Annotated in this window: 105 protein-coding genes, 2 rRNA genes, 2 pseudogenes and 1 riboswitch (2 of these 110 cut by a window edge); of the genes and pseudogenes, 61 read left to right on the plus strand and 48 right to left on the minus strand. The window is 58.9% G+C overall.

Annotation, left to right across the window (positions count from 1 at the left end):
- The 6 genes from ACTG2S_RS05235 to ACTG2S_RS05260 all read left to right on the plus strand — a co-directional run.
- Positions 1 to 754, plus strand: a 23S ribosomal RNA gene (locus tag ACTG2S_RS05235) (it extends 2136 nt beyond the left edge of the window).
- 122 nt (positions 755 to 876) lie between these two features.
- Positions 877 to 991, plus strand: a 5S ribosomal RNA gene (gene rrf, locus ACTG2S_RS05240).
- Positions 992 to 1253: 262 nt separating this feature from the next.
- Complete coding sequence (locus tag ACTG2S_RS05245) at positions 1254 to 1706, plus strand: pullulanase (RefSeq protein WP_031227982.1); 453 nt, start codon at positions 1254 to 1256, stop codon at positions 1704 to 1706.
- 211 nt (positions 1707 to 1917) lie between these two features.
- Positions 1918 to 4065, plus strand: a complete 2148-nt coding sequence (locus ACTG2S_RS05250) for an adenosylcobalamin-dependent ribonucleoside-diphosphate reductase (protein ID WP_274160115.1) — start codon at positions 1918 to 1920, stop codon at positions 4063 to 4065.
- A gap of 10 nt (positions 4066 to 4075) precedes the next feature.
- The gene (locus ACTG2S_RS05255) at positions 4076 to 4759 is read left to right on the plus strand and encodes a TSCPD domain-containing protein (protein ID WP_274160116.1); all 684 of its coding nucleotides are present in this window, start codon (positions 4076 to 4078) and stop codon (positions 4757 to 4759) included.
- 220 nt (positions 4760 to 4979) lie between these two features.
- Entirely contained in the window at positions 4980 to 6350 is a 1371-nt protein-coding gene (locus tag ACTG2S_RS05260; protein WP_005358170.1) for a PhoH family protein, read from the plus strand.
- Positions 6351 to 6406: 56 nt separating this feature from the next.
- Here ACTG2S_RS05260 and ACTG2S_RS05265 read toward each other — a convergent pair whose 3' ends face one another.
- The 4 genes from ACTG2S_RS05265 to thiB form a co-directional block, all read right to left on the minus strand.
- Complete coding sequence (locus ACTG2S_RS05265) at positions 6407 to 7735, minus strand: IS4 family transposase (protein ID WP_439982095.1); 1329 nt, start codon at positions 7733 to 7735, stop codon at positions 6407 to 6409.
- A gap of 133 nt (positions 7736 to 7868) precedes the next feature.
- Positions 7869 to 8564: a thiamine ABC transporter ATP-binding protein gene (gene thiQ / locus ACTG2S_RS05270; protein WP_274160117.1), complete on the minus strand. Its 696-nt coding sequence runs from the start codon at positions 8562 to 8564 to the stop codon at positions 7869 to 7871.
- The gene (gene thiP / locus ACTG2S_RS05275) at positions 8551 to 10170 is read right to left on the minus strand and encodes a thiamine/thiamine pyrophosphate ABC transporter permease (RefSeq protein WP_201906634.1); all 1620 of its coding nucleotides are present in this window, start codon (positions 10168 to 10170) and stop codon (positions 8551 to 8553) included. Before thiP ends, thiQ begins: the two co-directional genes overlap by 14 nt.
- Positions 10167 to 11147: a thiamine ABC transporter substrate binding subunit gene (gene thiB / locus ACTG2S_RS05280; protein WP_274160118.1), complete on the minus strand. Its 981-nt coding sequence runs from the start codon at positions 11145 to 11147 to the stop codon at positions 10167 to 10169. Before thiB ends, thiP begins: the two co-directional genes overlap by 4 nt.
- 60 nt (positions 11148 to 11207) lie before the next feature.
- Positions 11208 to 11298, minus strand: a riboswitch (TPP riboswitch).
- 89 nt (positions 11299 to 11387) lie between these two features.
- Here thiB and ACTG2S_RS05285 point away from each other — a divergent pair.
- Positions 11388 to 11678 (plus strand): PilZ domain-containing protein, encoded by a 291-nt coding sequence (locus ACTG2S_RS05285; RefSeq protein WP_005339160.1) that lies wholly within the window; start codon positions 11388 to 11390, stop codon positions 11676 to 11678.
- Positions 11679 to 11704: 26 nt separating this feature from the next.
- Here the strand turns inward: ACTG2S_RS05285 and ACTG2S_RS05290 are convergent, their stop codons facing one another.
- The 5 genes from ACTG2S_RS05290 to leuA all read right to left on the minus strand — a co-directional run bounded on the left by ACTG2S_RS05290 (position 11705) and on the right by leuA (position 17499).
- Entirely contained in the window at positions 11705 to 12634 is a 930-nt protein-coding gene (locus tag ACTG2S_RS05290; protein WP_274160239.1) for a transglutaminase domain-containing protein, read from the minus strand.
- A gap of 117 nt (positions 12635 to 12751) precedes the next feature.
- The gene (gene leuD, locus ACTG2S_RS05295) at positions 12752 to 13351 is read right to left on the minus strand and encodes a 3-isopropylmalate dehydratase small subunit (RefSeq protein WP_227095839.1); all 600 of its coding nucleotides are present in this window, start codon (positions 13349 to 13351) and stop codon (positions 12752 to 12754) included.
- 12 nt (positions 13352 to 13363) lie between these two features.
- Positions 13364 to 14761 carry a 3-isopropylmalate dehydratase large subunit gene (gene leuC, locus ACTG2S_RS05300; protein ID WP_274160119.1) on the minus strand — a complete coding sequence of 466 codons (1398 nt, stop codon included), beginning with the start codon at positions 14759 to 14761 and terminating at the stop codon, positions 13364 to 13366.
- A gap of 33 nt (positions 14762 to 14794) precedes the next feature.
- The gene (gene leuB / locus ACTG2S_RS05305; protein ID WP_274160120.1) at positions 14795 to 15880 is read right to left on the minus strand and encodes a 3-isopropylmalate dehydrogenase; all 1086 of its coding nucleotides are present in this window, start codon (positions 15878 to 15880) and stop codon (positions 14795 to 14797) included.
- Between the two features lie 56 nt (positions 15881 to 15936).
- Positions 15937 to 17499, minus strand: coding sequence for a 2-isopropylmalate synthase (gene leuA, locus ACTG2S_RS05310; RefSeq protein WP_005341192.1), 1563 nt, complete (start codon positions 17497 to 17499; stop codon positions 15937 to 15939).
- Between the two features lie 408 nt (positions 17500 to 17907).
- Between leuA and ACTG2S_RS05315 the strand changes: the two genes are divergently transcribed.
- The 8 genes from ACTG2S_RS05315 to ACTG2S_RS05350 all read left to right on the plus strand — a co-directional run bounded on the left by ACTG2S_RS05315 (position 17908) and on the right by ACTG2S_RS05350 (position 24883).
- Positions 17908 to 18528 (plus strand): TetR/AcrR family transcriptional regulator, encoded by a 621-nt coding sequence (locus tag ACTG2S_RS05315; RefSeq protein WP_005349170.1) that lies wholly within the window; start codon positions 17908 to 17910, stop codon positions 18526 to 18528.
- 126 nt (positions 18529 to 18654) lie between these two features.
- Positions 18655 to 19158, plus strand: a complete 504-nt coding sequence (locus ACTG2S_RS05320) for a phosphatase PAP2 family protein (RefSeq protein ID WP_274160121.1) — start codon at positions 18655 to 18657, stop codon at positions 19156 to 19158.
- Positions 19155 to 20264: an MJ1255/VC2487 family glycosyltransferase gene (locus tag ACTG2S_RS05325; protein ID WP_439982099.1), complete on the plus strand. Its 1110-nt coding sequence runs from the start codon at positions 19155 to 19157 to the stop codon at positions 20262 to 20264. The genes ACTG2S_RS05320 and ACTG2S_RS05325 overlap by 4 nt, the downstream gene beginning before the upstream one ends.
- Positions 20265 to 20301: 37 nt before the next feature.
- Complete coding sequence (locus tag ACTG2S_RS05330; protein WP_005339147.1) at positions 20302 to 20454, plus strand: hypothetical protein; 153 nt, start codon at positions 20302 to 20304, stop codon at positions 20452 to 20454.
- A gap of 390 nt (positions 20455 to 20844) precedes the next feature.
- Entirely contained in the window at positions 20845 to 22563 is a 1719-nt protein-coding gene (locus ACTG2S_RS05335; protein WP_439982101.1) for an acetolactate synthase 3 large subunit, read from the plus strand.
- Positions 22563 to 23057, plus strand: coding sequence for an acetolactate synthase small subunit (gene ilvN / locus ACTG2S_RS05340; RefSeq protein ID WP_005311605.1), 495 nt, complete (start codon positions 22563 to 22565; stop codon positions 23055 to 23057). Before ACTG2S_RS05335 ends, ilvN begins: the two co-directional genes overlap by 1 nt.
- Before the next feature lie 104 nt (positions 23058 to 23161).
- Positions 23162 to 23788, plus strand: coding sequence for a LysE family translocator (locus tag ACTG2S_RS05345; RefSeq protein ID WP_439983235.1), 627 nt, complete (start codon positions 23162 to 23164; stop codon positions 23786 to 23788).
- 135 nt (positions 23789 to 23923) lie between these two features.
- Positions 23924 to 24883 (plus strand): LysR substrate-binding domain-containing protein, encoded by a 960-nt coding sequence (locus tag ACTG2S_RS05350; protein ID WP_064338749.1) that lies wholly within the window; start codon positions 23924 to 23926, stop codon positions 24881 to 24883.
- A gap of 90 nt (positions 24884 to 24973) precedes the next feature.
- On the opposite strand, the gene ACTG2S_RS05355 is transcribed toward ACTG2S_RS05350, so the two are convergent.
- The 6 genes from ACTG2S_RS05355 to dusB all read right to left on the minus strand — a co-directional run bounded on the left by ACTG2S_RS05355 (position 24974) and on the right by dusB (position 29960).
- Positions 24974 to 26155: a M20 metallopeptidase family protein gene (locus ACTG2S_RS05355; protein WP_421288790.1), complete on the minus strand. Its 1182-nt coding sequence runs from the start codon at positions 26153 to 26155 to the stop codon at positions 24974 to 24976.
- Positions 26155 to 26604 carry a hypothetical protein gene (locus ACTG2S_RS05360; protein WP_033114935.1) on the minus strand — a complete coding sequence of 150 codons (450 nt, stop codon included), beginning with the start codon at positions 26602 to 26604 and terminating at the stop codon, positions 26155 to 26157. The genes ACTG2S_RS05355 and ACTG2S_RS05360 overlap by 1 nt, the downstream gene beginning before the upstream one ends.
- Positions 26601 to 27419 (minus strand): DUF3100 domain-containing protein, encoded by an 819-nt coding sequence (locus ACTG2S_RS05365; protein WP_042658540.1) that lies wholly within the window; start codon positions 27417 to 27419, stop codon positions 26601 to 26603. Before ACTG2S_RS05365 ends, ACTG2S_RS05360 begins: the two co-directional genes overlap by 4 nt.
- Before the next feature lie 258 nt (positions 27420 to 27677).
- The gene (locus ACTG2S_RS05370) at positions 27678 to 28559 is read right to left on the minus strand and encodes a DMT family transporter (RefSeq protein ID WP_439982104.1); all 882 of its coding nucleotides are present in this window, start codon (positions 28557 to 28559) and stop codon (positions 27678 to 27680) included.
- A 112-nt stretch (positions 28560 to 28671) separates the two neighbouring features.
- Positions 28672 to 28968, minus strand: a complete 297-nt coding sequence (gene fis / locus ACTG2S_RS05375; RefSeq protein WP_005309538.1) for a DNA-binding transcriptional regulator Fis — start codon at positions 28966 to 28968, stop codon at positions 28672 to 28674.
- A gap of 26 nt (positions 28969 to 28994) precedes the next feature.
- On the minus strand, positions 28995 to 29960 hold the full coding sequence (gene dusB / locus ACTG2S_RS05380; RefSeq protein ID WP_019445016.1) for a tRNA dihydrouridine synthase DusB: 966 nt from the start codon (positions 29958 to 29960) through the stop codon (positions 28995 to 28997).
- Positions 29961 to 30252: 292 nt separating this feature from the next.
- Here dusB and ACTG2S_RS05385 point away from each other — a divergent pair, with 292 nt between their 5' ends.
- From ACTG2S_RS05385 to ACTG2S_RS05400, 4 genes are all read left to right on the plus strand, one after another.
- Positions 30253 to 31650, plus strand: a complete 1398-nt coding sequence (locus tag ACTG2S_RS05385) for a TolC family protein (RefSeq protein ID WP_198303987.1) — start codon at positions 30253 to 30255, stop codon at positions 31648 to 31650.
- Positions 31651 to 31723: 73 nt separating this feature from the next.
- Positions 31724 to 32728, plus strand: coding sequence for an HlyD family secretion protein (locus ACTG2S_RS05390; RefSeq protein ID WP_080771367.1), 1005 nt, complete (start codon positions 31724 to 31726; stop codon positions 32726 to 32728).
- On the plus strand, positions 32728 to 33882 hold the full coding sequence (locus tag ACTG2S_RS05395) for an ABC transporter permease (RefSeq protein ID WP_439982106.1): 1155 nt from the start codon (positions 32728 to 32730) through the stop codon (positions 33880 to 33882). The genes ACTG2S_RS05390 and ACTG2S_RS05395 overlap by 1 nt, the downstream gene beginning before the upstream one ends.
- Positions 33882 to 35078: an ABC transporter permease gene (locus ACTG2S_RS05400; protein WP_439982108.1), complete on the plus strand. Its 1197-nt coding sequence runs from the start codon at positions 33882 to 33884 to the stop codon at positions 35076 to 35078. The genes ACTG2S_RS05395 and ACTG2S_RS05400 overlap by 1 nt, the downstream gene beginning before the upstream one ends.
- A gap of 110 nt (positions 35079 to 35188) precedes the next feature.
- Here the strand turns inward: ACTG2S_RS05400 and ACTG2S_RS05405 are convergent, their stop codons facing one another.
- The 3 genes from ACTG2S_RS05405 to ACTG2S_RS05415 all read right to left on the minus strand — a co-directional run bounded on the left by ACTG2S_RS05405 (position 35189) and on the right by ACTG2S_RS05415 (position 37582).
- The gene (locus ACTG2S_RS05405) at positions 35189 to 35824 is read right to left on the minus strand and encodes an SDR family oxidoreductase (protein ID WP_439982110.1); all 636 of its coding nucleotides are present in this window, start codon (positions 35822 to 35824) and stop codon (positions 35189 to 35191) included.
- Positions 35825 to 35957: 133 nt separating this feature from the next.
- Complete coding sequence (locus ACTG2S_RS05410) at positions 35958 to 36812, minus strand: DnaA ATPase domain-containing protein (RefSeq protein WP_182963014.1); 855 nt, start codon at positions 36810 to 36812, stop codon at positions 35958 to 35960.
- Between the two features lie 71 nt (positions 36813 to 36883).
- Positions 36884 to 37582 (minus strand): DnaT-like ssDNA-binding domain-containing protein, encoded by a 699-nt coding sequence (locus ACTG2S_RS05415; RefSeq protein ID WP_139399048.1) that lies wholly within the window; start codon positions 37580 to 37582, stop codon positions 36884 to 36886.
- Positions 37583 to 37822: 240 nt separating this feature from the next.
- On the opposite strand from ACTG2S_RS05415, the gene ACTG2S_RS05420 reads away from it, so the two are divergent.
- Positions 37823 to 38794: a response regulator gene (locus ACTG2S_RS05420; protein WP_439982112.1), complete on the plus strand. Its 972-nt coding sequence runs from the start codon at positions 37823 to 37825 to the stop codon at positions 38792 to 38794.
- A gap of 74 nt (positions 38795 to 38868) precedes the next feature.
- Here ACTG2S_RS05420 and ACTG2S_RS05425 read toward each other — a convergent pair whose 3' ends face one another.
- The 5 genes from ACTG2S_RS05425 to ACTG2S_RS05445 all read right to left on the minus strand — a co-directional run bounded on the left by ACTG2S_RS05425 (position 38869) and on the right by ACTG2S_RS05445 (position 45625).
- Positions 38869 to 40266: a peptide MFS transporter gene (locus ACTG2S_RS05425; protein WP_040065012.1), complete on the minus strand. Its 1398-nt coding sequence runs from the start codon at positions 40264 to 40266 to the stop codon at positions 38869 to 38871.
- 213 nt (positions 40267 to 40479) lie between these two features.
- A complete protein-coding gene (gene galU, locus ACTG2S_RS05430; protein ID WP_005339121.1) occupies positions 40480 to 41391 on the minus strand; it encodes a UTP--glucose-1-phosphate uridylyltransferase GalU in 912 nt (303 codons plus the stop codon).
- A 96-nt stretch (positions 41392 to 41487) separates the two neighbouring features.
- Positions 41488 to 41808 (minus strand): ComEA family DNA-binding protein, encoded by a 321-nt coding sequence (locus ACTG2S_RS05435; RefSeq protein WP_201908663.1) that lies wholly within the window; start codon positions 41806 to 41808, stop codon positions 41488 to 41490.
- 378 nt (positions 41809 to 42186) lie between these two features.
- Positions 42187 to 44367 carry a phosphate acetyltransferase gene (gene pta / locus ACTG2S_RS05440; protein WP_005339119.1) on the minus strand — a complete coding sequence of 727 codons (2181 nt, stop codon included), beginning with the start codon at positions 44365 to 44367 and terminating at the stop codon, positions 42187 to 42189.
- Positions 44368 to 44422: 55 nt separating this feature from the next.
- Complete coding sequence (locus tag ACTG2S_RS05445; RefSeq protein WP_005339118.1) at positions 44423 to 45625, minus strand: acetate kinase; 1203 nt, start codon at positions 45623 to 45625, stop codon at positions 44423 to 44425.
- Positions 45626 to 45929: 304 nt separating this feature from the next.
- On the opposite strand from ACTG2S_RS05445, the gene yfbV reads away from it, so the two are divergent.
- Positions 45930 to 46370 carry a terminus macrodomain insulation protein YfbV gene (gene yfbV / locus ACTG2S_RS05450; RefSeq protein WP_005339116.1) on the plus strand — a complete coding sequence of 147 codons (441 nt, stop codon included), beginning with the start codon at positions 45930 to 45932 and terminating at the stop codon, positions 46368 to 46370.
- A 59-nt stretch (positions 46371 to 46429) separates the two neighbouring features.
- Here the strand turns inward: yfbV and ACTG2S_RS05455 are convergent, their stop codons facing one another.
- The 3 genes from ACTG2S_RS05455 to ACTG2S_RS05465 all read right to left on the minus strand — a co-directional run bounded on the left by ACTG2S_RS05455 (position 46430) and on the right by ACTG2S_RS05465 (position 48116).
- Positions 46430 to 46930 (minus strand): YfbU family protein, encoded by a 501-nt coding sequence (locus tag ACTG2S_RS05455; protein ID WP_274160131.1) that lies wholly within the window; start codon positions 46928 to 46930, stop codon positions 46430 to 46432.
- A 163-nt stretch (positions 46931 to 47093) separates the two neighbouring features.
- The gene (gene bcp / locus ACTG2S_RS05460; RefSeq protein WP_005358255.1) at positions 47094 to 47558 is read right to left on the minus strand and encodes a thioredoxin-dependent thiol peroxidase; all 465 of its coding nucleotides are present in this window, start codon (positions 47556 to 47558) and stop codon (positions 47094 to 47096) included.
- A gap of 24 nt (positions 47559 to 47582) precedes the next feature.
- Positions 47583 to 48116, minus strand: a complete 534-nt coding sequence (locus ACTG2S_RS05465; protein WP_005349229.1) for a glycine cleavage system protein R — start codon at positions 48114 to 48116, stop codon at positions 47583 to 47585.
- Positions 48117 to 48321: 205 nt separating this feature from the next.
- On the opposite strand from ACTG2S_RS05465, the gene dapA reads away from it, so the two are divergent.
- The 3 genes from dapA to ACTG2S_RS05480 all read left to right on the plus strand — a co-directional run bounded on the left by dapA (position 48322) and on the right by ACTG2S_RS05480 (position 51600).
- Positions 48322 to 49209 carry a 4-hydroxy-tetrahydrodipicolinate synthase gene (gene dapA / locus ACTG2S_RS05470; RefSeq protein ID WP_005349232.1) on the plus strand — a complete coding sequence of 296 codons (888 nt, stop codon included), beginning with the start codon at positions 48322 to 48324 and terminating at the stop codon, positions 49207 to 49209.
- The gene (gene bamC, locus ACTG2S_RS05475) at positions 49202 to 50329 is read left to right on the plus strand and encodes an outer membrane protein assembly factor BamC (protein ID WP_274160132.1); all 1128 of its coding nucleotides are present in this window, start codon (positions 49202 to 49204) and stop codon (positions 50327 to 50329) included. The genes dapA and bamC overlap by 8 nt, the downstream gene beginning before the upstream one ends.
- 167 nt (positions 50330 to 50496) lie before the next feature.
- The gene (locus ACTG2S_RS05480; protein WP_040065098.1) at positions 50497 to 51600 is read left to right on the plus strand and encodes a phosphoribosylaminoimidazolesuccinocarboxamide synthase; all 1104 of its coding nucleotides are present in this window, start codon (positions 50497 to 50499) and stop codon (positions 51598 to 51600) included.
- A 128-nt stretch (positions 51601 to 51728) separates the two neighbouring features.
- Here ACTG2S_RS05480 and ACTG2S_RS05485 read toward each other — a convergent pair whose 3' ends face one another.
- Positions 51729 to 52331: a short chain dehydrogenase gene (locus ACTG2S_RS05485; protein WP_042052299.1), complete on the minus strand. Its 603-nt coding sequence runs from the start codon at positions 52329 to 52331 to the stop codon at positions 51729 to 51731.
- Positions 52332 to 52428: 97 nt separating this feature from the next.
- Here ACTG2S_RS05485 and ACTG2S_RS05490 point away from each other — a divergent pair, with 97 nt between their 5' ends.
- From ACTG2S_RS05490 to ACTG2S_RS05505, 4 genes are all read left to right on the plus strand, one after another.
- Complete coding sequence (locus ACTG2S_RS05490; protein ID WP_274160240.1) at positions 52429 to 53328, plus strand: LysR family transcriptional regulator; 900 nt, start codon at positions 52429 to 52431, stop codon at positions 53326 to 53328.
- A gap of 71 nt (positions 53329 to 53399) precedes the next feature.
- The gene (locus ACTG2S_RS05495) at positions 53400 to 54041 is read left to right on the plus strand and encodes a DUF2057 domain-containing protein (RefSeq protein WP_439982116.1); all 642 of its coding nucleotides are present in this window, start codon (positions 53400 to 53402) and stop codon (positions 54039 to 54041) included.
- A gap of 71 nt (positions 54042 to 54112) precedes the next feature.
- Positions 54113 to 54559, plus strand: a complete 447-nt coding sequence (locus ACTG2S_RS05500) for an HIT domain-containing protein (RefSeq protein WP_274160134.1) — start codon at positions 54113 to 54115, stop codon at positions 54557 to 54559.
- Positions 54560 to 54648: 89 nt separating this feature from the next.
- Positions 54649 to 55347 (plus strand): DUF3334 family protein, encoded by a 699-nt coding sequence (locus ACTG2S_RS05505; protein ID WP_005339098.1) that lies wholly within the window; start codon positions 54649 to 54651, stop codon positions 55345 to 55347.
- A 67-nt stretch (positions 55348 to 55414) separates the two neighbouring features.
- Here ACTG2S_RS05505 and ACTG2S_RS05510 read toward each other — a convergent pair whose 3' ends face one another.
- Positions 55415 to 56401, minus strand: a complete 987-nt coding sequence (locus ACTG2S_RS05510) for a DUF2860 family protein (protein WP_019446216.1) — start codon at positions 56399 to 56401, stop codon at positions 55415 to 55417.
- Between the two features lie 206 nt (positions 56402 to 56607).
- Between ACTG2S_RS05510 and arcB the strand changes: the two genes are divergently transcribed.
- The 6 genes from arcB to ACTG2S_RS05540 all read left to right on the plus strand — a co-directional run bounded on the left by arcB (position 56608) and on the right by ACTG2S_RS05540 (position 68528).
- Positions 56608 to 58920 carry an aerobic respiration two-component sensor histidine kinase ArcB gene (gene arcB / locus ACTG2S_RS05515; RefSeq protein WP_005339096.1) on the plus strand — a complete coding sequence of 771 codons (2313 nt, stop codon included), beginning with the start codon at positions 56608 to 56610 and terminating at the stop codon, positions 58918 to 58920.
- Between the two features lie 51 nt (positions 58921 to 58971).
- Entirely contained in the window at positions 58972 to 60336 is a 1365-nt protein-coding gene (dgt, locus tag ACTG2S_RS05520; protein ID WP_274160135.1) for a dGTPase, read from the plus strand.
- 315 nt (positions 60337 to 60651) lie between these two features.
- Entirely contained in the window at positions 60652 to 60855 is a 204-nt protein-coding gene (locus tag ACTG2S_RS05525) for a hypothetical protein (protein ID WP_076492755.1), read from the plus strand.
- 223 nt (positions 60856 to 61078) lie between these two features.
- Entirely contained in the window at positions 61079 to 65320 is a 4242-nt protein-coding gene (locus tag ACTG2S_RS05530; protein WP_274160136.1) for an ATP-binding protein, read from the plus strand.
- Positions 65301 to 66512 carry an EAL domain-containing response regulator gene (locus ACTG2S_RS05535; RefSeq protein ID WP_274160137.1) on the plus strand — a complete coding sequence of 404 codons (1212 nt, stop codon included), beginning with the start codon at positions 65301 to 65303 and terminating at the stop codon, positions 66510 to 66512. Before ACTG2S_RS05530 ends, ACTG2S_RS05535 begins: the two co-directional genes overlap by 20 nt.
- A gap of 39 nt (positions 66513 to 66551) precedes the next feature.
- Positions 66552 to 68528, plus strand: a complete 1977-nt coding sequence (locus tag ACTG2S_RS05540; RefSeq protein WP_274160138.1) for a HAMP domain-containing methyl-accepting chemotaxis protein — start codon at positions 66552 to 66554, stop codon at positions 68526 to 68528.
- A 59-nt stretch (positions 68529 to 68587) separates the two neighbouring features.
- Here ACTG2S_RS05540 and rfaH read toward each other — a convergent pair whose 3' ends face one another.
- The 4 genes and pseudogenes from rfaH to metN form a co-directional block, all read right to left on the minus strand.
- Positions 68588 to 69088 carry a transcription/translation regulatory transformer protein RfaH gene (gene rfaH, locus ACTG2S_RS05545; RefSeq protein WP_005339074.1) on the minus strand — a complete coding sequence of 167 codons (501 nt, stop codon included), beginning with the start codon at positions 69086 to 69088 and terminating at the stop codon, positions 68588 to 68590.
- 96 nt (positions 69089 to 69184) lie between these two features.
- Positions 69185 to 69984 (minus strand): annotated as a pseudogene (metQ, locus tag ACTG2S_RS05550) (methionine ABC transporter substrate-binding lipoprotein MetQ).
- Positions 69985 to 70009: 25 nt separating this feature from the next.
- A complete protein-coding gene (locus ACTG2S_RS05555; RefSeq protein ID WP_005339070.1) occupies positions 70010 to 70663 on the minus strand; it encodes a methionine ABC transporter permease in 654 nt (217 codons plus the stop codon).
- The gene (gene metN / locus ACTG2S_RS05560; protein ID WP_216959256.1) at positions 70644 to 71687 is read right to left on the minus strand and encodes a methionine ABC transporter ATP-binding protein MetN; all 1044 of its coding nucleotides are present in this window, start codon (positions 71685 to 71687) and stop codon (positions 70644 to 70646) included. The genes ACTG2S_RS05555 and metN overlap by 20 nt, the downstream gene beginning before the upstream one ends.
- Before the next feature lie 504 nt (positions 71688 to 72191).
- Here metN and ACTG2S_RS05565 point away from each other — a divergent pair.
- Positions 72192 to 72647, plus strand: a complete 456-nt coding sequence (locus tag ACTG2S_RS05565; protein ID WP_043822996.1) for a hypothetical protein — start codon at positions 72192 to 72194, stop codon at positions 72645 to 72647.
- A 104-nt stretch (positions 72648 to 72751) separates the two neighbouring features.
- Here ACTG2S_RS05565 and ppgK read toward each other — a convergent pair whose 3' ends face one another.
- Positions 72752 to 73492 (minus strand): polyphosphate--glucose phosphotransferase, encoded by a 741-nt coding sequence (ppgK, locus tag ACTG2S_RS05570; protein ID WP_274160140.1) that lies wholly within the window; start codon positions 73490 to 73492, stop codon positions 72752 to 72754.
- 111 nt (positions 73493 to 73603) lie between these two features.
- On the minus strand, positions 73604 to 74758 hold the full coding sequence (gene queG, locus ACTG2S_RS05575) for a tRNA epoxyqueuosine(34) reductase QueG (protein WP_074042700.1): 1155 nt from the start codon (positions 74756 to 74758) through the stop codon (positions 73604 to 73606).
- Positions 74759 to 74840: 82 nt separating this feature from the next.
- Here queG and ACTG2S_RS05580 point away from each other — a divergent pair, with 82 nt between their 5' ends.
- The 11 genes and pseudogenes from ACTG2S_RS05580 to ACTG2S_RS05630 all read left to right on the plus strand — a co-directional run bounded on the left by ACTG2S_RS05580 (position 74841) and on the right by ACTG2S_RS05630 (position 85615).
- Positions 74841 to 76328: an NAD(P)H-hydrate dehydratase gene (locus ACTG2S_RS05580; protein ID WP_439982121.1), complete on the plus strand. Its 1488-nt coding sequence runs from the start codon at positions 74841 to 74843 to the stop codon at positions 76326 to 76328.
- Positions 76329 to 76338: 10 nt separating this feature from the next.
- A complete protein-coding gene (gene tsaE, locus ACTG2S_RS05585) occupies positions 76339 to 76812 on the plus strand; it encodes a tRNA (adenosine(37)-N6)-threonylcarbamoyltransferase complex ATPase subunit type 1 TsaE (protein WP_005339056.1) in 474 nt (157 codons plus the stop codon).
- A gap of 23 nt (positions 76813 to 76835) precedes the next feature.
- Positions 76836 to 78524, plus strand: coding sequence for an N-acetylmuramoyl-L-alanine amidase (locus ACTG2S_RS05590; RefSeq protein WP_274160142.1), 1689 nt, complete (start codon positions 76836 to 76838; stop codon positions 78522 to 78524).
- Positions 78525 to 78540: 16 nt separating this feature from the next.
- Positions 78541 to 78720: a hypothetical protein gene (locus ACTG2S_RS05595; protein ID WP_201952671.1), complete on the plus strand. Its 180-nt coding sequence runs from the start codon at positions 78541 to 78543 to the stop codon at positions 78718 to 78720.
- Positions 78721 to 78723: 3 nt separating this feature from the next.
- A complete protein-coding gene (mutL, locus tag ACTG2S_RS05600; RefSeq protein ID WP_274160241.1) occupies positions 78724 to 80595 on the plus strand; it encodes a DNA mismatch repair endonuclease MutL in 1872 nt (623 codons plus the stop codon).
- Entirely contained in the window at positions 80585 to 81514 is a 930-nt protein-coding gene (gene miaA, locus ACTG2S_RS05605) for a tRNA (adenosine(37)-N6)-dimethylallyltransferase MiaA (RefSeq protein WP_274160143.1), read from the plus strand. Before mutL ends, miaA begins: the two co-directional genes overlap by 11 nt.
- A gap of 72 nt (positions 81515 to 81586) precedes the next feature.
- Entirely contained in the window at positions 81587 to 81850 is a 264-nt protein-coding gene (gene hfq / locus ACTG2S_RS05610; protein WP_005339045.1) for an RNA chaperone Hfq, read from the plus strand.
- Between the two features lie 63 nt (positions 81851 to 81913).
- Positions 81914 to 83200: a ribosome rescue GTPase HflX gene (hflX, locus tag ACTG2S_RS05615; RefSeq protein WP_005339043.1), complete on the plus strand. Its 1287-nt coding sequence runs from the start codon at positions 81914 to 81916 to the stop codon at positions 83198 to 83200.
- A 91-nt stretch (positions 83201 to 83291) separates the two neighbouring features.
- Entirely contained in the window at positions 83292 to 84443 is a 1152-nt protein-coding gene (gene hflK, locus ACTG2S_RS05620) for an FtsH protease activity modulator HflK (protein WP_005339041.1), read from the plus strand.
- Positions 84444 to 84446: 3 nt separating this feature from the next.
- Complete coding sequence (gene hflC, locus ACTG2S_RS05625) at positions 84447 to 85331, plus strand: protease modulator HflC (RefSeq protein WP_005339038.1); 885 nt, start codon at positions 84447 to 84449, stop codon at positions 85329 to 85331.
- Positions 85332 to 85436: 105 nt separating this feature from the next.
- Positions 85437 to 85615: pseudogene (locus ACTG2S_RS05630) on the plus strand (DUF2065 family protein).
- 81 nt (positions 85616 to 85696) lie between these two features.
- Here the strand turns inward: ACTG2S_RS05630 and ispB are convergent.
- On the minus strand, positions 85697 to 86668 hold the full coding sequence (ispB, locus tag ACTG2S_RS05635) for an octaprenyl diphosphate synthase (RefSeq protein WP_163128703.1): 972 nt from the start codon (positions 86666 to 86668) through the stop codon (positions 85697 to 85699).
- Between the two features lie 242 nt (positions 86669 to 86910).
- On the opposite strand from ispB, the gene rplU reads away from it, so the two are divergent.
- From rplU to ACTG2S_RS05655, 4 genes are all read left to right on the plus strand, one after another.
- Entirely contained in the window at positions 86911 to 87222 is a 312-nt protein-coding gene (gene rplU / locus ACTG2S_RS05640) for a 50S ribosomal protein L21 (RefSeq protein WP_005304210.1), read from the plus strand.
- 17 nt (positions 87223 to 87239) lie between these two features.
- Positions 87240 to 87497, plus strand: coding sequence for a 50S ribosomal protein L27 (gene rpmA, locus ACTG2S_RS05645; protein WP_005339028.1), 258 nt, complete (start codon positions 87240 to 87242; stop codon positions 87495 to 87497).
- A 200-nt stretch (positions 87498 to 87697) separates the two neighbouring features.
- On the plus strand, positions 87698 to 88900 hold the full coding sequence (gene cgtA / locus ACTG2S_RS05650; protein ID WP_005339026.1) for an Obg family GTPase CgtA: 1203 nt from the start codon (positions 87698 to 87700) through the stop codon (positions 88898 to 88900).
- A gap of 366 nt (positions 88901 to 89266) precedes the next feature.
- Positions 89267 to 90637: a YjiH family protein gene (locus tag ACTG2S_RS05655; protein ID WP_439982124.1), complete on the plus strand. Its 1371-nt coding sequence runs from the start codon at positions 89267 to 89269 to the stop codon at positions 90635 to 90637.
- Positions 90638 to 90721: 84 nt separating this feature from the next.
- Here the strand turns inward: ACTG2S_RS05655 and ACTG2S_RS05660 are convergent, their stop codons facing one another.
- Positions 90722 to 91060, minus strand: a complete 339-nt coding sequence (locus tag ACTG2S_RS05660) for a hypothetical protein (protein WP_323897938.1) — start codon at positions 91058 to 91060, stop codon at positions 90722 to 90724.
- A gap of 303 nt (positions 91061 to 91363) precedes the next feature.
- Between ACTG2S_RS05660 and ACTG2S_RS05665 the strand changes: the two genes are divergently transcribed.
- The 3 genes from ACTG2S_RS05665 to ACTG2S_RS05675 all read left to right on the plus strand — a co-directional run bounded on the left by ACTG2S_RS05665 (position 91364) and on the right by ACTG2S_RS05675 (position 93740).
- Positions 91364 to 92353, plus strand: a complete 990-nt coding sequence (locus ACTG2S_RS05665) for a luciferase-like monooxygenase (protein WP_439982125.1) — start codon at positions 91364 to 91366, stop codon at positions 92351 to 92353.
- A 172-nt stretch (positions 92354 to 92525) separates the two neighbouring features.
- Positions 92526 to 93026: a 2TM domain-containing protein gene (locus ACTG2S_RS05670; protein WP_021231934.1), complete on the plus strand. Its 501-nt coding sequence runs from the start codon at positions 92526 to 92528 to the stop codon at positions 93024 to 93026.
- Between the two features lie 141 nt (positions 93027 to 93167).
- The gene (locus ACTG2S_RS05675) at positions 93168 to 93740 is read left to right on the plus strand and encodes a DUF6622 family protein (RefSeq protein ID WP_439982127.1); all 573 of its coding nucleotides are present in this window, start codon (positions 93168 to 93170) and stop codon (positions 93738 to 93740) included.
- A 234-nt stretch (positions 93741 to 93974) separates the two neighbouring features.
- Here ACTG2S_RS05675 and ACTG2S_RS05680 read toward each other — a convergent pair whose 3' ends face one another.
- The 6 genes from ACTG2S_RS05680 to lptD are packed head-to-tail and all read right to left on the minus strand — an operon-like array spanning position 93975 to position 100736.
- Positions 93975 to 94796: a symmetrical bis(5'-nucleosyl)-tetraphosphatase gene (locus ACTG2S_RS05680; protein WP_159158271.1), complete on the minus strand. Its 822-nt coding sequence runs from the start codon at positions 94794 to 94796 to the stop codon at positions 93975 to 93977.
- A gap of 6 nt (positions 94797 to 94802) precedes the next feature.
- Positions 94803 to 95165: a Co2+/Mg2+ efflux protein ApaG gene (gene apaG / locus ACTG2S_RS05685; protein ID WP_439982131.1), complete on the minus strand. Its 363-nt coding sequence runs from the start codon at positions 95163 to 95165 to the stop codon at positions 94803 to 94805.
- Between the two features lie 4 nt (positions 95166 to 95169).
- Positions 95170 to 95982, minus strand: a complete 813-nt coding sequence (gene rsmA / locus ACTG2S_RS05690) for a 16S rRNA (adenine(1518)-N(6)/adenine(1519)-N(6))-dimethyltransferase RsmA (protein WP_005339016.1) — start codon at positions 95980 to 95982, stop codon at positions 95170 to 95172.
- Positions 95972 to 96967, minus strand: coding sequence for a 4-hydroxythreonine-4-phosphate dehydrogenase PdxA (pdxA, locus tag ACTG2S_RS05695; protein ID WP_439982133.1), 996 nt, complete (start codon positions 96965 to 96967; stop codon positions 95972 to 95974). The genes rsmA and pdxA overlap by 11 nt, the downstream gene beginning before the upstream one ends.
- Positions 96967 to 98265, minus strand: coding sequence for a peptidylprolyl isomerase SurA (gene surA, locus ACTG2S_RS05700; RefSeq protein ID WP_069526625.1), 1299 nt, complete (start codon positions 98263 to 98265; stop codon positions 96967 to 96969). The genes pdxA and surA overlap by 1 nt, the downstream gene beginning before the upstream one ends.
- 26 nt (positions 98266 to 98291) lie before the next feature.
- The gene (gene lptD / locus ACTG2S_RS05705) at positions 98292 to 100736 is read right to left on the minus strand and encodes an LPS assembly protein LptD (RefSeq protein WP_088870070.1); all 2445 of its coding nucleotides are present in this window, start codon (positions 100734 to 100736) and stop codon (positions 98292 to 98294) included.
- A 174-nt stretch (positions 100737 to 100910) separates the two neighbouring features.
- Here lptD and ACTG2S_RS05710 point away from each other — a divergent pair, with 174 nt between their 5' ends.
- The 3 genes from ACTG2S_RS05710 to djlA are packed head-to-tail and all read left to right on the plus strand — an operon-like array spanning position 100911 to position 103439.
- The gene (locus ACTG2S_RS05710) at positions 100911 to 101921 is read left to right on the plus strand and encodes an aminoglycoside phosphotransferase family protein (protein WP_139735790.1); all 1011 of its coding nucleotides are present in this window, start codon (positions 100911 to 100913) and stop codon (positions 101919 to 101921) included.
- Entirely contained in the window at positions 101918 to 102586 is a 669-nt protein-coding gene (murU, locus tag ACTG2S_RS05715) for an N-acetylmuramate alpha-1-phosphate uridylyltransferase MurU (protein WP_439982136.1), read from the plus strand. The genes ACTG2S_RS05710 and murU overlap by 4 nt, the downstream gene beginning before the upstream one ends.
- Before the next feature lie 19 nt (positions 102587 to 102605).
- Entirely contained in the window at positions 102606 to 103439 is an 834-nt protein-coding gene (gene djlA / locus ACTG2S_RS05720) for a co-chaperone DjlA (protein WP_236271662.1), read from the plus strand.
- Between the two features lie 81 nt (positions 103440 to 103520).
- Here the strand turns inward: djlA and ACTG2S_RS05725 are convergent, their stop codons facing one another.
- Entirely contained in the window at positions 103521 to 104972 is a 1452-nt protein-coding gene (locus ACTG2S_RS05725; protein ID WP_108613104.1) for an aminoacyl-histidine dipeptidase, read from the minus strand.
- 947 nt (positions 104973 to 105919) lie between these two features.
- Between ACTG2S_RS05725 and gpt the strand changes: the two genes are divergently transcribed.
- The 5 genes from gpt to ACTG2S_RS05750 all read left to right on the plus strand — a co-directional run bounded on the left by gpt (position 105920) and on the right by ACTG2S_RS05750 (position 110853).
- Complete coding sequence (gene gpt, locus ACTG2S_RS05730; protein ID WP_005339007.1) at positions 105920 to 106387, plus strand: xanthine phosphoribosyltransferase; 468 nt, start codon at positions 105920 to 105922, stop codon at positions 106385 to 106387.
- Positions 106388 to 106559: 172 nt separating this feature from the next.
- Positions 106560 to 107828 carry an esterase FrsA gene (gene frsA / locus ACTG2S_RS05735; protein ID WP_064338704.1) on the plus strand — a complete coding sequence of 423 codons (1269 nt, stop codon included), beginning with the start codon at positions 106560 to 106562 and terminating at the stop codon, positions 107826 to 107828.
- Between the two features lie 62 nt (positions 107829 to 107890).
- Positions 107891 to 108283: a sigma factor-binding protein Crl gene (crl, locus tag ACTG2S_RS05740; protein ID WP_005339003.1), complete on the plus strand. Its 393-nt coding sequence runs from the start codon at positions 107891 to 107893 to the stop codon at positions 108281 to 108283.
- A 177-nt stretch (positions 108284 to 108460) separates the two neighbouring features.
- Positions 108461 to 109564, plus strand: a complete 1104-nt coding sequence (gene proB, locus ACTG2S_RS05745) for a glutamate 5-kinase (RefSeq protein ID WP_201973445.1) — start codon at positions 108461 to 108463, stop codon at positions 109562 to 109564.
- Complete coding sequence (locus tag ACTG2S_RS05750; RefSeq protein ID WP_263718689.1) at positions 109564 to 110853, plus strand: glutamate-5-semialdehyde dehydrogenase; 1290 nt, start codon at positions 109564 to 109566, stop codon at positions 110851 to 110853. Before proB ends, ACTG2S_RS05750 begins: the two co-directional genes overlap by 1 nt.
- A gap of 85 nt (positions 110854 to 110938) precedes the next feature.
- Here ACTG2S_RS05750 and ACTG2S_RS05755 read toward each other — a convergent pair whose 3' ends face one another.
- The 5 genes in view from ACTG2S_RS05755 to rsgA are tightly spaced (at most 28 nt apart) and all read right to left on the minus strand, a layout consistent with a single transcriptional unit that may run on beyond the window.
- Entirely contained in the window at positions 110939 to 111328 is a 390-nt protein-coding gene (locus ACTG2S_RS05755; protein ID WP_279499106.1) for a hypothetical protein, read from the minus strand.
- Between the two features lie 2 nt (positions 111329 to 111330).
- Complete coding sequence (locus ACTG2S_RS05760) at positions 111331 to 111582, minus strand: DUF2960 domain-containing protein (protein WP_005338984.1); 252 nt, start codon at positions 111580 to 111582, stop codon at positions 111331 to 111333.
- Entirely contained in the window at positions 111572 to 111841 is a 270-nt protein-coding gene (locus ACTG2S_RS05765; protein WP_005338981.1) for a VF530 family DNA-binding protein, read from the minus strand. The genes ACTG2S_RS05760 and ACTG2S_RS05765 overlap by 11 nt, the downstream gene beginning before the upstream one ends.
- The gene (asd, locus tag ACTG2S_RS05770) at positions 111838 to 112710 is read right to left on the minus strand and encodes an archaetidylserine decarboxylase (protein WP_439982139.1); all 873 of its coding nucleotides are present in this window, start codon (positions 112708 to 112710) and stop codon (positions 111838 to 111840) included. The genes ACTG2S_RS05765 and asd overlap by 4 nt, the downstream gene beginning before the upstream one ends.
- Before the next feature lie 28 nt (positions 112711 to 112738).
- A protein-coding gene (gene rsgA / locus ACTG2S_RS05775; protein ID WP_274160150.1) for a small ribosomal subunit biogenesis GTPase RsgA crosses the window boundary here: on the minus strand, positions 112739 to 113317 show its 3' portion. Its footprint extends 456 nt past the window's final position; only the last 579 of its 1035 coding nucleotides appear in the window; the start codon falls outside the window, past its right edge; its stop codon occupies positions 112739 to 112741.

Consider the following 113317-nt stretch of genomic DNA (forward strand, 5'->3'; position numbering starts at 1 on the left):
CGCTGGAGCCGTCCTTGAAATACCACCCTTGTATGTTTGATGTTCTAACGCAGGGCCCTGAATCGGGCTCGCGGACAGTGCCTGGTGGGTAGTTTGACTGGGGCGGTCTCCTCCCAAAGAGTAACGGAGGAGCACGAAGGTTGGCTAATCCTGGTCGGACATCAGGAGGTTAGTGCAATGGCATAAGCCAGCTTAACTGCGAGACGGACAGGTCGAGCAGGTACGAAAGTAGGTCATAGTGATCCGGTGGTTCTGAATGGAAGGGCCATCGCTCAACGGATAAAAGGTACTCCGGGGATAACAGGCTGATACCGCCCAAGAGTTCATATCGACGGCGGTGTTTGGCACCTCGATGTCGGCTCATCACATCCTGGGGCTGAAGTCGGTCCCAAGGGTATGGCTGTTCGCCATTTAAAGTGGTACGCGAGCTGGGTTCAGAACGTCGTGAGACAGTTCGGTCCCTATCTGCCGTGGGCGTTGGATGATTGAAGGGAGTTGCTCCTAGTACGAGAGGACCGGAGTGAACGAACCTCTGGTGTTCGGGTTGTCACGCCAGTGGCACTGCCCGGTAGCTAAGTTCGGAATCGATAACCGCTGAAAGCATCTAAGCGGGAAGCGAGCCCTGAGATGAGTCATCCCTGACCCCTTGAGGGTCCTAAAGGGCCGTTGGAGACCACAACGTTGATAGGTGGGGTGTGTAAGCGCAGTGATGTGTTGAGCTAACCCATACTAATTACCCGTGAGGCTTAACCATACAACACCCAAGAAGTGTTCTAAGGCTTGTAGCAAATACCAAGCGAACTACTAACTAATTCAGTGATAGCGAAGCCAACAGGCAAATCGTTATTCACGTCAGCTTTCTGGATTAAGAATTTGCCTGGCGGCCATAGCGCCGTGGAACCACCTGATCCCATGCCGAACTCAGAAGTGAAACGCGGTAGCGCCGATGGTAGTGTGGCATTCGCCATGCGAGAGTAGGACACTGCCAGGCACCAAATTTAAAAACCCCGCTCGATGAGCGGGGTTTTTTATTGCCTGCAATTCAGAACGTCGCCGGATATTAAACTTTCCCCTTCTTGTCATTCATTGATTACCCTTCTAAAGCCCCAAAAAGACCTCTTTTTCTGTTCGATATTTGCTCACCAGTTCAATGTGTTGGATACAAAAAGTACAGAATGTGATGCCTGCTCTGGTTTAATTCTTCAGTCCATATTGATGGACCAAGGAATCACAATAATTTAAGGAATAGACCCATGTTCAAAAGAACAGTAACGATGATGCTGGCGGCGGGAACCCTGGTATTAGGCGGTTGCGCATCCAATGGTGGTGCAGAGCAGGCTGGGGCAGACAACGGCGATTTCGGTGGCAAGTCCATCTACCTGCGCGGGGAGATGAACGACTGGATGGCCACTGATGAAAGCAAGGTAGTCAAGGTGGCCGACAAGCTCTATATGGCCAAAGGCACCCTCAAGAAAGAGTGGGCCCCCTACAAGTTCAAGTTTGCTGATTCAGGCTGGAGCTGCGGTACCAACTTTGGCTATAAGAGCCCGAGTGATGGTGTTGCCGTGTTGGGTGGTGAGGCGGTGCCGGTCAACCCCTGCTCCAAGTATGAGGACATGAAGTTCTCACCAGATGCTGATGGCGTCTACGAGTTCTATCTGAATATGGCGGGTGAAACACCGACCGTTTACGTCAAGAAGCCCTGATCTATCTCTGAGTGTTAAATCACTTAGCAAATTAATCAGTTAAGTGCCCTGGCCCAGAAATCTGCTGGCCGGGGCATTTTTTTAGGTTAGAATCGGCGCCCTCATGGCATCAGGTGTACTATATGTTGTGCCATTAATTTTAGATGGCACCATTAGTTGTGTTTTCTGCTGTTGTCATGATGTTGATGCATTCACATAAGGTTGATTGAAAATGGCTAAATCGAACCCGGTGCTGGAGAGTGAGCTTGGCTCCCGCCTTATCCCCATGCAGGAAACGTCCCTCGAGATTTGGGATAGCAAGTATCGCCTCAAGAGCAAGGATGGCACTCCCATCGACAGCTCTATCGATGAGACCTACCAGCGGGTAGCCTGTGCGTTGGCAGAGCAGGAGCTGGAGCCTGAGGCCTGGTATGAGCCGTTCCTGTGGGCGCTGCGCAATGGGGCCATTCCGGCGGGCCGCATCACCTCCAACGCCGGGGCGTTTGAGCACAAGCCTGCCACTTCAACCATCAACTGTACTGTTTCCGGTACCATCGAAGATTCGATGGACGATATCCTAGGCAAGGTGCACGAGGCTGGCCTGACCCTGAAAGCTGGTTGTGGTATCGGCTATGACTTCTCGACTCTGCGCCCGCGCGGTGCCTTTGTCTCCGGTGCCGGTGCCTACACTTCCGGTCCGCTCTCCTTTATGGATATCTATGACAAGATGTGTTTCACCGTCTCGTCAGCCGGTGGCCGTCGCGGCGCCCAGATGGGCACCATGGATATCCGCCATCCCGATGTGATCGAGTTTATTCAGGCCAAGCGCGAAGATGGCCGCCTGCGTCAGTTCAACCTCTCTCTGCTCATCACCGAAGATTTCGTTAAGGCGGTGAAAGAGGATGCACCCTGGTCGCTGATCTTCCCCTACACCGCCAAAGAGGTGGAGCAGGATAGCATTGCGCTGGACGATCCCGCTCAGGTGCTCTGGGCCGACTGGCCCAACAAGGAAGGGGTTGTATTCAACGAGTTGGGGCAGGTCGCTTGCAAGGTCTACAAGACCATGCCAGCCCGCAAGCTGTGGAATGTCATCATGACCTCGACCTATGACTATGCAGAGCCCGGCTTCATCCTGATCGACAAGGTCAACCAGATGAACAACAACTGGTTCTGTGAAGAGATCCGCGCGACCAACCCTTGTGGTGAGCAGCCGTTGCCGCCCTACGGTGCCTGTCTGCTGGGCTCGGTCAATCTGACCAAGTTTGTGCGCGACCCGTTTACTGAATACGCGGCATTCGATTGGCAGGCGTTTCGCAAGGTGGTGGCCATCTTTACTCGCATGCTCGACAACGTGGTGGAGATCAACCAACTGCCACTGGCCAAACAGCGCGAGGAGATCACAGCCAAGCGCCGGCATGGCATGGGTTTCCTGGGTCTTGGTTCGACCCTGACCATGCTGCAGATCAAGTACGGCTCTGCGGCATCCGTCGCCTTTACCGAGCAGGTATCCCAGGAGCTGGCGATGACCGGCTGGCAGGAGTCCCTGCGCCTTGCCAGGGAGAAGGGCCCAGCGCCCATTATGGAGCAGGAGTTCGAAGTAACCGGCAAGATGCTGCGTCTGCGCCCGGAAATGGCGGCTGATGGCATCAAGGTGGGCGACAAGGTGAAGGGCAAGGTGTTGCATGCGCGTTATAGCCGCTATATGCAGCAGGTTGCCGAGGTGGATCCTGCGCTGGTCGCCGAGCTGGCCGAAGTGGGTGGGCGTTTCACCCATCACAGTAGTATCGCGCCGACCGGCACCATCTCGCTGTCATTGGCCAACAACGCCAGCAACGGCATCGAGCCGAGCTTTGCCCACCACTACAGCCGCAACGTCATTAAGCCGGGCAAGAAGAGCAAGGAGAGCGTGGATGTCTACTCCTTCGAGCTGCTGGCCTATCGCGAGCTGGTAAATCCGGCCGCCATGCCCTATGCCGATGATGAGGCGAGCCGTCTGCCGGAATATTTCATTACTGCCGATGACATCAGCCCGGCGCAGCATGTGGATATTCAGGCTGCGGCCCAGCGCTGGATTGACTCCTCCATCTCCAAGACCGCCAACGTGCCGACTGATTTCCCGTTCGAGCAGTTCAAGGACATCTACATGTATGCCTCGGACTCCGGCCTCAAGGGCTGCACCACTTTCCGCTTCAATCCGGAGGCCTTCCAGGGCGTGCTGGTGAAGGAGAAGGATCTGGAGAACACCCTCTATGAGTTCACCCTGGAGGATGGTTCCGTCATCTCCGTCAAGGGGAACGAAGAGATCGAATACGATGGCGAGCTGCATACGGCCGCCAACCTCTACGATGCCTTGAAAGAAGGCTATTACGGTAAATTCTGAGAACGACATTATGGTCAAAAAGATCGACAAGAAAATCGTCGCCTACAAGGTGCGTACCAAGGATGAGCCGCAAGAAGATCTCTCTGTGCTGGATGACGTAGTGCATATGCACGAAACCGTGCTGCGCCCGGAGCGGCTGATGGGCACCACCTACAAGTTGAAGACGCCGGAGCATGTCTCCGAGCACTCACTGTTCATCACCATCAACGACATCATTCTCAACGAGGGCACGGTTCACGAAACTCGCCGTCCGTTCGAGATTTTCATCAACTCCAAGAGCCTGGAGCACTATCAGTGGATCGTGGCGCTGACCCGCATCATCTCGGCGGTATTCCGCAAGGGTGGGGATGTCACCTTCCTAGTCGAGGAGCTGCGCTCGGTGTTTGATCCCAAGGGCGGATACTGGAACAAGGGCAAGTATGTGCCGTCGCTGATCGCCGAAATTGGCAACGTGATCGAGAGCCATCTCACCGAGATCGGCATGCTCAAGGCGCCGGGATTGGATGAGCATCAGCAGGCGTTTCTGGCCGAGAAGCAGGCTGAATTGAAAGCCGCTCAGGAGGCCGAAGAGCAACAGGCGGGCAGTGGTTTCCCGGCCAATGCGGCGCTCTGCTACAAGTGCCACACCAAGGCGCTGGTGCTGAAGGATGGCTGCATGACCTGCCTCAACTGTGGCGACTCCAAGTGCGGTTGACAGACATGCCCAAGTAGTTGAACGATAGAAAAAAGACCGGCCACAGTGCCGGTCTTTGTATTGCTGTTTTTATGCGCAATCAAATCAGGCGGCCAAGTGATTTGTTGCGCGATAGTAAAATCGGGCGTAGCGTTGAGGGTAATAAAACTGTCACGGCCGTGTGGTTTCAATGACATCTGAGATTCACACACGTGGCCCTTCAGTGCCAAGGAGGATGCTTATGGACAATACGGACCGAAAGCTGTTTATCCTGGATACCAACGTTCTGCTTCACGAACCCCTCGCTATCTACTCCTTCAAAGAGCACGACGTGCTCATCCCCATGACGGTGCTGGAAGAGCTCGATAACATCAAGGATCGCAACAAGGATGTCAGCCGCGACGCGCGGGTGGCCATTCGTGCGCTGGAAGATGTGTTCCGCGATGCAACCCCGGATCAGATCACCCAGGGCGTGCCGCTGGCTGGCGAAGCGAGCGGCAATATCTGCATCTTCAGCGATCACCATCTGCCGCAGGATGCCGAGGTCTTTACCGACAAGGAGGCCGACAACCGCATCATCAACGCGGCCCTCTATCTGCAAAAGCACGAGTTGAAGCGTCAGGTGGTGCTGGTCACCAAAGACATCAACATGCGCCTCAAGGCTAAAGGGGCCGGGCTTGCTCACGTTGAAGATTACCGTAGTGACCAGCTGATCGATGATATCCGCCTGCTGGCCAAAGGCTTTCAGGTGGTGCCCGGCAGCTTCTGGGAGCGGGTTGGCGAGTGCGAGAGCGAGACCCATGGCCGCGACACCATCCATGTGATCGATGCCAATCTGCTGGAGGGGGTTCATGTAAACCAGTATCTGGTGGATGAGGAGAATTTCTTCGCCGCCCGGGTACTCAGCCACGATGGCAACAAGATCCGCATCAAGGATCTGGGCCGCGAGCGGTTGATGTCCCGCAAGGCGTGGGGTGTCCATCCCAAGAATGTCTATCAGGGGATGGCGCTGGATGCACTGCTCGATCCGCACATCGATCTGGTGATCCTGACTGGCCCGGCGGGTTGCGGTAAAACCTTGCTGGCAATGGCGGCGGCCTTGGAGCTGGTGATTGAGAAGGGCATTTACGAGAAAGTGATCGTCACCCGGAATACCCCGGAAATTGCCGAAAGCATCGGCTTCCTGCCCGGCACCGAGGAGGAGAAGATGATGCCCTGGCTGGCAGCGGTGACCGACACCCTGGAGGTGCTGCACAAGCAGGACGAGAACATGAGCGGCTCGCTCAGCTACATCATGGAGAAGGCCAACATCCAGTTCAAATCGGTCAACTTCATGCGCGGGCGCAGCATCCAGAACACCTTCGTGCTGCTGGATGAGTGCCAGAACCTGACTGCATCCCAGATCAAGACCATCATCACCCGCTGCGGCGAGGGCACCAAGATCGTCTGCTCCGGTAACCTGGCCCAGATCGACTCCAACTACCTGAGCCCGGTGACCTCGGGTCTCACCTACATCGTCGAGCGTTTCAAGGATTTTGACGGCAGTGCCAACATCTTCCTCAATGGCGTGGTGCGCAGCCGACTGGCTTCGTTCGCCGAGGAAAATCTCTGATTTAGCTGACTATCTTCATATGAAAAAGGGAAGCCACTTGGCTTAATGCCAGTCAGTTAAGCCTGACTGGCATTGTTTTTATTGGCTTTTTGCACCGCATACTTTTGTGGTCTTGCCTTCACACTGCGGGGATAACTCCGCTCCCTTCGCTCCGGTAATACAAACTGCCCCGCCTGCTTATCCAGCTCCGCCACCCGCTTCGGGATACTCCCCGGTGACAGGTACGGCATGCAGCTCAGTTCATGGATGAGATAGACCGACGCCATGTGAAAACTCAACTGGCTCGCCGTGTATCCCTTCAGACTCGCCGCCATCTTTACCATCTGGCTGCGCAAGAGGTTGTACGCCAGCAGTACACCCCATAACTCTTGCCGTATCCCCGCTGCCTTCTTGCTGCGCAGGGTCAGCCGGTGCTGTTGCAGGCTGTGCTTCATCTCCCGATAGCCCAACTCGATTTCCCAGCGATGGCTGTAGAGCTCAACGATATCGGCACCCGGGAAACGCATCGGGTCGACCATCGAGGTCAGCACCTGCAGCTCTTTGCCGTTGATAGTGCGAGTCAGCAAGCGGGCTTCTAGCGTGTCAGGCAGTTGCGGCCACTTCTTCCTCGCCTGTGGGCTGGTCTTGAGATGCACCAGCACATCCTGACGCCCCAGCTTGCGCACCACCTCGTATTGGGTGCCCCTTTTGAGTGGCAGCAACCAGTGTCGCTCGCTGCCAGTGGTTTGCCAGGCGTGGAGCAGACCGAGAGAGTAAAACCCCTTGTCGAACAGGGTGAGCGAGTGGTCCGGCGTGCGCGTGACCAGCTGCTCGGCCAACACCATCTCGTTGACGGTGCAGCTCTCCATGACCGCCTGAACAAGCAGGTGACTGGTCAACTCCATCTGGCAGAGCATGCGCACCTGCGGATAGGCGGTTTCGCCATGCTGGGTACCGGGCTTGGCAAAGGCGGCGGCATTGTCCGGGGTATCAGGCGTGCGCCACATCACACCATCGACGGCGAGCAGTTGCAGCCCGGCCCAACCGGGATGATTGGCCTGCTGGTGCCAGCGCGAGGCGGTCTCGTGAAACAGCCGCTCGATGCTCTTGTCCCCCAGTTTTTGGCGAGCTTGCAGGAAGGCGCTGGGGGCGACAAAGGGACGGTCCCCGGGCAACAGGATATCGAGCTGATTGACCAGCTGGGTCATGGGGACGTGGCGGAAGATGGCCATGCCAATGATGGCCCAGACCAGGCGCTCCATGGGCATGCGGCGACGACGCAGGGTTGCGACGCCCTCTTCGGCGAGCAGCGTTGTGATGAGCTCGGGAGGAATGAGGTCTGAGAGTGACTCAAACTGAGCGGCATTGCTGGCGTGGAGGAAATCGAGAGCATGAGCGATGCGCATAAAAAATCCGAAATCAATCAACAGGTTTCGGATTTTCACACAACAGAAGGATCGGTCAATGGATCCTTAACTGATCGGCATTAGCCACTTGGCTTCCCTTTTTTGATCCCGTCACCAGTTCAGTGTCCTTGGGTCACTGTCCAAGGTAGCGCAGCAGCCCCAGGTGGTCGCTGTTTTGCAGAATATCCGGCTTGCCTTGCAGGGCGATGCGCCCCTCGTCGACAAACAACACCTGATCGGCAATCAGCTGGGCATCCTCCGGATTGTGGGAGACCATCAGTACGGTAATGCCCTGTTCGCAGGCTAGCCTCGCCACTTCCGCCAGCATCTCCCGGCGCAGGGCGGGATCGAGGGCAGAGAAGGGCTCATCCAGCAGCAGCAGTGGTTTGCCGCGCACCAACGCGCGAGCCAGCCCGACCCGCTGCTGCTGGCCGCCGGAGAGCTGTTCAGGCAGGCGGCTTAGCATCTCGCCAAGACCAACCCGCTCGGCCGCCTCGTTTACCTGTGCCCGCTGGGCGGCACTCAGGCGTAGACCCGGGTGCAGGCCGATAGCGATATTGTCGAACACCGACAGATGGAGAAACAGGTTGTGATCCTGAAACAGGGTGGTGACCGGGCGCTCGGCGGGGCCCAGCGGCAGCAGATCTTCGCCATCGAAGCTGAGGCGGCCCGACTCCACCGGCACGAAGCCGGCGATCATCCCGAGCAGGGTCGACTTGCCTGCGCCGCTTGGGCCGATCAGTGCGGTGATCTCTCCCTTGGGCAGGGTCGCGCTGAAGCTGACGCGCCAGTCGGGGTAGCTGGTTACCAGCGTATCAATGTTCAGCATGTTTTCCTCCAAGCCCCCGTTCCACCAGCCAGAACAGGGAGAAACAGAGCGTAAGCAGCAGCAGAGCGGTGGCTGCTGCCTCGGTCAATCGGTAGCTGCCGAGCTGCTGGTAGAGCAGCCAGGGCAGGGTGGTGAGCTCCTGACTGCCAAACATGGCGATGGCGCCGAGATCCCCCAGCGAGAGGATCATCGACAGCGCCATCGCCAGTGCCAGCGGGCGGCGCAGCAGCGGCCACTCCACCAGTCGCAGGCGATGCAGGCCGCGTACCCCCAGACTGTCCGCCAGCCGATCGTACTGGCGTACCACCAGCTGCATGGGGGCGGAGAGGGTGCGCATCACATAGGGCAGCGCCATCAGGGCGTTGACCAGCACCACCAGCCAAGGGCCGAGTGCAAATACATCGGCAAAGGGCATAAACAGGATAAAGAGTCCGGTGGAGAGCACCACTGCCGGGATCATCAGGATCATCGAACCGCTGGCCTCCCACAGGGCAGCAGCCCGCCGCTGGCGGGTGCGCACCTTGAGGTGACGGCTGGTGAGCAGCAGGCCGCTGCCGAGCAGGGTCGCCAGGGTGCCTGCCGCCAGTGCAATCAGCAGCGACTGGCCGCTCGCCTGCCACAGTTTGCTGGAGGTGAGCGCCGTCAGCAGGCCGGGGTGAAGGCCAGCCACCACAATGGCCAGCAGTGGCGGCAGAAAGATGGCGAGCCCGATACCGAGCGAGAGCAGGTCCACCACGGCCGTGCCCGGCTGATGACGGTCCGGTCGCAGGCAGGGACGACGGGGGGTCACCCGACTGGCCGGGGTGCTCTGCAGCTTGTGCTGCAGGGCGAGCAGGGCGGCGGTCAGGATGAGCTGCACCAGCGCCAATCCGCCCGCGGTGGCGAGATCGAAGTCAAAGCGCAGCGCCTGATAGACGGCCACCTCCAGCGTGGTGGATTTCGGGCCGCCGCCCAGCGCCAGTACGGTGGTGAAGCTGGTGAAGCAGAGCATGAAGATGAGGCTGGCCAGCCCGGGCAATATGCCGCGAATAAGCGGCCACTCCAGCAGCCGGAAGATATGGGATGAGCGCATGCCGAGCTGGCTGGCGAGGCGCCAGCTCGATTCGGGGATGCTCTCTATGCTCTGCAGCATCAGGCGTGCCGCCAGTGGCATATTGAAGAAGACGTGGGCCAGCAGGATACCGAACAGGCCGTAGAGATAATTGCCGGGATCCAGCCCCAGTGAGCGCAACAGTTGCGGTAGCCACCCTTGCTTACCGTGTACCGCTACTATGCCGAAGATGGCGATGATGACCGGCAGTACCAGCGAGAGACCAAACAGCTTGATCAGCAGGGTTCGGCCAATGAAGCGGCGCCGCGCCAGCGCGCGGGCCACCGGAATGGCCAGCCCCAGGCTCAGCAGGGTGGAGAGCAGTGCCTGTCCCAGACTGAAGCCCAGCACATGACGCAGATAAGGGTCTGCGAGCAGGGTGCGGGGGGCCAGCGAACCGGCCTGCCACAACAGGGCCGCGAGCGGCCCGAGGGATAACAGCAGGATCAACAAGGTGGCTGCACTGCCCGGCAACCACCAGAGGGGACGAGCCTGTGGTTTCAGATAACGGCTCACTGGGTGACGGCTTGCAGCCACTCGCGGATCCACCCTTTGCGATTGGCGGCCACCTCATCGCTGCTGAAGGCGAGCGGCTTGGCTACGGTGATCATCTGCTCGAAGCCCTTGGGCAGCGGCATGTCGATAACGGGATACATCCAGTTGCCGGTCGGGATCTCGTTCTGGAAGGCGGGGCTCACCATAAATTGCAGGAACTGGTCAGCCAGCTTCTCCTGTTTGGCGCTCTTCAGCTTGGCGGCCACTTCTACCTGACGGTAGTGTCCCTCCTCGAAGGCGGCAGCCTGATACTGGGGCTTGTTCTCGGCAATCAGGTGATAGGCCGGAGAGGTGGTGTAGGAGAGCACCATGTCCGCTTCGCCATCGAGGAACATGCCATAGGCCTCTGACCACCCCTTGGTGACGGTGACCGTTTTTTTGGCAAGCTGGGCCCAGGCGGCAGGTGCCTTGTCGCCATAGACAGACTTCATCCACAACATCAGTCCCTGTCCCGGGGTGGAGGTGCGGGGATCCTGATAGATCACCTTGAGATCGGGGCGCTCCACCAGCTCTTTCAGGCTCTTGGGTGGCTGCTTGAGTTTGTCCTTGTCATAAACAAAGGCGAAGTAGCCGTAGTCGTAGGGGACGAAGGTGTCATCCTGCCAGCCACCCGGCACCTTGATGTCATCGAGCTTGGCGGGATGGGGGGCGAACAGGCCACTCTGCTTGGCTTCGCTGATGAGGGCATCGTCGAGCCCCAGCACCAGATCGGCCTTGCTGTGGTTGCCCTCCAGCCGCAGTCGGTTGAGGATGGCGACCCCATCTTCGAGGGGAACCAGATTGAGGGTGCAGTCGCACTCTTTCTCGAAGGCCTGTTTGATCTTGGGCCCCGGACCCCACTCGGCAGTGAAGGAGCTGTAGGTGTAGACGGTGAGGGTGTCGGCGGCGAACACATTGGCCGACAGCAGGCCGGTGGTGATCAGCAGCAGGGTCTTCATGGGTGGCACTCCCTATTACTTGTTAATAACGAGGTGCCAGCGGGTGAGGGCGCAAAAAATGAGCGCCATGCCTCAAATTCCTCCGCCAGCATTATCTGGATCAGGTACACGGGTATAATCTCAGCGGTAAACCGCACCCCGTTTGAGAAACGAACCGCATTGTATTAACGTTCTTTTGGGTAGACCAGCACAATTGTGCAATACCCATGAGATGACGCCCACCCAACAGAGGATGTTCGCGTGCTTACCAATACCAAGGAAAGGCGTGCCTTTGCGCGCATGGTCATCAATGCTCCGGTCACCGTCTATCAGCAGCAGCTGGTGCTGGAGGGGATCTGCCGGGATCTCAGTGCCAACGGCATGGGGATTGCGGTCTCTGAACACCAGCTCGACATCAATCAGCCCATCCGGATCAGTCTTGCCACCAACAACAACCTGTTGCCTCCCTTTGAAGCCCATGCCCGTATTATCCGGGTGCTGGAGGAGGAGAGCGGGTTGCTGCTGGCGGTAGAGTTTCTGCCTCAGGGTTAATCCTCTCTCCCCATCGGCAGAGGGAGTTAGCCTTTCTCCTGAACCGGCTGCACACTCAACTGCTTGCTATCGACCAGCGTTTTGCTGGTCGATGCTATTTGGCCCGCAGGCAAGGTGGCGGGACCGGTAGGTTCGAGCAGCAGGTAGTTCTGCCCCTGCCAGTTGAGGGTCACATCCCCCGGCTTGGCGGGCAGGTCAACGGCCAGCAGGGCATGGCCGGGGACGAACACCATGGCCTGTTTCAGCTCCGGAAAGAGCTGGGCCAGCATGGCGGCCATCAGGGTTACCTTGCTGTCGCAGTCCCCCCGGTTCTGCTCCAGCACCAGACGGGGAGATAGAAATCCCTTGCCCTGTCTTCCATTCAGGCTATCGAGCTGCTGATAGGGGATGCTCTGGATAAAGGTGAGCATATGGGCCACGGTTTTCTGGCGCGCTTCCGTTTCGGTGCTGCCCTGCTGCTTGAGTTGATCCGCCAGTGGAGCCAGCCCGCTGCGACTCTCCAGCGCGATGCGCACATGGTCCTGCTTCACCGCCAGCTGCCCGTCCGGGGTGTTGAAGTACTGGAAGTAGTGTTTGGTCAGCCACGCCTGCTCCTCTTTGCTCCGCTTGGACTGCAGAAAGGCCATCGCCTCGCGCGCCTTGTCCTGATTGCGGCTTTTCAGATGCAGCTCCAGCGAGGGACGGGCTAGGGTGAACTGCACCTCGGGGTAGTTCTGGCGCACCTCCCGCAGCAACACCTGCAACACCTCCTCCTGCATTCTGGCCGGGCGATAGGCGATGAGAGGCGGCAACTTGCCCTGTTCGAGCCGGTAGGTGAGCTGTTGGGGGTTACCTTCGCTATCCTGCCAGCCGACGCTGATCTGGCCGAGGCTGTTGTTGAAGCTGGTTTGGCTGGCCCCCGCAGGAAGAGCAAGCAGCAGGGCACAGAGCAGAGGAATTGCCGTCGGTCTCTTCATCATCCTTTCCTGTGGCACGGGCCAGTTCCGGTGGCCCAAAGTGGGAAGCGTAGCGGACAGTAAAACAGGGAGCCGAAGCTCCCTGTTGATTCTACTCGTTTTTTTGCAACTGGTGCGTTAAATCCAACTCGGCTGCTTCGCCTCAAAGGCGCTGATGGCGGCCTCGTGCTGCAGGGTCAGACCGATGGCATCCAAGCCGTTGAGCAGACAGTAACGGCGGAATTCATCGATCTCGAAACCGAAGCAGAGGCTACCTGCACGTACCTGATTGGCTTCCAGATCCACCTCGATCTCGATGCCCGGTTTGGCGGCCACCAGCTGGAACAGGGCATCGACCTCCTCCTCATTCAGGCGCACCGGCACCATGCCATTGTTGATGGCGTTGCCGTAGAAAATGTCGGCAAAGCTCGGGGCAATGATGGTCTTGAAGCCGTAGTCCGCCAGCGCCCAGGGGGCGTGCTCGCGACTCGACCCGCAGCCGAAGTTCTCGCGGGCCAACAGGATGCTGGCACCGGCGAATTGCGGTTGGTTGAGCACGAACTCGGGGTTGGGCTGCTGGCCGGCATCGTCGAGGAAGCGCCAGTCGTGGAACAGGTGCTTGCCAAAACCGATGCGGTTTACCTTCTGCAAAAACTGCTTCGGAATAATGGCGTCGGTGTCGACGTTGGCGCTGTCGAGGGGGACGACGATCCCTTTATGCTGTTTGAATCCTGTCATCTAAATGTCCTCTTACAGTGCGCGAATGTCGGCGAAGCGGCCGGTGACGGCGGCGGCGGCGGCCATGGCCGGACTCACCAGATGGGTGCGGCCGGCACGGCCCTGACGTCCTTCGAAGTTGCGGTTGCTGGTGGAGGCGCAGCGCTCCCCCGGTTGCAGCCGGTCGTTGTTCATCGCCAGACACATGGAGCAGCCGGGCAGGCGCCACTCAAAACCGGCCTCGATGAAGATCTTGTCCAGACCCTCGGCTTCGGCCTGCGCCTTCACCTGCTCGGAGCCCGGCACCACCAGCGCCTGCACGCCAGCGGCTACCTTGCGACCGCAGGCGATGGCGGCGGCAGCACGCAGATCCTCGATGCGGCTGTTGGTGCACGACCCGATAAATACTTTGTCGATGGCAACGTCGGAGAGCTTCTGACCCGGTTGCAAGTCCATGTAGGCGAGCGCCTTGCGGGCTGACTGCTGCTCCATCAGATCGCTGAAGGATTCCGGCGCCGGAATGGGTTCATTAACGGCAATCACTTGCCCCGGGTTGGTACCCCAGGTGACTTGCGGGGCGATATCGGCGGCGTCCAGCACCACTTCGGCATCGAAACGGGCACCTTCATCGCTCTTGAGGCTCTGCCAGTAAGCGATGGCCTGCTCCAGCGCCTCGCCTTTGGGGGCGAACTCCTTGCCGCGAATGTAGTCGATGGTGGTCTGGTCGGGGGCAATCATCCCCGCCTTGGCACCCAGCTCTATGGCCATGTTGCACACCGTCATCCGCCCTTCCATGGAGAGGCTCGCAATGGCCTCGCCAGCAAATTCCACCACGTAGCCGGTACCACCGGCATGGCCGACCTTGCCGATAATGGCCAGCACTACATCCTTGGCGCTGATGCCTTCGGCCAGCTTGCCGTTGACTGAAATGCGCATGGTCTTGGCGCGGCCCTGTTTCAGGGTCTGGGTGGCCATCACATGTTCCACTTCGGAAGTGCCGATGCCGAACGCCAGTGAGCCGAAGGCGCCGTGGGTGGCGGTGTGGGAGTCGCCGCAGACGATGGTGGTGCCGGGCAGGGTGATGCCGAGCTCGGGGCCCATCACATGGACGATCCCCTGATATTTGTGGTTGAGATCGTAGAGGCGAACCCCGAACTCTTTGCAGTTGTCGGCCAGCGTCTCCATCTGGATGCGGGCCATCTCGCCGGAGGCGGCGATGTCCTTGGTGGTGGTGGAGACATTGTGATCCATGGTGGCCCAGGTCAGATCCGGGCGGCGCAGCTGGCGATTCATGGCGCGCAGGCCGTCGAATGCCTGCGGGCTGGTCACTTCATGCACCAGATGGCGGTCGATGTAGATGAGGGGGGTCTCCCCCTCCACTTCCCGTACCACGTGGGCGTCGAATACTTTCTGATAGAGGGTCTTGGCCATTGCTTCTCTCTTCCTTGTTCTCTGTTATGCGGCTCAGATCCGGGCGGCGATCTGGCTACCCATCTCGGACGTGCTCTGCACCGGATGGCGGGCGCTGGCCTGATGCAGGTCGGCGGTGAAGTAACCCTCGGCCAGGGTCTGGGCCACGGCCTGCTCGATGGCTTGAGCTGCGGCTTCCTGGCCCAGGCTATAGCGCAGCATCAGGGCGGCGGAGAGGATCTGGGCGATGGGGTTGGCAATCCCTTTGCCGGCGATATCCGGGGCCGAACCACCGGCCGGTTCGAACAGGCCGAAACCCGATTCGTTGAGGCTGGCGGAGGGGAGCAGTCCCATGGAACCGGTGATCATGGCGCACTCGTCGGAGAGGATGTCACCGAACAGGTTGGAGCAGAGCAGCACATCGAACTGGGACGGATCCTTGATGAGCTGCATGGTGGCGTTGTCGATATACATATGGTTGAGGGTTACGTCCGGATAGGACTTGGCGACTTGCGTCACCACCTCGCGCCACAGAATGGAAGAGGCGAGCACGTTAGCCTTGTCGATGGAGGTGACCTTGGACTTGCGCACCCGGGCCGACTCAAAGGCAATCTTGGCGATGCGCTCAATCTCGAAGCGATGGTACACCTCGGTGTCGAACGCCTTCTCGTTCGCCCCTTCTCCCTCGCGCCCCTTGGGCTGGCCGAAATAGATGCCGCCGGTCAGCTCGCGCACGCAGGCGATGTCGAAGCCGCGATCGGAGATATCGGCGCGCAGCGGGGAGAACTGCTCGAGGCCGGTGTAGATACGGGCCGGACGCAGGTTGCAGAACAGCTTGAAGTGGGCGCGCAGGGGCAGCAGGGCGCCACGCTCAGGCTGATCGTTGGGTGGCAGATGTTCCCATTTCGGGCCGCCGACTGAGCCAAACAGCACAGCATCGGCCGCTTCACAGCCTTTGATGGTGCTTTGCGGCAGCGGGGTGCCGTGGTTGTCGATGGCGATACCGCCCACGTCATGGCGATCATACTCGAAGGCGAGGCCGAACCTGGCCTGCACCTTCTCCAGCACCTTGATGGCCTCGGCCATCACTTCCGGGCCAATGCCGTCACCCGGCAATACTGCGATCCGATAACTGCTCATACACTCTCCATCCTGATATTGTCATTCCATGCCGTCTGTTTGGTTCTGAGCCCTGTTCAGACGGTTTCTGATTTGATGCTGTTATTGCGTTCCATCTGCTCGGCCACCTGATCGGCGCGCCAGATGCTGTTGATCACATGGAGCAGGGCATGGGCCGAGGATTCGATGATGTCGGTGGCCAGTCCCATGCCGTGGAATTTGCGTCCCTTGTACTCGGCGACGATATCGACCTGACCGAGGGCATCTTCCCCTTCGCCCTTGCTCTTGAGGGCATATTTGTCGATGCGGATCTCATAGCCGGTGATGCGGTTGATGCACTGGTAGACCGCATCCACCGGGCCATTGCCGGTAGCCGCTTCGCAGATAAGATCCTGCCCCACCTTCAATTTGACCGAGGCGGTGGCCAGTACCGAGCTGCCGCTCTGCACCCCGAGGTACTCCAGTTTGAAGTGCTCCGGCTCCTCGTGGATCTGGCTGAAGAAGGCCAGCGCTTCGAGATCGTAGTCGAATACCTGCCCCTTCTTGTCGGCCAGGGTCAGGAACTTGCCGTAGAGGTGGTCGAGGTCGTAGCTGCTCTCGGCGTAGCCCATGGACTCCATCCGGTGCTTGATGACGTGGCGGCCGGAGCGGGAGGTCATGTTGAGGTTGTTCTGGGTCAGGCCGATGCTCTCGGGAGTGATGATTTCGTAGGTATTTTTCGCCTTGAGCACCCCATCCTGATGGATGCCGGAGCTATGGGAGAAAGCGTTGGCCCCGACGATCGCCTTGTTGGGCTGCACCGGCATGTTGCACAGCTGGCTGACGAGGGTGCTGGTGCGATGAATTTCGTTGTGGCGGATATTGGTTTGCACCCCGAGCAGGTCGGCGCGGGTTTTGAGGATCATCGCCACCTCTTCCAGCGAGCAGTTGCCCGCCCGTTCGCCGATGCCGTTGATGGTGCACTCGATCTGGCGGGCCCCCATCTGCACCGCGCCGATGGAGTTGGCCACCGAGAGCCCCAGATCATCATGGCAGTGGACCGAGATGATCGCCTTGTCGATGTTGGGGACCCGGTTGAACAGGGTGTGGATGATGCCGGAGAACTCGGTCGGCACCGTGTAGCCCACGGTATCGGGGATATTGATGGTGCGGGCGCCGGCCTTGATGGCGGCTTCCACCATGCGGCACAGGTTGTCTATCGGGGTGCGGCCCGCATCCTCGCAGGAGAACTCCACATCATCGGTGTAGCGCAAGGCGTGCTTGATGGCGCCGACCCCCATCTCCAGCACATCCTCGAAACTCTTTTTCAGCTTGCTCTCCACATGGATGGAGGAGGTGGAGATAAAGGTGTGGATGCGAAACGCCTCGGCGACCCGCAAGGCTTCGCCGGCGGCGTCGATATCCTTGGGCAGGGCGCGGGCGAGGGCGCAGACCCGGCTGTTTTTGATGTGGCGGGCGATGGTCTGCACCGATTGAAAATCGCCGGGAGAAGAGACCGGGAAGCCCACCTCCATGACGTCGACACCGAGCCGCTCCAGTGCCTGGGCGATCTGCAGCTTCTCCTTGACTGTCAAACTGGCCGCCAGGGCCTGCTCACCATCACGCAAGGTGGTGTCGAATATGATGACCCGATCTGACATGTGACTTCCCTCTTCCTAAGTTCGGTAACGTGCATCCTGCGGCGGCATAAAAAAACCCGTGCAGGGTGCACGGGTTTTTGTAAATTCCGGCTATGCCTTAGCCCGGCTACAAGGATCCCGCGCGAGTTAACGCGATTAGGGAGATTAGTAGTAGCGGGGTGGCGATACGCACGACGTTGTTATTCCTTCCAGTCGATAACGCTTTTACCAATATCGAGATTTTTATGCTGTGTCAACACGGAAGGTCAGGGGCAATCTGCTGACGTATTTAATCGGATTGTAAAGGATTGCAAATTTCCTTGTCCCATATTCGGCCCATGACCGATTATCTGGTCATTCCTGCTGTGCTCTATTCTCTGCACAACCAGATCGACTTATCAGCATTGGCTGAATTATCTGAGGTGTTAAATGGAAAAACGTAGACCTGGTCGTCCGGTCGGACGTTCTGACATTCGTGACAAGTTGCTTGCTGCCGCCCGTGAGCGTTTTCTCAATACTCCCTATAGCAAGGTGACTACACGCGAAATCGCGGAGCTTGCTGGCTCCAATCTGGCAATGATCCACTACTACTTCGGCAGTAAAGAGGGTCTTTACAAAGCGGTGCTGGGCGATGTCGCCGAGCCCCTCGACCATGCCTGGCAAGATGAACACAGCAATCACAGCCTCAACGAGCTGCTCAACACCTACTATCAGGTGATGGCGCCCAACAGCGAGCTGACCTCTGCCATCTCCAGCGCATTGTCAACCGAGAAGAGCCCAGGCCGGGATTTTGTGCTGAACCGCCTGCTGGAACGTCAGCTGCCGCAGTTCGATGCCCTGCTGGAAACCATGAAGTCCAACGGTGAGCTGGGTGACAACCTGGATCCTGACATGCTGAAGATCTCCTTCCTCAGCATGATGTGGCAGCCGTTCGTGATGAAAGATCTCTACGAGCAGGTGTTTGGCCTGAAAGTGGATGAGCACTTTATGGCCCGTCTGGCGGACCACAACTGCCGTCTGATGGAGACCGGTCTGCGCGGCAGCCACTGATTTTGCCGCAACATCGAGATTAAAAAGGGCCATTCGGCCCTTTTTTCATAAATCTGTTATCCCTTGTTCAACGTAACGTCATCCCGCCTTCTTACTCTGCAAGCAGATTTCAGGGAAGGAGGGGATATGAACAAGATCCAGCAATGGGACCTGCAGGTGTGCCGGGTCTGCCTGCTTCACGGCTACAACCGGCAGCAGGCGAGGGTGAGTCGTCTCATTTCCCGTACCGGCGATGGCCCGCTTTACGCTGTGCTGGCCGCCCTGCTCTGGTGGCAGGGGGAGGCAGAGCGGGAGCTGGTGCGACTGGCGCTGCTCGCCTTCGCCATCGAACTGCCCCTCTATCTGCTGCTGAAAAACAGCCTGAAACGGCAACGGCCGGTCGGCTTGCCGGTCTTTATCACCCCCTCCGATCGTTACAGCCTCCCCTCCGGCCACACCGCCGCCGCTTTTCTGATGGCCACCATACTGGCCACCGGCTTTCCGCTCTGGGCGCCCCTGCTGTTTGGCTGGGCGGCGCTGGTGGGGGCATCCCGGTTGCTGCTCGGGGTGCACTACCTGAGTGATCTGGTAGCCGGTGCCCTGCTGGGTGGCGGTTGCGCCGTGCTGGCGCTCAGCTGGAGCTACTCATGAGGATACTGTTTGGGGTGCAAGGCACCGGCAACGGTCATATCAGTCGCAGTCGCACCCTGGCGCGGGCGCTGCGCACGGCAGGGGTCGAGGTGGATTATCTCTTCAGCGGCCGTCCTGCCGACCGCTACTTCGACATGGAGGAGTTTGGCGCCTACCGCGCCTTTCCCGGCCTCACTTTTGTCAGCCACGAGGGGCGAGTTTCTCCGTGGCGCACCCTGCAAGCCGCCTCGCCGCTCACCTTCTGGCGGGATCTGCGGGCTCTCGATTGCAGCGAATACGATCTGGTGGTGAGCGATTTTGAGCCGCTGACCGCCCACGCTGCCCGCCGCTATGGCAAGCCGAGCCTCACCGTCAGTCATCAGGCCAGCTTCAACTGGCCCATCCCGCGTTGGGGGGAGGATGGGGTCAGCCGCCAGCTGATGCGCCACTTTGCTCCTGTGGATCAGCCGCTCGGGCTGCACTGGTTTCACTTCGGTCACCCCTTGCTGCCGCCGGTAATCGACCCTATCGCCGCTGCGCCGGATAACGGCGAGATCCTGGTCTATCTGCCGTTCGAGCAGACCGAGGCGATCGCCGCCCTGTTGTCGCGCTTTGGTCAGCAGCGCTTCGTCTGCTTTCACCCCGCCATTCGCACCCCGAGCCAATGGCGCAACCTGCGCTTCGAACCACCATCGCGGCACGGATTTATCGCCGTGTTGACCGGTTGTCGCGGCGTTATATCCAACGCGGGTTTCGAGCTGGCTTCCGAGGCGCTCACCCTCGGCAAGAAGCTGTTGGTCAAACCCCTCGGCGGCCAGTTCGAGCAGCTGACCAATGGCAAGACGCTTGAGATGATGGGGCTGGCGACCCTGATGGATGTGCTCGATGCCAATCTGGTGCGTACCTGGCTCGACAGCGCCTCGCCGGGGGCAGTCTGTTACCCCGATGTAGCGGGGGAGCTGGCCCGCTGGCTGGCGGCGGGCGCTGACGAGAGCGTGGCCTCTCTGTCGCGGCGGCTCTGGGCGCGCACCCTGTTTCCGGAGGAGGTGAGTGATCGCCTGAGCGAGCTGGATGGGGGCGACTGTTTATCCAGTTGCTGGTTATCGCAAGTGAGCGTTGTTGACTAGACTGAAAGGCGATCCCACCAAGGAGAGGACGGAGCAAATGCGCTTTACCAATGAAAACGGCGAAGTCATGAACCTGGCTGACAATCTCACCCTGCACGAGTTGCTCGATATGGGTGTCAGCATCTCGGTCAGTGAAGAGACCGATCCGGATCAGCAGATCTGGCTGGCGGAGCCGGATCAGGAGAACTGAGTCATCATTCGGCATCAAGCCCACCGCTGAGCGGTGGGCTTTTTTGTGGTTGTTTTTCCCCTCTGCGGAATGATCCGCTGGCCATTCCCCGACTTCCTTCCCTTTTGTCTCACGGCCGCTGCGGCAAGTCATTGAATGTTAATAGCCGGTTGAAATGTATGACTGTTCTGGTCAGATAAAGCCGTGGACAAGCGTTATGAAGCGGGTTAAGTTGGTTTTTCACCCTATTTTCGGGTGAATGACGGAAAAATCCTTTTTTTCTACTGTCGACGGGGCTGAATTGGACTGATCTGCATTCAGATAACAACAAGAAACGGATCGGGCTGTGCCGGGAAGCACGGCATCGTCGGCGGGATTCGCTAAACGGAGCAAAGCCTGGAGGGCTTTATCATGGAGATGTTATCAGGCGCCCAGATGGTGGTTAGAGCGCTGGAAGATCAGGGAGTTGAGCACGTCTTCGGCTACCCTGGTGGCTCAGTGCTCGACATCTATGACGCTCTCTTCGAAAACGGCAAGATGGAGCATGTCTTGGTGCGGCACGAGCAAGCCGCGGTTCACATGGCTGACGGTTACGCCCGTTCCACCGGCAAGGTGGGGACTGTGCTGGTAACGTCAGGCCCGGGAGCGACCAACTGCATTACCGGTATTGCCACCGCCTATATGGATTCCATTCCGCTGGTGATCCTCTCCGGCCAGGTGCCGACCAGCATGATCGGTGAGGATGCGTTCCAGGAGACTGACATGATCGGTATCTCCCGCCCGGTGGTGAAGCACAGCTTCCTGTGCAAGAAGGCGAGCGATATTCCCGAGGCCATCAAGAAGGCCTACTACATTGCCGCCAGCGGCCGCCCGGGGCCGGTGGTGGTGGATCTGCCCAAAGATGTGCAGAACCCGAAAGAAAAATTCCCCTACCAGTATCCCGAGACAGTCTCCCTGCGCTCCTACAACCCGACCAAGTCTGGCCATAAAGGGCAGATCAAGCGGGCAGCCAAGCTGCTGGTAGAAGCCCAGCGCCCGGTGATGTACGTGGGCGGTGGCGCCATCAACGCCAATGCGGACCATCTGGTGACCAAGCTGGCGGAGCTGCTGAACCTGCCGGTGACCACCACCCTGATGGGACTGGGGGCTTTCTCCGGCGTCCATCCGCAATTTATCGGCATGCTGGGGATGCACGGCACCTTCGAGGCCAACAAGACCATGCACAACGCGGATCTTATCTTCGCCGTGGGTGCCCGCTTCGATGACCGCGTCACCAACAACGTGGCCAAGTTCTGCCCCAATGCGACCGTGGTCCATATCGATATCGACCCCACCTCCATCTCCAAAACGGTGCAGGCTCATGTGCCTATCGTCGGCTCGGTGGAAACCGTGTTGGAGCAGATGCTGGAAGTGATCCGCGAGTGTGGCTTCGATAACGACAAGGAGGCGCTGGCGGACTGGTGGAGCCAGATCAACCAGTGGCGCTCCCGTCACTGTCTGGCCTACGAAAAGTCGGCCACCCAGATCAAGCCGCAACAGGTTATCGAGACCCTCTACAAGGTGACTCAGGGTCAGGCGTTCGTTGCCTCCGACGTGGGCCAGCACCAGATGTTTGCTGCCCTCTACTACCCGTTTACCAAACCGCGCCAGTGGATCAACTCAGGGGGCCTCGGCACCATGGGCTTCGGTATTCCGGCCGCCATGGGGGCCCAGTTTGCCAACCCGGATGCGGTGGTCTGCTGCGTCACCGGCGATGGCTCGGTGCAGATGAACATTCAGGAGCTCTCTACCTGCATGCAGTACGGGGTACCCATCAAGATCATCTCCATCAACAACCGTGCGCTGGGCATGGTCAAGCAGTGGCAGAAGATGTTCTACGGCGGTCGTCACAGCCACTCCTACATGGAGTCTCTGCCGGACTTCGTCAAACTGGCGGAAGCCTACGGCCACGTCGGTATCGCGGTGAGCGATCCGGCCGAGCTGGAGAGCGCTATGGAGAAAGCCTTCGCCATGAAGGATCGGCTGGTGTTCATGGATATCTCGGTCGACCCGGATGAGCACGTCTATCCGATGCAGATCAAGTTTGGCGCCATGGATGAGATGTGGCTGAGCAAGACGGAGAGAACCTGATGAGACACATCATTTCAGTACTGCTGGAGAACGAATCCGGCGCCCTGAGCCGCGTGGTGGGTCTCTTCTCCCAGCGCGGCTACAACATCGAGACCCTGACGGTAGCGCCGACCGAGGATCCCACCCTGTCACGCATGACCATAGTCACCATGGGTGACGAGCGGGTGCTGGAGCAGATCCAGAAGCAGCTGCACAAGCTGGTGGATGTGCTCAAGGTGTGCGACCTGAGTGAAGGGGAGCATATCGAGCGGGAGATCGCGCTGGTCAAGGCGCGCGCTGCCGGTGGGGCTCGTGACGAGCTGAAACGGCTGGCGGATATCTTCCGCGGCCAGATCGTCGACGTCACCCCCGAGCAGTACACGGTGCAGTTGGTGGGCACCAGCGAGAAGCTGGATGCCTTTATCAAGACTGCCGCCCAGACCAACGAGATCATCGAAGTGGTGCGCTCCGGCGTCTGCGGTATCTCCCGGGCGGACAAGGCGTTGCGGCCCTGATGGCTGGCGGGACAGCTGATGATGCGTCAGCTGCCGCAGAGTGAAAGGAAAGAGGGCTCTGCGGAGCCCTTTTTGTTTGGTTTTTCTTTACGAGGGGAGGGATGATGTTCGGTATTCATGATCTTGCACTGTTTATGGTCTCGGGGTTGCTGCTCAATATCATGCCGGGACCCGACTCCCTGCTGGTCATGCTGCGCAGCGGCTCGCAAGGGTGGCGTGCCGGTTCGGTCGCGACGTTGGGCATTGGCACCGGTGTCATGGTGCATGTGCTGGCGGCGGCCCTCGGTCTGTCGGCCCTGCTCAGCGCGTCGGCCGAACTGTTTGCCCTCATCAAGCTGGCTGGCGCTATCTACCTCATCTATCTGGGGGTCTCCCTGCTGCGCCAGCAGGCTACGGGTACAATGGAGAGAGGGGCCACCCTGCCAGCCCTCGGCTATGGCCAGATTTACCGGCAGGGAGTGCTGACCAATGTGCTCAACCCCAAGGTGGCGCTCTTTTTTCTCGCCTTCGTGCCCCAGTTCATCGCTCCGGATGCCCCCGACAAAGCGTTCGCCTTTATCCTGCTCGGCTGCATCTTCAATCTGGGCGGCATCATCTGGTGTCACCTGCTGGTCTTTACCACCGTCTATGCCAGCCACAGGGTACGGTTGTCACAGCATCTCGGCCGCTGGCTCAACCGGGGCATCGGTACCCTGTTTGTCGGACTCGGGATCAAGCTCGCCAGCGACTAGCTCGCCGCTTTCTGACCTGGGGCAGATTATCGTGTGCCGCGCTGTGGTATGGTCGGCAGTCAGCTGCGGGGCCAGCCCCGCTCTCTCTTTTTCAGGCCAGTCCCACTGGCCGTAGCAGCGAGATCCCTTGCCCAGATGAACATCGCCCGGCTCAAGAACTTTACCGAGATTGTGAAGAACAACTTCAACATCTCGGCGACGGCGGAGAAGCTTTACACCTCCCAGCCCACCCTCAGCAAGCAGATGAAGATGCTGGAAGATGAGCTCGGGCTCGCCCTCTTTACCCGCAAGGGGAAAAATCTGGTCGGCTTGACCAGCGCAGGCGAGCAGGTGATGGAGTTGGCCAAGGGGGTAGTGGCGCAGGTGGAGCAGATCAACCAGCTGTCGCTCGGGGAGCAGCTGGCCACCAGCGGGGTGCTGCGTATCGCCACCACCCACACCCAGGCCCGCTACAAGCTGCCAGCGGTGATCACTGAGTTCAGTCGTCGCTACCCTGACGTGGCGATCCAGCTCCATCAGGGGGCGCCTGCCCAACTGGCCCAGATGGTGCAAAGCGGCGATGTGGATATGGCGATCGCCACCGAGTCCATGTATCTGTTCGATGAGCTGGCCGCGGTGCCCTGCTATCGTTGGGGGCGCAGCGTAGTGGTGCCCCACGGTCATCCGCTGATCGACTGCCAGCCGCTGTCAATGGCGGATCTGGCCCGCTATCCCCTCATCACCTATGTATTCGGCTTTACCGGCCGCTCCAAGATGGACAATGCCTTCAGCCGCCACGGCCTGTCGCCGAAAACCGTTCTGACCGCCACCGATACCGATGTGATCAAGCACTACGTCCGGCTCGGCATGGGGGTCGGGGTGATTGCCAGTGTGGCCTTTGACGAGGGAGACAGGGAGGCTCTGGTGAGCCTCAATATCGACCACCTGATCGCCTCGAGTGCCACCCACATCTGTCTGCGTAAACATGCCCATTTGCGTGACTACATGTACGACTTTATCCACCTCTACGCCCCCCATATCAGCCGGGAGACGGTGCAGCTGCACCTTATCAACCAGCCGCCCGCTACCAATATGGCGGAGTTGCCGTGGCTCTAACCGCGGGGTGTCTGCCGCGTACAGAGCAAAAATACAGAGACAAAAAAAGAGAGGCCTTGGCCTCTCTTCTGGTTTTATCGGTATACGGGATTAAGCGCTGTGGGTCGCCAGATTGATAAAGATCTGGGCTCCCACTAACAGGCAGTCATCGTCTAGATAGTAGGGATTCGCATGCAGGTAGTTGCAGATCCCCTTGGCCTGACAGCCGCTGCCGAGGAAGAACATGGCCCCCTTGCGGCCACGGCAGGCGTTGACCATGTAGCTGAAATCTTCGCTGCCGGTCATCGGCTGACCCTGAGCGTTGATCCCCTCAGAGGGTAATACGTCGGCGGCCGCTAGCAGCAGACGGGCGCAGGCATCGGCGTGGTTCTCGACCGCTGGATACCCGGCATAGACCATCTTGGTCTTGAAGCCGCGCAGTTCGCTCTGGGCCACGATCTCCTTGAAGCTGTTCTTCAGGATCTGGTCGGTCTCGGCATCCATGGCACGGATGGTGCCACGCGCCTGCACATGGTCGGCGATGGCGTTGGGGATGGTGCCGCCGTTGATCATGCCGCAGCCGAATACCGCCGGGCTGAACGGACTGGTGCGTTTGGCAACGATGTAGTCCATATCCTCGATGATCCGCACCGCTTCGCGGATGGCATCCAGCCCCTTGTGGGGGGTCGAGCCGTGGGCTGAGATACCGTGCACATCCAGTGTCCAGGCGGAGCCCCAGGAGGACATGACACCGTGGTTGAACTTGATGGTGCCGGTTTCCATGGCGCCGTCGTTATGGAGGGCATAGACCTCGTCCACCCCCTTCATGCAGCCCAGCTCCACCATCTTCTCGGCGCCCGGTACCCGCATGTCCTCTTCCGCCATCTGGAAGATAAAGCGGACGTTGTACTGCAGGCGATCGCGGTTGGCGGCCAGAAACTTGGCTGCGGTCAGAGCGATCGCCATATGGGAGTCGTGACCGCAGTTGTGAGCCATTCCCTCATGGGTTGACTTGAACGCAACGTCGCTCATGTCGTGCATCTCGAGGCCATCCATGTCGGCCCGGAAGGCGATGGTCGGCAGCACAGGATCAACCACCAGATCGCCGTGAAAACCGGTGAAGCCCGGGTAGTCGGTGAGGCGGTAGCCAAAGCTTGCCATCAGCTCGCGGCAGTAGGCCGAGGTCTTGAACTCGACGCCGGAGGCCTCCGGAATGGTGTGCAGATGGTGGCGCACTTCCTGACTGAAGTCGCGCAGGGCCAGCAGGGCCGGTTCAATGTGAATGTTGTTCATCAGATGATCCCTTGAATGGAGAAGCCGAGTTGGGCCACCAGCGAGGCGCCGAAGAAGCAGCAGGTGGAGACGATCATGAAGATCAGGATCACTTTCCAGGACATCTTCTTCAGCTCTTCCAGCTGACCGCCCACCGAGAGACCGGCAAAAGCCAGCAGCGGTACGCAGCAGGAGAGGAAGGAGATCTTGGCAACTGCGTCGATAAAGAGACCGCGCACCGGGGTCTCCGGCAGGCAGATGAGAATGCCGATGATGGTGGCATAGGCAAACGCCGGCAGGGAGGAGGGCAGATAGCGCTTGGCAATCAGCGAAGCGAACACCACCAGCGACATGGCGATGAAGCTGTCACCCATCAGCCAGAGCGGGGTGCCGGTGGTCAGGGTCTGGGTGAACATGGCCAGCAGGATCGCCAGAAAGACAAACCGCATATCCATTACGATGCTTTTCATGCTTTCTCTCCTTTGGCAGTCAGGGCATAGATTTTTTCAGCGAGCGGCAGACCCAGATAGGTGAGGGAGAGAGCGCCGAGGGCAGATGAGAGCAGGTTCGAGGCTGCCGCGATACTCAGCACCTGCTGAGCCAGCGCTTCGTCGAGACCGTTGATCAGGGCGCCGGAGGCAGCGCTCAGCATGGAGCCTGAGCCCACACCGGAACCGGCAGCCAGTGCCAGCGGGTGCAGGCCGGTGAGCGGGGCGATACTGCCCAGCACGCTGAACCAGAGGGTGCCGATAACGGAGCCGCACAGGTAGATGGCCAGCACGCCGATGTACTCCTGAGAGCCGGTGCCGAACTTGCCCTGAATGACCGCGACGGACGGCTCACGACTGATGGAGGAGCAGGCCCCGATGGCGCGGCGGCCAAAGCCGAACTTCACCGCCAGCGGGATGGCGATCAGGATCGGCAGCAGGTTGCCAATCTCCTGCAGGAACAGCGGTACGCCGACGCTCAGGATCATCTTCAGGTTGGGGATGATCATCCCCGCGTACTGGGTACCCAGGATCAGCAGGCTGAAGCCCACCATCTTGCCGCAGAAGCCCTCTTCTTTCTCGGTGAAGAGCTGTTTCCAGCCGGGGATGCGATCCTTGATCGGCTTGGCGGAAATGCACATGCCGATGATGACGGCAAAGAGCATCGGCAGGATCGGAATGATGGCGATGCCGATCTTGATCTCCTGTTTACCTATCAGGTACTGGGCCACAAAGATCAGCATGGCGGTTGCCAATATGCTGACCGTGACCGTCTTGAGGGGGCTGGTTTGCTGCATAGTCTTTTCTCTTGTTATTCCCATGTGTGGCCATCGTCAGGGTTGTCCAGACCGATGATGGGGGCATCATAGGGGGCTAAGAGGGGCAGGTATGTGACCTTCATCAAGCTGGCCATATGGCATTTTTTCATGGGGTATGCCCTTTAACCCTCTGGATACCAAGGGTTAAAGGCCGTTAACAGAACGTCAGCATTGGCAGGACAAGATAAGCAAACAGGAGGGAAATGGTGACACCGCCCCGCAGGGCGGTGACGCGGATCAGACGGGCGTTTTGAGCCGTGCACTGCGCAGCAGCAGGGGGAGCTGGTAGAGCACCAGGGCGCCGAGCACCAGTCCGGCTCCGGCCAGTTTGGCGCCGCCGAGGGGTTCGTTGTAGAAGAGGGTGCTCAGCAGCAGAGTCCAGACCGGTTCCAGCAGCATCATCAGGGCTGCGTGGGCGGTGGTCATCTTGCTCAATGCATGGGTGAGCAGCCAGTAGCGCAATGTGGTGGCGATCAAGACGCTCGCCGCAAACCAGCCCCAGATGCTGTGGCTGACTCCAGCTTCGGGCCACTGTTCGGTCAGCAGGGAGAGCAGGGTGCCGAGCAGGCCGGTCATCGCCAGCTGGATGCAGGTGAGCCAGGTGGGGGCAATGGATTGGGCGAAGTGGCGATGGACGGCAAGCTGGATGCCGAGGGTGGTGGCCGCTGCCAGAAACCAGAACAGCGAGAGCGACACGCCCCAGTGGGTACTGCTGGAGAGCAGCAGCAAACCGGCGATGGCGATGGGCAGGGTGAGCCAGTAGTGGCGGCCGGGCTTGGCTCGAAAGGCTCCCCAGGCGGCCAGCGGGGCCATCAGGGTGGCGACGCTCATGATAAAGGCGCCGCTGCCCAGTGCATCGCTCTGGCTGATGGCGGTGACCCACAGCAGCAGGCTGGCACCGAGCAATGTGCCGCAGCCGGCGGCGCGCGCCAGCTGGGCTCGGGTCGGCGGCGGTTCACGCAGCCAGGCGAGGGGGAGCAGCAGCAGGGCGGCCAGCAGGAAGCGGCTACCAATAAAGGCGGCAGGGGGCAGTTCGCGGATCGCCTCTTTCGAGAAGAGCCAGCCAGCAGCGGCTAGCAGGGTGACCAGTACCATCAGCAGCAGGGGAGTGCGGTTCATCGGGGTCGCCATGGTGAAATGGATGGGAGAGCATAAAGGAAAGGCGCCAGGTATTGCTACCTGGCGCCTTTCGCATCTGCCTTGAACCGCCGTCGCGGCTCGCGGCCAGCAATCAGTTCATGCCGTAACGCTTGAGCTTCTTGCGCAGGGTGCCACGGTTGATACCCATCATCACGGCAGCGCGAGTCTGGTTACCACGGGTGTACTGCATGATCACGTCCAGCATCGGCGCTTCGACTTCGGAGAGAACCATATCGTACAGATCAATCACTTCCTGACCGTTCAACTGGGCCAGGTAGTTACGCAGGGCCTGTTGCACAGAGTCACGCAGGGGGCGCTGGGTCGGCTCGGCAGCGTGATTGTGAGTAGTTGTTACCAATGCATCAGAAGTCAGGGTTTGTTCGAACATATTCGGTCGGCTCTTTAGTTATCTTGTTAACCTAATCCATCGAAATACGCTTCGAGTGCCTCAAGTTGCGCGTCTGCGCAATCCAGGGCATTGAAGTGCTTACGGAATTCTCGGCCCGTCTCTTCTTCATCCAGATACCAGCCCACGTGTTTACGGGCTATGCGCGCTCCCAGATATGCACCATAAAACCGGTGCAGGTTGGTTACATGCTCGTTCATCAGGGTGCGAACCTCTTCCCTCTCGGGAGGCGGCAGCTTGGTGCCCGTCTCAAGAAAATGACGGATTTCCCGGAAAATCCAGGGTCGTCCTTGCGCAGCTCGGCCGATCATCACGGCGTCGACACCGGTATAGTCGAGGACATACCGGGCTTTCTCCGGGCTGTTGATGTCACCATTGGCGACAACAGGAATCGATACGGCCTGCTTAATCGCCCTGATCGTGTCGTACTCCGCTTCGCCCTTGTAGAGGCAGGCACGGGTACGACCATGCACGGCAAGGGCCGCGATACCGCAATCTTCGGCGATTCGGGCGATCTCCACGCCATTGCGGTTATCCGGATCCCATCCTGTGCGGATCTTCAAGGTGACAGGCACCTCCACTGCATCCACCACGGCCCGGCAAATTGCTTTGACCTGATCGGGGGCACGCAGCAGGGCTGAACCTGCCAGCTTCTTATTCACTTTTTTTGCCGGACATCCCATGTTGATGTCGACGATCTGTGCGCCCTGCTCCACGTTGTAGCGGGCAGCAAACGCCATCATCTCGGGGTCGGCTCCGGCAATCTGGACCGATCGCAATCCGCCTTCTGCAGAGTGATCCATCCTCATCCGGGTTTTCTGGGTATCCCAGACATCCGGGTTGGCCAGCAGCATCTCGGAAACGGCCATGCCAGCCCCCAATCGCAAACAAAGTTCACGGAATGGTCGGTCAGTTACACCGGCCATGGGAGCCACAATCAAGGGAGTTTCAAGCGTGTGGGGACCTATCTGCATTCCACGGTTACCATCGGCTTAGGGCGGCGTATATTACGCATTTTTTAGGCAGGAGAAAAGGTTAGTATTTGAGCGTCAGCCATTTTTTTCTGAAAAAAACGTCGCGCCAAGGCTTGCAAATTCTGGAGTTATTGAAAAACGGCCAGATTGCCGGAGAGTGAGCGCTGTACCATTCGGGTCGGACGCCTGCATAATTGTCAGTCCACTTGCAGGCCCGCTTTGCGTTATGATAGCGGGCTTAAGTCGAGCAAATGCTCCAAACATTTATGCAACAAAAGCGGATTGGGGATCTATGACGTCAAGGTTCATTAAATCACTCTGGCCGTGTCTGATGGGGGCCGTGCTGGGGTCGGCGCAGGCGCAAACCATCAGTTTTGGCGAAGCCTGGACCCGGGTCATCCAGCAGGATGAAGGGCTGGCTGCCGAGCAGGCCGGGGTCGATCGGGCCAAGCAGCTGCGCGAGGCGGCCAAGGACATGTATCTGCCCAAGGTGGATCTGGGGGCCAGCTATACCCATCTTGATCAGCCGATTGAACTTGATGCCCTCGATCTCAATCCGCTGGCCAAGCAGAAAGATCTGATTCTGGCGCTCGGCAGCCTGTTCGGGGTCGGGGCCAACGCATTTGTAACGCCCCTGACCAAACAGAATGTGGTGACCAGCTCGGTCAAGATGCTCTGGCCGCTGTTTGCCGGTGGTCGCATCGATGCGGCGCAGGATATCCGCCAGGCGCAGGTAAGCGAGGCGCAGCAACTGCTGGTGCTCAAGCAGCAATCCACCTTCGAGAGCCTCTCCCAGACCTATTTCGGCGTGGTGCTGGCTGCTCAGGTGGTGCAGACCAAACAGGAGATCGAAGAGGGACTGGCCCACCATCTGGATCACGCCAAGAAGCTCGAAGCGCAGGGCCAGATCGCCAGGGTGGAGCGCCTCTCCGCCCAGTCGGCCTATGACAGAGCGCGCATCGATACCCAGAAGGCGCGCCGCAGCCTCGAGATCGCCGAACTGGCCCTCGGCCGCATGCTGAAGTTGCCAAATGCCCAGCCGGGCAGCGGCCTGTTCGTCAACAAGGATCTGCCGCGCCTCGAGGGGTTGGTGAGCCAGACCCTGGAGGTGCACCCCGGTCTCAAGCTGCTCAGCGCCAAGAAGGAGCAGGCCAAGGGGCTGATCCGGGTCGAGCAGGGCAAATATGCCCCCGAAGTATTCCTGTTCGGCAACTACAACCTCTATGAAGATGATTCGCTCGCTTCCAAGACCGCGCCGGACTGGCTGGTGGGGGTGGGGGTCAGCATGCCGCTGGTGAGTCGCGATGGCCGCTCCGAGACGGTGCAGGCCGCCAAGAGTGCCGAGCTGCAGGTCAATCTGCTGCAAGCCAAGACCCGCCAGGATCTGGAGTTGCTGGTAGAGAAGACCTGGCGCGAAGCGGCGCAGGGGCTAGAGGAGTATCAATCCCTCTCTTCCACCCAGGCGCTGGCCGAGGAGAACGTACTACTGCGGGACAAGGCCTTCGGGCAGGGGCTCTCGACCTCCCTTGATGTGGTGGATGCCCAGAACCAGCTGGCAGGAGTCAAGACCCAACGTGCGGCGGCGGCTTATCAATATGTGGTGTCGCTGGCTCGCCTGCTGGCGCTCTCCGGCCAGATGAACAGTTTCAATCAATATCAGCACGGTCAGGTGATCGAGGTGAACTCATGATCCCGGTCCTGTCTGTTCCTTTTTTCATGTCTTTTCCGACCGTCAAGGGTCGCCCGTTTGTCGAGGTGAAGTGATGAGCCATCCCCCCATCAAAAAGAAGATGAGCCAGGGTAAACCGCTGTTGTTGCCATTGGTGCTGGTGATCCTGGTGGTGTGGCTCGGCTGGCGTTTCTGGCTGGCCTATCAGCCGGAGCCGGTGCATCTGCAAGGGCAGATTGAAGCGCAGCAATATTCGGTCTCCTCCAAGGTGCCGGGTCGCATCGACGAAGTGCTGGTTAAAAAGGGTGATCAGCTGACCAAGGATCAGCTGGTCTTTACCCTGGCGAGCCCCGAGATTGAAGCCAAGCTGAGCCAGGCCAAGGCCGGTGAGGCCGCAGCGGGGGCGCTGGCGCAAGAGGCAGAGAAAGGGGCCCGAGCCCAACAGATCGCTGCCGCCAAGGATCAATGGCAAAAAGCCAAGGCTGCCGCCCAGCTGCGTGGAAAGACCTATGAGCGGGTTGCCAGTCTGCACCGCGATGGCGTAATGCCGCTGCAAAAACGCGACGAGGCGTGGACGGCCTGGCAAGCTGCACGCTACAGCGAAGGGATGGCGTGGCAACAGTACCAGATGGCGTTGGAAGGGGCGCGGGAAGAGACCAAGATCGCCGCTCGCGAGAAGGCCAAGATGGCGGCGGGTTCCGTGGCCGAGGTTGAGGCCTATCTGGCCGATACCCGCATCACCAGCCCCCACAATGGTGAAGTGAGTCAGGTACTGCTGCGCAGTGGCGAGCTGGCGCCGCAAGGCTTCCCCGTAGTGACCCTGCTCGACATGAGCGATGCCTGGGCCCAGTTCCACGTGCGCGAGGATCTACTGCCCCGCTTCCCGGTCGGTACCGAGTTCGATGCCCGCATCCCGGGCCTTGGCGATCAGATGGTGCGCTTCAAGGTGACCCATGTGGCCGTGATGGGGGATTTCGCCACTTGGCGTGCTACCGATACCCGTCAGGGTTTCGATATGAAGAGCTTCCAAGTGGAGGCTCGCCCGCTGCAACCGGTTGAGGGGCTGCGGGTTGGCATGAGTGTGCTGGTTGAACTCTGATGGGACGTGAATTTCGGCTGCTGTGGCAGGATCCATTCAGCCGTGCCCTGATGAGCTGGGTGCCGCTGCTGCTGATGGGGATCCTCTGCTGGATCTTCTCGGCAGGATTGGCCCGCGACCTCAAGGTGGGGCTGGTGGATCTCGACCACAGCGTGCTGTCGCGCCAGCTCGCCTTCTCGCTGAATGGCTCGGCCGGGCTCAAGGTGGCGCAACAGTTCGACTCCATCGATGCCGGGGCGCGCGCCCTGCGCGGTGGCGATATCTATGCGCTGGTGGTGATCCCCAACCATCTGGAGCGGGATGCCCGTCAGGGTACCCAGCCGCAGGTGACTGTGTTCAACAACGGCCAGTTCATCCTCATCGCCAAGCTGGTTAACTCGGCACTGGCGCAGGTGGTAGGCACTCTCAACGGTCAGGTCGGTGTGCTGGAGGCGATGGCCGACGGCAAGGCACTGCCCGGCGCGCTCGGGCAGTCGGTGCCTATCAGCAGTCAGGTCACTGCGCTCTATAACCTCAACTCCAGCTACGCCCAGTTTCTGTTGAGCGCCATTCTGCCAGCCGTATGGCAGATCCTGGTGGTGCTGTTCGGCCTCAATGCGCTGGCCCGTACCGATCGGCTGGGACTGGACTGGACCACTCGCGGGGTCTGGTTTGGCCTCTGGCGCACCCTGCTGCCCCACGTGCTGATTGGCTGGGGTTGGGGGATAGTCTGGACGCTGCTGCTGTTCAAGGGCTTCTCCTACCCCATGCACGGCAGCTGGCTGGTGCTGGTGGTGGGTCTGGGGCTCGCCTCGGCCGCCTGCGTTACCATGGGGGCCTTCTTTTACGGCATCATTCGGGATCCGGCCCGCGCCCTGTCGCTGGCGGGGGCTTACACGGCGCCCGGTTTTGCCTTTATGGGGGTCACCTTTCCGGTGAGCGCCATGGGGGATTTCGCCCGCTTCTGGCGCAGCCTGTTGCCGGTCTCTCACTATGTGGAGCTGCAGATTGGTCAGAGCAACTACGATCTGCCCCTCGCATCGGCGTTGCCGCAACTGGGGGCGCTGCTGCTGTTCCTGCTCCCCCTGCTGCTGGTGGTACGACGTTACAAGCAGCAGGCCGAGCTGGCCCGTCAATCAGCCGCAGTGGCGATCGCCGAAAAGGAGCCTGAGTGATGCTGGGATTTGTCGATCTGTTGCGCCTAGAGCTGCGCACCCTGCTGGCGGATCGCGCCATCATGCTGACTCTGTTTGGCGGGGTGATCTTCTACTCGTTTCTCTATCCCCAGCCCTATCTGCATCAGCTGCCGCGGGAAGAGGCGGTAGTGGTGGTCAACGACGATGGCAGTCAGTTGTCCCGTCAGCTGGAGTTTATGGCCGATGCCACGCCGCAGGTAAAGCTGGTGGCGCGAGCCAATTCGCTGGCCGAGGCGCGACAACTGATGATGGCCGGGGAGGCGAGCGGGATCCTGCACATTCCCAACCACTTCTATCGGGATCTGATGCTGGGCAAGAGCGTCACCCTGAGCTATGCCGGTGATGCCTCCTACTTTCTGGTCTACGGCACCATTGCCGAAGGGCTGGCGCAGGCCGGTGGCACTCTCGCCGCGCAGGTGAAGGTGGCGCGGCTGTTGAGCCACGGCGAGGCGCTACCACAAGCGGCCATGGGCTGGAATGCGGTGGCCCTCAACGTGGTGCCGGTGTTCAACCCCTCCATGGGTTATGTGAACTATGTGGTGCCGGCGGTGTTCGTGCTGATCCTGCATCAGGTGCTGCTGATGGGGGCGGGGATCCTGGGGGCGACCCAGAACCAGCGTAACTGCCGCGGCGAGCATGGTTACTGGCAAAGCGCGCCGGTGTTGCCGCTGCTGCTGGCCAGAACCCTGGTGCTGGCGGGGTTGTTCCTGCTGCCGGTGAGCTACTTCCTCGGCTTCTGCTTCGATCACTACAACATCGCTCGCCATACTGACCCTGTGCAGCTTTGGCTGTTCGCCCTGCCATTCCTGCTGGCGACCTGCTGGTTCGGTATTGTGCTGGGTGCCCTCTTTACCCGGCGGGATCTGCCGACTCAGGTGGTGTTGATCTCCTCTCTGCCGCTGGTCTTTCTGGCGGGCTTTATCTGGCCGCTCGAGCTGATCCCGGCGCCTCTCAACTGGCTGGCTCAGTGGGTGCCCACTATCCCCGCCATCGAGGGTTTTCTGCGCCTTAACCAGATGGGGGCCGACTTTGCGCAGGTTTCCCGTTACTGGTGGCAGCTGTGGGGACTGGCGCTGCTCTACGGCGCGCTGGCCTGCCTGCTGCTGCGTTGGCGGCAGCAGTCACTGCCGGTGGCCAGTCAGCCGGTCGTACAGAGTGAGACGACCGCCGATTAAGCGGGATAGGGCAAGCGCCCGTGAGATAGCGTGTGCGGTAAAGCGAAAACGGTCAGCCCTTGGGCTGACCGTTTTGTTATGTGGTGGGGTTAAGCGGTTTTACTGCTGCTTTAGCCACGCTGGAGTTCGGGATCCCCGATGGCGTAGATCTGCCCCACCGCCGTCTCATCCGCCAGCAGGCGCAGCCCTTGGGCGGCCACATCGGCGCGGCGTACCAGTCCGTGTACCTCCTTGCCCTGACTCAGCTCGGCGCGGCCGGTGGCGTCGCCATCCTGCAGGCCCGCCGGGCGCAGAATGGTCCATGCGAGGGCGCTGGTCTGCAGCCAGCTCTCCGCCAGACTCTTGAGACGCACTTCATGACCGAAGGCGGCGCGGGCCCGCTGCGGCAAATATTGCCAGCTGTCGCCACAGCCGAGGGAGGTGACCAGCAGCAGCCGTTTCAGGCCAGCCTGCTCCATGGCATCGATTACATGGCGGTTGCCCTGATAGTCCACCGGCGCGGCTTGACGGAAGCTGCCGAGGGTAGAGACGACCTGTGCATCTTGCCCTGCCCGGACACATGCCTGCTGCACCGCAGCCGGATCCAGCGCATCCCCTTCGATCACCTCAACTCCCAGCGCACCTAGTTCTGTGGCCATCTCGGGGTTGCGTACCAGCGCAACGACCCGGTGACCCTGGCTCAGGGCGTGGTTAGTAAAGGCGCGGCCCAGCCCGCGGCTGGCTCCGAAAATCAGTGTGGTTGGCATAGATGAGCTCCCTTGGCAAAAGGGGCTAGCCTAGTGGCTTGTTCGCCTGCTGTAAATGAGAGTTGTTTCTATTTGTGAGTCAGCAAGGAGGAGAAGGTGCGAGCCGCCAGCGACTCGCACTCTTTGAGAGGCATCAGCCGCTGTAGTTGCCGATGCTGGGGCGACGGCTTGGACCGCTCAGGTGGATATCCACCGGATTGAACGCCTTGATCGCCTCATAGCTGAAATCACCGATCGCCTGATGCAGGCTCTGGGGCGTATGGTTAGTGATGATGATGACGCTCTTTGACAGGTTGCGACGGCGGCGCAGCAGGTGGCCGAGGAAGCTGGACTGACTCTCCGCCATCTTGGCGCGGTTGGCCGATACCTCATCAATGATCAGCAGATCCACCTCTTCCAGCGCGCGGCGGTACTGGTTGCGCTCATCCTGATCGGGGATCACGTTGAAGAACAGCCGATCGACGATGGAGGCCCACTGCTGGAAGATCACCGATTTCTGGTGACGGGCGATCAGCTCATGCGCTACCGCACCCGCCAGGGTCGACTTGCCGGTGCCGTAGTCACCGTAGATCAGCATGCAGCCGCCACCGCTCTTCTCCCAGTGCTCGAAACCGCTGATAAAGTAACGGGCGGTCTCGATGGGATATTGCAGCGCCGGATCTGTGGCATCCATCTTGTCAAATACCCAGTCAGGGTTGAGGTCGGCCTGGGCGATCAGCTTCTGGATCCGCTCCTGACGGGCCGCCTTCTGCAGCTCGCGCACCTCGGCGTTGGCCTTGGCGTCATACTCCTTGCGCAGGGTCTCGTAGTCATACTGGCCGCCACCGGTCTCTTGTTGCAGGCGACGAATGCGCTCCAGCAGGCCACCCACATGGCGGCTCAATTCCGGGTCGTGAATGCGGTGATCCTGCTTGGCCTTGGCGATCTTCTGGCGCTTGGCTTCGATCTCTTCCAGCTCCTGGCGCAGGGGATCTTGCGGGTCAGTCATGGAATGCTCCTTCTGCTCGATCAGGGATGGGTAGACAAGGGGTTGATTCTGCCTGCAGGCGGGGGCCGCTATCAATCATTATCCGGCTCCTGCTGCGCTGCGGGTTCTTGCGTCTGCTGTTGGGCCAGTCGCTTGGCCTCTTCAATCATCTGTTGGGCCCGTTTGCTGGGGCCCGACTCTGCCGGGGCCGGCGTCACCTGCTGGTAGCCCTGCACCTCCATCGGTTTGCGACGGGTATAGCGGCGGGTCTTGAGGGCGCGAATGAACTTGAGCATCCATTGATGCTGGGAGTCGAACACCTCGGGGCGCCCCAGCCAGTAGGCGATAAACTCCCCCAGATCTTCTTCGCTATAGCTGGCATCGATCACCCCGCACAGACGGGCGAGGGCGGGCAGCTCCTCGTCCGGTCGCCATTGCAGATGCATCTGGAAGGGGCGCTCCGGCAGCGGGCTGCGCAATTTCTGGGTCAGCAGTGGCAACTGGAACGGGCACTGATGGTAGTGCTCACTCTCGGGCTGAGCCTCGACCTGCAGCAGGCCCGCCTCCATCAGTTCATCGAACAGCTCGGTGAGCTGGCGGGCATTGACCTGAAACGAAAAGCCGCAGGGATCTCCCGGATCGGCTACTGCCAGCGCTCGACCCAGCTCGGGATAGTTGAGCCGGGCCGCCTGATTTTCCAGCACCAGTCGGCGCAGCTGCAAGGTATAGAGACTGCGAGCCGGATGGGACAATCTTGGGTGGGCAAGGGCGCTGTATTCGGCTGGGGTCATGGTCTTCTTCACGAGCAGGAGTGGGGGGCATTATCCCTTATGGCGCCCACTTGCACAATTCGGATGGCGGTCGTAGTCGCGGAGCCACCCGAGCGAATAGAGCTGCGCGGACGGATGGGGTTCTCTTGATGCCTTCGTATGATCGAGGTCTACTTTTGAAGCAGGGTTTCCGCGCTGACCGCACTTTTGAGCTAGTCTTAATACCTAAATAACCAATTGACTAATAAGAGCTTTATCAAGATGTCAAAAGCCGGGCTACGGATCCTGGTGGTGGAGGACGAGGCCGTTTTTCGCCACTCGTTAGTAAGTTACCTCGCACGGGACGGGGCAACGGTCTTTCAGGCCGAAGATGGTATTGAGGGGCTGTCGGCGGCGGCCCTCTACCATCCCGATGTGGTGCTCTGCGATCTCAATATGCCCAATATGGATGGCCACGAGGTGATCGCCTGCCTCTCTGCGCGCTATCCCCATATTCCGGTTATCGTCATTTCGGCCCAGAGCACCATGGAGGCGGTCGCCAGCGCCTTGCGTGCCGGTGCGCGGGACTATCTGCTCAAACCCCTCGAGGATTACGGGCTGGTCGAGCGCAGCATCGAACAGTGTCTCAACGGCAGCGTCAACCGGGCGCAGCAGCTGGAGCTGATGGATCACATCGACTATTTCAGTGCCCACGACAAGGCGGCCAGCCGCCTGCTGGCGGGGCTCAAGCCGCCGGGCTTGCAGGAGTGGGGCCCCTGGCAGGTCACGTTCAAGGGGCTGGGGCAGCTGTTTATTCCCGATACCTTCAAGGTGAAAGACAAGCTGCTGGTGCTGGTGATGGAGCTGCCGATCATGGGGACGGATGCGGCATTTTGTGGTGCGCTGGTGCGATCCTTGATGAATGTCCCCTACCGCCAGTTTCAGCAGAACGAGAGCCGGTTGCTGAGCCAGCCGCACCGGTTGCTCGACTACCTCAACCATCAGTTGATGGCGTCCGGGCTTCGCCACTCTTTTGCCATGGCGGCGCTGCTGTTTGATCAGCATGATGGACTGGTGTTTGCCAACGCAGGGCTCACCTCTCCCCACTGGCTGATGCGCTCCGGTGGCTTGCCCCTTGGCCTGATGCGCAGTAGCCACTACGCCCTGCACAAACGTAGCTGGCATGAACCGTTCGCCCTGCAGTTTCGCAGCGACAGCGGCGGCTCACTGGATGTGCAGGTTCGTCATCACTGATGCCGCCTGATAAACAGGCCAAAACAAACAGGGCGCCGATGGGCGCCCTGTTTGTTGTTTACAATCCTGACAGTTTAGACGGTGGCGGATTGCAGTTTCTTCTCTTGCGCTTGCGGCTCTTTGGCCGGGCCTTCGGCACCGTGCATCCAGTAAACCAGGCGGTTGGCCATGGTCAGCAGGATCAGGGCGCTCAGTATCGCAGCCAGGGCGATGCCACCGAAGATGGCGATCGGACCGGCTTCACCTACGAAGGAGCCGATAAAGCCCGCAGCGTAGTTGGCCAGGGCAACGAAGCCAAACCAGGCACCCATCATCAGGGAAGCCAGACGCAGCGGAGCCAGTTTGGTCACCATGGAGAGGCCAATCGGGGAGAGGCAGAGCTCGCCTAGGGTGTGGAACAGGTAAGCACCTACCAGCCAGAACATGGAGGTCTTGACGGTGTTGTCACCACCCTGCTGCAGCACGGCACCGACCATGAACAGGAAGCCGATAGCCAGGAACAGCAGACCCATGGCGAATTTCACCGGAGAGTTCGGCTCTTTCTTGCCGAGCTTGATCCAGATGGCCGCAACGACCGGTGCCAGAGTGATGATGAAGAAGGGGTTCAGGGACTGGAACCAGGCGGTCGGCACTTCGAAGCTGCCGATCATGCGGTCGGTATACTCCTGGGTGTAGAGGTTCATCAGACCACCGGCCTGCTCGAAACCGGCCCAGAAGATGATGGTGAACAGACCCAGTACCAGGATAACCTTGATGCGATCCACTTCCTGCTTGGTCAGCGGTGCTTTCTGCTCGGTAGTACGCAGGGCGGCTGCGCGCTGGGCGGCAGTGACGCGACCGATGTCACCCAGGAAACGCTGGGCCATGGTGGCCTGGATCACCAGAGAGAGCAGCATACCGATACCGGCGCCGACGAAGGCGGCTTGCCAGCCGTAGGCCGTAGCGGCAGCACCACAGATCACACCTGCCAGCAGGGAACCCAGGTTGATACCCATGTAGAAGATGGTGAAAGCGCCATCACGGCGGTGATCGCCCTCTTCATAGAGGTCACCCACCATGGTGGAGATGTTCGGTTTGAACAGGCCGTTACCCACGATCAGCAGCGCGAGGCCCGCGTAGAACATGGTGTTGACCATATCAGGGAACATGGCGTGGGGCAGTGCCAGAGTGAACTGACCTGCGGCCATCAGCACGGCACCGATCAGGATGGCGCGACGTTGACCCAGGAAGGTGTCAGCCAGCCAGCCGCCGATCAGCGGAGTGATATAAACCAGACCGGTATAGATACCGTAGAGTTTGAGGGCATCTGCCTGACTCCAGCCCAGACCGCCGTTGGCAGTCAGGTCGGTCAGATAGAGCACCAGCACGGCACGCATGCCGTAATAGGAGAATCTCTCCCACAGTTCGGTACTAAAGAGCAAAAAAAGCCCTTTAGGGTGACCTAAAAAGGTCCCTTTTGACGGGTTATTCATTGGAACTTCCACCTGTGTCTTATATTTTTTTGAGTTTTTTATGCAAGGGCGAGAAACACGCCTCAATCCTTATAGAGCATGTGTGAATAAATTACAACATTATGATTTGCTGAGAGTTTATTTACTCTTGATTGATTTTTTGTTGCAAAAATGAAAAAGGAGCATCATTTGATGCCCCTTAAATACGTCTATAAAAAACAGATTTATCAGCGATTACAACTGCTTGACGAACTGCTTCAGCCAGCCGATGAATTCACCATTCAGCTCGTGATGGCGCACACCATATTCCACATTGGCTTTCATGTAGCCCAGCTTGCTGCCGCAATCGTGACTCTTGCCCTTCATAAAGTAGGCGTTGACTTGCTCCTGCTCCATCAGCATGGCGATGGCATCGGTCAGCTGGATCTCGTCACCGGCGCCGGCAGGGGTTTTTTCCAGCAGCGGCCAGATATTGGAGGAGAGGACGTAACGACCCACTACCGCCAGATTGGAGGGGGCTTCGTCACGGGGCGGCTTCTCGACAATGGCCTGCATCGGCAGAGACATCCCCTCGCTCAGGGCCTCGCCCTTGATGTCGGCGATGCCGTACTTGTCCACTTCGCTCTCGGGAACCGCCTCCACCATGATCTGGCTGATCTGGTTCTCTTCGAACATGTGTACCATCTCGGCCAGGTTGTCTTTTTTCGGGTCGCTGGCCACTTCATCAATCAGTACATCCGGCAGCAGCACGGCAAACGGGTTGTCACCGATCAGCGGGCGGGCGCACAACACAGCGTGGCCCAGACCTTTGGCCTCACCCTGACGGACGTGCATGATAGTGACGTCTTTCGGGCAGATCTGTTGCACCTCTTCCAGCAGTTGACGCTTGACCCGCTTCTCGAGGGTCGCTTCCAGTTCGAAACTCTTGTCGAAGTGGTTTTCGATGGAGTTCTTGCTCGAGTGGGTTACCAGCACGATCTCCTTGATCCCGGCGGCGATGGCTTCGCGCACTACGTACTGGATCAGCGGTTTGTCGACCACCGGCAGCATCTCTTTCGGGATGGCCTTGGTGGCTGGCAGCATACGGGTACCCAGACCGGCTACCGGGAGCACGGCCTTGCGAACTGTCAGAGGAGTCTTTTTCATGGAAAACTATCCAGCGGGATTAAAGTGCGGCCATGATACTCCAAGAAAAATGGGGCAGCCACAGGCTACCCCATTCGTATATGCAGAGCTCGGACGTTATTTGACGATGATCATGTCACGGTTGGCTTCCAGCGTGGCCGGGCCAATGCCATTGACATCCGCCAGCTGATCGACCGAGGTGAACTTTCCCTGTTTTTCCCGATAGTCGACGATGGCTTGTGCCTTCTTGTCGCCAATCCCTTTCAGGCTGGTGAGTTCGGCAAGGGTGGCCGTATTGATATTCAGCTTGCTGGTCTCCTTGGCGACCTCGGCTGTGGTTGTTTGCTTGGGTGCTGCCTTATCTGCGGCCAGCACAGGTTGGCTGAACAGTGGCAAGCAGGCCAGTAGCATGACTGCAGAGAGCTTCTTCATCAGCATTTCCATTCCTCCATGATGTGGATATTGCCGAGTGGCACATTGATGAATAGCGTATCGAACGGGTCTTTTTCACTGCTATTTCTAACAGGTCAATTCCTCATGCCGATGGCGAAATATTTGCTATAAGCGCTTCACTATAAATGCCCTCATAAATCCAACCGTATGATCTTGAATCTATTTTAGATGCATCTTTAAGGTGGCGGGCACGCGTTCCCGCAGCGCTACGCTCGAGACATTTCTGGCACATCACATGGCATTGTTCTGTGCAACACTGCGCTGATGGCATGTTTCACTGGTCTTCAAAGAGAGAACCAATAAAAAAGGCTGCTCACCTGGGGTGAGCAGCCTTTGTGATCGGTTTTTTCAGGCGGATGCTGATTAGGCTTGTTCGTCAGCCTGAGCAGCCTGGATACCGGTCAGGGCGATGGTGTAGACGATGTCGTCAACCAGGGCGCCACGGGAGAGGTCGTTGACCGGCTTGCGCATGCCTTGCAGCATCGGGCCGATGGAGACCAGGTCAGCAGAACGCTGCACCGCTTTGTAAGTGGTGTTACCTGTGTTCAGGTCAGGGAAGACGAACACGGTAGCTTTACCGGCAACCGGTGAGTTCGGTGCCTTGGACTTGGCCACGTTCTCCATGATGGCCGCATCGTACTGCAGCGGGCCGTCGATGATGAGGTCGGGGCGCTTGGCCTTGGCCAGCTCGGTCGCTTCACGCACTTTCTCTACATCGGCACCGGCGCCAGAGGTACCGGTAGAGTAGGAGATCATGGCGACGCGCGGCTCGATGCCGAAAGCGGCAGCGGAGTCGGCGGACTGGATGGCGATCTCGGCCAGCTGCTCGGCAGTCGGATCCGGGTTGATCGCGCAGTCACCGTAGACCAGCACCTGGTCAGGCAGCAGCATGAAGAAGATGGAGGAGATCAGGGAAGAGCCCGGAGCGGTCTTGATGATCTGCATCGGCGGACGGATGGTGTTGGCAGTGGTGTGCACCGCGCCGGATACCAGGCCGTCAACTTCATTGCGCTCCAGCATCATGGTACCAAGTACCACGTTGTCTTCCAGCTGCTCGCGGGCAACCACTTCGGTCATGCCCTTGTTCTTGCGCAGCTCGACCAGACGCGGCACATAGCGCTCGCGCACAACGGCCGGATCGATGATTTCTACGCGATCGGTCAGTACCACACCCTGCTGTTCGGCAACACGACGGATCTCTTCCGGGTTACCCAGCAGTACCGGACGGGCAATGCCACGCTCGGCACAGATGGCGGCAGCCTTGATGGTGCGCGGCTCGTCGCCTTCCGGCAGCACGACACGCTTGTTGGCCTGACGGGCCAGCTCGGTCAGCTGATAACGGAATGCCGGCGGGCTCAGGCGACGGGAACGGGTAGAGCTGACAGTCAGCGACTCGATCCAGTGCTTGTCGATGTGGCCAGCCACATAGTCCTGCACCAGCTCGATACGCTCGCGGTCATCTTCCGGAATATCGACGTTGAAGTTTTGCAGGCTGACTGCGGTCTGCCAGGTGTTGGTACCGGTCATCATGATCGGCAGGCCGGTGGCCATGGCCTGTTGGCACAGCGCCATGACCTGCGGCTCCGGATGATAGTTACCGGTCAGCAGCAGGGCGCCCAGCTTGACGCCGTTCATGGCGGAGAGGCAGGCAGAGACGATAACGTCAGAGCGGTCGCCGGAGGTGACCAGCAGGCTGCCCGGACGGAAGTGCTCGACCATGTTGTGGATGGAGCGGGCACAGAAGGTCACGGTCTGCAGACGGCGGCTGTCCAGCTCACCCTTGTGCAGGATCTTGGCAGCCAGATGCTTGGCGAGATCCTTGGCGCGCGGGGCGATCAGCTGGGTGTTCCAAGGGATGCAACCCAGGATGCGCAGCGGGCTCTTGCCGAATACTTGCAGCACTTCCAGGTTGTGAGCTGCGTCAGAAGCGTGGTGATGGGCTTCGAACATCTCGGTCAGGTCAGGGCGGGTTACGCCATGCTCGTCAACCGGTGCGCCAACCTTGTTGATTACGCAACCAACGATACGGGGGTTGTTGACACCACCGAAGTTGGAGCAGGCCAGCTCAATGCGCTCTTTCAGCTTCTGGCTGGAGTCATGGCCCGGGTGGGTCACGAATACCATGTCAGCGTCCAGCGCCTTGGCGACGTCGTAGTTCAGCTTGTTGGCAAAGGGCTGCTTGTCGGTCGGCACCATACCTTCGACAACCAGCACTTCGGCACCACTGGATTTCACGTGCTCTTCGAAGCGGGCAACGATCTCTTCCAGCAGGATATCGGTGTTGCTGGAGCTGATCATGTTCTCGGCGTAGGAGAGGGTGAAGGGCTCGGGCGGGTTGATGTTGGCAGCAGCGCGGATAACGGCGGTTGAGCGCTCGGCACCGGTTTCACCCGGACGCGGCTGGGCAACCGGTTTGAAGAAGCTGACATTGACACCGTGACGCTCCATGGCGCGAACAACGCCCAGACTCACGGAAGTTACGCCGACACCAGTGCCGACCGGGATAAGCATAATAGTGCGTGCCACTTTATACCCCTTGTTCATTTTTTGGGATCAGGAAAAGGCCGCCCTGGTGGGCGGCCTCGAGTTACTGCGTCAATTAAGCGCCGACCAGTTCCAGCGCGTCGTGGGCGATAACCCACTCTTCGTTGGTCGGGATTACCAGAGCCTTGGTAGAACCAGCCTTGGTGATCTCGCCACCCTTGCCGAAACGAGCCTTCAGGTTGGCGTCGTGATCGACGTCAAAGCCCAGCAGACCCAGCTTGTTCAGGGTGATTTCACGGATCGGGGCGGAGTTTTCACCGATACCACCGGTGAAAACAACTGCGTCCAGACGACCGTCCATGGCGGCAGCGTAGGCGCCGATGTACTTGGCCAGGCGATAGCAGTAAACGTCCATAGCACGCTTGGCTTCTTCTTTGCTGTCGTAGTTGTCTTCAACAAAACGGCAGTCGGAGGTCACTTCGGTCAGACCCTGCAGGCCGGACTCTTTGGTCAGCATGGTGTTGATGTCAGCCACGCTCATGCCCAGCTTGTCGTGCAGGAAGAAGATGATGGCCGGGTCCAGATCACCGGAACGGGTACCCATCACCAGACCTTCCAGCGGGGTCAGGCCCATGGAGGTATCAACAGATTTGCCGTTCTTGATGGCGCAGACGGAACCGCCGTTGCCCAGGTGGCAGTTGATGATGTTCAGCTCTTCAACCGGCTTGTTCAGCTGCTTGGCAGCTTCCAGGCTGATGTAGTAGTGGCTGGTACCGTGAGCGCCGTAGCGACGGATGCCGTTCTCTTTGTAGAGCTTGTACGGCAGAGCGTACAGGAAGGCTTCTTCCGGCATGGACTGGTGGAACGCGGTATCGAATACGGCCACGTTCTTGTCAGCCAGCGCCGGGAATACGCGGCGAGCTTCACGGATACCGATCAGGTGAGCCGGGTTGTGCAGCGGTGCGTACGGAACGGCGGCTTCGATGCCGGCGATCACGTCGTCACAGATAACGACGGAAGAGGTGAAGCGCTCGCCGCCGTGAACAACACGGTGACCGATGGCGATCAGGTTCTTGGACAGTTCCGGATTGAGCGGCAGGATCTTGTTGACGATGAAGTCCAGCGCTTCCTGGTGAGCGGCACCCGCACCCAGATCGGCACTGCCTTTCTCGCCATTCAGTTTCCACTTGATGCGGGCGTCGTCGAGGTTGAAGCACTCGGCCAGGCCGGACAGCAGGTCATCACCGGTGGTTGCGTCAATGACGGCAAACTTCAGGGAAGAGCTGCCACAGTTAAGAACAAGAACCAGCTTACTCATGAATAAATCCTATCGCAGATTGGGTTGTGTAGGCGGATGCGTTGGACGCGGTGCGGCCAAAAACTTTCAACTTATCCTTATGAGGGTTGGCAATCTGTTGCTTGCCCCTTGTATAGTGATACAAGACCCGAAATCCAGACGTCCCTGACAGGTCAATAGCAAGAAGCTTTTGACGCAAAAATGGGCGTACAAAGGATAACCCGATTGTTGAAAAATAACAAAGTCATCCTCAACCTTTGTTACTTTGCATCAAATTTTGTCGAGGTTTTGCCGTTAGTACGTTCAAAAAGCGCTCGGAGGTAGTATGAGCATGAACATTTTTGGAACTAAGTTACAGCAAGGCCGCCATTATATGACGCTTTGGCCGCGCCGTCCCGAGCTCAATTCGATGTTTCCTGAAAATCGGGTGATCAAGGCAACCGAATTCGCCCTCAAGGTGATCCCCGCGCTGGCGGTGCTGAGCGTGATGCTGCAGTTCCAGTTTGGTGAGCTGCACTACTGGCCCTCCGTCATCACTTCCGTGCTGTTTCTGCTCAGTTTGCCGCTGCAGGGCTACTACTGGCTCGGCCAGCGTGCCGACACCCGCTTGCCCCCGTCGCTGGCGAGCTGGTATCGGGAGATCAACGGCAAGATGAACGAGCAGGGTGGCCGCCGCCAGCTGGTGTCCCAGCCGCGTTATGAAGAGCTGGCCGATACCCTCAAGGCCGCCTTCCAGCAGCTCGATAAATCCTTTCTCTACGAATAACCCGTTTCAGATGCAAAAAGGCGCCAGTGGCGCCTTTTTTGTTGCGGTCGGTGTGCGGATCACGCTGCCAGTACCTTGCGGATCTCCTGGATGGAGAGCTTGTACTGACGAGGGCACTGACGCCATACAGTCAGCATCCGCTGGTACTTGTCGCGCATGGCGATGTCGCTGGAGAGCTCGTCGCACGGGCATTTGAGCTCGGGGAAGCGCTTGTCCACCTCCAGCAGGAAGCAGACGTAGTCGGCCAGCTCCCGCTCCTGACTGCGGCTGTAGCCATTGAACTCCAGACGGCTGGCGTTGATCTCGCCCTGATCGGCGGCCTCCAGATTGCCCCATGAGATGGCCAGTGCGTGGTGCAGCTCCAGGGTGTCGATGACCTCCTGGCAGGTCGCCAGATCCAGATGGCCGAAGCTCTTCTCCAGCTCGAGGATCTGCAGGCAGTAGCCGCGCTCGATGATGGTGCTGGCGCGCTGGTAGACGTCCGCTTTCTCCGGATTGAGTTTCGCCAGAATTTCGTACTGGTTACTCAGGATCAAACGTTCTGTGTTGCTCATGTTCATGGGATATCTCGCTGGAAGATGATTCTGGGGTCACGTTAACCCATATATAAAATGAATTTTTTGATCTGGGCGGGGGAGTTGGTGAGAAAAATCCGCTGGCAAGGGGCGGCTGACCAGACAAAAAAGGCCTGCATGGCAGGCCTTTCAATGACGCAGGGGAGGATTATCCCTTGAGGAAATCCAGTACCACCTGATGGTGATCGCTGGTTTTGAACTTGTCGAAGTGGTGGGCAATCTTGCCCTCTTCATCGATCAGGAAGCTCTGACGGTGAATGCCGTCATACTCCTTGCCCATGAACTTCTTCGGGCCCCAGACGCCAAAGGCATCGGCGACGGCGTGGTCTTCATCGGCCAGCAGGGTGAAGTTGAGCTGGTCCCGCTCTTCGAACTTTTTCAGCCGTTTGGCCGGATCCGGGCTGATGCCAAGCACCACCACATTGAGGGCGGCCAACTCGGCGTTCACATCGCGCAGGCTGCAGGCCTGGGTAGTGCAGCCGGGGGTCATCGCCTTGGGGTAGAAATAGACCAGCACCTTCTTGCCGCGCAGGCCAGCGAGGCTGACCTGATTGCCATTCTGGTCGGGCAGGGAGAAATCGGGGGCGGGGCTGCCAGCTTGTAGTGGTTGCATGGGGTCTCCTCGGGTAAAACGCCCTCAGGCGTGTTTGCGATTGACGATAAACTCGAACGATTCGGCACCCAGTTGACGACAGAATTCGGCGAAGGCGGTTTGCGAACCTTCCACTTCACCCTCTCTGGCCAGATTGAGCTGAAAACTGATCTTCAGCAGGTTGAACGGCTGCTGCTCCAGGGTCATTGATTGCATCGCCTGAATGTTCCAGCCATGTTCGCTGAAGAACTGGGTGCACTGGCTTACGATGCCGGGCTCGTCGCGGATCAACAGGTCGGCACTGGCGCGGACGTCATACTGCAGGGACTGGTGGCGTTCGGTGCGTTTCATCATGGTGATGAGATCCCACTCCTGGCTACGCAGGGGCAGGCTGATTTCGAGTTGCATCATGCTGTTCCAGTCGCCCGAGAGCAGCATGATAAAGGTAAATTCATTGCCGAAGATGCCAAGGCGGCTGTCCACAATGTTGCAACCACAGCCACTGACGTGGCGGGTCACTTCATTGACGATGCCAGGCCTGTCCGTGCCGATGGCCGTTACGACCAGGTAGTGAGTCATAAATCTTCTCTCGTCCGTTATTTCGTTGCGAAAGCCGCGCTGGCAAGCCAACCCTCCGGCCCTGATGACCACTCCCTGAGGGACGCTGCCGACTTTCGTCCATTGCTTTTTGTTCCGGATGGTATCACGGCTTGCCCCCTCTCTCCCTTGTTTTTCAAAGGGGTCAGCTTTACCATTACGCCCCTGAAAATCGGGAGAAAAGTCCATGTTACGCGGTAGTATTGTTGCGCTCGTTACCCCCATGCTGGCTTCAGGTGAAGTCGATTGGGCCAGTCTGGCCAAGCTGGTTGACTATCATGTCAGCGCCGGGACCAGCGCCATTGTTGCGGTGGGTACCACAGGGGAATCGGTGACCCTGAGCGAGCAGGAGCATATCGCCGTTGTTGAAAAGACCGTTGAGTATGCCGCCGGACGCATTCCCGTCATCGCCGGTTGCGGCTCCAACAATACCGCCCATGCCATTGAATTGGCAAAGCGACTGGCCAAAACCGGCGTGGTGGCGGGCCTCTCGGTGACTCCTTACTACAACAAGCCCACTCAGGAAGGTCTCTATCGCCACTATTGTGCGATCGCCGAGGCTAGTGGTCTGCCCCAAATTCTTTATAATGTGCCCGGTCGCACCTGTTGCGATCTCAAACCGGAGACCGTGGCCCGTCTGGCCAAGGTTCCCGGCATTATCGGTTTGAAAGAGGCAACCGGCGATTTGAGCCGCACCCCGCTGCTGCGCGAGCTGTGCGGGCCGGAGTTTGCCCTTTACAGTGGCGACGATGCCACTGGTTGTGATTTTATGCTGCAAGGTGGCGATGGCGTGATTTCGGTCACCACCAATATTGCAGCGGCCCAGATGGCCGACATGTGTCGTGCTGCGCTGGCCGGTGATGCCGGGCAGGCGCATGACATCAACAATCTCTTGATGCCGTTGCACAAGACTCTGTTCTGCGAACCGAGCCCTACCCCGGTGAAATGGGCCTGTGCCCAACTGGGGTTGATTGCAACAGCCACCTTGCGCCTGCCGCTGGTTGACCTCACCCCCGAGGGCGAACAGCTGATGGCGCGAGCACTGACCACAGCGGAGTTGATGGCGAGTGTTTAAATCTAATGGAAAGGGAAATAGAGCCCGTCTGGTGCTGAGCGTTGCGACTGTGGCCGTCTTGGCCGGTTGCAGCACCCCCCAGGATCGCAAAATGGCCAACCGCGACTTCGGTTATGAAGATGCCCGCCTCGAGGGCCGCGCGTTCTTGATCCCCGCAGGATTGAGCGCCCCCACCTTCAACAGCCAGTACGATATTCCGCCGCTTCCCGAGAGCAGCCGTGAAGGTGCCCTCGGCGCCCAGGTCGATGTGCGCCCGCCCGCCCAGCTGCTGACCGTGGTACCGGGCAGTCAGGTCGTGCAGAGTGCAACCGAACCGACCGTTGCCTTCTATGCCCTGAGCACCAGCCAGAGCGTGGAGCGCGATACCTGGTCGTTCCTGATGAACTTCCTGGCCAAATACAAGGTCACCACCGAGAAGCTGGATCAGCAGGATGGCGTATTGCAGACCGGCTGGTTTGACAACACGGTCGCCCTCGATGGCTGGGGTGAAGATGACGAGGATTTCACAATCCGTCAGCGTTACCAGTTCACCGTGCGCAACGACGCCCAGCGCCACGCCGTCAACATGTCGGTCCGGGTGCTGGATCACGAAGAGACCATCGATGGCGAGACCAGCAACAAGCTGACCCCTGCCGATGCCCAGCGCTATGCTGCGCGAGTGCTGAACCAGTTCTCGCTCTATTACGACAGCCAGCTGAAAGCCCGCGAGCAGCACAGGTCCAACGATGGCATGGGTCTGCAACTGGGTCTGGACAACAACGAGCTGAGCGCCTGGATTGCCGAAGGCTCCTTTGATCAGGTGTGGCGTCGCCTCAACCAGGTACTGCCTGCTTACGGTTTCACCATCAAGGATACCCAGCAGTCTCTGGGTTGGATCGACGTCGAGTACGAAGAGCCGGGCGCCGAGTTCTGGAAGGCGAAAGGGAGCGAGCCGTTCAAACTGGAGGAGGAGAAATACCGCTTCCAGCTTGGCGAAATGGCGGGAGGCAAGACCTCCATCACCCTGTTCGACAAGGACAAGAAGCCGGTATCGTCCGGGGTTATCTCCCAGATGTATATCAGCCTGTCCGAGGCGTTCGCCAAGGGGCTGGCCGATCAGGCAGCAGCAAAAGCAGAATAAATACAGGGGCCTTGTGCCCCTGTTTTGTTATCAAAATCCCCCTGAAAACGCGGGGATTCCGAGCGGTTTTCGATGATGCGAGCCCCTTGCCAGCATGCTTGCAAACAGAGCGCGCAGGTGAGGAACTCGCGATGTTTACCCCCCACAAACAGGAAGTGTTATTAGCCATGAGTCTTGCAGATCAAGTATTGGCGGTGAATGACGATTTGCCGATCCGTACCGATAAACCTGTCCATTCCGGCAAAGTGCGCAGCGTCTACTGGTTGACCCCCGAAGACAGTGCCCGGCTCATAAAAGAGAAAGGCTATGATGTGCCGGCCGATGCGCCCCTCGCCCTCATGGTGATCAGCGATCGCATCTCGGCCTTCGATTGCATCTGGCAAGGTGTGGATGGCCTGAACGGCGTACCGGGCAAGGGCGCGGCGCTCAATGCTATCTCCAGCCACTGGTTCAAGCTGTTCAAGGAGAAGGGACTGGCCGACAGCCACATTCTGGATATTCCGCACCCCTTCGTCTGGATCGTGCAAAAAGCCCGTCCGGTGATGATCGAGGCGATTGCTCGCCAATACATCACCGGCTCCATGTGGCGTGCCTACAAGGATGGCGAGCGCGAGTTCTGCGGCATCACCCTGCCGGAAGGGCTCAAAAAGGATCAGAAACTGCCGGAGATCCTCATCACCCCGTCCACCAAGGGCGTACTGAAAGGGCTGGATGGCGTGCCGGAAGCCGATGACGTCAACGTTTCCCGTGCCGATATCGAGCGCCACTACAAGGGCTTCAACTTCAGCAAGCCGGCTGACATCGACCGCTACGAAGTGCTGCTCAAAGAGGGCTTCAACGTCATCAGCGACGCGCTGGCCGGGCTTGATCAGATCTTCGTCGATACCAAGTTCGAGTTTGGTTACGTCCACGATGCGGCGGGCAACGAGAAGCTGATCTACATGGACGAAGTGGGTACTCCCGACAGCTCCCGTATCTGGGATGGCGCGGCCCTGCGCGACGGACAGATCGTCGAGAAGTCCAAAGAGGGTTTCCGTCAGTGGCTGCTCAACCACTTCCCGGATCCGGACATCCTGCTCAACAAGAACCGCATGCCGGAACGTTTTGCCCTGGCCCGCGACAACAAGCTGCCGACCGAAGTGATGATGGATATCTCCAACACCTATGTCGGGATCGCCGAGAAGATCATCGGCCACAAGCTGGCGCGTTCTGCCAATCCCAAGCAGGAGATCATCGAGGTGCTGCGCGATCAGTACGGTCTGATCGACTAAGGGTTGCTCTCTTTTTTTGTCGCCAGCAAACAAACGTTTGCTGGCGGCGAAGGAGAGAGGCAGATAAACAGACGGGCCCCTCAGCGGGGCCCGTTTTTATTGCTGGTCTGGCGGCAAGCGAGCGGCGATCAGCCGTTCACTCTGAACACCTGACCGGTCTGGATGCCCAGCACCGACTTCTTGTAAGCCTGCGCTACCTTGGCGGCGGGCACCGGCACGAACCCCGGGAAGAAGTCGGCGTATTTGTCCATCGACTCCGCCAGCACGGTGGGGCTCACCACGTTGATGCGAATGCCCCTTGGCAGCTCGCAGGCGGCCGCTTTCACAAAGTGATCGATGGCGCCGTTGACTGTGCTGGCGCTCACGCCCCAGTTGATCGGCTCCTCGCTCAGAATACCGCTGATCAAAGTGATGGAACCCTTGTCAGTCAGATAGGGAATGGCGGCTCGGGTCAGGTTGATCTGGCCCATCAGCTTGCTCTCCAGTCCCACCTGCCACTGCTCGTCGGTCATCTCGGTCAGGCCGTTGAAGGCTACACTGCCGCTGGCCACCACCAGCGCATCAAACTGGCCCACTTGGGCAAACAGCGCCTTGATGGAGGCGGGATCGCGCATGTCGACCGTGGCATCGCCACGACTGTGGCCGACCCGGATCACCTGATGATCTTTGGCAAGCAGTTCACTGACCGCGGAGCCGACGGTGCCGGAGGCACCCACAATCACAATTTTCATCTGCATCACTCCTGGTTGGGATGTATCGATTCTAGCGCAACAGAAAATGCGAAAAAGCGCGTAAAATAAACCCATTGTTTCCATATTGGAGCTAATGATGGATATCGCCCATCTGGCCAGCTTTTATGAGGTGGTGCTGCGCGGCAGTTTCTCGACTGCGGCCGATACGCTGGGGGTCAGCAAGGGGATGCTGAGCCGCCACGTTAGCGCGCTGGAGTCCTCCCTCAATGCGCAACTGTTGCAGCGCACCACCCGCCGCCTCAGTCTGACCGAGGCGGGCAAGACCCTCTACCAGCAGGCGGGGGAGATCTTCGCGCTGGCTCGGCAGGCGGAGCAGGATATTCAGGCGCTGACCGAAGAGGATGGCGGTCGCCTGCGCTTTACCTGCCCGGTCAGTACCGGCGATCGCATGGTGAGCGAACTGCTGACCAGCTTTGCCACGCTCTGCCCGGGAGTGGAGGTGGAACTCAACTTCACCAACCAGATGGTCGACATGAGTCAGGGAGAAAACGACATCGCCCTGCGCGCCATGAGCGAGGTGCCGGACAATCTGGTGGCCCTGCCGCTGGGGCGGCTCAAGGATGTGGTGGTGGCCAGCCCCGCGCTGGTGGCGCGAGAGGGGCGTCCAGCCACTCCCTATGAGCTGAGCGGGCGCAGCTGCCTGTTGCAGGGGCACAATCCGGCCTGGGAGCAGTGGCACTTTATCCGTGAGGGGGAAGAGGCCCACATTCTGGTGCAGGGCAAGGTGCGGGCCAACCACTACAGTACCGTGTTGCAATTGGCGCGTGCCGGTATGGGCTATGCCAAGTGCCCGCTGATGCTGGTGGAATCGCTGCTGACGGCAGGGGAGCTGGTGACCGTGCTCGACGAGTGGCAGAGCGGGCTGCATCAGCTTCATGTGCTGCATGCCCAGCAGCGGCGGGTGCCACGCAAGATCCGGCTGTTCAAGCAGGTGCTGGCCCAGTGGTTTGCCGAGCGACCCCACTACCTGCTCTGAGCGGCGTTATTTTTCTGTCATCTTTGGCTGCTACCCTGCGCCCATCATCGGCATCAGGAAGATCAGCGGGAATGAAGAGTAATAGAGGGTTGACTGGGCTTGTGCTGCTCTGTGCAGTGTTGGGGGCTGGCAGTGTGCAGGCCATGGTGGACGTGAAGGTGCCGGAGAATTTCCGCATCCTCGCGGTGAGCAACGGCACCTTGCAGGATGAGCAGCATGCCACCCTGGCGGATGGCGAGCAGCAACTGCTGGTGCGCTTCGAGGGGGTGATCCCCAGTCGCAGCAGCAGCGAGAATGATCGACAGGTACGCTCCGAGCCGCAGGTGGTGCGCTATCAGGGCAGCAATCAGCATTTGCAGCTGACGGCCAGCGTACCGGGAGACGAGCGGGGGATGCAGGCCTATGCCAAGGCTCCTGTGGTGACGTTGCAGGAGAATGGCCGCGCGCTTGCCATCCAGCAGGACGCACTGGTGACCAGCGGCATGCTGCTTGGGGTGGATTGGAACGGCAAACTGGCTGAATACAACCGCAGCGGCGGCAAGGCGGCGCTGACGGCCGTCGCTGTTACTACACAACCAACGGCTACGCTCTCCGGTGGGGCGCAACCCGTTGTGGCAGCCAGCGAGCTGGAAGGGCAGTTGCAGCAGTTGTTCCTCCAGGCAGACCCCGCCCTTCGCAAGCGCTTTATCAGCTGGGCCGTGCCACAGCTTTAAGTTTGTCGCCCGTTGCAGTAACGTGGGCATCCCTGTCGGATGCCCTCTTCATCGTACTCAACGAGGTGTTCATGTTTGAATTGCATTCCCGCCTGCAGGCAGATACCTGCTGGCTTGGCGATCTACCGTTCTGTCGTGTCTTGCTGGCAAAAGACAGCCAGTATCCCTGGCTCATCCTGGTACCGCGAGTAGCCAACCTGCGGGAAATTCACCATCTGGCGCCGGAGCAGCAGCAACAGCTGATGCATGAGTCCTGCGCCGTCGCCGCCCTGATGGAACAGGCCCTCAGCCCGGACAAGATCAACATCGGAGCGCTGGGCAATCTGGTGCCGCAACTCCACCTTCACCATGTCGCCCGCTTTGCGACGGATCGCGCCTGGCCCGGCCCCATCTGGGGAGCTCATCCGGTCTTGCCTTACGAGCCACAAGTTTTGGCGCAGCAGGCCGATATATGGCGTGCCCGGCTCGCCAAGCTGAGCGGTTTTACCCCTGTGGCTGCTGATAACGGAGTCAACTGAGAGGCGTGTCGCTATTTCAGTCTCCGGGCCGCGCCATCTGTTAGAGTTATGGTATAGATAATCCCATTTTCGATGTTCAGGAAGGTCCCATGATAGTGACAAGATCCGATGACGATGCCGTATTGACCACAGAGGATGTGCTGCTCAGCCTGTGCAACTCGGTGACGGACGTTTTGAGTGCCGCGACCATGAGTCAGGTGCGGTTTTCCGGCATGGTGCAGCGGATCAGCAAGACCTGCCTAAAACCGGATATCGGCTGCTTCGTGCTGTTCGATGGCGGTTTTTCCGGTCTGGTGGTGATCAACTTCTCCGCCGCTGCCGCCATGGAGCTGTACGAGAGTTACATGCTCAGCATGGGACTCTCCAAGGAGGATCTCGCCATCTCCCACACCTCTGACGAGGTGAGCAACGTGATGGGCGAGCTGATGAACCAGATCGTCGGCAGCTTTACCGTCAAGGTGGGCCGGGATCTGCAGACCCACATCACCCAGAACCAACCGAAGATGCTGGCGCTAAACAAGCAGGTGATGCTGAGCGTCGATACCAATCTCGACAGCCCGGAGTCCCGCCGCGTCACCTTCTTCACCGCCCGCAACAATATCTTCTATCTGGAGCTGGCGATGGACAAAACCGAGTTCATCCGCATCCACAATGAGGGGATGGAGCACGAGGAGCTGGATCCCGATGCGCTGATTGCCCAGGCCAAGCAGGATGCCGCCAAGCCGGCTCAGGCTGCGGCCCCGGTTGCCAACGATCACGACGATCTGCTCGACTCTCTGGGTATTTGAGGCAAATGCCGGATAGCAACAAGGCCACCTTCGGGTGGCCTTGTTGTATCGGTGCGAACAACCGTTGTTAGAAGTTGTAGAGCAGGCCGGTGTTGAACATCACGGATTCAGAATCGTAGAAGTTGATGTCGGAATCGGACTTGGCGTAGCCAGCGGTAAAGGTTGCCGAGAGCGGCGCAATACCGAACAGGCGGTGCCAGAAGAAGGTACCGGTCAGGGCAAACTCGTCGGAGTCGGCGTTTTGGCCAAAGATCGGGTTGGCCTCATCATATTTGGTCTGGCCCAGATAGGCGTTGCTGACGAAAGACCACTGGGAAGCGCGCATGCCGTAGGTCAACTGCAGGCCGTTGCTCTTGTAGCTTTGGGCGCTGCCATCCAGATCCGCTTGGCGGTAGATAAAGGCTGGCTCCAGCATCTGACCGGGTGCCAGCTGCCATTTGTAGGAGAGGTCGAGGGCGTGGATCTTGCCGTTGCGATCCAGTTTGGCTGCTGTATCGGCGCCGTACTGGCTGCCGCTGCGCTCCTCATCCACCTCGATGTTGCGGGTGGTCAGGCTACCATTGAAGTTGCTACCCCAGATGCTGTCCCAGGCGAAGCGAACCCCTTTTGACTTGATATCGGTCGACTGACGGTCGACACCCACCGCGAAGGGATCGCTCCATTGCTCGGTCGGCATGGCATTAAAGACCACGGAGCCAGCTACGATGCCCTTGTCGCTCATTTCCTGACGGATACCGAGCTGCTGGGTGAAGTCGAAACGGATGGCATCCTGGATCAGGTTACCGAGGAAGACCTGGGTGCGGGTATCGGCAAAGGTGTAGCGGATATCGGCGTTAAGCAGCGGGGCAACGGCGGAGCTGCTCTCGGCACTGCCCAGTCCGCTCAGGCGGCGGTTTTCATCATCACCACTATAAAAATTCGATTCGTAATTGATGACACTGACCCCGCCAAGCAGGAAACCGGACCAGCCAGACTCCTTGGGAATTTCACCCAAATCAGCATAAGCACTATTTGCGACCAGCAGGCCCAGGCCCAGCAAGGTGGTATTGCGCATCGGATAACTCCTAAATTAAATGGTAGTGAATTTTTTCGGCCGGTGAGTATAAAGAAAAAACCTTAATGGCAACTGACTCAATATTGCCAATTATCCTAACCCACTCATTTCATTCGGCGAATCGTTAATTAATTGTGCGAGATTAAGAAGAGTTCACTCGGTTGTGCTGGTATTCTGTACCGCGAATATCGGGGGAAAACAATAAGATGAAACAGATTAAATCCTGGGCGCAATATTATGTCGATCTTATGACCAAGCTGGGACTGGTGCGCTTCAGTATGTTCCTGGCGGCGGGCATTATCGTGCTGGCGGTCGCCATCCAGATGGGGGTGACCCTGTTCCTGCGCGGCAATATCGATGTGATCGACTTCGTTCGCTCGGTCTTTTTTGGCCTGCTGGTGACCCCCTGGGCGGTCTATTTTCTCTCCATCGTGGTGGATCAGCTGGAGGATTCCCGTCAGCGACTGAGCAGGATGGTGCGCAAGCTGCAAGATATGCGCGAGCGGGATCTGGAGCTCAATACCCAGCTGCAGGAGAACATCAGCCGCCTCAACGCCCAGATTGCCGAGACCAACCGGGCCGAGAGCCTGCGTCTGCAGGCCATCGAGGATCTCGAGAACGAGGTGTTCCAGCGAGAGAAAGCCCAGCTTCATCTGGGGGAGCGCACCGCTCTGCTGCGCTCCTTTATCGACTGCTCCCCGGATCTGGTCTACTACCGCAACGAGGATGAGCAGTTTTCCGGTTGCAACCGCGCCATGGAGGAGCTGACCGGCAAGGTGGAGGCCGAGCTGATTGGTCTGACCCCGTTCGATGTCTACAAGCAGGAGATCGCCAACAAGGTGGTGGAGACCGACAAGCAGGTTTTTGCCAGCAACGAGCCGCTCACCTACGAGCAGTGGCTGGAATATCCCGATGGCCGCAAGGCTTATTTCGAGCTGCGCAAGGTGCCCTTCTTCGACCGCTTCGGCAAGCGACTCGGCCTGCTCGGCTTTGGCCGTGACATCACCGAGCGCAAGCAGTATCAGGACAAGCTGGAGAAGGCGAGTCGCGACAAGACCACCTTCATCTCCACCATCAGCCACGAGCTGCGTACTCCACTCAACGGCATCGTGGGCTTAAGCCGGATGCTGATGGATACCCCCCTCGATCCCAAGCAGCACCAGCAGCTCAAGACCATTCACCTGAGTGCGGTGACCCTTGGCAATATCTTCAACGACATCATCGACTTGGACAAACTGGATCGCCGTCGCCTCGAAATTGCGCCGACCCGCATCGATCTGCCCGCCTTCCTCGATGAGCTGGAGACCCTGTCGCGCATTCAGGCGGAGCAGAAGGGGCTCTATCTCCATTTCGATCGGGATGGTGACATGCCGCAATTTGTGATGGCTGACGGTACCCGCCTGCGTCAGGTACTGTGGAATCTGGTGGGCAACGCGGTCAAGTTTACCGATGAGGGGGGCGTCACCGTGCGTTGCCTCTCCCATCCCGCCGACGAGCCGGGCAAGCTGGCCCTGCACTTCGAGGTGGAGGATACCGGTATCGGTATCCCGCGCGCCCAGCAGGAGAAGATTTTCGCCATGTATTATCAGGTGCAGGGCAAGAAGCACGCCACCGGCACCGGCATTGGGCTCGCGGTCTCCCGTCAGCTGGTGCAGGCGATGGGTGGTCAACTCTATGTGGACAGCGATCCGGGCGAAGGCTCCTGCTTCACCGCCGAGCTGGAGGTAGCTTGCGCCGAGCCTGTGTTGCCAGAGCAGGAGGAGGAGATGCCCTCCCTTGATATCCTGCTGGTGGAGGATGTGGAGCTTAACGTGACGGTGGCCTGCGCCCTGCTGGGCAAGCTGGGTCATCAGGTGCAGGTGGCACGGGACGGCACCCAGGCGTTGGCGATGGCCAACCCGGATGATTTCGACCTCATTTTGCTCGATATCCAGCTGCCGGACATGACCGGCTTCGATGTGGCGAAAACCCTGCTGGAGCGTTATGGCGACAGCCTGCCACCCATGGTGGCGCTCACCGCCAACTCCACCGGCGATCGCCAGTACTACCGGGATCACGGCATGCAGGATGTGATCAACAAGCCGCTTGGCTCCAAAGCGGTGCGGGAGGTGATTGGTCACCTGTTTGCCGATCTGGCCGAGGATGAAGCGGACGAGCAGGCTGATGCGGGCAATCAGGATGCCCTGCTGGATATCCCCTTCCTCACCGATTACGCCGATACCGTGGGCAAGCCGGTGCTGCTCTCCAGCGTCGATCTGTTCGAGAAGATGATGCCGGACTACATGGCAGTGCTCGACTCCAACATGATTGCCAAGGATCAAGCTGGGGTGGTGGAAGAGGCACACAAGATAAAAGGGGCGGCAGGCTCCATTGGCCTGCGTCGACTGCAGCAGACGGCCCAGCTGATCCAGAGCCCGGATCATCCCGCCTGGTGGGAAAACGTGGAAGACTGGATTGAGACGCTGCGTCGGGAATATCCGGGCGATATCGCCCGGCTGCGGCGCTGGTTGCTGTCTTGAGGCTGGAGGTTGTCTTGAGTCTGATGGAAGTTGCTGGCAAGGAGCTGCAAGATGTATAGCCGTTTGATTACCCCCGCGCGCATCCACTCTTGGGGGGATGAGGAGCTGCTGGAGGCGACCGAGCAGGATCGCGCCCGTATCGTGCAGGCAGCACCGGTGCGCAGGTTGCAGCAGAAGACCCAGGTCTTTCCGCTCGATGTGAAGGCCTCGGTGCGCAGCCGCCTCACCCACTCGCTGGAGGTGCAGGAGACCGGTCGCCAGATCAGCCGCCGCATTCTGGCTGCCTTGCCTGCCGGGATGGTCTGTGAAGGGGCTTTTATCAATCTGGTGGAGATGTCCTGCCTGCTCCATGACGTGGGCAACCCGCCGTTTGGCCACTTTGGTGAGCAGGTGATGAGCCAGTGGCTCGGCGAGATGCTCGATCCCCTCTATCAGCAGGCGCTGGCGCAGCACCCCTCGGCCCAGTGGGCGGAATTGCGTCAGGATCTGCAACTGTTTGATGGCAACGCCCAGAGTCTGCGGCTGGTGCACAGCTTGCACGAGCTCAACCTGACGCTCGGACAACTGGCAGCGCTCTGCAAATACCCGCAGCAGCCCCAGCCCGGGGTGAGCTATGGCCAGCATCATGGCTGGAGCAGCAAGCGGGGCATCTTCTTTAGCGAGCAGCCGCTCTACCGGGCCCTCGGTCAGAGCCTGGGTCTGGCCCCCGGCTGCCGTCATCCGCTGGTCTACATCATGGAGGCGGCCGATGACATCTCCTACTGCATCGCCGATCTGGAAGATGCGGTAGATCGGCGGATCCTGACTCAGGGTGAACTGCTGGCTGCGCTGCGAGCTGCTGACCAGAGTGACTACATGGGCACCTTGCTGGATGAGGCGCTGGCTTCTGGTCGGGGCTTTTTCCCCCATTTTCGCCAGCAGCTGACCCGGGATCTGGTGGCGTTGGCGGCGCAGAGCTATGTCAGCGAACATCAGGCCATTTTGCAGGGCTCCTATCCGCAAGCGCTGCTGCATGGCCAGGCGCCGGCGGCGCGGGTGCTCGATATCCTCAAGCGGGTGGCCCGTGAGCTGGTCTTTATGCGCCCCGAGGTGGAAGCGCTTGAGCTGGAGGGGTATGCGGCGCTGCGCGGGGTGCTGACCAGTTATGCCTGTCTGTTGGCGCTGCCAGCGCCACAGTTTGCTCGCCTGTTGGCCGGGGAGGGGAGTCAGACGCTTTTCTTTGCGCGCCGCCTCTATCACCGTCTCTCGGCCCGCCATCTCAAGGCCTATCGATTGGCGATCGCCACCCCGGATCCGCGCTTTGCCTGCCAGAACGAGCAGGAGTGGTATTACCGGGTGCGGCTGCTGCTCGATTATGTCAGCGGCATGACGGATACCTATGTACTGGAAGAGTACCGGCTACTCTCGGGGATCTGATGCCCCAAGCTCCCTGTCGGGCAGCATAAAATGCCGTAAAAACGTTTAAAAAGGAGTCGCAAGAGGCTTGTTTTAAATTCGGATATTTTTTAGACTTCTGCAACCTGTTCAACTTTTACTCGGTAAGGAGACGAAAATGCAACATCTGATGCTCAATATTGCATTCTCTCGCGGCACTGCGTGCGGCGTGAAATCTCGTGCTCTTTTACCGCGTGGCGTAAACAGGTAACCCCTGTCTTTTTATCACCCGCGGTTCGTCCCGCAGGGTGATATCCACTTTCTCCGGGAGAACCGCATGTTCAACTGGAGAATGTCATGTCTATCGAACTGGTTTTACTGCGCAGTGTTGAATCCCTGGTCCAGAAAAGGATTGCCCGGGTCGAGCGTCGTCTCGTGCAGGTCAATCTGTCACCCGCCCTGCTCAGGGATATCGGGCTGGAAGGATATCAGGGTCAAATCGCCCTCGTTCGCGAGCGGGAGTATCAAACCGGCTTCCGCCTTGGGAATCGAATAACCTGATCGCGAAGGGGAGAATAAGATCCCCCTCGCTAGTGAAATGGCAGGCTGCATGCCTGCCATTTTTCCATCTTGCGGTGGATTCCAGGTTAACATGTTGGTGACTCAGTATTATCCTCTCCGCCCTCTTTGTAACAGCTGTGATTGTTTTCTCGCCTTGCGTCGTCAGGATCTGCAAGATTAGAGGTGGCAGCCGTATCTGTTTTACTCATCAGGACAAGACCTTATGCCACTCTTTCGTCAGCTTTTTCTTCCCATGTTGCTGTTGTTTTCGGGCATGTTGGCTGTTGCGGCTCCCCAACCGCAAGATGAGAGCACAAGTAACGAGATTTCTGCACAAAAGGAGCTGCTGGTTGGGGTTCCCCGTGGCGGCTATCTCCCTTTCATCTATCAACTCCCCAACCTGCGTTATGCCGGTCCGCTCAAGGAGCTGGCCTCGCGTATTGCAGCCGAAATGGGTGTGTCCCTGCGCTATATCTCCTACAACTCCTACGTAGATGCCCAGATTGCTCTCCAAGGCGGCCAGATCGATGCATTAATCGGGGTCGAACGTAATGCTCTTGAATTGAAGGGGATAAACCCTATTGGCAGTATCGGTTCTTATGCCCGCTCCATTTTAATGCATACCCCGGATCAGCGATTGACCCTGGAGCAGGCGCGCAAGTTACGCTGGGTCTGTATTCGTGGTTTTGGCAGTTGTAATGAATTGGCTCGTTTGGGGATCTCTGATGTAACTGAGCTGGAGAGCCGCACTGAGGCGACCTATATGGTCAAGCTGGGCGCTGTCGATGCATATCTTGATTTGGAACCAATTGTTTCCCTTAAGATGGAGAGAATGCCTGCATCAATGGGGGTTGTCGCTCCTGGGTGGCTTTCTGGCAGCACGCTGACGATGGCGACCAGCTCCCGCCAGCCAGAACTGAGCGAAAAGCTTTGGCATGCATATCAACAGATACCCGTTGCAGACTCACGATTACGGTTGCATCAGAAAGATGAACGCGCCAACGCTGGCCTTTTGCTGGAACCAGATGAGGCTAGTTGGCTGAAGCAGAGAAACAAGGTCATCAAGTTCGCCGTTGCCCCCGGATTTGCCGGCATCAGCGAAATCGATGACGAAGGTGAATTGCATGGCTATACGGCAGACCTGATGAAGTTATTGAGTCTGCGCTCCGGGATCCGCTTTGAGCTGGCGTCGACAAATACCTGGCAGGAGTCACTAAAACTGCTGAAAGAGCACAAAGTGGACCTTATTCCCTTGATGACACCGCTCAAGGATCGTCAGTCCTTTGCCTCTTTTACCTCCTCCTATCTGAAGTTCGACAGCTATGTTGTAGCCAGACACGGTGCTCGCCCGCTGAAGTCGTTGGTCGAGCTAAAAGGGCGTCTGATTGGTGGTGTGACGGGCTCTTACGAAGCCTCTCTCATTCACGCGCTGGGCGCCAATATTATCGAAGTGGGCAAAGATGCCGATTTACTGACCTTGCTTGATACTGGGCGAGCCGAATATGTGCTGTTGACCATGACCAATCTGGGACAGCAGGCGATGAAGGGTTTCAATGAGAAGTATCAGGTGGTGCTGAGCTCTCCCGAATTTTCCGTACCTATCAGTATGGCCGTCGACAATGCTCAGCCCGAGTTGCTCCGCATCATGGACAAGTTGCTGCTGACCATCACGGATGAGGAGTGGCAACTGCTGGAGCGACGCTGGCTCAATGTGTCGGTCAATATCGAGTCTGATTACACCCTGATTTACAAGTGGTTGGCTATAGGGGGGGGCGCCTTGCTCGTCAGCGGTTTGCTGGTGATGCTCTGGGCTCGCAGTTTGCGTCGCCAGATTGCGCAGCGGAAAATCGCAGAGGACAAGCTGAACGAACAGTTGCTGTTTGTGCAGACCTTGCTCAACTCACTGCCAACCATGGTGGCGCTACGTGATAGCGAGCAGCGGATCACCTTGTGCAATCAGGCCTATCGCGATGCTTTCCTTGGTGCTGGCAGTAGCAGTGAGGAGCTGCAAAACATGCCAGAGACACTCAGAAACAGTGTGTTGGAAGAAGAGCGCCGGGTGTGGCAGACCGGACAGGATCTGGAGGGTGCAGGCAGTAACCTGCGAGCAGATGGCACGCCCTGCCATGTTATCTATGCCAAACGCCCTTATCGCGATCCCGATGGCAATATGCTGGGGGTGTTGACAGTACTGACCGATGTCAGCCGGATCAAGGAGGCGGAGGAGCGCGCCCGTCAGGCTGAAAATCGCCTTACCCAGATTACCGACAGCATGCCTGGGGTGGTCTATCAGTATTTGTGGCAAGGACCCGGCAAGGGGCGGTTTTTGTATGCCTCTCAGGGGGCCAGCGAGATCCTCGGGGCTTCCCGGCAGGACCTTTTCAATGCCGAATCGGGTGGTGAGGTGTTCGGCTTTACCGAAGAGGCGCTGCAGGATTTTGTCAGCAAGGTGGCCAATCATGCCGAGACTCTGGCTCCCCTCGACCTGGAGGTCAAGGTGGAGCGACCTGATGGAGATCGCTATCTGCAAGTGCGTGGCAACTTTGTCAGACAGGAGCAGCAGGCACTGATCCTCAATGGGGTCATTCAGGATATTACGGCCCTCAAGCAACAGGAATACGAGCTGCGCGAAGCTCGCGCCTATGCCGAGCAGGCGATGCAGGCTCGCAGTCGCTTTTTGGCAACCATGAGCCATGAGCTGCGCACTCCCATTTCAGGCATGCATGGCATGCTCGAATTGCTGCAAATGAGCGAGCTCAACGACGACCAGCGTTTTATGGTGCGCAATGTGGTCACCTCGACCAACAACCTGCTCTATCTGGTCAATGACATCCTCGATTTCTCCAAGATAGAAGCGGGTCAGTTGCAGTTGAATTACCAGAGCAGCCGTTTGCAAACGGTGATCTGCGATGCCATTCGTGGCCATGCGGCACTGGCTCATAACAAGGGGCTCAACGTGGTGCTGGAGTGGGAGCATCATGTGCCGGATTGGGCCGACATCGATGGGGTGCGTATCGGTCAGGTCATCTCCAACCTGCTCAACAATGCGGTGAAGTTTACCGAACAAGGGGGGATTACGATTCGGGTCAGCTACCTGAGCGAGCAACTGACCATCAGTGTCAGTGACACCGGTATCGGGATCGCCGAAGAGAAGCAGGCGCTGCTGTTCACGCCTTTTGAGCAGGTGGAGTCAGATATCAACCGTCGTTTTGGTGGCACCGGACTGGGGTTGGCAATCTGTGAGCAGCTGGTATGCAAAATGGGTGGGGCACTGACACTGACCAGCAAGGCAGGAGAGGGCTCCTGCTTCCGCTTCACCGTGCCGCTAACCAATCCGCAGTGGGATCCCCCAGCTCTGGCTGACACAGAATGGTGGTTTTTCAGCGATGACACCAACCTTGAAGCGGCCATGGTACGGCAGGGGGCCAAGCTCAGGTACTTGGGGGCCAATGAGCTCAGTCGCTCACTGGAAGGGTTGCTGTTGGCCGATCAACGGTGGCTTGAGCAAGCGCTTGGGGGGGAATGGCAAAGCTGGCTGCAACACTCTGCGCTGAAGGGGATCATAGCGTCACCCGATGAAGCGTTGCGGGGTCGGATTGGTGAACAAAAATGGTGGCGTCTGGGTCTATCTCCTCTCTATCCGGATCTTCTGCTGGAGAGTTGCCACGAATTACTACAGGAGCGGGTCACACCAATCCTCCCTGCGCTTGCAGAGAAGCTGGGTGGCAAAGTACTGGTGGCCGATGATCATCCGGTCAATCGTGCCTTGCTGGCACGGCAGTTGGCCATTCTTGGTATCGAGGCTCAGGTTGTGGAAGATGGCGAGAAGGCTCTACGGGCCTGGCAGGGACAGCAATTCTCTCTGCTTTTGACTGATTGCCATATGCCGGTGATGGATGGTTATGCTCTGACCAAGGCGTTGCGGGCTGCGGGAGTGACGGCCCCCATCATTGGGGTAACGGCAGATACGTCGGAAGAGGCGAGTGCTCGTATGGTAGAGGCTGGCATGAGTGACATGTTACTGAAGCCCTACCCGCTGGATATCTTGCGCCAGATGCTGGCCCATTGGCTGGCAGAGAAGACGCCAACCAGAAGCGCGGTTGCTCCAGTTGATGGGGCTACAGGCATGCAGGCTGAGCGCTGGTTGGCGCTGTTTGGTGACGAGCTGACTGCGCGAGCCATGGCGGTGGAGTATCTCGATTCCAATCGGCAGGATGGCGAGGCCATGATGGCAGCACTGATTTGTCATGATGCCAGCGCCTTGGTCGAGACAGCCCACCGGATCAAGGGGGCTGCCCGAATGGTCGGGTTGGAGGAGCTTGCCAGTCAGGCCGCCATGCTGGAATCGGCAGCGCGATTGAAGCGGCTCGACGAACTCGACGATCTGGTCAGCACAGTGCAGAGGCTGATGACGGCGATTGCCCACGACATTGGATTATGGCTCGATGAAAAAAGCACAACATGAGTTGGTCATCATGGTCGTGGAAGACCATGGATTTCAGCGCAAGGCGCTGCTGCACCAGATCCGCAGCCTGGGTTACCAGAATCTGCTGGAAGCGGTTGATGGTGTCGAGGCGTTGGCGCTTAGCCAGCAACACAACGTCGATATCCTGTTTTGCGATCTGCGAATGCCCGGAATGGATGGTATGGCGCTGTTGCGCCGCCTGTCGCTGGGTGGTTTTCAGGGCGGCATTATCCTCTCCAGCGCGCTTGAGGGGGATGTGGTGGAAGCCGTATTGCGTATGAGTACCGCTTATGGCTTGCAGGTGCTCGGTCGCATAGAGAAACCCTCAACGCCGCAGCAGCTCCAGCGGCTTATCCAGGCTTGGTCACCCCGGCAGGAACCAGTCAGAGAAGAAGAGGGGCACAGAATAGGAGTCGATGAGTTGCGTCGGGCGATCGAGCAAGCTCAACTGCTGCCCTGGTATCAGCCCAAGGTGAGTTTTGCATCCGGCGAGTGGGTCGGGATGGAGGCGTTGGCCCGCTGGCAACACCCCGAGTTTGGCCTGATCCCGCCCGGGCGTTTTATTTCACTGGCGGAGAGCAACGGACTTATCGATCCGTTGACCGAGGTGATCATCAGCAAATCTCTGAGTGATGGCCATTTATGGGAGGAAACCGGGTTGTCACTCAATCTGTCGATGAACCTCTCCACCACCTCACTCATTGAAGGGGATCTTTGCAACTTATTGATTGATCAGTGCAAGCGCTGGAGTATCAATCCTGAGCTCATCACCCTCGAGGTGACTGAGAGCGCATTCGTGCAGGATCTGGGCAAGTCTCTGGAGGTGCTGACCCGGCTAAGGATGCATGGCTTTGGTCTCTCCATCGATGATTTTGGTACCGGCTACTCCTCGATGCAGCAGCTGGCACTGTTGCCGTTCACCGAACTCAAACTGGATCGCTCCTTTGTCGATCGCTGCCATGCCGATCCGTCACGTTTGGCTATCATCGAGTCCAGTATCGAGTTGGCCCGCAAGCTGGGGCTGAAGTCGGTGGCGGAAGGGGTAGAGGATGAGGCGACCTGGCGAGTGCTGGCCCAACTCGGTTGCGACCTCTGTCAGGGATTTTTCTCTGCCCGCCCGATGCCGCGCAGTGAATTGGCTAATTGGCACCGGACTTGGCAAGATAGATTGCCTACACTGATATCTATCTGATTCTGTTGGCTGGATCCCTCCGTTTGAACAAGGATGTTCATGAAAATCTCAAGCAAGTTGCTGCTCAGCTTCGGTTTTATCAACCTGCTGATCCTGCTCTCCTCCACGCTGGTCTATTACCGGCTGACCCAGATCAATCAGGCCCAACACACCCTGCTGGAGCAGGCGCTGCCCGCCCTGCAGCGGGATGAAACGAGCCAGAAGGCGCTGGTTGCCACCGTTTCCGCCTTGCGTGGCTATCTTATCCTCGGCAAGGATCCGGCTCAGGCCTCCCGCCTCAAGCAGGAGTGGGAGTCGGCCTGGCAGGCCATTGCCCATCAGGCCTTCAGTCCGGCGCTCGCCAAGTCTCTCGAGACCTTCAAAAGCCATCAGGAGAAGGTGTGGACCATAGCCCAGAGTGAAGAGAATCTGCCCGCTCACACCCTGATGCTGCAGGAGGCGGGTCCGCTGGCGGAGGCGGCGCTCGATCAGTTGCAATCCTTTGCCAATGAAGAAGTTGGCACTCCGCAGGATCAACTCTCCGGCGATCGCCGCATGCTGCTCAAACAGGTGGGGGATGCCTACAACAGCCTCGCCAACGCCCTCTCAGCCCTGCGGGATTTTCTCATCTCAGGCGACCCCGAATACCGCAGCAAGTATCAGGATTACTACCAGTTTCATCAGCAGCGGGTGGCTGAGGTTAAACAGCAAGCCGCGCTCTTTACCGACACCCAGCAGAGCCTCTGGCAGCTGTTTGAAGAGATGGCGACCCCCTTCTCCGAGCTGGTGGGACAGGTGATCGAGAAGCGCCAGGCACCGGATTGGGATCAGGCAAACTACCTGATGGCCACCGACATCGAGCCGATGCAGTCCAGCCTCAGCGAGCAGCTGGTCCAGCAGGTGGGGAAAACCCGTGCCGAGGTGGATCAGATTTCGGCGCAGATGACCGGAGCCGGGAGGGCCATCAACCAGACTCTGCTGTTGGCTACCGGCAGCGCCATCGTGCTTGGCATGCTGGTCGCCTGGTTCTTTAGTCGCCGTCTGACCCGTGACATTGCCTGTCTGGTGAACCGGGCGGGGCAGGTTGCAGATGGTCGGCTGGCGGCCGAGCCCTTGCCAATCACAGGGCAGGATGAGTTGGGAGAATTGACTGGTTCCATCAACCGGATGTCTGCCCAGTTACATCATCTGGTCGGGGAGTTGCAGGGGGCTGTGGGGCAGGTCGAGGTGGCCTGTCTCGATGTGGGCAGCACCACCAGAGCCATAGTGGCGGATCTGACGGAGCAGGATCAGCGGGTCGATGCGGTGGCGGCGGCTATCGATCAGATGTCGGTTAGCGCCCGTGATGTGGCTGGTAACATTGCCGGTGTGGCGGATGGTGCCCATCAGGTGCGGCAGCAGACCCGTCAGGGAGAGGCCGCGCTGGCACGAATGAGCGATACCATGCAGCAGATTGCCGCCATGATTGGACAGGCCAACGAAGCCATGGGGCTGCTGGAGCATCAGAGTGAACAAGTGGGGCAGATCACCGAGGTAATCGCCACCATTGCGGAGCAGACCAATCTGCTGGCACTCAATGCGGCGATAGAAGCGGCGCGGGCAGGCGAGCAGGGGCGCGGTTTTGCGGTGGTAGCCGATGAGGTACGCCAGCTGGCGACCCGCACCCATCAATCCACCGCCGAGATCAGCCAGACCATTGCGGCCATCTCCCAGCAGACTCGCCAGACGGTGAGTACCGTCAGCAGCGGTACCCGGTTGGTAGAGCAAGGGCGGGATGCAGTCGGATTGGTGACAGATACCCTGAGTGCCATGAACCAGCTGGTACAGTCGCTGTCGGGCCAGCTGGAGGCCATTTCGGTGGCAACCGAGCAGCAGTCGCGGGTGGCCGCCGAGGTATCCGGGACGGTCGATGACATTGCTGCGCTCAGTCGGCAATCTTGTCAGCGTAGTCAGCAGGGGGAGGAGATCGTAGCCAGACTGGCTGGCGATACCGGCAAGTTGAAGGCGGTCATCGCCCGCTTTGATCTTGATGCGTGAGATGGCGGGAGCATCCCGCCATTGCTATTGCCATGCACCGGGCCATCTGGCCCGTGGGTTTAGTCCAGACGTCTGAAGGTGTGGTTGTCGAAGCTGCTGGTGGTCTCCCGGTTGAGCAGGCTGACCAGCAAAATCGCCCGTTTCTCTCCATCCGGCTCCATATAGATGGCTTCGAAGCCTGCCAACGGCCCCTCTTCAATCAGCACCTTGTCGCCCGAGCAGGGCAGGCTGGCGTAGCTGGCTCTCGCCTCGTCGCTGTCATCGCGGCTCATCAGCTGATAGACCAGCTTGCTGCTGATGGGGGTCCATTCACTGCCAAAGTGGATGATCCGGCTGATGCCGCGGGTCGATTTCAGGGTGACCGGTGTCACCTCTTCCAAATCGACAAAGATAAACAGGTAGTTGGGGAACATGGGTTCCCGTACCGGAACTCGCTTGCCCCGGCGCAGCTTCTCGATCTCCACCATGGGGTAATAGGATTCGATACCCTGGGCATCGAGGTGGGCGCGGGCGCGGGCCTCTTCTTTTGGCTTGCAGTAGGCCAGATACCATTTTTTCATGTTATGAGTATGTTCGTGTTGCCGTGCTCGCGGATATGATAGCGGCGCCAATAAAAAAGGCCACGCATTGCGTGGCCTTTTTTGCCGAGTGAGCAATTACCAACCTTTTACCAGGCCGCCTTTGAACAGCTCGAGACCTTTCTTGTAGACATCATCGGTCTGGAAAGCTTGTACGAACTGTTTGACCTTCTCGTCATCCTTGTTGTTGTCGCGGGCGACGATCAGGTTGACGTACGGGGACTCTTTGTCCTCAACAAACAGGCCGTTTTCAGTCGGGGTCAGACCAATCTGGCCGGCGAAGGTGTTGTTGATGATAGCGAGATCCACATCTTCCAGCGAACGGGGCAGCTGTGCTGCTTCCAGTTCCACAATCTTGAAGTTGCGCGGGTTGCTGGCGATATCCAACACGGTCGCTTCCAGACCGGCGCCATCCTTCAGGGTGATCAGACCCTGTTTGGCCAGCAGGATCAGGGAGCGGCCCAGGTTGGTCGGATCGTTCGGTACCGCGATCTGGGCGCCATCTTGCAGCTCGCTCAGCGCCTTGATCTTCTTGGAGTAACCGGCGATCGGGTAGACGAAGGTGTTGCCAACCGGAACCAGCTTGAAGCCGCGATCACGCACTTGTGCATCCAGATAGGGTTTGTGCTGGAAAGCGTTGACGTCGATGCTGCCATCGTTCAGCGCCACGTTCGGGGTGACGTAGTCGGAGAAGTTGACCACCTCGACTGTCAGACCGTATTTTCTTTGGCTACCTTGGCAGCCACTTCAACCAGTTCGGTCTCCGGGCCGGCAATAGCGCCCACTTTCAGAACCTTGCTCTCTTCTTTTTGACCGCAACCGGCCAGAACCAGACCAGCCAGCAGGGCAGCCGCAACGGATTTGATGCCAAATTTCATAAAACCTCCTGTCAGAAATCGACGATTAACGATGATCACATTTGTTGACCAGGCGCTCACCCGCGCTCTGGATAAGTTGAACCAGTACTACTAGGATAACCACGGTCACCAGCATGACGGTCGGGTCAAAGCGCTGATAACCATAACGAATACCTACATCTCCCAGACCGCCGCCACCGATGGCCCCGGCCATGGCCGAGTAGTTCACCAGCGTGACGAGGGTAATGGTGACACTGTTGAGGATGCCGGGCAGAGCCTCGGGCAGCAGCACCTTGGTGATAATTTGCAGCGGCTTGGCACCCATCGCCTTGGCCGCTTCCAGCAGGCCGTCCGGCACCTCCATCAGGGCCCCTTCCACCAGACGGGCGATGAAGGGGATGCAACCGACAGTCAGCGGCACGATGGCAGCGATGGTGCCGATACTGGTGCCGACAATCAGCCGGGTTAGCGGAATGATGGCGACCAGCAGGATGATAAAGGGCACCGAGCGACCCACGTTGACCACCATACCCAGAGTACGGTTGAGCAAGGGGTTGGCCAGGATCTGGCCCGCCTTGGTCACGTGCAGTGCCACGCCGAGCGGCAGGCCCAACAGGCAGCCGAACAGGGCGGAGGCAAACACCATGATCAGGGTGTCGCCCAGGGCCGTGATGAGCAGATTAATCATGGCTTCGGACATAACCCATTACCTCCAGCTGAATGTGGTTGTCGATGAGAAACTGCTGGGTCGCCTCGCACTGGGCTTCATCCCCGAACAGCTCGGCCAGCAGGAAACCGAATTTGACGCCTCCGGCGTATTCGATGTCTGCGCTCAGAATGCTGATGTCGATATTGAAACGGCGGCTCGCCTCGGAGATCAGCGGCGTATCGACCGTGCTGCCGGTAAAGCCGAGCTTCACCAGCGGGTAGCTGCTCGGCACCCGCTCACTGCTCATCCGATCCTGATACTCCTGCGGTACCTCCAGATGGATGGTGGAGTGGATGAAGTCACGGGCCAGCTGGGTTTTGGCATTGCTGAAGAACCAGGCCACTTCCCCCTGTTCGATCAGACGGCCGTCGCTGATGATGGCCACTTCGTCACAGATCCCCTTCACCACGTCCATCTCGTGGGTGATGAGCAGGATGGTGAGCCCCAGCTTGACGTTGATCTCCTTGAGCAGGGTCAGGATCGAGCGGGTGGTCTGCGGGTCGAGGGCCGAGGTGGCCTCATCACAGAGCAGCACCTTGGGGGCCGGTGCCAGTGCACGGGCAATGGCGACGCGCTGTTTCTGACCGCCGGAAAGCTCGGACGGATAGGCCTGGGCACGGGCTTCCAGCCCGACCAGTGCCAGCAGTTCGGCAACCCGTTGCTGGATCTTCTCTTTGCTCCAGCCTGCCAGCTCCAGCGGAAAGGCGATGTTGGCAAACACGGTACGGGAGGCAAGCAGGTTGAAGTGCTGGAAAATCATCCCGATCTGGCGGCGAGCCTGGGTCAGATCCCGTTCGCTCAGGGCGACCAGATCCTGGCCATCAACGATGACTTGACCCTCTGTCGGGCGCTCCAGCAGGTTGACACAACGAATGAGGGTACTCTTGCCGGCACCGGAGGCACCGATCACCCCGAAAATTTTGCCTTGGGGTACATGCAGACTCACATCACGCAGGGCGTGCACGGCGTCACTGCCTGTACCGTAGACTTTGTTGAGACCGATCAACTTAATCATGGATTCTTCCGTGCTAACAGCCTTAAAGCACAGGGCGCTACAGGCGGGGAAATTGGGCAGAGGTTCCACTGGGTTACTCTGTCATCATGGAGGATGATGCTAAGATGTCTGGATGGCCATGTCAACGCATGTTTTTACGTCTAGACGTCTAAAAAAGTGATAAGGATTTCTGTCAGGCGGATAACAATCAGGATGGTATTGTTGCTCTTCCAGATCCTGTTTCGTCCCTGCGGCAGATAACCGAATTAAAGATGGTTTATGCCGGGTAAGGCTGGTTTTATTAGTGTGTTAGCTCGTTTCTGTTCACATCTGCTGTCGAGCTTAATGCTCCTCCATCGTTGCACAAATTGCTGCACAAATCGTTCCCTATTCGTGACCGTAGCACCTGGCGGCCACTTTGTCGGCGTCAACCTTGATGCAGCGCAAGGGGGGCTCGGATAGGGATTGGGTCGGTGGCGCCGGTTTTTTATACTGATGATGTCGACAAACATGGAGGGCAGTGCGATGAGATTCCAACAGATCAAAGAGTTGCTGCACTATCTTGAGCAGGTTCATCACCAGCTCGGACTCTGTTACGGGCGTTTGACCAGTCAGGTGGACAGCGAACGGAGCCGGATGTTGCTGGTCTATCTGCAAGGGCGTGAGGATGCGGCCAGTGCCCATCTGCACGAATATGCCGCTCAGCTGGGAGAGGCGGTCAGGGAGACCTGGTTGAACCAGAGTTTCAGCGAGGATATGCTGCCTGCAATCACCCGCTTCGAGCTGCCGGCATCAGTCCAGACCCAGGATATCGTCACTCAGGTATGCCGCTGGGAAGAGCAGCTGGTGGGCGAGCTGAGCCATCTGGCCCGGGAGTGCCCGACACCGGCCACCACCGCCTTGCTCGAGAATCTGGCTGGGCTGGAGCAGACCCGCCTGACCCGACTGGTGCACGGAGTGCACCGACTCGACGACATGTAGCGGGTGATAAGCGCTAAACTCGCAAGATGACCGCAAAACAAAAGGGCCCGGCAGCAGTGCCGGACCCTTTCCATTGGTATCTGCTGATTTGCAGTGAGCCTGGGTCAGCCCTGCTGCTCGGCCGCGTAGAGGGCGGCCCCGATAATGCCCGCCTGATTGAGGCTGGCCGCCGGAATAAGCGGCGCCCGGGTCTCGATGCGATCGACAAACTTATCCAGCTTGGCTGCGCTGCCGCCCCCCAGAATGAAGAGGTCGGGGGAGAAGAGAAACTCGAGGCGCGCCAGATACTTGTTGAAACGCTTGCCCCAACGGTTCCAGGAGAGATCTTCCCGTTTGCGCGCCGCATCGGAGCAGTAGTGCTCGGCGACCATTCCTTCCAGCATCAGATGGCCCAGCTCGGTGTTGGGCAGCAGATGGCCGTTGACGAAGATGGCGGTGCCGATGCCGGTGCCGACCGTGATGAGGATGATGACCCCCTTGCGATCCTTGCCGGCGCCAAAGCGCATCTCGGCCAGACCGGCGGCATCGGCATCGTTCAGCACATAGCAGGGCTTGCCGGTGACATCGGCAAACAGATGCTCGGCATCGGTTTCGATCCAGCTCTTGTCGATATTGGCGGCACTCTTGGCAACCCCGTTGTGGATAGTGGCGGGAAAGCCGCAGCCCACCGGCCCTCTCCAGTCAAAATGTTCGACCAGCGCCTTGAGGGTATGGGCGATGGCGGCCGGGGTGGCCGGTTGTGGTGTGGCAATGCGATGGCGCTCGCCAATCAACTCGCCGGTTTTGGTATCGACCAGACAGCCCTTGATCCCCGAGCCTCCAATATCCACTCCCAACATATGCATCTGTGTTGTCCTTGTTGTGTGCCGAGCAGTTTGCAGTGACCACGCTGTTATGGGCACTGCAAGTCGGCAGAGCATGAAAAAAGTGCTGCAATCCGGCAAGGGGCAGATCACTTATGCGTGATCCGACAGACCTTTTTCGATGCAGCGGATCAGCAAACGGGTCTTCTTGTTCTCTTCATCCTGACGCCGGGCAAGGGTGGCCAGCGCCCATTCGATATGTTCGGCCACCATGGGCTCGGCGGTGGTCAGCCCCAGTTGCAGGGCCGCGATCACCTCGGGGGTCGCCGGGCCATTGCCAAGGGCGACCGCCAGATTGCGGCGCCAGCGTTGATAGCCGATGCGGCGGATCGGGCTCCCTTCGGTCTGCTTGAGGAAATCGCTCTCGCTCCAGCACCACAGCGCCAGCAGGGGAGGGCGGTGCAGACTGGGGCGCGGGCTGAAGTCGGGTTCCGGGCTGGCATCGGCGTAGCGGTTCCACGGGCAGATGAGCTGGCAGTCGTCGCAGCCGTAGATGCGGTTGCCCATCAAGGGCCTGAACTCTTCCGGAATAGGGCCGTCATTCTCGATGGTAAGATAGGAGATGCAGCGGCGGCCATCGACCACATAGGGGGCAACAATGGCGCCGGTCGGGCAGATGTTGATGCAGGCGACACACTTGCCGCACTGCTCCTTCTCCACTGGCTGGTCGAGCGGCAGTGGCAGGTTGAGCAACAGCTCACCGAGAAAGAAGAAGGAGCCGGCCGATTCGTTGAGCAGCAGTGAGTGTTTGCCAACCCAGCCGAGGCCCGCCTTGGCTGCCAGCGGCCGCTCGAGGATGGGGGCGGAGTCAACGAAGGGGCGCCACTCACCCAAGGTATCTTCGGTGCCTTGAAACAGCTCGGCGCAGCGCGCTTCGATGCGATCCCCCAGCTGTTTGAGCCGGTTGCGCAGCACCTTGTGGTAGTCGCGACCGAGAGCATAGCGGCTGATATAGCCGAGGGTCGGATCGCGCAGGGTGGCGGCAAAACCCGCCTCGAACGGCAGGTAGTTCATCCGCACCGACAACACTCGCACCGTGCCCGGCAGCAGCTCGTGGGGGCGCGCGCGCATCATGCCGTGGCGCGCCATGTAATCCATGCTGCCGTGATAGCCCGCATCCAGCCAGGCCTGCAATCTCGGCTCTTCGATACGCAGGTCTGTGTCTGTGATGCCCGCCTGGTCAAATCCTAGCTCCCGTGCCCAGAGCTTGATATCGTGGGCCAGCTGGTGGAAGTCAGGAGCGCTCATACGGCTTGGCCTGGCCGGCGTTTGCTGGCGTGGGTCGATTGATAAGAGGCGGGAGCCGTCATGGTAGAGATGCAGGGGCGCGTTGGGCACAAAAGAGGGGGGCAGTTTACCACAGGGGCTGTGGCAGACTGAACAGATCCGCGCACTGGAGCGCAACTGGGCCGCGCGTGAGGGGCAACCTCTCTATGCCCTGATGGAGCGAGCCGGTGCTGCGCTGCGCACCTATGCCACCCTGCATTGGCCCGACAGTCGCTGCTGGTGGATTTTCGTCGGCCCCGGTAATAACGGCGGTGATGGCTATGTGCTGGCCCGCCTTGCCCGCCAGATTGGCATCGAGGTGGTGGTGATTGCCGCCAGAGCACCCGACCAGCTGAAGGGGGATGCCAGACGGGCCGCCGATGAGTGGCTGGCGGCCGGTGGCCGGGTCTGGCTGGCCGAGCAGTTTGATGGGGACCAGCACTCCGCCCCGGATCTGGTGGTCGATGCCCTGCTTGGCACCGGCGTCAACACGCCCCTCTCGCCACTACTGACAAAGATCGTCGCAACAATCAATGGCTTGGCTGTGCCCGTGCTGGCGGTGGATCTCCCCTCCGGCCTCAACGGCGATACCGGCCGTGCCATGGGGGCCGTGGTGCAGGCCACGCGCACCCTCACCTTTATCGGTATCAAGCAGGGGATGCTCACCGGCGACGGGGTGGATTGTGTCGGCCAGCTTGACTGTGATCCCCTTGGTGTCACGCCTGATGACACTATGCTGCCCGCCGCCTGGCGTATCGATTATCCGCTGCTCAGCACGCAGTTGACCCCGCGCCCGCGCGCTTCCCACAAGGGCTCTTATGGCAAGGTACTGCTGGTGGGGGGCAATCGCGGCATGCAGGGGGCCATCGTGCTGGCGGCCCGCGCCTGCCTGCGGGCGGGGGCCGGGCTGGTGCGGGTGTGTCAGCATCCGGATCATCCACCGGTCAGCCTCTATCAACCCGAACTGATGAGTCTCACCAGCGCTGATGACGAGGGGTGGGCGTCGGTGCGGGTCATTGGCCCCGGGCTCGGTCAGGATGAGTGGGGAAGCGCGCAAATCACCCGTTATCTCACCGAACGGCTGCCATTGGTTTTGGACGCCGATGGATTGAATTGGCTGGCGCAATCTCCCCGCCATCAGGATAATTGGGTGCTCACGCCCCATCCCGGCGAAGCGGCGCGCCTGCTGGGATGCTCCATTGCCGAGATTGAAACCGACCGGTTTGCCGCCGTGCAGGCGCTGCAGCGGCGTTATGGCGGTGTGGTGTTGTTAAAAGGGGCGGGAACACTTATTTATGACGGCGAGCAGGTCGCTCTCTGTTGTGAAGGCAATCCCGGCATGGCAAGTGGCGGGATGGGCGATCTGTTATCTGGTATAATCGCCGCCCTTTTGGCCCAGGGCTGGTCTGCCACCATGGCAAGCTGGCTGGGCGCCGTGATCCACGGCGAGGCTGCAGATCAGGCCGCCGCTGACGGCGAGCGGGGCATGCTGGCGTCAGACTTGCTGCCGCTGATCCGCAAACTGGTTAATCCCGACACCATTACAAGTTAAAAAGAAGAACATGGCAAAACAGTTGATGATGACACTGCCGGACGAGGCAGCAACCGTGGCACTGGGTGGCCGTCTGGCACAGGCATGCCAGCAGGCGACCACAGTGTTTTTGCATGGCACGCTTGGCGCCGGTAAAACCACCCTGACCCGCGGCTGGGTGCAGGGCCTTGGCCATCAGGGCAAGGTAAAAAGCCCGACTTACACCCTGGTCGAACCCTATGAGCTCGATGGCTGGCAGGTCTACCATTTTGATCTCTATCGCCTGGCAGATCCGGAAGAGCTGGAATTCATGGGCATTCGGGACTATTTTGCCGCCAACACTCTCTGTCTGGTGGAGTGGTCCGAGAAGGGCGAGGGCTGGTTACCGGCTCCCGACCTGGAAATTACCCTCACTTATGTAGGCGAGCAGCGCGAGGTTCTGATAGAGGCTCGCACTGCTATTGGCGAAGCCATTCTGGAACGGTTGTCATCTACGTGCGCTTGATCCTTGTTATTGCTCTCTCTTTGATGGCGTTACCCTCTTGGGCGAATCAGCTCAAGAGCGTACGAATCTGGCCATCACCGGATAACACCCGGGTGGTGCTCGATATGAGCAGCGCTCCCAATTACAACTACTTCACCCTCACCGGCCCGGATCGGCTGGTGATCGATCTGAAAGGGGCGAGCAACGCCGCCAATCTGGCCCGGATCGAGAACAACAGCGAACTGGTGCGCAAGATCCGCCAGAGCACTCCGCTGGAGAAGGGCGGTTTGCGACTGGTGATGGATCTCAGCTCCGCCATCAAGCCGGTGGTCTTTCCGCTGGCGCCAGCCGGGCCCTATGGTCACCGTCTGGTCATCGACCTTCCCTATGAAGAGAAGCGCTCGGCGGCAGCAGTGCAATCCACGCCTGTCGGTGGCAAGGGCAAGGGGGTGGTGATTGCCATCGACCCGGGCCACGGCGGGGAAGACCCGGGCTCCATCGGCCCGCGTCGTACCTACGAGAAGCGGGTCACGCTGGCGGTCTCCCAGAAGCTGGCGGCACTGATCGACCGTGAACCGGGGATGCGCGCCGTGATGACCCGTCGTGGCGATTACTTCGTCGACCTCAACAAGCGCTCCGAGATCGCCCGCAAGGCCAAGGCGGATCTGCTGGTCTCTATCCATGCAGACAGTTTTCATAACTCGACCCCGCGCGGTGCCTCGGTCTGGGTCTTGTCGACCAACCGTGCCAACCGCGAGATGGGCAGCTGGCTGGAGAAGCAGGAGAAGCAGGGCGAGCTGCTGGGCGGTGTCGGCAAGGTGTTGGCGGAATCCGATCCCAATCCCTATCTGGCGCAGACCTTCCTCGACCTCTCCATGGACAAGTCCCGTGCCGAAGGGTATGACGTCAGCCGCCAGATCCTGCGCTCCATGGGCAAGGTCGCCCGACTGCACAAGAAGGCGCCGGAACACGCCAGTCTGGCGGTGCTGAAGGCGCCGGATATTCCCTCGGTGCTGGTGGAGACCGGTTTTATCTCCAACCATGCGGAAGAGAAGCTGCTGGCCACCGCCAGCTATCAGGACCAGCTCGCCCGCGCCATTTTCGAGGGGATCCGCAACTACTACCGCGCCCACCCGACCAAGGGAGCCATGCTGACCGGCAAGGGGCAGGTGAGCCAACCTGCCGCTACTCGCCCTGCACCGGTAGCCCGGCAGCCGGTGAGCCAGCCCAGGCAGGCACAGTCGCAGCCGGTAGTGACCAACAAGATGCCCGCCACCGCCCGCGACGGCGGTGCTGGGAGCGGCTCTGGCGCCGGGGTGATCAAGCCTTACTCGGCTGCAGCGCAAGAGAGCGGTGCACCGGTCAGCAGTGTGGGCGACTATGACAAATCGCGGATGCTCCGCCATGTGGTCAAACGGGGCGAGAGCCTCTCCCGCCTTGCCGAGAAGCATGGAGTGAGTCAGTCCACTCTGGTGGAGATCAACCAGCTGCGCAGCCGGGATATTCAGATTGGTCAGACCATCTATATCCCCCAGCAGGGGCAGAGCCGCAGTGCCGCTCCCGTTCGCAGTGACGACAAGTCGCAGATGATCCGCCATGTGGTCAAGCGGGGGGAGAGTCTCTCCCGCCTTGCCGAGAAGCATGGGGTGAGTCAGGCACGGCTGGTGGAGATCAACAAGCTCAAGTCGCGGAATATTCAGGTAGGGCAGGTGCTCTACATTCCGCAAAACTGACGCGCGGGAGCGGGCGATGCCGCTCCCGCTGTTAGCGAATACCATCAGCAAGATTGAAATTCAGGAGCAAGTGATGCCGATCCGTATATTGCCCCCTATCCTTGCCAACCAGATTCCGGTTGGTGGAGAGGTGGTGGAGCGGCACTCCTGGAGCCTTAAGAGACTGACCATCCGCAAGATAGAAATTCAGGAGTAAATGATGCCGATCCGTATTTTGCCACCCATTCTGGCTAACCAGATTGCAGCCGGAGAGGTGGTGGAGCGGCCCTCTTCTGTGGTGAAAGAGCTGGTGGAGAACAGCCTGGATGCGGGGGCCGACCGGGTCGAGATCGACATCGACAAAGGGGGAGCCAAGCTGATCCGCATCCGTGACAACGGCTGTGGCGTCGCCAAAGACGAGCTGGTGCTGGCGCTGTCGCGTCATGCGACCTCCAAGGTGGCCACGCTGGATGATCTGGAAGGGATCAACAGCCTCGGCTTTCGTGGTGAGGCGCTCGCCTCCATCAGCTCGGTCTCCCGTCTCACTTTCACCTCCCGTACCGCCGAGCAGTCCGAAGCCTGGCAAGCCCAGGCGGAAGGGCGGGAGATGAGCGTCACCATCAAGCCGGCGGCCCATCCTGTGGGCACCACGGTGGAGGTAGTGGACCTCTTCTTCAATACCCCGGCGCGGCGCAAGTTCATGCGCAGCGAAAAGACCGAGTTTGCCCATATCGATGAGCTGGTGCGCCGCATCGCGCTCTCCCGCTTCGATGCCACCCTGATCCTGCGCCACAATGGCAAGGTGGTGCGCCAGTACAAGGCCGCCAATACCGTGCCGGAGCAGGAGCGTCGCCTCGCCGCCGTTTGCGGCACCCCCTTCATGCACCATGCGCTGGCGGTGGAGAGCGAGCATAGCGACGTGCGGCTGTGGGGCTGGCTGGCGACTCCGGAGGGGGCAAGACCGCAAAACGATCTGCAATACACCTATGTCAACGGCCGGATGATGCGCGACAAGCTCATCAACCACGCCATTCGTCAGGCCTATGACGAGTTGTTGCCTCCCGACCGCTTCGCCGCCTATGTGCTCTATATCGAGCTGGATCCCCGTCAGGTGGATGTCAACGTCCACCCGGCCAAGCATGAGGTACGCTTCCATCAGGCGCGACTGATCCACGACTTTATCTTTCAGGCGCTGTTTACTGCGCTGCGCCGCGAAGGCGTCAGTGCCGCTCATCAGGATGCCCCGCTGGCCGAAACTCTGGTCGAGCTGCCGGTCAGTCCGCAGATTGAATATCCCGGTCAGGCGCCACGTCCCGAATGGTACGGTGCCGAGCACAGCTACCGGGCACCTGCACAGGTGCGGGAGGGGGGCGGTGGGGCTGGCCGAGCCAGCAATTATCAGCCGCCCGAGCCGCCGAGCCGGGAGGCGATGCGCGGCATGGGCGCTCTGCTCACTACGCTGCCTATCGCAACTGCGACTGAGGCTGCTCCCGCACAGTCCACCGACACGGTGCCGTCACCCAAACAGGGGGGATGTCGCGCCCTGACACTGGTGGAGCAGGCCTACTTGCTGATCGAGCGGGATAATCAGCTGGCGCTGCTCTCGCTGGTGCGCGCCGAGCGGGTGCTGCTGCGCCACTGGCTGCTGGAGACCTGGGGCCAGGGACTGGCGGCCCAGCCACTGTTGCTGCCGGTCTCCTTCAAATTGCCGAAGAATTTTATCGCGCTGGTGACCGAGCAGGAACGTTTGCTGAAACGGATGGGGCTGGAGTTGAAAAGCGGGGGGCGCGACACCATGATCCTGACTCGGGTGCCGGCTCTGCTGCGCCAGACCGATCTGGTGCGTCTGTTACCCGAATTGCTGCAAATTATCGAGGGCGGATCTGACAGTGATGCTGGTCAGCAGGCTGAAGTATTATGCCAATGGCTGGTGGAGCAGGGGATAAGCCGCGAGAAGATATACGATTTTTCAACTGCCAGTCGTCTGCTGACGGAACTTGTGACCGATTTCAGTGACCAACTGGCAGACATTCGCATGGTGCGCCCCCTTTCGCTGGCGACCGTGCTGGAGGAGTTTGAACATGGCGAGTGACTTGCCGACCGCAATTTTTCTGATGGGGCCGACGGCCTCCGGCAAGACGGATCTCGCCATTGAACTGTGCCAGGCGCTGCCCTGCGACATCATCAGCGTCGATTCTGCACTGATCTATCGCGGCATGGATATAGGTACGGCCAAGCCGACTGCTGATGAACTGGCGCGGGCCCCGCACCGGCTGATCGACATTCTTGACCCCGCCATGAGCTATTCGGCAGCCGATTTTTGCAAGGATGCCCTGCGGGAGATGAAAGAGATCGCCGATCGCGGCCGCATTCCGCTGCTGGTGGGCGGCACCATGCTCTATTTCAAGGCGCTGCTGGAGGGATTGTCCCCGCTGCCCTCTGCCGATCCCGCCATTCGTGCCGGGATTGAGGAAGAGGCTGCCCGCCTCGGTTGGCAGGCGCTGCACGATGAGCTGGTGCGCATCGACCCGGTGGCCGGTGCGCGGATCCACCCCAATGACCCGCAGCGACTCTCCCGGGCGCTGGAGGTCTACCGCATCAGCGGCAAGACCCTTACCGAGCTGACGCAGGTGCAGGGGGAGGGCTTGCCCTATCGGGTGCAGCAGTTTGCCATCGCCCCGAGCGATCGCGCCGTGCTGCATCAGCGGATCGAACAGCGCTTTGACAAGATGCTGCAAGGTGGCTTTGAACAGGAGGTTCGTGCGCTGATGGCGCGCGGCGATCTGACCCCGGATCTCCCCTCCATTCGCTGTGTGGGTTATCGCCAAATGTGGGACTACCTGTGCGGTGAAGTGGGGTATGATGAGATGCGTTATCTTGGCATTGTTGCCACACGCCAATTGGCAAAACGACAGATGACCTGGTTGCGCGGCTGGCCCGATGTGACTTGGTTGGAATCTGGTGAGTCTGGCAATCTCGACCGCGTGCTTGCTCGCGCTGGTGCGGCTTGACACTCCCTGTATAATCAGGTTGTTATATTGATATTCGGTGTTTAAAAACAACAAACTATAAGGAAAAGAAAAATGGCTAAGGGGCAATCTCTCCAAGACCCGTTTTTGAATGCGCTGCGCCGTGAGCGGATTCCTGTTTCTATCTATTTGGTGAACGGCATCAAACTGCAAGGTCAGATCGAGTCTTTTGACCAGTTTGTTATCCTGCTGAAAAACACCGTGAGCCAGATGGTTTACAAGCACGCCATCTCGACTGTCGTACCGGCCCGTGCCGTCAATCATCACCAGCCCACTCCGGGTGGCGCGGCTGATGAACAGGGTGATGCCGAGGCGTGATATCCCTGGGCGAGTCGACTCGCCAACTCAGATTCATCATGATTCCTGTTAAGGAGCAAGCGCTTGTTTGACCGTTATGAAGCTGGCGAACAGGCCGTTCTGGTGCATGTCAACTTCAGTGATGAGGGTGAGCGGGAAGATCTGGAAGAGCTCAAGATGTTGGTGAGCTCGGCCGGAGTCAATGCGCTGGGGGTAATTACCACCAGTCGCAGTGCGCCCAGTGCCAAATTTTTTGTCGGCAGTGGCAAGGCTGAAGAGATCGCGTCCCAAGTCCAGATGCTGGATGCCGACGTCGTCATCTTCAACCATGCCCTGACCCCTGCCCAGGAGCGCAACCTGGAGCGTCTGTTCCAGTGCCGGGTGGTGGACCGAACCGGCCTGATCCTCGATATCTTTGCCCAGCGCGCCCGTACCCACGAAGGTAAACTGCAGGTCGAACTGGCCCAGTTGCGCCATCTTTCCACTCGTCTGGTGCGAGGCTGGACCCACCTTGAGCGTCAAAAGGGCGGGATCGGTCTGCGTGGCCCGGGTGAAACCCAGCTTGAAACTGACCGACGTCTGCTGCGGGAACGCATCAAGGCGATTTTGCGTCGGCTCGACAAGGTGGCCAAGCAGCGGGAGCAGGGACGCCGCGCCCGCAACCGCAATGAAGTACCGACGGTGTCACTGGTTGGTTATACCAACGCCGGAAAGTCCACTTTGTTCAACCAACTTACAGCTGCCAGCGTGTATGCTGCCGACCAATTGTTCGCAACTCTGGATCCCACCCTGCGTAAACTGGTGATCCGGGATGTGGGTGATGTGATTTTGGCGGATACAGTTGGATTTATTCGACACTTGCCCCATGATCTGGTCGCGGCCTTCAAGGCGACCCTGCAGGAGACCCGTGAAGCGGATCTGCTGCTGCATGTGGTGGACTGTGCCGATGAGCAGATGCAGGAGAATATCGACTCCGTGCAGCAGGTATTGGCCGAGATTGAAGCCGATGACAGGCCCCAGCTGATGATCTGCAACAAGATCGACAAGCTGGCGGATCGTCCGGCAGGTCTGGAGCGAGATGACGAGGGGCGCCCGTTGCGCGTCTGGTTATCGGCCCAGACTGGTGAAGGTTGTGAGCATCTGTTTACGGCGCTGACCGAATTGCTGGCTGGCTCCATGGTGCATCACACCCTGCAGTTGCCTCCTTCTGCCGCGAGATTACGCAGTGCGCTCTATCAGCTGAAAGGGATTGAGCAGGAAGGTTTTAGCGAGGAGGGTGATTTCGTGCTGGAAGTCCGCTTGCAAGTGGCCGACTGGAACCGCCTCGTGAAACAGGAAGGTGAGAGTTTACAACGCTTTATCAGGCATTGATTCGTTGATGAAGATGAACCCTTAGGGGCTTCGCAACGTATGATGGCCCGATAGAGATGATATCCATCCGCATGTATTAATGGAGACGCTGATGGCTTGGAATGAGCCTGGTAACAACGGCAAAGACCGTGACCCTTGGGGGAATAACGGCAAGAATCAGGGACCCCCTGATCTGGATGAAATGCTGCGCAAAGTGAGTCGCCGTTTCGGTGGCTTGTTTGGTGGCGGCAAATCTGGCGGCGATGTAGGTCGCTTTGGTATCTCCATCGCGCTGGTTGTGGCTGTGGTGGTGTGGGTCGTCAGCGGCTTCTACACCATTCGCGAAGCGGAGCGTGGTGCCGTGCTGCGGTTTGGCAAGTTTTCCCATATTGTCGAGCCGGGCCTGCGCTGGAAGCCGACCTTTATCGATCAGGTGATCCCGGTGGACGTCGAGTCCGTGCGCTCCCTGCCTGCCTCCGGTTTCATGCTGACTCAGGATGAGAACGTGGTACGGGTCGAGATGGACGTGCAGTACCGTGTGGTCAATCCCGAGCAGTATCTGTTCAGCGTGACCAATGCCGACGAGAGTCTGGGTCAGGCCACCGATAGCGCCCTGCGCTACGTGGTGGGTCATACCCGGATGGATGACGTCCTGACTACCGGTCGTGAGAAGGTGCGTCAGGAGACCTGGCAGGTGATCGATGGCATCATCGAGCCCTACCAGATGGGTCTGCAGATCGTCGACGTCAACTTCCTGCCGGCGCGTCCGCCGGAAGAGGTGAAAGACGCCTTTGATGACGCCATCTCCGCTCAGGAAGATGAACAGCGCTTCATTCGTGAAGCAGAAGCCTATGCCCGTGAAGTGGAGCCCAAGGCCCGTGGCCAGGTGAAGCGTCTGGAGCAGGAAGCGGAAGCTTACAAATCCCAGATCGTGTTGAAAGCCCAGGGTGAAGTTGCTCGCTTCAACGAGCTGCTGCCCCAGTATCTGGCTGCCCCCGAGCTGACCCGTGAGCGTATCTATCTGGAAACGATGGAAGAGCTCTATCAGCAGGCCAACAAGGTGGTGGTCGACATGCCGGCTGGCAACAACAGCATGATCTACCTGCCGCTCGACAAGCTGTCTGGCAAGCCGAAGGCTGCCCAGTCTGATCGTGCCACTGTCGCCCCGGTCACAGAGCAGGTCCCCGTTTCCAACGAGGGTGCCAACTCTACCCCGACAATGCCGCTGCGTAGCGGTGACCGCTTCAGCTCAGGGAGAAACTGATAGATGAAAAAGCTAGCTATTGGTGCAATCGCTGTCGCGGCCATGGTCTGCTTCTCTTCTGTCTTTATCGTTGATGAAGGTCAGAAGGGGATTGTGGTGCAGTTTGGCAAGGTGAAGCGGGTTGACTCCGGTGAACCCCGCCTCTATGAGCCGGGCCTGCATTTCAAGGTGCCGCTCATCGACCAGGTTCGCAAGATGGATGCCCGCATCCAGACCATTGACAGCCAGGCCGACCGTTTTGTCACCTCCGAGAAGAAAGACCTGATCATCGACTCCTACGTGAAGTGGAAGATCGAGGACTTCTCCAAGTACTACCTGGCAACCGGTGGTGGCAACAAGCTGCAGGCTGAAGATCTGCTCAAGCGCAAGATCAACAACGGTCTGCGTTCCGAGATCGGTAACCGCACCATCAAGGACATCGTCTCCGGTGAGCGCAGTACCGTGATGGAAGATGCCCTGAAGAAGATGGCGCGCTCCTCCGAGCTTGGCATCAAGGTGGTGGATGTGCGGATCAAGCAGATCAACCTGCCTGTGGAAGTCTCCAACTCCATCTACCAGCGGATGCGCGCCGAGCGTACCGCAGTCGCCCGTGAGCACCGCTCTCAGGGTCGCGAGAAGGCTGAAATCCTGCGTGCCGATATCGACCGTAAGGTGACCGTCATGATCGCCGACGCCGAGAGTAACGCTCGCCAGCTGCGTGGTGAAGGGGATGCGGAAGCCGCCAAGATCTATGCCGACAGCTACAAGAAAGACCCCGAGTTTTTCAGCTTCGTGCGTAGCATGGAGGCCTATCGCAAGAGCTTTGCCGGAGGCAACGACCTGATGGTGTTGAAGCCGGACAGCGAGTTCTTCCGTTACCTCAAGTCTCCTCACGGCACCAAGCAGTAATCGCCACGAGGTCACATTCAAAGGGTCTGCATTGTCAGACCCTTTTGTTTTTGGTGCCAATGCAAGCCGTCGACCCAGGGTGCTGGTTGCATTGAAGGAGGTCGGATGCTGACATCCATGCTGATGGGGTTGGGATTGCTGCTGTTGTTCGAGGGGCTCGGCCCGTTGTTGATGCCCAGGGCATGGCAGCAGATGTTGCGGCTGCTGAGCGATCAGCCAGCGGAGCAGTTGCGTCGTATCGGCTGGTGGCGGGCAGCGTGATCCTCTGGATGCTGAGTCGCTGAGTCTGGCGCAATGCACAGTCCACCAGAAAGCAGGCAATAAAAAAGAGGCCAACGGCCTCTTTTTTCATCCATGTCGTTTACTCAGGCACTGCGCTGCACGGCCATATGGGCCAGTGTTTCCAACGCGTGCTTGTGCGGGGAGTCCGGCAGGATGTCAAGGGCAGCAATGGCCTTGTCGGCCTCTTCCCTGGCTCGCATGCGGGAGTACTCCAGCGCGCCGGTACGGTCGAGAATGCCAAGGATCTGCTCAAGATGCTCCATGCCGTTGCGGTGCTCGATGGCATCGCGCACCAGCTGGCGCTCTTCCGGCGTACCCACTTCCATGGCGCGCAGCAGCGGCAGGGTCGGTTTGCCTTCGGCCAGATCGTCGCCGACGTTCTTGCCCATCTCTTCGCTCTGGGAGCAGTAGTCCATCACGTCATCGATGATCTGGAACGCGGTGCCCAGATACTTGCCGTAATCGGTCATCGCCTGCTCGACGGGCTCGGGCTGATGAGTCAGCACGGCTGCAAGGCGAGTGGCGGCCTCGAACAGCTTGGCGGTCTTGCAGTAGATGACCGTCATGTAGCTCTCTTCGGTGGTATCCGGGTCGTTGCAGTTCATCAGTTGCAACACTTCCCCTTCGGCGATGGTGTTGGTGGCATCCGAGAGGATCTCCATCACACGCAGGTTGGAGAGTTCGGCCATCATCTGGAAGGATCGGCTATAGAGGTAGTCACCGACCAGCACGCTGGCGGCATTGCCAAACATGGCGTTGGCGGTCTCCCGGCCGCGGCGCAGGTCGGATTCGTCGACCACGTCGTCATGCAGCAGGGTAGAGGTGTGAATAAATTCGATGATGGCGGCCAGTTTCAGGTGATCCTCACCCTCATAGCCCAGCGCACGCGCAGCCATCACGGTCAGCATGGGGCGCATCCGTTTCCCGCCGGCGCTGACAATGTAGAAACCCAGCTGATTAATCAGACTAACGTCGGACTGGAGTCGGGCCAGGATCAGTTCATTGACCGCCGTCATGTCGGCGGCACAGAGCGCACGGATAGTCTGTTGGTCCATAAGTCTCGTAACGTGACAGCAGCAATAACTGCGATTTTAGTAATGGCAGGGATTCTACACGATTTCACAATGGGTTACAGTTAGGCGTTTATCCACGGCGGCAGATATGCGCACAAAATAAACTTTTTGCTAAATTGGCCTTGCCTGAGCAGATCGATTTGCGTAGAATGCCCGCCCATTGTTATAGGTTTTTGCGCATGTCTAGCCTTGAGCAAAAGACATGCCTTTACGGAGTTAATCAAATGTACGCGGTATTCCAAAGCGGCGGAAAACAACACCGTGTGGCCGAAGGTCAAATCGTTCGTCTGGAAAAGCTGAACGTTGAGACTGGCGCTACCATCGACTTCAACGAAGTTCTGATGGTTGCTGCAGGCGACACTTTTAAAGTAGGTGCTCCTTTCGTTGAAGGTGGCAAGGTTGTAGCTGAAGTTGTGGCTCACGGCCGTGGCGAGAAAGTGACTATCGTCAAGTTCCGTCGTCGTAAGCACCATCGTAAGCAAGCGGGCCACCGTCAGTGGTTCACTGAAGTCAAAATCACTGGCATCAGCGCTTAATTAGAGGAGTCCGATAAATGGCACACAAAAAAGCTGGCGGTTCATCCCGCAACGGTCGCGATTCTGAAGCTAAACGCCTGGGCGTGAAGCGTTTCGGCGGCGAAACAGTTCTGGCTGGCAGCATCATCGTTCGTCAACGTGGTACCAAGTTCCACGCTGGCACCAACGTTGGTCTGGGCAAGGATCACACCCTGTTCGCTACCGCGACTGGTAAAATCCTGTTCGAAGTTAAAGGTCCGCTGAATCGTAAGTACGTTAGCATCGTTGCTGAGTAATTACGGACCGCAAGGATCCGAAGCCCCGCCAACAGGCGGGGCTTTTGTTTTTCTGACGTCTTTCTGATGTCGTTGACGAAAAAACGGAACGCAGCTGACTTTGGCTCTGACGGGCATGATTGGCAAGATGCGTATCGCCCGCAGGGGTCTGTACCACTATAATTGCGTATCGGTTTTTCGAATTAAGGTGACGGTTACCTATGAAGTTTGTTGATGAAGTCCAGATTCGAGTCGATGCCGGTGACGGTGGTAACGGTTGTGTAAGCTTTCGCCGTGAAAAATATATTCCCAACGGTGGTCCGGACGGCGGTGACGGCGGTGACGGTGGCGACGTATATCTGATCGCCGACGAGAACCTCAATACCCTGATCGACTACCGTTTCGAGCGTTTCCATGCTGCCGAGCGTGGCGAGAATGGCCAGAGCGCCAACTGTACCGGTCGCCGCGGCAAGGACAAGATCCTGCGTGTGCCGGTCGGTACCCGTGCGACCGATGAAGATACCGGTGAACTGCTGGGGGACCTGACCCACCACGAGCAGAAGCTGCTGGTTGCCAAAGGTGGTTTCCATGGTCTGGGCAACACCCGCTTCAAGAGCTCCGTCAACCGTGCTCCCCGCCAGAAGAGCAACGGTACTCCGGGTGAAGTGCGTACCCTGAAGCTGGAGCTGCTGCTGCTGGCCGATGTCGGCATGCTGGGTCTGCCCAACGCAGGCAAGTCTACCTTTATTCGCGCCGTTTCTGCGGCTCGCCCGAAAGTAGCTGATTACCCCTTCACTACCCTGGTACCGAACCTAGGTGTGGTGCGTGGTGAAAACTCCCGCTCCTTCGTGATCGCCGATATCCCGGGTCTGATCGAAGGTGCAGCCGAAGGCGCAGGCCTGGGTATCCGCTTCCTGAAACACCTCGAGCGTTGCCGCGTGCTGATCCACCTGGTGGATATCTGCCCGGTTGATGGCTCCGATCCTGCTGAAAATGCCGTGACCATCGTCAAGGAGCTGGAGAAGTACAGCCCGGAACTGGCTGGCAAGCCGCGCTGGTTGGTGTTCAACAAGATGGACCTGATCCTGGAAGAAGAAGCCCAGGAGGTGATGGATCGCGTCAAGGCGGCCCTGAACCACGAAGGTCCGGTCTATGCCATCACTGCCATCAGCAAGGAAGGCACCAAGAAGGTCTGCTACGACATTCTGGATCTGCTGGATACCATGCCCCGTCAGCTGGCGGAAGATGCCAAAGACGCCATCGAGAAGGTGGAGTTCAAGTGGGATGACTACCACAAGAACCAGCTGGCCAAGGCTGAAGCGGAAGCACTGGCTGCCTCTCTTGCCTTCGATGAAGGGCTTGATGATGACGATTGGGATGACGACGAAGATGATGGCGTTGAAGTCATCTACGTCCGTGACTGATCCCCGTCACTCTCATTGAAAACCGGAGCCTGAACAGGCTCCGGTTTTTTTATGTCTATCGAGCAGCAACTCATTAGGTATATTTGTGATGTCACTTATTGCCTGCTACTGATAACCGATTATACTGCCCACCAAAATTAACAATAACGAAACAATCATCTGGCGATGTCGATTGAATCGATATGCGCCCCTGTATCTTATTGTTTTAATGGAAGGTTTACCTGTGGAAATATTTATGCGCAGATTTCTGCCTTAATGGCTTGTTTGTGCATTTTTTTAGAGTATTCTTGCGCCCGTTTTGCCGGTTAATGCATGAATACGCAGGTTGGCCTGGCTAGGGAAAAGTAACATTAGGGCAGTCATATCATGTTGGAAAAGAGTCTCGAAGCACCTGCGGTCAATACTCGCCGTAATTTGTTGATGTTTCTGGTTCCGTCACTTATCGGGATCCTGCTGTTCATGACGCCGGTCGTCTATGACGGTAACGTCACCATCCCGGTGGCCGTGCTGGCCAAGCTGGTACAGCGCGTTTTTGCCGATTATCTGGTCGCCATGGTCAGTGCGGTGATCACCACCACCATGCTGATGACGGTGATTGCCTGGCTGTTCAAGCCAGCGATTCTGGTGCGTCGTCCTTTCCTCAACAGTTTGTTCAATGTCTCCCCTTTCTGGGCCTGCGTGCGGGTATTGGGCGGTATCTTCGTGCTGCTGACCTTCTTCCAAGTGGGGCCAGAGGTGCTTTACTCCGGCGCAACCGGTGGACTGGTGCTCAACGATCTGCTGCCGGTGCTGTTTTCAGTCTTCATTTTTGCCGGCCTGCTGCTGCCGTTGCTGCTCGATTTCGGGCTGCTGGAATTTGTCGGCACCATGATGACCCGCATCATGCGTCCGGTGTTCCGGTTGCCGGGTCGCTCCGCAGTGGACTGCTTTGCCTCCTGGCTTGGCGATGGCAGCGTTGGCATCCTGCTGACCAGCAAGCAGTACGAAGGGAAGTTCTACACCCAGCGTGAAGCTGCGGTGATTGGCACCACCTTCTCTGCAGTCTCCATCACCTTCTGTCTGGTGGTGATCTCCCAGGTGAAGCTGGAGCACATGTTCGTTCCCTTCTACCTGACCGTCTGTCTGGCGGGCGTGGTTGCGGCCATCGTGGTGCCGCGTCTGCCACCGCTCTGCTGGAAGAAGGACATCTATGCCGATGGCACCCCCCTGTGCCGCAAGCAGGAAGCAGTGCCGCACCAGCACAGCGTGATGAGCTATGGTTTCGAGCGTGCCCTGACTAAGGCTAACAGCATGACTGATCTCGGCGCCGTCGCGCGGGAAGGGGTGAAGAATGCACTGGATATGGTGTTTGGCGTGCTGCCGGTGGTGATGGCGATCGGTACCTGTGCCCTGATGCTGGCCGAGCACACCCCTATCTTCAACTGGCTTGGCGCCCCGTTCGTCCCCTTGCTGGAGCTGCTGCAACTGCCGGAGGCGGAAGCGGCTTCCAAGACCATCATGGTCGGTTTTGCCGACATGTTCATTCCGGCGGTGTTGGCCTCGACCATCGAGAGTGACATGACCCGCTTCGTGATTGCCGCCATGTCGGTAACCCAGCTGATCTATATGTCGGAAGTGGGCGCCCTGCTGCTGGGCAGCAAGATCCCGGTCAAGTTGTGGGAGCTGTTCGTTATCTTCCTGCTGCGCACTTTGGTTACCTTGCCGGTTATTGCCGGGGTGGCACACCTGCTGTTCTAAGGGCGCAGCGCAGTGAAAAACGGTCAACCTCGGTTGACCGTTTTCTTTTTCGCAGTAACGGGAGAGAGTACCCCTTCGGTTGGCTCAGCCTGTAGTGACGGGACACTGGATGGTCAGCGAGTGGATTGTGTTGGCGATGCGATAGGGCTTGGCTGCTTTGTAGACCTTCTTCTCGTCGTCATAGCTTCCCCCCAGATACTGGGTGCTGTAGAGCGTCTGCTGACGACGATCGGTCTCCTTGTAACCTTGCGGGCAGGTCTGGTTGGCCTGCTGGAAGCAGGCTTTCATGCTGCTGCACTCGATGTAGAAGCCGCGCAGGCTGGGATCGGCAAGGTGCACCGGGGTGACGGTAGGGGCGGGGGGAGACAACAGGGCGCAACCGGAGAGCGTCAGTGCGCCCAGCAGAACGAGATGTTTTGACATAGATAACCTGAACAGTGTGGTGTGACAAAGAGTGAGGGGGAGTCTATTGCTCCCCCTTCGCTATAGGGGCACCGTTATAACCAGCCGGGGGCGCTCAGGCCAGCCCGCAAATGTAAGAAAATATGATCCCCCCGGGCTTGCGCGGCCAGCAGGATGAGCGTTCAAACAATACTTGCCTGAGATTTGTTCCGTTCGATTGCTGCCGCTTGGCAGGCAGAGTGTGGCAGGAGATAGTGATTCATTCAGGTATCCCGTGCTACATTGCCCCACTTGTTACTGGCCTGTAAATCAATGGAGTGAACCATGTCAGCCATCCCCTATTCCGTGCTCGATCTGGTGCCTGTTGCCGAAGGTTCCGTGCCTGCCGAGTCGTTTCGCCGTTCGCGGGATCTTGCCCGCCATGCCGAGGGCTGGGGTTACCAGCGCTACTGGCTGGCCGAGCATCACAACATGCCGGGCATTGCCAGTGCCGCCACCTCGGTGCTGATCGGTCATCTGGCCGAGGCCACCACCACTTTGCGGATCGGCGCGGGTGGCATCATGCTGCCGAACCACTCGCCGCTGGTGATTGCCGAGCAGTTTGGCACCTTGGCTTCTCTCTATCCCGACCGCATCGACCTTGGCCTTGGCCGCGCCCCCGGGACCGATCAGCGCACCATGCGGGCGCTGCGACGTATGCGCAGCGGTGAGGTGGATGATTTCCCAGCCGATGTGCGTGAGCTGATGAGCTACTTTGGCGACGAGATCGGCGCGGTGCAGGCGGTGCCCGGTCAGGGGCTGCATCTGCCCATCTGGCTGCTGGGCTCCAGCCTCTACAGCGCGCAACTTGCAGCGGCGATGGGGTTGCCGTTCGGTTTTGCCTCCCATTTCGCACCCGCCATGTTGCTGCAAGCGCTGGAGATCTACCGTAGCCAGTATCGCCCCTCCGCTCGCTGGCCCAAGCCCCATGCGGTGGTCTGCATCAACATGATTGCCGCCGACAGCGAGCGTGAGGCCCGCTTCCAGTTCACTACCGTGCAGCAGCAGTTCTTGCGCCTTCATCGCGGTGATGCGGGCAAGCTGCCCGCGCCGATCGTCCAGCTCGGCGATGAGTGGTCTCCCCGTGAGCTGATGGCGATGGAGCAGACCCTGGCCCGCTCGCTAGTGGGCAACCCGGAGCTGGTTCGTCATGGCCTCAAGGCGCTGCTGGCGGAAACCCGTGCCGATGAGCTGATGTTCAATGGGCCTATCGTCGATCATCAGGCCCGACTGCGCTCCTTTGAAATTGCCGCCGAGCTGATGCAGAGCCTGTGATTACACATCCGGGCACATCTGCATGTGTGCCAGAGCTTGACCTTATATCTCTTTATGTTTATTCAACCAATTGATTTTAAAGAGTTGTCAGGTTGATGTCGGCCATCTGTCGTGTCACCTTTCGCGGCGTAAGCCCTATGCTGGCACTGTCAATTACCACAAGGAGTTCGAGATGATCGTCAGGAAGTTGAGATTGCAACGGGGTTGGTCTCAGGATCAGTTGGCAACGTTGACTGGTTTGAGTGTCCGCACTATCCAGCGGATCGAGCAGGGGCAGCAACCCGGACTGGAATCTCTCAAGGCCCTGGCCGCCGTCTTTGAACTCGATGTGGCTCAACTGGATGGATCAGAGCAACAGGAGCGCGAGATGAGAGGAAGTGACACTATGGGTCAGGATGCGGTGCAGGTATCGGCAGAGGAGCGGGCGGCAATGCGCTATGTGGAGGAGCTCAAGGGCTTCTATCACCATGTCGCCAGCTACGTGGTGGTGATCTGCGGGCTGTTTGTCATCAACTACCTGAGCAATCCGGAGTACATCTGGGCCTGGTGGCCAACCCTGGGATGGGGGCTGGGACTTGCCTCCCATGCTGTTCGGGTGTTTCAGCCCTTCAAGCTGTTTGGCCCGGAGTGGGAGCGGCGCCAGATCGAGAAACGGTTGGGGCGCAAGTTGTAATCTCAAAGCAGTCACATATCTGCCCATATTTATAGGATAGTCTCATAGCTAATATCCATGAATATGGGCTCATCACAAAATGTGACATGATTGTATTTTGAGATGAAGGCTGAAAAAATTTGTCTCGCGGATATTTTTTAAATGAAGTTTATAGATAGCGCTCACCATTTGATGACATTGTTTTATTTTTTTAAGGACGATGACATGTTGCTTCTTCAAATTGTCACTGAGACTCCTATATGGGTCTGGATTTTGTTTGCATTTCTCATAACCACAGGCATAAATGCATTAAGTGATAGAGAAACAAATATTGAAGGGTTATTCATTATGCCATTGTTTTTTCTCCTCTGGGGAGGATTCACAGTGATTGATAATCTGGCCTTTTTATTTTGGGCTTTTGCTTCGATGATGTCAGGGGTGATAGCCGGCTCTTATATCGGCTGGTGCCACTTTAGCGATGGACCTCAGCTGAAGCGTAAAGAAGGTACTCATTTAATTATCTGGCCAGGTACTTCATGGGTTCTCGTTTTCGTAATAATTACTTTCATTATAATGTATGCATTAAATGCTTTTTTAAATATGGAGCCTTATTTAAGGTTTTCATTATGGTTTAATATCATATTTGGTGTTTCAAGTGGATTGATTAGTGGGGTTCTTTGGGGGCGCACAGTGAATTTGTATTTAACATATCGAAAGACCTATTTATGTGGCTAACTATGCTCAAAATAACTTGATTACAGTTAAAAGTTAAAACCATTCAATGATCTGCTTTAATAATATTATTCGTCATGTATCAGTTAATCTTATATTGGTATAAAATTCGCTGTACGAACGGCAAGCCTTTACTTAATTAGTGAAAATTATCGCTTATCAATGTAAATAGCAGAGTAAGAGAGCCCGGCAAGTTGCTGGGCTCTCTTTTTGGTTCAGGTTTTTGCAAGCACTTCCCTAGCTGGCGTGAGTGGGGCAGGGGGTGGCAAAGAGGGCATCATCCTCGTAGCGCCACAGGGTCAGGCTGTTGCCCCAGACGCAGCCGGTATCGAGCGCCTTGATATCGCTCTTGCCGGTGTTGCCCATCAGGGCCGCCCAGTGGCCGAACACCAGAATGGGGTCATCCACGTGGTGTTCGCGCTGTTCGAACCAGGGACGCAGCCCCGGGGTCGACTCCTTGGGCCCCTTCTTGCATTTGAAGTCGAGACGACCGTCGAAATAGCAGAAGCGCATCCGGGTGAAGGTGTTGATGATGTAGCGGTAGCGGTCGATCCCGACCAGATCATCTTTCCAGCCATCGGGCTGGTCGCCGTACATGTTGTGCAGCAGCCAGCTGTACTGGTCACCGCGCAGCAGGCTCTCTACCTCGCGGGCGCAGTTGCGCGCGGTGCGGACATCCCATGCGGGGGAGATCCCGGCATGCACCATCATGATGGGCAGATCCGGATGTTCGGCCAGTAGCGGGCGGTGGCGCAGCCACTCCAGCAGTTCATCCCGATCAGGGGCATCCATCAGGCTTTGCAGCTTGTCTTTCTTCTTGAGCGGTGCAACGCCATCGGCGACCGCCAGCAAGTGCAGGTCGTGGTTGCCGAGCACGGTAACGGCGCGGTTGCCCAGCCCTTTGACAAAACGCAGGGTATTGAGGGAGTCCGGGCCGCGGGCGACCAGATCGCCGCAGAGCCAGAGCACGTCTTGGTCGGGATCGAATGCGGCAAGATCCAGCAGACGGCGCAAGTCGTCGTAACAGCCCTGGATGTCACCGACAAAACAGTTCGCCATGAAACCTCAGTTGATAATATTGGGGATGGCCAGCGTGAAGGGGGCGATGGGCGCCTCAAACTGCTGACCAGAGCCATCTTGCAGGGTATAGCTCCCTTCCATCACCCCAAGCGGGGTCGCCAGCGGCACGCCGCTCTGGTAGCGGTAGGTCTCACCTTCGGTAATGACGGGTTGTTCCCCGACCACGCCCGAGCCTGCCACTTCCAGCATCTTGCCATTGGCATCGGTGATGAGCCAGCGCCGATGCAGCAGTTGCACCGGGCCAGGCCCCAGATTCTCAATCTCGATCAGATAGTGAAACTGGTAAGGGTCTTTGGAGCCCGCCACATACACGGGGTATGGGCGGATCTCGATGTGCGGGAGTGCCACAGGATCAGGCCTGTTGCTGATCCGCCAGCCAGTTGGCGATCATGACAAACTGCTCGAGGGAGAGATTCTCCGGGCGCAGGTTGCCATCGATACCAAGCTCGGTCAGCTGGGCGTCGGTGATGAAGTTGGAGAAGCTGTTGCGGATGGTCTTGCGACGCTGGCCAAAGCCTTCGGTACAGACGCGATTCAGACAACGAATGTCTTTTGCGACTATGGTCGGATTCTTGTGCGGGATCAGGCGAACTACGGCAGAGTCCACCTTTGGCGCCGGTTTGAAGGCACCCGGGCCCACTTCCAGCACAGGCACCACCTGGCAGTAGTACTGGGTCATCACGCTCAGACGGCCATAAGCCTTGCTGCCCGGACCGGCGGCCAGACGCAACACCACTTCCTTTTGCAGCATGAAGTGCATGTCTTCTACCCGATCAGCGAACTCGCACAGGTGGAAGATGAGCGGGGTGGAGATGTTGTAGGGCAGGTTGCCGAAGATACGCAGCGGCCCCTTGCCTTCACCCATCAGGGTGCCGAAGTCGAAACGCATGGCGTCCGCTTCGATGACGGTCAGCTTGTCTTTGAGAGTCGGGTGCTCGCGCAGGCGAGCTGCCAGGTCCCGGTCAAGCTCGACCACGGTCATTTTGTCCATCTGGGCGGCAACCGGCTCGGTCAGCGCGGCCAGACCCGGACCGATCTCCACCAGATTCTGACCCGGCTGCGGGTTGATGGCGGCGACGATTTGATCGATCACATACCGGTCGTGCAAGAAGTTCTGACCGAAACGCTTACGGGCCGTGTGGCCCATGTGCACCTTACTGCTCATATCTTTTTTTCTCTACCATCTTGATGGCGTGGTTAATCGCGGTGACAAGGCTGCCCGGATCGGCCAGGCCCTTGCCTGCCAGATCCAGCGCGGTGCCGTGATCCACCGAAGTGCGGATGAAGGGAAGCCCCAGGGTGATATTGACCGAACTGCCGAAGCCCTTGTATTTGAGCACAGGCAGCCCCTGGTCGTGGTACATGGCGAGTACCGCATCCGCATCCTTGAGGTATTTCTCCTGGAACAGGGTGTCGGCCGGTAACGGGCCGACCAGATCGATCCCTTCTTGGCGCAAAGTAGCCAGGGCGGGTTCGATCACGTCAATCTCTTCACGTCCAAGATGGCCACCTTCCCCGGCATGAGGGTTGAGGCCGCAGACGTAAATACGGGGTTTGGCGATGCCAAACTTGGTGGCGAGATCCTCGTTGAGGATCCGGATCACCTTGCCGAGGCGATCCTCAGTGATGGCCATCGCCACATAGGCCAGCGGAATATGGGTGGTCGCCAGTGCGACCCGCAGCCCCTCGGTTGCCAGCATCATCACCACATCGGCGGTGTTGGATTGCTGGGCAAAGAACTCGGTGTGGCCGCTGAATGAGACCCCGGCCTGGTTGATGATCCCCTTGTGCACCGGCCCGGTCACCACGGCGGCAAATTCGCCGCTCATGTTGCCATCGCAGGCACGCTGCAGGGTCGCCAGCACATAGGCGCCATTGCCTTCGTTCAGCTCGCCCGGCACCACGGGGGCGCCGAGGGTGACCGGACAGACGGTCAGGGTGCCCGCCCGCTGCGGATGAGCAAGGGCGGTTGCGTCATAGGGCTCAAGCTCGATGGGCAGCCCCAGCAGGGCTGCCCGCTCGCACAGCAGCGCCGGATCGGCGATCACCACCAACTGGTGGGGCCAATCCTGCTGGGCAATCTGCAGCACCAGATCCGGGCCGATCCCGGCCGGTTCGCCCGGGGTAACGGCAAGGCGACGGCAGCTCATCAGCTACCGGCTCCTTCGATCTGGATGTAGGCCTCGTCACGCAGCTCATCCAGCCACGCCTGGGACTCTTCCACGAAGCGGCGATTGTAGATCAGCTGGTAGGCGCGCTGCTCCTGAGCCTTGTCGGTCGCATCCTGGCTGCGGCGATCTTCCACCTGCACTATGTGCCAGCCGTGGCTGGTACGGAACGGGGCACTGATCTGGCCCGGTTGCAGACGGTTGACCATGTCGCGGAACTCGGGGACATAGACGTTGGGGTCAGACCAGCCCAGTTCGCCACCCTGCACCGCAGAGCCCGGATCTTCGGAGTACTTCTCCGCCATGCTGGCGAAGCTGGCCTTGCCGCTCTTGATGTCGTGCAGAATGCCATCCAGCATCCCCTTGGCTTTCTCTTCGCTCAGGATAATGGACGGCTTGATCAGGATGTGGCGGGCTTTCACCTCGGTCTGCATCACTTGCTGCTGACCCTTGGTGTCGAACACCTTGACGATGTGCAGGCCGGCGCCGGAGCGCAGCGGGCCGACGATGTCGCCCTTCTTGGCACCCTGTACCGCTTCCGCCATCAGGGTCGGCATCTCTTGCGGGCTCATCCAGCCCCAGTCGCCCCCTTCCAGCGCCTTGGGACCATTACTCTCGGCAATGGCTAGTTTGCGGAAGTCGGCACCTTGCTTGAGGGCGGTCAGAATACGCTCGATCTTGCTCTTGGCGGCATCCAGCTGGGCGGCAGTGGGGTTGTCCGGCAGGGCAATCTGGATATGGCCGACGTGGTATTCGTTCTGCTGTTGACCCTGTTTCTTCAGGATCTCCACTACCTGCTTCACCTCCTGCTCGGAGATGTTGATACGGCGGCGCACCTGGTTGCGGCGCACCTCGTTCATCAGGATCTCGCGGCGAACCTCTTCCCGATACTGGGCATAGGTCATCCCTTCACGGGCGAGCTGGGCGCGCAGCTGATCCAGGGTCATCTTGTTGTCGGCAGCGATGCCCTGAATAGCCTGTTCCAGCTGGGTGTCGCTGATCTTCAGCCCCTGGCGCTCCGCCAGTTGCAGTTGCAGGCTCTCCTGGATCAGGCGATCCAGCGCCTGTTTGCGCAGGGTGGCATCGTCAGGCAGGGACTGGCCGCTCTCCTGGGCGGATAGTTTTACCTTGTTGACCAGTGCGTCCTGTTGGCTGGACAGCACCACGTCCTTGTTGACCACGGCCAGAACCTTGTCCATCAGCTCGGGCGCAGCCAGTGCGGCCTGGCTCATGGCACCGAACATTCCCGCGGTCAGCAGGGCAATCAGGGTCTTTTTCATATCCATCTCTCAAGGCTGGGCCAGCATCATTGCTGGCCTTTCAGATTAAACGGGCGAACATAGGGCAACAGCTCGGTATCCAGGGTGACGCTGCGGCCACCGGTACCCACGCTGCCAAGTCCCTTCATTTCAAACTGCAGACCAATGACTTTTTCCGAAGTAGGCTTCAGGGTGACGTTGTCCGGCTGATTGTGCCACTCCAGGCTCATGTTGATGCTCCAGCAGCAGGAGTCGTATTTGACACCGATCTTGCGGTCAATGTTCACATCCTGCTTGATGTCACGGTAGTAACCGCCATACATCTGCCACTGATCGGCGATCGGCGCCATCATCACCAGACCCGCCTGGCTCAGATCTTCTGCCAGCGCCGTGTTGGTCGGATAGCGATAGTCCAGGTTGCCATCCTTGATGTAGCGGTAGTTGACCTGAGTGGTCAGCTTGCCGGTTCGGTACTCGACTGCACCGTTGCCAGCCGTAAATTCACCCTCGGAGGTATCGTACTGGGTCCCCGCGTGGGCAAACCACTCATCGGTGATCCGGGCATCCCCCTCGAACGAGAGCAGGGAGCGAGCGTTGGTGCTTTCCGGATTTGAAGGGTAGAGGCGCACCTTGGGTGGTGTCATTTCGAAGGCCTGGGCCACCGCCAGACGCAACCGTTCATCACCCACATTGTCATAGACCCGGCTGGTCAGGCCAACGGTGACCCGATTGGCATCGCTGATGCGGTCGAGACCGGCAAAGCGGCGGTCACTGAACAGGCTGTAGTAGTCCTGACGGGTGGTGGTGGAGTCGTAGATCCCGATCTCGTCCTGATTTTTATAAGGGATATAGAGGTACTGGAACTCGGGTTCCAGGGTCTGGGTGCCCTTGCCATCATACCAGTCGAGCGGCCGATCGAAGTTGACGCCCCCCTTGAGGCGGAAGGAGGGCAGAGTACGGGTAATGGTGCCCTCTTTCAGGGTCAGCTGTTTGCTATCTGCATCGGTGAAGCGGCTGCGGTCCTGGCTAACCAGATTATCGGGTACCTCCTGGTTGTAGGAGGTAAACATCAGCTTGTACTGACTGGTCAGGTAGTAACCCGGTGCATCCACCAGGGGCACGGTCAGGGTTGGCGCCAGATGCAGGCGGGTGGCGGTATAGCGCTCACCTGCTTGCAGAGTGGCGGCACTGCCACTGTCATAGCCAAACTTGGTCAGTTCACTGTTCCAGGCCAGATCGAACCACTTGCCTTGCTGATAGTAGTTGTAGTCGATACGCGGCAGCATCTCGTGGGGCAGCAGCGCATATGGGCTCAGGATCTGGTAGCGGCGCACCTCGGAGGTGAGGTTCCAGTTAGGCTGGTAATAGCCGGCGGTAAAGGATTGCTGCAACTGGCTGTCGACCTGAGTGCCCACTTGCGGGCTGAAGTCGTTGAAGTAGTTGTAATCCTTGTCGCGCACCTGGGTGTAGTCGATACCAAAACGCAGGCTGCCATCCATCAGGGCTGAACCGTGGCGGACGTTCATCAGGTAGCGATGTCCATCGGACAGGCCAGCCAGACTCGGATTGCTCGGGCTGTACTGCTTGTCATCCGCCAGATTTTCAAAATAGAGGGTGCCGGTGTGGGCGGGGTCCGGCATGTAGCGGAACTCCACCTGTTCCATCAGGCCGCGTTTATCCATAAAACGGGAGGTGATGGTGGCATCGTAGTTGGGAGCTATGTTCCAGTAGAAGGGCTGGGTGATATCCATGCCGTTGCTGGAGCTCTGCTTGTAGCCCGGGTAGAGCAGACCGGTCTTCCGCTCATCCTTGATGGGGAAGTTGATATAGGGGAAGTAGAAAACCGGGTAGTCATAGAGCCAGAGGCTGGCGTTCCAGGCTTCGCCAAACACCTCTTTCTGGTCGATGTCGATGCTGCCCGCCTTGAGGGTCCACACTTCCTGACCGGGGGGGCAGGTGGTGTACTGGGCCCCCTCCATGGTGATGTTCTGGTTGTTGTTGGTCATCACCACGCGCTTGGCAAAGCCGCGCACCGGTGAGCCATGCACCTGATACTTGCCCTCTTCCAGTTCGGAGTTCTTGGTATCCAGGTTGGATTTGAGGGTCTTGTCGCTGGTGACGGTCACCTGACCATCGTTGTAATAGATATTGCCGATGGCGATGACATCCCGGCTCTTCTGGTCGAGCTGGGCATAGTCGGAGTCAAACTTGCGAACACCCTGACGAACCTTGACGTCACCTTCATAGACGGCGGTGCCGCCCTGTTTGGCTTCGAGACGGTCGGCATCAACCTCGACCGGCTGTGCGTTGGCATCCTGATCCGATGCAGGCTTCTCTATCTTGGGAACATAGTCATAGCAGAGACTATCGAGAATGCCGGTGGCTGGCGGCGCTTCGAACGGGGCCGCCTGCACCATCATAGGGGTGAGTGCGGGGGCCAGGCTGATAGTCAGGGCGATGGGATAGCGGTACCCCAGTGTCCATTTTGTCATGTGAAAGACTCGTGCAATCCGTGATAGATACGGTTGATCCAAGGCATGCATTTTACGACAGGTTTCATCGAGTTGACATTGCATGTCATTGCTTTATGTTAGCCGGCAATGATAAAGCATTATTGCGGCCAGGGCTAACAGCCAAGTGCTGCTTTCCACCTTGGTCCTCTACTTATGCACGATCGCGATTCCCTGCTATTGCAGTGGGCACGCCGTATTTCCGGTGATGCCAATCTTCAGTTGACCCTCATTTCCGGTGATGCCAGCTTCCGCCGCTACTCTCGTGGTGGTGGTCTTGTGTGGGTGGACGCCAATCCGAAAACCGAAAAAAATCATGAGTTTGTTCGTAACGCGGCCGCCTTGCAGGCGCGTCAGCTGTTGGCGCCAGAGGTGAAGGCGGTGGACTATGAACAGGGGCTGCTGGCGGTCAGTGACTTGGGCGATACCCAGCTGATCAGCTGCCTGAACGAGCACAACGTGCTGGCCTGGTATGGTAAGGCGATTGATTTGCTGCCCCGCCTGGGGGCGGTTGAACTGGCGCTTGAACCCTTCGATGCGGCTTTTATGGCGCGGGAGAACAGCATTTTCCCCGAGTGGCTGCTGGGTCATCATCTGCAACTGACTCTGAGCCATGAAGAGCAGCAACTGCTGGACGAGACCTTTGCCTGCCTCACCGCCTGCAATCTGGCCCAGCCGCAGGGGGTGATGCATAGAGATTTTCACAGTCGCAACCTGATGGTATGTGGCGGTGATACCCCCGAGAGCAGCCGGCTGGCCATCATCGATTTTCAGGATATGGTCATCGGGCCGCTCACTTATGATCTGGTTTCCCTGCTGAAAGATTGCTACGTGCGTTGGCCTGACGAGGTGATCGATGAAGGGATGCGTCACGGCTTTGCCACCCTGCAACAGGCGGGTCTGCTTGGCGAGCTCGATTATGCCAGTTTCCGTCGTGATGCCGACCTGACCGGCATGCAGCGCCATCTCAAAGCGGCCGGAATCTTTACCCGGCTCTATCATCGCGACGGCAAGTCCGGCTATCTCAAGGATATTCCCCGTACCCTCGGCTACGTGGTGGATGTCTGTCGCACTCACGGTAGCGCCTATCCGGTACTGGCCCGTTTTGGTCAGTGGCTGGAGCAGGTGGTGTTGCCGGGGATCGCCAACGCTGGGGTTAAACCATGAAGGCGATGATCCTGGCCGCTGGCCGTGGCGAGCGGATGCGCCCGCTGACCGACCTGCTGCCCAAGCCGCTGCTGGCGGTGGGGGGCAAGCCGCTCATCGTTCATCACATCGAAAAACTCAAAGCCGCTGGCGTGACCGAGCTGGTCATCAACCATGCCTGGCTCGGCCACAAGTTGGTCGAGAGCCTTGGTGATGGCAGTGCGCTTGGCGTGACCATCCACTGGTCAGCCGAGGAGAGCGCGCTGGAGACCGCAGGCGGCATCGTGCAGGCGCTGCCGCTGCTGGGCTCTGAAGCCTTTTTGGTGATCAACGGCGATACCTGGCTCGATCTCGATTATCACACTCTGGTCAGCCAGCCCCTGGGCGAGGATCTGGCCCACCTTTGGCTGGTGCCTAATCCGCCCCAGCACCCGAGCGGGGACTTTGCCCTGCAAGAAGGGCGAGTCGTGGATACGCCAGCGTTTACCTTCAGCGGGGTCGGACTATATGATCCGGCGGCCTTTGCCGGTCTCGCGGGCGGCGCCCGCAAACTGGCGCCCCTGCTCCGTGACTGGATGGCGCAAGGGCGGGTGGGCGGCAGCCTGCTCGCTGGCGAGTGGCGCGATATCGGCACGGTCGACCGTCTGCGCGAGCTGGATGACCAGCTCCAGGCCCGCACTCATTAACTTCAAGAGGTCTTGAACCATGCGTATTTGGGGTAAGGTGCTGGGCGCCTTCTTCGGTTTTCTGCTCGGCAATATCATCGGCGCCCTGATTGGCCTCTGGATTGGCCACCGTTTCGACCGTGGCATGGGGCTGCAGGGGGCGTTTCGTCGCGGCCCGAGTCAGGAGCAGCAAGCCGTCTTCTTCCACGCCACCTTCTCGGTGATGGGTCACATCGCCAAGTCCAGCGGTCAGGTGACCGAGCAGGAGATCCGGGTTGCCTCCAACCTGATGGATCGGATGCGATTGGTGGGGGAGCAGCGTGCCCGGGCACAGGAGTCGTTTCGTCTCGGTAAGGAGGCCGACTTCCCGCTGCGCGAGACCCTGGCCGAGTTCCGCCGTGCCAGTCTGGGGCAGCGCGATATTCTGCGCTTCTTCCTCGAGGTACAACTGCAGGCGGCCTTTGCAGACGGGCGGGTAGAGGAGGGCGAGCGCGCCATTCTGCACACCATCGCCGACGAACTGGGCTTCAGCCGCATCGAGCTGGCCCGCATTCTGGCGATGGCTGAAGCGCAGATGAACTTCTTCAATCAGGCCCATGGCCAGTATCAGGGGGGCCATTCCGGTGGCCAGCAGTATCGGCAGGCGGCACCCTCTGCGGAGCGCCTCAAGAATGCTTACCAGTTGCTGGGGGTGAGCGAGAGCGACAGCGATCAGGATATCAAGCGCGCCTACCGCAAGGAGATGAGCAAACATCACCCGGACAAGCTGGCCGCCAAAGGGTTGCCGCCGGAGATGATGGAGATGGCCAAGGAGAAGACCCAGGAGATCCAGCAAGCCTGGGAGTGGATCCGCGAGGCCCGCGGCATCCGGTAAGCGCCAACGTCAGGTTGGAACAGACAATAAAAAGCCCCGCAGCAGTGCGGGGCTTTGCTTTGCCGTGTGGCGTAGGCCGGGTTATTTGGCCGGAATCGCTTCCAGCACGTGCACCAGCAGTTGCCAGAAACGCTCGACCGCCGGGATATGTACCTTCTCGTCAGGGGAGTGGGCACCGCGGATGGTCGGGCCGAAGGAGACCATGTCCCACTCCGGATAGGCGCTCTTGAACAGACCGCACTCGAGGCCGGCGTGGATCACCATCACGTTGGGCATGGTGCCGAACAGGGTCTGGTAGCTATTGCGTACCAGCGCCATGACGGGGGAGTCCACGTTCGGCGCCCAACCCGGGTAGGCACCGGTGAATTCGCAGCTGGCGCCTGCCAGGGTGAACAGGGAGCGGGTCATCTGCTCGATGCTCTCGCGGCCGGAGTCGATCAGGGAGCGGATCAGGCACTGGACGTACACTTCGCCATCCTGAGTCTTGATGACCCCCAGGTTGGTAGAGGTTTCGGTCACGCCGGGCATGGCATCGCTCATGCGCATCACGCCGTTCGGGCAGGCCATCAGGGCATCCAGCAGGCGCTGCTGCAGAGAGACGCTCATCAGCTTGGCCGGTTTGGCGGCGCTGTTGACCAGTACGGTCAGGTTCGGCTCGGTAGCGGCCAGTTCGGTCTGGTAGATCCCGGTGTAGCGGTCAACCAGCGCCTTGAACTCGTTTACGCTGGCAGCAGGCACCAGCAGGGTGGCACGGGCTTCGCGCGGGATGGCGTTGCGCAGAGTGCCGCCGTGGATCTCGGCCAGACGAACACCCAGCGGCTCTGCTGCTTTGAGCAGACGCACCAGCAGCTTGTTGGCGTTGCCACGACCGCGATGGATATCGCAACCGGAGTGGCCGCCACGCAGCCCTTTCACGGCCAGCTCGAACGCTTCGCCTTCGCTGGCGTCAACCAGCTCGAGCGGGAAGCGGATATTGGCATCCACACCGCCAGCGCAGCCCATATAGACTTCGCCATCCTCTTCGGAGTCGGTGTTGAGCAGAATTTCGCCCTCCAGCCAGCCCGCTTCCAGACCGAAGGCGCCGGTCATACCGGTCTCTTCGTCTGTGGTCAGCAGCACTTCCAGCGGACCGTGCTTGATGGTCTTGTCAGCCAGCACAGCCAGGCAACCGGCCATGCCGATGCCGTTGTCGGCACCCAGAGTGGTGCCACGGGCAGTGACCCACTCGCCATCGACATAGGCATCGATGGGGTCGGTCGCGAAGTCGTGTTTGGTGTCGGCGTTGGCCTGCGGCACCATGTCGATGTGGGCTTGCAGTACCACGGCTTTGCGGTTTTCCATCCCCGGGGTGGCCGGTTTCTTGATGATGATGTTGCCGACCTTGTCCTGCTTGACCGCCAGACCTTCCCCTTGAGCCCATTGGATGATCCAGGCGCTCAGTTTGGCTTCATGTTTGGAAGGGTGGGGAATGGAGCAGATCTGTTCGAAGAAATGCCAAATCAGTTTGGGAGAGAGAGAGCTAAGCTGTGCCACGTCGGGACTCCTTACCAGCACGGAATTAACAGGGCCCCATCAGCGGGCCGGGGAAGAGGATAACGATAATACAGTCAATCACACAAAAATGTGAGCAATCAGCGCAAATCGCAGGCAGCTTGTGCTGGCTGATGGCAACCAGGCAGTACGATCGTCAGGTTCGGACGACGCTGACCGATAGAAAAGAAAATGTGTGACCGATCTCACAAAAATATTGAATTTAACGCACCGACTGGTAAATTAGCTCCCGTGGTTCGCCACCCGTCAGGATGACGATGAAAGCCTCCAGGGAACCGAAGCAAAGCAAGTGCGCCTCCATGGAACCGAGTGTTCGTTCAAGGATTTGAGCCCGCATTAAAGGTACGTAACTTGTTAAGCAATCAGGAGTTTCAATATGCCAGGCAGCAACTCAACCTATTGGTTTGCCCCCTCTTTGTATACCCAGGGTTTCAGCTACCCTAATCCCTTCGTCACTCGTCGCTAAGACGAGCTGCCCAACCAGGCAGAGGCGAGAAAGCAGCAGGTGCGTGAGGTAAATCCTCCCCCTGCTATTTTTTTATCTGCGATTTGCCGCACAGCTCATTAGGACTCGGCAGCAGGGACGGCAGGTTAGTCGTTTGGCGCTCGAGATGGGCCGAATGGAGAGGGTGATGCCGATTTTTCCTGTTTTTGGCATACGTTTGCCAGGCATTTTCTCTGCAAACGGTGCTATCATATCGGCCCAACAGCCTGTCCGCGGTTTGGACACATCATCTAACCGATCGCCGGATAAGCCCATCTTGCTTCCATTGTTATCAGATTTGCTGCCGAGGCTTAGTCCTGAGGCAGCCGAAGTGCAATCTGAATTCAGTCGGGCAAGGGCCGCCATTTACTGGCATCCGCAGGGATAATTGCGGATGTTGTTATTTTAAGTGATTGTTTTTAAATAACTATTCGAGATCGATAACATGCCGAAAAAGTTCTATGTGTCGTGGGACAACCTGCAACGTGAAGCTCGCCGTCTGGCCCGTCGTCAGCTGCCTGTCAGCCAGTGGAAAGGTATCATCGCGGTCAGCCGTGGTGGCCTGGTGCCCGCAGCCCTGATGGCCCGTGAACTTGGCATTCGTAATGTGGAAACCCTCTGCATCTCCAGCTATGACCATGACAGCCAGCGCGAGCTGGTGGTCGTGAAGGCTGCCACCACCGCCGGTGACGGCGAAGGCTGGCTGGTGGTGGAAGATCTGGTGGACACCGGCACTACCGCCAAGGCGATCCGCGAGCTCTACCCGAAAGCCAAGTTCATCGCGATTTTCGCCAAGCCGATGGGCGAAGCGCTGTTGGACGATTTCGAAGTGGCGATCCCGCAGGATACCTGGATCGAACAGCCGTGGGATATGGCACTGGAGTTCGCCACACCGATCTGCGACGAAAAGTAACGGGATCGGGATGTGACGTTCGCTGCGTCCATTGGTCGCAACCGGCAATAATGGTTTCACAGGGCTCCAATTTGGAGCCCTGTTTTTTTGTGTATCAATCTGTTGCAGGGTGGCTGATGGGCAGTAAAAGTGGTTAAGATGAGCTATTGCCTGATATGAATGGGATACTATCTTGGACTTGAACGAAGACCTAAACCTGACCGAACAGCTCTTTACCCGCGTCAAGAAGGTATTGGAAACATCCGAGATCTCCAACTCCAGTGCGGCTGATCTGGCGCAAGCCGAGTCAGACGAGATGTTTATCGACGGCTCCATGTCAAAGAGCTGGTATCGCCTGCTGCGCCGCCCCTCCTGGACCTGGCAGGGGGCTGATCCCATCGAAGTGGAGCAGACCCTGGCCCGTATCGCCATGGCGACCGGCGAGCGCACCCATGACTGCTATCTCGATACCATCAAGGGCTATGTGCCTGGCAACTGGATCTACGAGTGGAGTCAGGTGGCTGGCAACTATTTCAAGCAGGGCCGCGAATTGCGCGAGAAGGGGGATACTTCTGGCGCCCTGAAGCAGCTGCTCAAGGCGGTGCGCTACTACTCCATCGCCAGCTATCCCCATCTCAAGGATGACGAGCTGGCGGATCAGGCCCAGCTGCTTGGCAACATGGCCTATCGCGAGGCGGGTCGCCTGTTCAAGGTGCCGCTCAAAGAGATCCAGGTGCCTTTTCGCGGCAAGCATATTCAGGGCTATCTCCACCTGCCGACGACCGAAAAACCGGTGCCGCTGGTGATCATCAGTGGCGGGATCGACTCCCTGCAGCTCGATTTCCTCAACTTCTATCTCAAACGGCTCGAGCCCAACGGTATCGGCATGCTCTCCCTCGATATGCCCGGGGTTGGCTATGCCGAGCATTGGCCGCTGGTGCAGGATACCAGCCGTCTCCATCAGGCGGTGCTCCATTACCTCTCCGAAGTGGCCTGGGTCGATCATCAGCGTATCGCCATGGTGGGGATGCGTCTGGCGGGCAATATCGCAGCCAGACTGGCCTTTATCGAACCGTTCAAGCTGCGCACCGTGGTTTGTGTCGGCGCCGGTGTCAATCAGGTGTTTACCAATCAGGAGCTGTTTGCCAAGTGTCCGCGCATGATGCGGGACAGTCTGGCCAACCGGTTGGGGGCTGATGCGGCGCAGTGGGATGGCATGCGTACCAAGTGCCAGGTATTTTCACTTAAAACACAAGGATTACTGGGGACTCGCACCTCTGTGCCGATATTGAGTATTGGACACAAGCGAGATTTTATTTGTCCCGAGCAGGATGTACGGGCATTGGCGGCGGCCAGTCGTAACGGTAAGGCCATCGTATTCGACAAACAGCCTTTGCTGGAGGTGTATGACAAGGCGCTGGACGAAATCGTCGAGTGGCTGAAACAGCATTTGTGTACCTGATATTGCGCTAAAGAACTGACGCCATCCCGAGGTGGCGCGGCTTGTTTAACAGGGAGGTTAACATGTCTGAAAGAGTGACCTACAAGCGACTGCTGAGGCAGTTTGCTGCCATTGGCCCCTATTTGCGCGAAGATCTCTGCGAAGAGGGGCGTTATCGTTTCGACTGCCTGTCGGTCTGTGTCAGCGCCAAGCCGGCGCCGGACAAGCGGGAGTTCTGGGGCTGGTGGCTGGTGCTGGAGCAGGACGATCACCATTTCCGTTACCACTATCAGCTCGGTTTCTACAATGCTGATGGCGAGTGGCTGGACAAGCCGATCCCCAAGAAGCACCAGGTCGAAGTGGAACGGACCCTCAACCGTTTCTACAAGCTCATCAGCGACAAACTGACGGCACTGGAGTGCCAGTTAGCGCCAGCGGATCAGGTCACCAATGAGTTGACCGTGACCGCTGCTTGACCCCCGATGCCCGGCGAGCAGCATCCTGCTGTTTGCCGGGCCATCACAGCCATCTCCCCTTCCGCCTGCCATCATCCGGGCCTTTGCTTCATCTCCTCACCCCGGCGTTAATTGCCTTGCAGGGCACCATGGCCGTGGGTATAAAGATATTCCTTACTTTTTAGCCTTTATGCTCCCATGGAAAACAGAACCATAGTTGTCAAGTTGGGCACCAGCGTGCTCACAGGGGGGTCTTCCCAGCTCAATCGTGCCCATATGGTCGAGCTGGTCAGACAGTGTGCGGCCTTGCACCGTCACGGCCATCGGGTCGTGGTCGTCACATCAGGAGCTATCGCCGCCGGGCGTGAACATCTGGGTCACCCTCCACTGGCGCCAACCCTGCCCAACAAGCAGATGCTGGCGGCGGTTGGTCAGACCCAGCTGATTCGGGTATGGCAGGATCTGTTCAACCTCTACGGTCTGCATATCGGCCAGATGCTGCTGACCCGCGCCGATCTGGAAGATCGGGAGCGCTACCTCAATGCCCGCGACACCATGCGCACCCTGCTCGATCACCGCATTATTCCGGTGATCAACGAAAACGATGCGGTGGCGACCGCCGAGATCAAGGTCGGCGACAACGACAACCTCTCCGCACGGGCCGCCATTCTGGCGGATGCTGACCTGCTGATCCTGCTGACTGACCAGAAGGGGCTTTTTACCGCCGATCCGCGCACCAATCCCGACGCCCAGCTCATTGAAGAGGTGCAGACCATCGACGATACCCTGCGCTCGCTGGCGGGTGACAGTGTCAGCGGCCTCGGCACCGGCGGCATGGCTACCAAGCTGCAGGCCGCCGATGTGGCACGCCGCGCTGGTGTCAACGTGGTGATCGCGACCGGCCAGATGCCGGAGGTGATTGGCCGTCTTGCCAAGGGCGAGCGGATTGGCACCCTGTTCCCGGCGCTGGCGTCCCCACTGGAAGGACGCAAGAGCTGGATCCTGGCAGGCCCACCTCCTCACGGCGAAGTGCATGTGGATCAGGGCGCAGTGGCCGCCATGAAGGATAAAGGCTCCAGCCTGCTGCCCAAGGGGATCGTCGCGGTCAGGGGCGATTTTATTCGGGGCGATGTGGTGCGCATTCTCGATCCCAAAGGCGCCGAGCTGGCCCGCGGCATCTGCCGTTACGACCATCTGGAGCTGGATAAGCTGCGCGGCGTCCACTCGGATCAGATTGAGCAGGTACTAGGCTATGGATATGGTTCAGTAGCCATCCATCGAGACGATATGGTGCTGCTCTAATCAGGGCGGCACGGCATGAACAAAAGGGAACCGAGATGAGTCTGGAGAAAATGGGGCAGGCGGCCCGTGAAGCTGCCTATCAGCTGGCCACCATCAGCACGGCGCAGAAGAACCGGGCGCTGGCCGCCATCGCCGACGAGCTGGAGGCGCGCAGTGAGCAGATCCTCGCTGCAAACGCGAAAGATATCGCCGCCGGCCGTGAGGCAGGCTTGTCAGAAGCCATGCTGGATCGCCTGTTGCTCAATCCGGCCCGGCTGGCCGGGATTGTGGCGGATGTGCGCAAGGTGATCACGCTGGATGATCCGGTCGGCGCCGAAATGGATAGCCGGGTGCTGGAAAATGGCCTGCGGCTCTCCCGTCGTCGGGTGCCCATCGGGGTTATCGGCGTCATCTACGAGGCGCGCCCCAACGTCACCATCGATATCGCCAGCCTCTGCCTCAAGACCGGCAACGCCAGCATATTGCGTGGCGGGCGTGAGACCTTCCACTCCAATCTGGAGCTGGTGCGGGTGATCCAGCATGCCTTGGCGGCCTCCGGTCTGCCCGAGGCGGCGGTGCAGTACATCGACAACCCGGATCGGGCGCTGGTCGGCGAGTTGCTGCGTCTCGACCGCTATGTGGACATGATCATCCCCCGTGGCGGTGCCGGCCTGCACAAGATGTGCAAGGAGAACAGCTCCATCCCGGTCATCATCGGAGGGTTCGGCATCAGCCACATCTTCGTCGACGAGAGCGCCGATCTGGTGCGCTCTCTGGCGGTCATCGACAACGCCAAGGTGCAACGCCCCTCCGCCTGCAATGCCCTCGATACCCTGCTGGTACACGAGAAGGTGGCAGCCACCTTCCTGCCGCAACTGGTGACGCTGATGAACGAGCGCAAGGTGACGCTGGTGGCCGCGCCCAACGCCATAGCGCTGCTGGCGGGTGCCGACAACCTGTGCGAGGCAGGGCCGGAGGATTTCGATACCGAGTGGCTCGGGCTGACCCTGGGGGTCAAGTTAGTGGCGGATGTGAACGAGGCGCTGGCCCATATGCGCGAGCACAACGCCGGCCACTCCGATGCCATCCTGACCAACGATCTGGCCAACGCCGAGCGTTTTGTCAATGGCGCCGGTTCGGCGGCTGTCTATGTCAACGCCTCCACCCGTTTCACTGATGGTGGCCAGTTTGGTCTGGGCGCTGAAGTGGCGGTCTCGACCCAGATGCTGCACGCCCGTGGCCCCATGGGGTTGACCGAGCTCACCAGCTACAAGTGGGTAGGGCAGGCCGATTACCTCAGCCGCGCCTGATAACCGGTTGTGTCAGATACAAAAATGCCGACCACTGGGTCGGCATTTTATTTGGCGGATATCGCGAAGATATCAGGCGATCGGGTTATTCCCCGTGATAGAGCACCTTGTCACCGGACTTGAGCACATAACCCTTCCAGATAAAGAGGGTGTAGCCGCTACCCTGCCACGACCAGTTGCCCTCCGCACCTTGACGGGTCAGCTGGTGCTGCTCGCCGCTTGGTAGATGCAGTTCGGCCTGCGTCTGATCTGCGTTGAACAGCACGAAGGCGCTGCTGGTCTGGCTGGCATCGGTTGGATTGAGCCGGATACCCTCTTCAAACAGGCGCATACATTTGCCAGTCAGTGCTGACCACTGATAGCCCGCACTGCCGATACAGCCGTGGCTGTCGCGATCGCTGCCAACCAGATGTTGTTCCGGTGTACTGCATGCCGCCAGTAGCAGAGAGGCGGCCATCAGAGTCAAGGTGCGCATGGTTACTCCTGAAGATCCCGTTCGATGACGATGTTGGAGAATCCCAACTCTTTGAAGTAGTTCTCCTGATAATCTTTCACGCTCTTTTTGTCACGGCGGCAAACCTGAGCCAGCTGGGCCTCCATGGCGTGAAAACTGGTGAGATCCAGCCCTTCGGCAGCGGCGATGGCGTCGTAGATGCTGCGGAACTTATCGTTCGCGTAGCCGATCTCTTTGGCCTGTTTTTTATAGGTGTACGTAATCTTAAAGGCCATCTTGCCCTTCCTTCTTCGATTTGGCTTGCTTGCGCTGGACGTAGAGGTAGAGGCTTTCGACCTTCTCCCGAGCCCAGGGGGTCTTGCGCAAGAACTTCAGGCTGGACTTGATGCTGGGATTATCGGTGAAGCAGCGGATATTGATCTGCTGCCCCAGCTCTTCCCAGCCGTAGTATTCGACCAGCGCGGTGACGATGGCTTCCAGCGTCAGCCCGTGCAGCGGGTTGTTCTTCTGCGAGGCGTTCGGTTGCTCGCTCATGCCTGCTCCGCCAGCTTGGCAAAGGGCTGACCCATACGGGTGGTGACGCCATTGGCCAGATGGGGCTCGAAACCGGCCAGCATGCCCGGGCCAAACAGGCAGACCACGGTGCTGCCCAGCTTGAACAGGCCCATCTCGGCGCCTTTCTGCAGGGTAATGGCCTCATCGCCGGTGTAATCCCAGCGCACCACCTTCTTCTCTTTGGTCGGCGCAATGTTGCCGGCCCAGATGGTCTCGATGCTGGCCACGATAGTGGCACCGACCAGCACCAGCGCCATGGGGCCGTGCGGAGTGCGGAAGGTGGCGACCACCCGCTCGTTGCGGGCAAACAGGTTGGGCACGTTCTCGGCGGTGAGCGGGTTGACGGAGAAGAGATCCCCCGGCACGAACACCATGCTCTCCAGCACGCCGTCCAGCGGCATGTGGATGCGGTGGTAATCCTTGGGCGCCAGATAGATGGTGGCGAAGTCGCCATCCTTGAACGGCGCAACCAGATCCTCATAGCCGCCCAGCAGCTCGCGGGCGCTGTAGTCGTGGCCCTTGGCCTGAATGATGCGACCTTGCTGGATGGGGCCGAGCTGACTGACGGTGCCATCCACCGGCAGCGCCAGAGTCATGGCATCTTCTACCACGGCGCGGATACCGGGCTTGAGCTCGCGGGTGAAGAACTCGTTGAAGCTCTTGTAGTGGGCCGGGCTCTCGTGCAGCGCCTCACTCATGTCGACCTGATACTGCTTGATAAAAGCCTCGATCACTTTGGTAGTGATGTTGCCCGCTTCGGCGGCGGCAAACTTGCCGATCAGACGGGAGAGGGCGTGCTTGGGCAGACAGTATTGACCGGCAATTTTCAGGTTGTCAGTAATGCTCATGTTCATCATCAACGTAGGTTTATTAGGGTCACAGGCGCGCTTGCTGGCGACCGTGACGGGCTTCCTGCATGGTTTCCAGGATGCGGTGATAGTTGTGGAAGCGATCGGCGCTGATGGCGTCCGCCTCGACCGCGGCGCGCAGGGCACAGCCGGGATCGTCCTTGTGGGTACAGTCGCGGAACTTGCAACCACCCAGATAGTCGCGAAACTCGACGAAGCACCAGGTGATGCGGTCGGCCTCCAGATGCCAGAGGGCGAACTCGCGGATCCCCGGGGAGTCGATGAGATCGCCACCGCTCGGGAAGTGGTAGAGCCGCGCCGTGGTGGTGGTGTGCTGGCCGAGCCCCGAGTTTTCGGAGATCTCGCCGGTGAGTACATCCAGCCCCGGCATCAGGGCGTTGGTGAGCGACGACTTGCCCACCCCGGACTGGCCGACGAAGATGCTGATCTTGTCGGTCAGAGCGGCTTTAAGCTCATCCAGCCCTTCGCCGCTCTCGCAGCTCACCAGCAGCACCTCGTAATTGAGTTTGCGGTAGGTTTCGAGCTGGCCTTCGATGCGCACGCGCGCCGCATCATCGAGCATGTCGACCTTGTTCAGCACGATGAG

Origin of the sequence: Aeromonas sp. 82P, from assembly GCF_051919365.1 — a bacterium.
GTDB classification, from domain to species: domain Bacteria; phylum Pseudomonadota; class Gammaproteobacteria; order Enterobacterales; family Aeromonadaceae; genus Aeromonas; species Aeromonas veronii.

Coding starts and splice junctions, on each gene's coding strand:
- miaA (WP_274160143.1), top strand. CDS start 80,585: ATGGCGAGTGACTTGCCGACCGCAATTTTTCTGATGGGGCCGACGGCC.
- ACTG2S_RS05265 (WP_439982095.1), bottom strand. CDS start 7,735: ATGCGCATCGCTCATGCTCTCGATTTCCTCCACGCCAGCAATGCCGCT.
- dgt (WP_274160135.1), top strand. CDS start 58,972: ATGTATAGCCGTTTGATTACCCCCGCGCGCATCCACTCTTGGGGGGAT.
- ACTG2S_RS05530 (WP_274160136.1), top strand. CDS start 61,079: ATGCCACTCTTTCGTCAGCTTTTTCTTCCCATGTTGCTGTTGTTTTCG.
- yfbV (WP_005339116.1), top strand. CDS start 45,930: ATGAGCATGAACATTTTTGGAACTAAGTTACAGCAAGGCCGCCATTAT.
- galU (WP_005339121.1), bottom strand. CDS start 41,391: ATGAAAAAGACTCCTCTGACAGTTCGCAAGGCCGTGCTCCCGGTAGCC.
- leuC (WP_274160119.1), bottom strand. CDS start 14,761: ATGGCCAAGACCCTCTATCAGAAAGTATTCGACGCCCACGTGGTACGG.
- cgtA (WP_005339026.1), top strand. CDS start 87,698: ATGAAGTTTGTTGATGAAGTCCAGATTCGAGTCGATGCCGGTGACGGT.
- tsaE (WP_005339056.1), top strand. CDS start 76,339: ATGGCAAAACAGTTGATGATGACACTGCCGGACGAGGCAGCAACCGTG.
- rsmA (WP_005339016.1), bottom strand. CDS start 95,982: ATGAGCAGTAAGGTGCACATGGGCCACACGGCCCGTAAGCGTTTCGGT.
- crl (WP_005339003.1), top strand. CDS start 107,891: ATGTCTGAAAGAGTGACCTACAAGCGACTGCTGAGGCAGTTTGCTGCC.
- murU (WP_439982136.1), top strand. CDS start 101,918: ATGAAGGCGATGATCCTGGCCGCTGGCCGTGGCGAGCGGATGCGCCCG.
- pdxA (WP_439982133.1), bottom strand. CDS start 96,967: ATGAGCTGCCGTCGCCTTGCCGTTACCCCGGGCGAACCGGCCGGGATC.
- ACTG2S_RS05505 (WP_005339098.1), top strand. CDS start 54,649: ATGATAGTGACAAGATCCGATGACGATGCCGTATTGACCACAGAGGAT.
- metN (WP_216959256.1), bottom strand. CDS start 71,687: ATGATTAAGTTGATCGGTCTCAACAAAGTCTACGGTACAGGCAGTGAC.
- ACTG2S_RS05765 (WP_005338981.1), bottom strand. CDS start 111,841: ATGAGCGAGCAACCGAACGCCTCGCAGAAGAACAACCCGCTGCACGGG.
- leuB (WP_274160120.1), bottom strand. CDS start 15,880: ATGAGCAGTTATCGGATCGCAGTATTGCCGGGTGACGGCATTGGCCCG.
- ACTG2S_RS05410 (WP_182963014.1), bottom strand. CDS start 36,812: ATGACTGACCCGCAAGATCCCCTGCGCCAGGAGCTGGAAGAGATCGAA.
- ACTG2S_RS05525 (WP_076492755.1), top strand. CDS start 60,652: ATGTCTATCGAACTGGTTTTACTGCGCAGTGTTGAATCCCTGGTCCAG.
- ACTG2S_RS05360 (WP_033114935.1), bottom strand. CDS start 26,604: ATGAAAAGCATCGTAATGGATATGCGGTTTGTCTTTCTGGCGATCCTG.
- asd (WP_439982139.1), bottom strand. CDS start 112,710: ATGAGCATTACTGACAACCTGAAAATTGCCGGTCAATACTGTCTGCCC.
- ACTG2S_RS05405 (WP_439982110.1), bottom strand. CDS start 35,824: ATGCCAACCACACTGATTTTCGGAGCCAGCCGCGGGCTGGGCCGCGCC.
- dusB (WP_019445016.1), bottom strand. CDS start 29,960: ATGCAGATAGGTCCCCACACGCTTGAAACTCCCTTGATTGTGGCTCCC.
- ACTG2S_RS05355 (WP_421288790.1), bottom strand. CDS start 26,155: ATGAACAACATTCACATTGAACCGGCCCTGCTGGCCCTGCGCGACTTC.
- ACTG2S_RS05260 (WP_005358170.1), top strand. CDS start 4,980: ATGGACAATACGGACCGAAAGCTGTTTATCCTGGATACCAACGTTCTG.
- ACTG2S_RS05655 (WP_439982124.1), top strand. CDS start 89,267: ATGTTGGAAAAGAGTCTCGAAGCACCTGCGGTCAATACTCGCCGTAAT.
- mutL (WP_274160241.1), top strand. CDS start 78,724: ATGCCGATCCGTATTTTGCCACCCATTCTGGCTAACCAGATTGCAGCC.
- ilvN (WP_005311605.1), top strand. CDS start 22,563: ATGAGACACATCATTTCAGTACTGCTGGAGAACGAATCCGGCGCCCTG.
- rfaH (WP_005339074.1), bottom strand. CDS start 69,088: ATGAAAAAATGGTATCTGGCCTACTGCAAGCCAAAAGAAGAGGCCCGC.
- ACTG2S_RS05500 (WP_274160134.1), top strand. CDS start 54,113: ATGTTTGAATTGCATTCCCGCCTGCAGGCAGATACCTGCTGGCTTGGC.
- ACTG2S_RS05320 (WP_274160121.1), top strand. CDS start 18,655: ATGAACAAGATCCAGCAATGGGACCTGCAGGTGTGCCGGGTCTGCCTG.
- arcB (WP_005339096.1), top strand. CDS start 56,608: ATGAAACAGATTAAATCCTGGGCGCAATATTATGTCGATCTTATGACC.
- ACTG2S_RS05760 (WP_005338984.1), bottom strand. CDS start 111,582: ATGGCCTTTAAGATTACGTACACCTATAAAAAACAGGCCAAAGAGATC.
- bcp (WP_005358255.1), bottom strand. CDS start 47,558: ATGCAACCACTACAAGCTGGCAGCCCCGCCCCCGATTTCTCCCTGCCC.
- rplU (WP_005304210.1), top strand. CDS start 86,911: ATGTACGCGGTATTCCAAAGCGGCGGAAAACAACACCGTGTGGCCGAA.
- ACTG2S_RS05395 (WP_439982106.1), top strand. CDS start 32,728: ATGGGACGTGAATTTCGGCTGCTGTGGCAGGATCCATTCAGCCGTGCC.
- ACTG2S_RS05485 (WP_042052299.1), bottom strand. CDS start 52,331: ATGAAAATTGTGATTGTGGGTGCCTCCGGCACCGTCGGCTCCGCGGTC.
- ACTG2S_RS05660 (WP_323897938.1), bottom strand. CDS start 91,060: ATGTCAAAACATCTCGTTCTGCTGGGCGCACTGACGCTCTCCGGTTGC.
- ACTG2S_RS05465 (WP_005349229.1), bottom strand. CDS start 48,116: ATGACTCACTACCTGGTCGTAACGGCCATCGGCACGGACAGGCCTGGC.
- ACTG2S_RS05425 (WP_040065012.1), bottom strand. CDS start 40,266: ATGAATAACCCGTCAAAAGGGACCTTTTTAGGTCACCCTAAAGGGCTT.
- leuA (WP_005341192.1), bottom strand. CDS start 17,499: ATGTCAGATCGGGTCATCATATTCGACACCACCTTGCGTGATGGTGAG.
- ACTG2S_RS05325 (WP_439982099.1), top strand. CDS start 19,155: ATGAGGATACTGTTTGGGGTGCAAGGCACCGGCAACGGTCATATCAGT.
- lptD (WP_088870070.1), bottom strand. CDS start 100,736: ATGACAAAATGGACACTGGGGTACCGCTATCCCATCGCCCTGACTATC.
- ispB (WP_163128703.1), bottom strand. CDS start 86,668: ATGGACCAACAGACTATCCGTGCGCTCTGTGCCGCCGACATGACGGCG.
- ACTG2S_RS05665 (WP_439982125.1), top strand. CDS start 91,364: ATGTCAGCCATCCCCTATTCCGTGCTCGATCTGGTGCCTGTTGCCGAA.
- ACTG2S_RS05330 (WP_005339147.1), top strand. CDS start 20,302: ATGCGCTTTACCAATGAAAACGGCGAAGTCATGAACCTGGCTGACAAT.
- ACTG2S_RS05670 (WP_021231934.1), top strand. CDS start 92,526: ATGATCGTCAGGAAGTTGAGATTGCAACGGGGTTGGTCTCAGGATCAG.
- hfq (WP_005339045.1), top strand. CDS start 81,587: ATGGCTAAGGGGCAATCTCTCCAAGACCCGTTTTTGAATGCGCTGCGC.
- ACTG2S_RS05710 (WP_139735790.1), top strand. CDS start 100,911: ATGCACGATCGCGATTCCCTGCTATTGCAGTGGGCACGCCGTATTTCC.
- ACTG2S_RS05555 (WP_005339070.1), bottom strand. CDS start 70,663: ATGTCCGAAGCCATGATTAATCTGCTCATCACGGCCCTGGGCGACACC.
- surA (WP_069526625.1), bottom strand. CDS start 98,265: ATGAAAAAGACCCTGATTGCCCTGCTGACCGCGGGAATGTTCGGTGCC.
- hflK (WP_005339041.1), top strand. CDS start 83,292: ATGGCTTGGAATGAGCCTGGTAACAACGGCAAAGACCGTGACCCTTGG.
- ACTG2S_RS05675 (WP_439982127.1), top strand. CDS start 93,168: ATGAAGTTTATAGATAGCGCTCACCATTTGATGACATTGTTTTATTTT.
- ACTG2S_RS05680 (WP_159158271.1), bottom strand. CDS start 94,796: ATGGCGAACTGTTTTGTCGGTGACATCCAGGGCTGTTACGACGACTTG.
- ACTG2S_RS05290 (WP_274160239.1), bottom strand. CDS start 12,634: ATGAAGAGACCGACGGCAATTCCTCTGCTCTGTGCCCTGCTGCTTGCT.
- ACTG2S_RS05255 (WP_274160116.1), top strand. CDS start 4,076: ATGGTCAAAAAGATCGACAAGAAAATCGTCGCCTACAAGGTGCGTACC.
- thiQ (WP_274160117.1), bottom strand. CDS start 8,564: ATGCTGAACATTGATACGCTGGTAACCAGCTACCCCGACTGGCGCGTC.
- ACTG2S_RS05540 (WP_274160138.1), top strand. CDS start 66,552: ATGAAAATCTCAAGCAAGTTGCTGCTCAGCTTCGGTTTTATCAACCTG.
- ACTG2S_RS05565 (WP_043822996.1), top strand. CDS start 72,192: ATGAGATTCCAACAGATCAAAGAGTTGCTGCACTATCTTGAGCAGGTT.
- thiB (WP_274160118.1), bottom strand. CDS start 11,147: ATGAAGACCCTGCTGCTGATCACCACCGGCCTGCTGTCGGCCAATGTG.
- proB (WP_201973445.1), top strand. CDS start 108,461: ATGGAAAACAGAACCATAGTTGTCAAGTTGGGCACCAGCGTGCTCACA.
- ACTG2S_RS05480 (WP_040065098.1), top strand. CDS start 50,497: ATGAGTCTTGCAGATCAAGTATTGGCGGTGAATGACGATTTGCCGATC.
- queG (WP_074042700.1), bottom strand. CDS start 74,758: ATGAGCGCTCCTGACTTCCACCAGCTGGCCCACGATATCAAGCTCTGG.
- ACTG2S_RS05420 (WP_439982112.1), top strand. CDS start 37,823: ATGTCAAAAGCCGGGCTACGGATCCTGGTGGTGGAGGACGAGGCCGTT.
- ACTG2S_RS05400 (WP_439982108.1), top strand. CDS start 33,882: ATGCTGGGATTTGTCGATCTGTTGCGCCTAGAGCTGCGCACCCTGCTG.
- ACTG2S_RS05390 (WP_080771367.1), top strand. CDS start 31,724: ATGAGCCATCCCCCCATCAAAAAGAAGATGAGCCAGGGTAAACCGCTG.
- ACTG2S_RS05455 (WP_274160131.1), bottom strand. CDS start 46,930: ATGAACATGAGCAACACAGAACGTTTGATCCTGAGTAACCAGTACGAA.
- pta (WP_005339119.1), bottom strand. CDS start 44,367: ATGAACAAGGGGTATAAAGTGGCACGCACTATTATGCTTATCCCGGTC.
- fis (WP_005309538.1), bottom strand. CDS start 28,968: ATGTTCGAACAAACCCTGACTTCTGATGCATTGGTAACAACTACTCAC.
- ACTG2S_RS05315 (WP_005349170.1), top strand. CDS start 17,908: ATGGAAAAACGTAGACCTGGTCGTCCGGTCGGACGTTCTGACATTCGT.
- ACTG2S_RS05250 (WP_274160115.1), top strand. CDS start 1,918: ATGGCTAAATCGAACCCGGTGCTGGAGAGTGAGCTTGGCTCCCGCCTT.
- ACTG2S_RS05590 (WP_274160142.1), top strand. CDS start 76,836: ATGGCGTTACCCTCTTGGGCGAATCAGCTCAAGAGCGTACGAATCTGG.
- gpt (WP_005339007.1), top strand. CDS start 105,920: ATGCCGAAAAAGTTCTATGTGTCGTGGGACAACCTGCAACGTGAAGCT.
- ACTG2S_RS05755 (WP_279499106.1), bottom strand. CDS start 111,328: ATGCGCACCTTGACTCTGATGGCCGCCTCTCTGCTACTGGCGGCATGC.
- hflC (WP_005339038.1), top strand. CDS start 84,447: ATGAAAAAGCTAGCTATTGGTGCAATCGCTGTCGCGGCCATGGTCTGC.
- ACTG2S_RS05335 (WP_439982101.1), top strand. CDS start 20,845: ATGGAGATGTTATCAGGCGCCCAGATGGTGGTTAGAGCGCTGGAAGAT.
- djlA (WP_236271662.1), top strand. CDS start 102,606: ATGCGTATTTGGGGTAAGGTGCTGGGCGCCTTCTTCGGTTTTCTGCTC.
- ACTG2S_RS05385 (WP_198303987.1), top strand. CDS start 30,253: ATGACGTCAAGGTTCATTAAATCACTCTGGCCGTGTCTGATGGGGGCC.
- ACTG2S_RS05535 (WP_274160137.1), top strand. CDS start 65,301: ATGAAAAAAGCACAACATGAGTTGGTCATCATGGTCGTGGAAGACCAT.
- ACTG2S_RS05345 (WP_439983235.1), top strand. CDS start 23,162: ATGTTCGGTATTCATGATCTTGCACTGTTTATGGTCTCGGGGTTGCTG.
- ACTG2S_RS05595 (WP_201952671.1), top strand. CDS start 78,541: ATGCCGCTCCCGCTGTTAGCGAATACCATCAGCAAGATTGAAATTCAG.
- ACTG2S_RS05370 (WP_439982104.1), bottom strand. CDS start 28,559: ATGAACCGCACTCCCCTGCTGCTGATGGTACTGGTCACCCTGCTAGCC.
- leuD (WP_227095839.1), bottom strand. CDS start 13,351: ATGACAGGATTCAAACAGCATAAAGGGATCGTCGTCCCCCTCGACAGC.
- rpmA (WP_005339028.1), top strand. CDS start 87,240: ATGGCACACAAAAAAGCTGGCGGTTCATCCCGCAACGGTCGCGATTCT.
- ACTG2S_RS05435 (WP_201908663.1), bottom strand. CDS start 41,808: ATGCTGATGAAGAAGCTCTCTGCAGTCATGCTACTGGCCTGCTTGCCA.
- ACTG2S_RS05365 (WP_042658540.1), bottom strand. CDS start 27,419: ATGCAGCAAACCAGCCCCCTCAAGACGGTCACGGTCAGCATATTGGCA.
- ACTG2S_RS05510 (WP_019446216.1), bottom strand. CDS start 56,401: ATGCGCAATACCACCTTGCTGGGCCTGGGCCTGCTGGTCGCAAATAGT.
- ppgK (WP_274160140.1), bottom strand. CDS start 73,492: ATGCATATGTTGGGAGTGGATATTGGAGGCTCGGGGATCAAGGGCTGT.
- ACTG2S_RS05245 (WP_031227982.1), top strand. CDS start 1,254: ATGTTCAAAAGAACAGTAACGATGATGCTGGCGGCGGGAACCCTGGTA.
- ACTG2S_RS05445 (WP_005339118.1), bottom strand. CDS start 45,625: ATGAGTAAGCTGGTTCTTGTTCTTAACTGTGGCAGCTCTTCCCTGAAG.
- ACTG2S_RS05495 (WP_439982116.1), top strand. CDS start 53,400: ATGAAGAGTAATAGAGGGTTGACTGGGCTTGTGCTGCTCTGTGCAGTG.
- dapA (WP_005349232.1), top strand. CDS start 48,322: ATGTTACGCGGTAGTATTGTTGCGCTCGTTACCCCCATGCTGGCTTCA.
- ACTG2S_RS05350 (WP_064338749.1), top strand. CDS start 23,924: ATGAACATCGCCCGGCTCAAGAACTTTACCGAGATTGTGAAGAACAAC.
- ACTG2S_RS05490 (WP_274160240.1), top strand. CDS start 52,429: ATGGATATCGCCCATCTGGCCAGCTTTTATGAGGTGGTGCTGCGCGGC.
- ACTG2S_RS05415 (WP_139399048.1), bottom strand. CDS start 37,582: ATGACCCCAGCCGAATACAGCGCCCTTGCCCACCCAAGATTGTCCCAT.